Annotated in this window: 115 protein-coding genes and 1 other annotated feature (1 of these 116 running past the window's edge); of the genes, 110 read left to right on the forward strand and 5 right to left on the reverse strand. The window is 30.8% G+C overall.

What is annotated here, in order from left to right:
• From H9661_RS03180 to spoIVA, 33 genes are all read left to right on the forward strand, one after another.
• Window positions 1-902: AI-2E family transporter (locus tag H9661_RS03180; RefSeq protein WP_191767714.1), on the forward strand; the 902-nt coding region annotated here is incomplete at its 5' end.
• A gap of 70 nt (window positions 903-972) precedes the next feature.
• Window positions 973-1,144: a binding site (T-box leader), on the forward strand.
• A gap of 50 nt (window positions 1,145-1,194) precedes the next feature.
• On the forward strand, window positions 1,195-3,834 hold the full coding sequence (gene alaS, locus H9661_RS03185) for an alanine--tRNA ligase (RefSeq protein ID WP_191767715.1): 2,640 nt from the start codon (window positions 1,195-1,197) through the stop codon (window positions 3,832-3,834).
• A gap of 129 nt (window positions 3,835-3,963) precedes the next feature.
• Entirely contained in the window at window positions 3,964-4,221 is a 258-nt protein-coding gene (locus H9661_RS03190) for an IreB family regulatory phosphoprotein (protein ID WP_143314815.1), read from the forward strand.
• A gap of 57 nt (window positions 4,222-4,278) precedes the next feature.
• A complete protein-coding gene (gene ruvX / locus H9661_RS03195; protein ID WP_143314816.1) occupies window positions 4,279-4,698 on the forward strand; it encodes a Holliday junction resolvase RuvX in 420 nt (139 codons plus the stop codon).
• Between the two features lie 79 nt (window positions 4,699-4,777).
• Entirely contained in the window at window positions 4,778-5,047 is a 270-nt protein-coding gene (locus tag H9661_RS03200; RefSeq protein WP_143314817.1) for a DUF1292 domain-containing protein, read from the forward strand.
• A gap of 21 nt (window positions 5,048-5,068) precedes the next feature.
• The gene (locus tag H9661_RS03205; protein WP_143314818.1) at window positions 5,069-5,530 is read left to right on the forward strand and encodes a Fur family transcriptional regulator; all 462 of its coding nucleotides are present in this window, start codon (window positions 5,069-5,071) and stop codon (window positions 5,528-5,530) included.
• A gap of 64 nt (window positions 5,531-5,594) precedes the next feature.
• Window positions 5,595-7,262, forward strand: a complete 1,668-nt coding sequence (locus H9661_RS03210; protein ID WP_191767716.1) for a ribonuclease J — start codon at window positions 5,595-5,597, stop codon at window positions 7,260-7,262.
• A gap of 135 nt (window positions 7,263-7,397) precedes the next feature.
• Entirely contained in the window at window positions 7,398-9,224 is a 1,827-nt protein-coding gene (gene typA, locus H9661_RS03215; RefSeq protein WP_143314820.1) for a translational GTPase TypA, read from the forward strand.
• A 123-nt stretch (window positions 9,225-9,347) separates the two neighbouring features.
• Window positions 9,348-10,379, forward strand: a complete 1,032-nt coding sequence (gene mltG / locus H9661_RS03220; protein WP_143314821.1) for an endolytic transglycosylase MltG — start codon at window positions 9,348-9,350, stop codon at window positions 10,377-10,379.
• 13 nt (window positions 10,380-10,392) lie between these two features.
• A complete protein-coding gene (locus tag H9661_RS03225; protein WP_191767717.1) occupies window positions 10,393-11,052 on the forward strand; it encodes an O-methyltransferase in 660 nt (219 codons plus the stop codon).
• Window positions 11,042-12,286 carry a peptidase U32 family protein gene (locus H9661_RS03230; protein ID WP_243129519.1) on the forward strand — a complete coding sequence of 415 codons (1,245 nt, stop codon included), beginning with the start codon at window positions 11,042-11,044 and terminating at the stop codon, window positions 12,284-12,286. Before H9661_RS03225 ends, H9661_RS03230 begins: the two co-directional genes overlap by 11 nt.
• Window positions 12,287-12,306: 20 nt before the next feature.
• Window positions 12,307-12,924: a uridine kinase gene (gene udk / locus H9661_RS03235; protein ID WP_191767718.1), complete on the forward strand. Its 618-nt coding sequence runs from the start codon at window positions 12,307-12,309 to the stop codon at window positions 12,922-12,924.
• A 47-nt stretch (window positions 12,925-12,971) separates the two neighbouring features.
• The gene (locus H9661_RS03240) at window positions 12,972-14,579 is read left to right on the forward strand and encodes a peptidoglycan D,D-transpeptidase FtsI family protein (protein WP_341480404.1); all 1,608 of its coding nucleotides are present in this window, start codon (window positions 12,972-12,974) and stop codon (window positions 14,577-14,579) included.
• Between the two features lie 134 nt (window positions 14,580-14,713).
• Window positions 14,714-15,412 (forward strand): RNA polymerase sporulation sigma factor SigK, encoded by a 699-nt coding sequence (gene sigK / locus H9661_RS03245; protein ID WP_143314824.1) that lies wholly within the window; start codon window positions 14,714-14,716, stop codon window positions 15,410-15,412.
• 106 nt (window positions 15,413-15,518) lie between these two features.
• Window positions 15,519-16,574, forward strand: a complete 1,056-nt coding sequence (locus H9661_RS03250) for a type IV pilus twitching motility protein PilT (RefSeq protein ID WP_191767719.1) — start codon at window positions 15,519-15,521, stop codon at window positions 16,572-16,574.
• 155 nt (window positions 16,575-16,729) lie between these two features.
• A complete protein-coding gene (locus H9661_RS03255; RefSeq protein WP_191767720.1) occupies window positions 16,730-17,977 on the forward strand; it encodes a cell division FtsA domain-containing protein in 1,248 nt (415 codons plus the stop codon).
• A gap of 13 nt (window positions 17,978-17,990) precedes the next feature.
• Window positions 17,991-19,127: a cell division protein FtsZ gene (ftsZ, locus tag H9661_RS03260; protein ID WP_143314827.1), complete on the forward strand. Its 1,137-nt coding sequence runs from the start codon at window positions 17,991-17,993 to the stop codon at window positions 19,125-19,127.
• Between the two features lie 232 nt (window positions 19,128-19,359).
• Window positions 19,360-20,163 (forward strand): sigma-E processing peptidase SpoIIGA, encoded by an 804-nt coding sequence (locus H9661_RS03265; RefSeq protein WP_143314828.1) that lies wholly within the window; start codon window positions 19,360-19,362, stop codon window positions 20,161-20,163.
• Between the two features lie 10 nt (window positions 20,164-20,173).
• Window positions 20,174-20,881 (forward strand): RNA polymerase sporulation sigma factor SigE, encoded by a 708-nt coding sequence (gene sigE, locus H9661_RS03270; RefSeq protein WP_143314829.1) that lies wholly within the window; start codon window positions 20,174-20,176, stop codon window positions 20,879-20,881.
• Window positions 20,882-20,962: 81 nt separating this feature from the next.
• On the forward strand, window positions 20,963-21,736 hold the full coding sequence (sigG, locus tag H9661_RS03275) for an RNA polymerase sporulation sigma factor SigG (protein ID WP_143314830.1): 774 nt from the start codon (window positions 20,963-20,965) through the stop codon (window positions 21,734-21,736).
• 105 nt (window positions 21,737-21,841) lie between these two features.
• On the forward strand, window positions 21,842-22,108 hold the full coding sequence (locus H9661_RS03280; protein ID WP_143314831.1) for a YlmC/YmxH family sporulation protein: 267 nt from the start codon (window positions 21,842-21,844) through the stop codon (window positions 22,106-22,108).
• Between the two features lie 75 nt (window positions 22,109-22,183).
• On the forward strand, window positions 22,184-22,639 hold the full coding sequence (nrdR, locus tag H9661_RS03285) for a transcriptional regulator NrdR (protein ID WP_143314832.1): 456 nt from the start codon (window positions 22,184-22,186) through the stop codon (window positions 22,637-22,639).
• A 145-nt stretch (window positions 22,640-22,784) separates the two neighbouring features.
• Window positions 22,785-23,525, forward strand: coding sequence for a peptidoglycan editing factor PgeF (gene pgeF / locus H9661_RS03290; protein ID WP_191767721.1), 741 nt, complete (start codon window positions 22,785-22,787; stop codon window positions 23,523-23,525).
• Between the two features lie 11 nt (window positions 23,526-23,536).
• On the forward strand, window positions 23,537-24,250 hold the full coding sequence (locus tag H9661_RS03295) for a response regulator transcription factor (RefSeq protein ID WP_143314834.1): 714 nt from the start codon (window positions 23,537-23,539) through the stop codon (window positions 24,248-24,250).
• Complete coding sequence (locus tag H9661_RS03300) at window positions 24,240-25,916, forward strand: HAMP domain-containing sensor histidine kinase (protein ID WP_143314835.1); 1,677 nt, start codon at window positions 24,240-24,242, stop codon at window positions 25,914-25,916. The genes H9661_RS03295 and H9661_RS03300 overlap by 11 nt, the downstream gene beginning before the upstream one ends.
• 139 nt (window positions 25,917-26,055) lie before the next feature.
• Window positions 26,056-26,943, forward strand: coding sequence for a phosphate ABC transporter substrate-binding protein (locus H9661_RS03305; RefSeq protein ID WP_143314836.1), 888 nt, complete (start codon window positions 26,056-26,058; stop codon window positions 26,941-26,943).
• 25 nt (window positions 26,944-26,968) lie between these two features.
• Entirely contained in the window at window positions 26,969-27,859 is an 891-nt protein-coding gene (gene pstC, locus H9661_RS03310) for a phosphate ABC transporter permease subunit PstC (RefSeq protein ID WP_143314837.1), read from the forward strand.
• Complete coding sequence (gene pstA / locus H9661_RS03315; protein WP_143314838.1) at window positions 27,859-28,743, forward strand: phosphate ABC transporter permease PstA; 885 nt, start codon at window positions 27,859-27,861, stop codon at window positions 28,741-28,743. Before pstC ends, pstA begins: the two co-directional genes overlap by 1 nt.
• A gap of 9 nt (window positions 28,744-28,752) precedes the next feature.
• Window positions 28,753-29,502, forward strand: coding sequence for a phosphate ABC transporter ATP-binding protein PstB (gene pstB, locus H9661_RS03320; RefSeq protein ID WP_143314839.1), 750 nt, complete (start codon window positions 28,753-28,755; stop codon window positions 29,500-29,502).
• Window positions 29,503-29,519: 17 nt separating this feature from the next.
• Window positions 29,520-30,182: a phosphate signaling complex protein PhoU gene (gene phoU / locus H9661_RS03325; protein WP_143314840.1), complete on the forward strand. Its 663-nt coding sequence runs from the start codon at window positions 29,520-29,522 to the stop codon at window positions 30,180-30,182.
• 285 nt (window positions 30,183-30,467) lie between these two features.
• Complete coding sequence (der, locus tag H9661_RS03330) at window positions 30,468-31,787, forward strand: ribosome biogenesis GTPase Der (protein ID WP_143314841.1); 1,320 nt, start codon at window positions 30,468-30,470, stop codon at window positions 31,785-31,787.
• Window positions 31,787-32,779 carry an NAD(P)H-dependent glycerol-3-phosphate dehydrogenase gene (locus H9661_RS03335; RefSeq protein ID WP_143314842.1) on the forward strand — a complete coding sequence of 331 codons (993 nt, stop codon included), beginning with the start codon at window positions 31,787-31,789 and terminating at the stop codon, window positions 32,777-32,779. Before der ends, H9661_RS03335 begins: the two co-directional genes overlap by 1 nt.
• Before the next feature lie 193 nt (window positions 32,780-32,972).
• Entirely contained in the window at window positions 32,973-34,451 is a 1,479-nt protein-coding gene (spoIVA, locus tag H9661_RS03340; RefSeq protein WP_143314843.1) for a stage IV sporulation protein A, read from the forward strand.
• A 61-nt stretch (window positions 34,452-34,512) separates the two neighbouring features.
• On the opposite strand, the gene H9661_RS03345 is transcribed toward spoIVA, so the two are convergent.
• Window positions 34,513-35,538: a branched-chain amino acid aminotransferase gene (locus H9661_RS03345; RefSeq protein WP_143314844.1), complete on the reverse strand. Its 1,026-nt coding sequence runs from the start codon at window positions 35,536-35,538 to the stop codon at window positions 34,513-34,515.
• A 234-nt stretch (window positions 35,539-35,772) separates the two neighbouring features.
• Between H9661_RS03345 and H9661_RS03350 the strand changes: the two genes are divergently transcribed.
• From H9661_RS03350 to H9661_RS03435, 18 genes are all read left to right on the forward strand, one after another.
• Entirely contained in the window at window positions 35,773-36,177 is a 405-nt protein-coding gene (locus H9661_RS03350) for a PBECR3 domain-containing polyvalent protein (RefSeq protein ID WP_191767722.1), read from the forward strand.
• 246 nt (window positions 36,178-36,423) lie between these two features.
• Window positions 36,424-37,407: an asparaginase gene (locus tag H9661_RS03355; protein WP_143314846.1), complete on the forward strand. Its 984-nt coding sequence runs from the start codon at window positions 36,424-36,426 to the stop codon at window positions 37,405-37,407.
• Between the two features lie 130 nt (window positions 37,408-37,537).
• Window positions 37,538-38,419: a YicC/YloC family endoribonuclease gene (locus H9661_RS03360; RefSeq protein ID WP_143314847.1), complete on the forward strand. Its 882-nt coding sequence runs from the start codon at window positions 37,538-37,540 to the stop codon at window positions 38,417-38,419.
• A 15-nt stretch (window positions 38,420-38,434) separates the two neighbouring features.
• Window positions 38,435-38,704 carry an extracellular matrix/biofilm regulator RemA gene (gene remA, locus H9661_RS03365; RefSeq protein WP_143314848.1) on the forward strand — a complete coding sequence of 90 codons (270 nt, stop codon included), beginning with the start codon at window positions 38,435-38,437 and terminating at the stop codon, window positions 38,702-38,704.
• Window positions 38,704-39,315 (forward strand): guanylate kinase, encoded by a 612-nt coding sequence (gene gmk, locus H9661_RS03370; RefSeq protein WP_143314849.1) that lies wholly within the window; start codon window positions 38,704-38,706, stop codon window positions 39,313-39,315. Before remA ends, gmk begins: the two co-directional genes overlap by 1 nt.
• A 3-nt stretch (window positions 39,316-39,318) precedes the next feature.
• Window positions 39,319-39,537: a DNA-directed RNA polymerase subunit omega gene (rpoZ, locus tag H9661_RS03375; RefSeq protein ID WP_143314850.1), complete on the forward strand. Its 219-nt coding sequence runs from the start codon at window positions 39,319-39,321 to the stop codon at window positions 39,535-39,537.
• A gap of 2 nt (window positions 39,538-39,539) precedes the next feature.
• Window positions 39,540-40,730, forward strand: a complete 1,191-nt coding sequence (gene coaBC / locus H9661_RS03380; RefSeq protein ID WP_191767723.1) for a bifunctional phosphopantothenoylcysteine decarboxylase/phosphopantothenate--cysteine ligase CoaBC — start codon at window positions 39,540-39,542, stop codon at window positions 40,728-40,730.
• Between the two features lie 53 nt (window positions 40,731-40,783).
• The gene (gene priA, locus H9661_RS03385) at window positions 40,784-42,988 is read left to right on the forward strand and encodes a primosomal protein N' (RefSeq protein WP_191767776.1); all 2,205 of its coding nucleotides are present in this window, start codon (window positions 40,784-40,786) and stop codon (window positions 42,986-42,988) included.
• 12 nt (window positions 42,989-43,000) lie between these two features.
• Window positions 43,001-43,450 (forward strand): peptide deformylase, encoded by a 450-nt coding sequence (gene def, locus H9661_RS03390; RefSeq protein WP_143314852.1) that lies wholly within the window; start codon window positions 43,001-43,003, stop codon window positions 43,448-43,450.
• Between the two features lie 15 nt (window positions 43,451-43,465).
• Window positions 43,466-44,392 carry a methionyl-tRNA formyltransferase gene (gene fmt, locus H9661_RS03395; RefSeq protein WP_143314853.1) on the forward strand — a complete coding sequence of 309 codons (927 nt, stop codon included), beginning with the start codon at window positions 43,466-43,468 and terminating at the stop codon, window positions 44,390-44,392.
• A gap of 11 nt (window positions 44,393-44,403) precedes the next feature.
• A complete protein-coding gene (locus tag H9661_RS03400; protein WP_191767724.1) occupies window positions 44,404-45,099 on the forward strand; it encodes a zinc metallopeptidase in 696 nt (231 codons plus the stop codon).
• A gap of 13 nt (window positions 45,100-45,112) precedes the next feature.
• Entirely contained in the window at window positions 45,113-46,432 is a 1,320-nt protein-coding gene (rsmB, locus tag H9661_RS03405; protein ID WP_191767725.1) for a 16S rRNA (cytosine(967)-C(5))-methyltransferase RsmB, read from the forward strand.
• Between the two features lie 8 nt (window positions 46,433-46,440).
• Complete coding sequence (gene rlmN / locus H9661_RS03410) at window positions 46,441-47,478, forward strand: dual-specificity RNA methyltransferase RlmN (protein ID WP_191767726.1); 1,038 nt, start codon at window positions 46,441-46,443, stop codon at window positions 47,476-47,478.
• A gap of 21 nt (window positions 47,479-47,499) precedes the next feature.
• Complete coding sequence (locus H9661_RS03415) at window positions 47,500-48,219, forward strand: Stp1/IreP family PP2C-type Ser/Thr phosphatase (RefSeq protein WP_191767727.1); 720 nt, start codon at window positions 47,500-47,502, stop codon at window positions 48,217-48,219.
• Window position 48,220: 1 nt separating this feature from the next.
• Window positions 48,221-50,203 (forward strand): Stk1 family PASTA domain-containing Ser/Thr kinase, encoded by a 1,983-nt coding sequence (gene pknB, locus H9661_RS03420; RefSeq protein WP_143314858.1) that lies wholly within the window; start codon window positions 48,221-48,223, stop codon window positions 50,201-50,203.
• Window positions 50,204-50,337: 134 nt separating this feature from the next.
• The gene (gene rsgA / locus H9661_RS03425; RefSeq protein ID WP_143314859.1) at window positions 50,338-51,207 is read left to right on the forward strand and encodes a ribosome small subunit-dependent GTPase A; all 870 of its coding nucleotides are present in this window, start codon (window positions 50,338-50,340) and stop codon (window positions 51,205-51,207) included.
• Window positions 51,201-51,851 carry a ribulose-phosphate 3-epimerase gene (gene rpe / locus H9661_RS03430; RefSeq protein ID WP_143314860.1) on the forward strand — a complete coding sequence of 217 codons (651 nt, stop codon included), beginning with the start codon at window positions 51,201-51,203 and terminating at the stop codon, window positions 51,849-51,851. The genes rsgA and rpe overlap by 7 nt, the downstream gene beginning before the upstream one ends.
• Window positions 51,851-52,486, forward strand: a complete 636-nt coding sequence (locus H9661_RS03435) for a thiamine diphosphokinase (protein WP_191767728.1) — start codon at window positions 51,851-51,853, stop codon at window positions 52,484-52,486. Before rpe ends, H9661_RS03435 begins: the two co-directional genes overlap by 1 nt.
• A 246-nt stretch (window positions 52,487-52,732) precedes the next feature.
• Here H9661_RS03435 and rpmB read toward each other — a convergent pair whose 3' ends face one another.
• The gene (gene rpmB / locus H9661_RS03440; RefSeq protein WP_143314862.1) at window positions 52,733-52,924 is read right to left on the reverse strand and encodes a 50S ribosomal protein L28; all 192 of its coding nucleotides are present in this window, start codon (window positions 52,922-52,924) and stop codon (window positions 52,733-52,735) included.
• A gap of 195 nt (window positions 52,925-53,119) precedes the next feature.
• Between rpmB and H9661_RS03445 the strand changes: the two genes are divergently transcribed.
• The 6 genes from H9661_RS03445 (at window position 53,120) to H9661_RS03470 (ending at window position 58,914) form a co-directional block, all read left to right on the forward strand.
• Window positions 53,120-53,470, forward strand: a complete 351-nt coding sequence (locus tag H9661_RS03445; protein WP_143314863.1) for an Asp23/Gls24 family envelope stress response protein — start codon at window positions 53,120-53,122, stop codon at window positions 53,468-53,470.
• Window positions 53,471-53,479: 9 nt separating this feature from the next.
• A complete protein-coding gene (locus tag H9661_RS03450; protein WP_143314864.1) occupies window positions 53,480-55,120 on the forward strand; it encodes a DAK2 domain-containing protein in 1,641 nt (546 codons plus the stop codon).
• A 62-nt stretch (window positions 55,121-55,182) separates the two neighbouring features.
• Window positions 55,183-57,216 carry an ATP-dependent DNA helicase RecG gene (recG, locus tag H9661_RS03455; RefSeq protein ID WP_191767729.1) on the forward strand — a complete coding sequence of 678 codons (2,034 nt, stop codon included), beginning with the start codon at window positions 55,183-55,185 and terminating at the stop codon, window positions 57,214-57,216.
• Window positions 57,217-57,306: 90 nt separating this feature from the next.
• The gene (gene rsmD, locus H9661_RS03460) at window positions 57,307-57,855 is read left to right on the forward strand and encodes a 16S rRNA (guanine(966)-N(2))-methyltransferase RsmD (protein WP_341480405.1); all 549 of its coding nucleotides are present in this window, start codon (window positions 57,307-57,309) and stop codon (window positions 57,853-57,855) included.
• Window positions 57,856-57,866: 11 nt separating this feature from the next.
• Window positions 57,867-58,349, forward strand: coding sequence for a pantetheine-phosphate adenylyltransferase (coaD, locus tag H9661_RS03465; protein ID WP_143314867.1), 483 nt, complete (start codon window positions 57,867-57,869; stop codon window positions 58,347-58,349).
• A 19-nt stretch (window positions 58,350-58,368) separates the two neighbouring features.
• Window positions 58,369-58,914 carry an ATPase gene (locus tag H9661_RS03470; RefSeq protein ID WP_143315101.1) on the forward strand — a complete coding sequence of 182 codons (546 nt, stop codon included), beginning with the start codon at window positions 58,369-58,371 and terminating at the stop codon, window positions 58,912-58,914.
• Here the strand turns inward: H9661_RS03470 and ylbJ are convergent.
• Both ylbJ and H9661_RS03480 read right to left on the reverse strand, forming a co-directional pair.
• Entirely contained in the window at window positions 58,894-60,072 is a 1,179-nt protein-coding gene (ylbJ, locus tag H9661_RS03475) for a sporulation integral membrane protein YlbJ (protein WP_143314868.1), read from the reverse strand. The genes H9661_RS03470 and ylbJ overlap by 21 nt on opposite strands.
• 53 nt (window positions 60,073-60,125) lie before the next feature.
• Window positions 60,126-61,331 carry a nucleotidyltransferase gene (locus H9661_RS03480; RefSeq protein WP_143314869.1) on the reverse strand — a complete coding sequence of 402 codons (1,206 nt, stop codon included), beginning with the start codon at window positions 61,329-61,331 and terminating at the stop codon, window positions 60,126-60,128.
• A gap of 218 nt (window positions 61,332-61,549) precedes the next feature.
• Here H9661_RS03480 and pta point away from each other — a divergent pair, with 218 nt between their 5' ends.
• From pta to H9661_RS03575, 19 genes are all read left to right on the forward strand, one after another.
• A complete protein-coding gene (gene pta, locus H9661_RS03485) occupies window positions 61,550-62,551 on the forward strand; it encodes a phosphate acetyltransferase (protein WP_143314870.1) in 1,002 nt (333 codons plus the stop codon).
• A 47-nt stretch (window positions 62,552-62,598) separates the two neighbouring features.
• Window positions 62,599-63,795 (forward strand): acetate/propionate family kinase, encoded by a 1,197-nt coding sequence (locus tag H9661_RS03490; protein WP_143314871.1) that lies wholly within the window; start codon window positions 62,599-62,601, stop codon window positions 63,793-63,795.
• Window positions 63,796-63,893: 98 nt separating this feature from the next.
• Complete coding sequence (locus H9661_RS03495; protein ID WP_143314872.1) at window positions 63,894-64,403, forward strand: YceD family protein; 510 nt, start codon at window positions 63,894-63,896, stop codon at window positions 64,401-64,403.
• 2 nt (window positions 64,404-64,405) lie between these two features.
• On the forward strand, window positions 64,406-64,588 hold the full coding sequence (rpmF, locus tag H9661_RS03500) for a 50S ribosomal protein L32 (RefSeq protein ID WP_143314873.1): 183 nt from the start codon (window positions 64,406-64,408) through the stop codon (window positions 64,586-64,588).
• Between the two features lie 53 nt (window positions 64,589-64,641).
• Complete coding sequence (gene plsX, locus H9661_RS03505; protein ID WP_143314874.1) at window positions 64,642-65,640, forward strand: phosphate acyltransferase PlsX; 999 nt, start codon at window positions 64,642-64,644, stop codon at window positions 65,638-65,640.
• An 84-nt stretch (window positions 65,641-65,724) separates the two neighbouring features.
• Window positions 65,725-65,955, forward strand: a complete 231-nt coding sequence (gene acpP, locus H9661_RS03510; RefSeq protein ID WP_143314875.1) for an acyl carrier protein — start codon at window positions 65,725-65,727, stop codon at window positions 65,953-65,955.
• Between the two features lie 105 nt (window positions 65,956-66,060).
• Complete coding sequence (gene rnc / locus H9661_RS03515; RefSeq protein ID WP_191767730.1) at window positions 66,061-66,759, forward strand: ribonuclease III; 699 nt, start codon at window positions 66,061-66,063, stop codon at window positions 66,757-66,759.
• Window positions 66,752-67,759: an elongator complex protein 3 gene (locus tag H9661_RS03520; RefSeq protein ID WP_191767731.1), complete on the forward strand. Its 1,008-nt coding sequence runs from the start codon at window positions 66,752-66,754 to the stop codon at window positions 67,757-67,759. Before rnc ends, H9661_RS03520 begins: the two co-directional genes overlap by 8 nt.
• A gap of 238 nt (window positions 67,760-67,997) precedes the next feature.
• Complete coding sequence (smc, locus tag H9661_RS03525) at window positions 67,998-71,555, forward strand: chromosome segregation protein SMC (protein WP_191767732.1); 3,558 nt, start codon at window positions 67,998-68,000, stop codon at window positions 71,553-71,555.
• A 10-nt stretch (window positions 71,556-71,565) separates the two neighbouring features.
• Window positions 71,566-72,477: a signal recognition particle-docking protein FtsY gene (gene ftsY, locus H9661_RS03530; RefSeq protein ID WP_191767733.1), complete on the forward strand. Its 912-nt coding sequence runs from the start codon at window positions 71,566-71,568 to the stop codon at window positions 72,475-72,477.
• A gap of 82 nt (window positions 72,478-72,559) precedes the next feature.
• Window positions 72,560-72,889, forward strand: a complete 330-nt coding sequence (locus H9661_RS03535) for a putative DNA-binding protein (protein WP_143314880.1) — start codon at window positions 72,560-72,562, stop codon at window positions 72,887-72,889.
• An 18-nt stretch (window positions 72,890-72,907) separates the two neighbouring features.
• The gene (gene ffh, locus H9661_RS03540) at window positions 72,908-74,263 is read left to right on the forward strand and encodes a signal recognition particle protein (RefSeq protein WP_143314881.1); all 1,356 of its coding nucleotides are present in this window, start codon (window positions 72,908-72,910) and stop codon (window positions 74,261-74,263) included.
• A 35-nt stretch (window positions 74,264-74,298) separates the two neighbouring features.
• The gene (rpsP, locus tag H9661_RS03545) at window positions 74,299-74,544 is read left to right on the forward strand and encodes a 30S ribosomal protein S16 (protein ID WP_143314882.1); all 246 of its coding nucleotides are present in this window, start codon (window positions 74,299-74,301) and stop codon (window positions 74,542-74,544) included.
• Window positions 74,545-74,590: 46 nt separating this feature from the next.
• A complete protein-coding gene (locus H9661_RS03550; protein WP_143314883.1) occupies window positions 74,591-74,818 on the forward strand; it encodes a KH domain-containing protein in 228 nt (75 codons plus the stop codon).
• A gap of 124 nt (window positions 74,819-74,942) precedes the next feature.
• Window positions 74,943-75,443: a ribosome maturation factor RimM gene (gene rimM / locus H9661_RS03555; protein WP_143314884.1), complete on the forward strand. Its 501-nt coding sequence runs from the start codon at window positions 74,943-74,945 to the stop codon at window positions 75,441-75,443.
• Window positions 75,433-76,149, forward strand: a complete 717-nt coding sequence (gene trmD / locus H9661_RS03560) for a tRNA (guanosine(37)-N1)-methyltransferase TrmD (protein WP_191767734.1) — start codon at window positions 75,433-75,435, stop codon at window positions 76,147-76,149. The genes rimM and trmD overlap by 11 nt, the downstream gene beginning before the upstream one ends.
• Before the next feature lie 118 nt (window positions 76,150-76,267).
• A complete protein-coding gene (rplS, locus tag H9661_RS03565; RefSeq protein WP_143314886.1) occupies window positions 76,268-76,615 on the forward strand; it encodes a 50S ribosomal protein L19 in 348 nt (115 codons plus the stop codon).
• A 66-nt stretch (window positions 76,616-76,681) separates the two neighbouring features.
• Window positions 76,682-77,524, forward strand: a complete 843-nt coding sequence (gene ylqF, locus H9661_RS03570; RefSeq protein WP_143314887.1) for a ribosome biogenesis GTPase YlqF — start codon at window positions 76,682-76,684, stop codon at window positions 77,522-77,524.
• Window positions 77,525-77,539: 15 nt separating this feature from the next.
• A complete protein-coding gene (locus tag H9661_RS03575; protein ID WP_191767735.1) occupies window positions 77,540-78,352 on the forward strand; it encodes a ribonuclease HII in 813 nt (270 codons plus the stop codon).
• A gap of 107 nt (window positions 78,353-78,459) precedes the next feature.
• Here H9661_RS03575 and H9661_RS03580 read toward each other — a convergent pair whose 3' ends face one another.
• Window positions 78,460-78,822, reverse strand: coding sequence for a YraN family protein (locus H9661_RS03580; protein WP_191767736.1), 363 nt, complete (start codon window positions 78,820-78,822; stop codon window positions 78,460-78,462).
• 113 nt (window positions 78,823-78,935) lie between these two features.
• On the opposite strand from H9661_RS03580, the gene H9661_RS03585 reads away from it, so the two are divergent.
• From H9661_RS03585 to rny, 34 genes are all read left to right on the forward strand, one after another.
• Window positions 78,936-80,459 (forward strand): YifB family Mg chelatase-like AAA ATPase, encoded by a 1,524-nt coding sequence (locus H9661_RS03585; protein WP_143314890.1) that lies wholly within the window; start codon window positions 78,936-78,938, stop codon window positions 80,457-80,459.
• A 16-nt stretch (window positions 80,460-80,475) separates the two neighbouring features.
• Window positions 80,476-81,528 (forward strand): DNA-processing protein DprA, encoded by a 1,053-nt coding sequence (gene dprA / locus H9661_RS03590; protein ID WP_143314891.1) that lies wholly within the window; start codon window positions 80,476-80,478, stop codon window positions 81,526-81,528.
• A gap of 45 nt (window positions 81,529-81,573) precedes the next feature.
• Window positions 81,574-83,667 carry a type I DNA topoisomerase gene (topA, locus tag H9661_RS03595; protein WP_143314892.1) on the forward strand — a complete coding sequence of 698 codons (2,094 nt, stop codon included), beginning with the start codon at window positions 81,574-81,576 and terminating at the stop codon, window positions 83,665-83,667.
• 263 nt (window positions 83,668-83,930) lie between these two features.
• The gene (gene codY / locus H9661_RS03600) at window positions 83,931-84,707 is read left to right on the forward strand and encodes a GTP-sensing pleiotropic transcriptional regulator CodY (RefSeq protein WP_143314893.1); all 777 of its coding nucleotides are present in this window, start codon (window positions 83,931-83,933) and stop codon (window positions 84,705-84,707) included.
• A gap of 285 nt (window positions 84,708-84,992) precedes the next feature.
• On the forward strand, window positions 84,993-85,694 hold the full coding sequence (gene rpsB / locus H9661_RS03605) for a 30S ribosomal protein S2 (RefSeq protein ID WP_143314894.1): 702 nt from the start codon (window positions 84,993-84,995) through the stop codon (window positions 85,692-85,694).
• Window positions 85,695-85,784: 90 nt separating this feature from the next.
• The gene (tsf, locus tag H9661_RS03610) at window positions 85,785-86,696 is read left to right on the forward strand and encodes a translation elongation factor Ts (RefSeq protein ID WP_143314895.1); all 912 of its coding nucleotides are present in this window, start codon (window positions 85,785-85,787) and stop codon (window positions 86,694-86,696) included.
• A 70-nt stretch (window positions 86,697-86,766) separates the two neighbouring features.
• Window positions 86,767-87,477 (forward strand): UMP kinase, encoded by a 711-nt coding sequence (gene pyrH / locus H9661_RS03615; RefSeq protein ID WP_143314896.1) that lies wholly within the window; start codon window positions 86,767-86,769, stop codon window positions 87,475-87,477.
• Between the two features lie 13 nt (window positions 87,478-87,490).
• Entirely contained in the window at window positions 87,491-88,048 is a 558-nt protein-coding gene (gene frr, locus H9661_RS03620) for a ribosome recycling factor (RefSeq protein WP_143314897.1), read from the forward strand.
• A 63-nt stretch (window positions 88,049-88,111) separates the two neighbouring features.
• The gene (locus tag H9661_RS03625; protein ID WP_191767737.1) at window positions 88,112-88,882 is read left to right on the forward strand and encodes an isoprenyl transferase; all 771 of its coding nucleotides are present in this window, start codon (window positions 88,112-88,114) and stop codon (window positions 88,880-88,882) included.
• Window positions 88,883-88,897: 15 nt separating this feature from the next.
• On the forward strand, window positions 88,898-89,695 hold the full coding sequence (locus H9661_RS03630) for a phosphatidate cytidylyltransferase (RefSeq protein WP_191767738.1): 798 nt from the start codon (window positions 88,898-88,900) through the stop codon (window positions 89,693-89,695).
• A 130-nt stretch (window positions 89,696-89,825) separates the two neighbouring features.
• Window positions 89,826-90,782: an AI-2E family transporter gene (locus H9661_RS03635; protein WP_191767739.1), complete on the forward strand. Its 957-nt coding sequence runs from the start codon at window positions 89,826-89,828 to the stop codon at window positions 90,780-90,782.
• 21 nt (window positions 90,783-90,803) lie between these two features.
• A complete protein-coding gene (locus H9661_RS03640; protein WP_191767740.1) occupies window positions 90,804-91,964 on the forward strand; it encodes a 1-deoxy-D-xylulose-5-phosphate reductoisomerase in 1,161 nt (386 codons plus the stop codon).
• A gap of 11 nt (window positions 91,965-91,975) precedes the next feature.
• A complete protein-coding gene (gene rseP, locus H9661_RS03645; protein ID WP_191767741.1) occupies window positions 91,976-93,106 on the forward strand; it encodes an RIP metalloprotease RseP in 1,131 nt (376 codons plus the stop codon).
• Between the two features lie 14 nt (window positions 93,107-93,120).
• On the forward strand, window positions 93,121-94,170 hold the full coding sequence (gene ispG / locus H9661_RS03650) for a flavodoxin-dependent (E)-4-hydroxy-3-methylbut-2-enyl-diphosphate synthase (protein ID WP_143314903.1): 1,050 nt from the start codon (window positions 93,121-93,123) through the stop codon (window positions 94,168-94,170).
• Window positions 94,171-94,478: 308 nt separating this feature from the next.
• A complete protein-coding gene (rimP, locus tag H9661_RS03655) occupies window positions 94,479-94,937 on the forward strand; it encodes a ribosome maturation factor RimP (protein ID WP_143314904.1) in 459 nt (152 codons plus the stop codon).
• A 16-nt stretch (window positions 94,938-94,953) separates the two neighbouring features.
• On the forward strand, window positions 94,954-96,054 hold the full coding sequence (nusA, locus tag H9661_RS03660) for a transcription termination factor NusA (RefSeq protein ID WP_143314905.1): 1,101 nt from the start codon (window positions 94,954-94,956) through the stop codon (window positions 96,052-96,054).
• Window positions 96,055-96,064: 10 nt separating this feature from the next.
• Window positions 96,065-96,331 (forward strand): RNase P modulator RnpM, encoded by a 267-nt coding sequence (gene rnpM, locus H9661_RS03665; RefSeq protein WP_143314906.1) that lies wholly within the window; start codon window positions 96,065-96,067, stop codon window positions 96,329-96,331.
• Entirely contained in the window at window positions 96,324-96,632 is a 309-nt protein-coding gene (locus H9661_RS03670; protein ID WP_143314907.1) for a ribosomal L7Ae/L30e/S12e/Gadd45 family protein, read from the forward strand. Before rnpM ends, H9661_RS03670 begins: the two co-directional genes overlap by 8 nt.
• A gap of 20 nt (window positions 96,633-96,652) precedes the next feature.
• Window positions 96,653-98,734: a translation initiation factor IF-2 gene (infB, locus tag H9661_RS03675; RefSeq protein ID WP_143314908.1), complete on the forward strand. Its 2,082-nt coding sequence runs from the start codon at window positions 96,653-96,655 to the stop codon at window positions 98,732-98,734.
• Between the two features lie 13 nt (window positions 98,735-98,747).
• On the forward strand, window positions 98,748-99,101 hold the full coding sequence (gene rbfA / locus H9661_RS03680) for a 30S ribosome-binding factor RbfA (protein ID WP_143314909.1): 354 nt from the start codon (window positions 98,748-98,750) through the stop codon (window positions 99,099-99,101).
• Between the two features lie 2 nt (window positions 99,102-99,103).
• The gene (locus tag H9661_RS03685; RefSeq protein WP_191767742.1) at window positions 99,104-100,081 is read left to right on the forward strand and encodes a DHH family phosphoesterase; all 978 of its coding nucleotides are present in this window, start codon (window positions 99,104-99,106) and stop codon (window positions 100,079-100,081) included.
• On the forward strand, window positions 100,078-100,953 hold the full coding sequence (gene truB, locus H9661_RS03690; RefSeq protein WP_143314911.1) for a tRNA pseudouridine(55) synthase TruB: 876 nt from the start codon (window positions 100,078-100,080) through the stop codon (window positions 100,951-100,953). The genes H9661_RS03685 and truB overlap by 4 nt, the downstream gene beginning before the upstream one ends.
• A gap of 15 nt (window positions 100,954-100,968) precedes the next feature.
• On the forward strand, window positions 100,969-101,889 hold the full coding sequence (locus tag H9661_RS03695; RefSeq protein WP_143314912.1) for a bifunctional riboflavin kinase/FAD synthetase: 921 nt from the start codon (window positions 100,969-100,971) through the stop codon (window positions 101,887-101,889).
• A gap of 126 nt (window positions 101,890-102,015) precedes the next feature.
• Window positions 102,016-102,279, forward strand: a complete 264-nt coding sequence (rpsO, locus tag H9661_RS03700; RefSeq protein ID WP_143314913.1) for a 30S ribosomal protein S15 — start codon at window positions 102,016-102,018, stop codon at window positions 102,277-102,279.
• Between the two features lie 83 nt (window positions 102,280-102,362).
• The gene (locus tag H9661_RS03705; RefSeq protein ID WP_191767743.1) at window positions 102,363-104,471 is read left to right on the forward strand and encodes a polyribonucleotide nucleotidyltransferase; all 2,109 of its coding nucleotides are present in this window, start codon (window positions 102,363-102,365) and stop codon (window positions 104,469-104,471) included.
• A 111-nt stretch (window positions 104,472-104,582) separates the two neighbouring features.
• Window positions 104,583-105,884: a M16 family metallopeptidase gene (locus tag H9661_RS03710; protein WP_191767744.1), complete on the forward strand. Its 1,302-nt coding sequence runs from the start codon at window positions 104,583-104,585 to the stop codon at window positions 105,882-105,884.
• Between the two features lie 65 nt (window positions 105,885-105,949).
• The gene (locus H9661_RS03715) at window positions 105,950-106,234 is read left to right on the forward strand and encodes a YlmC/YmxH family sporulation protein (RefSeq protein ID WP_143314916.1); all 285 of its coding nucleotides are present in this window, start codon (window positions 105,950-105,952) and stop codon (window positions 106,232-106,234) included.
• An 18-nt stretch (window positions 106,235-106,252) separates the two neighbouring features.
• On the forward strand, window positions 106,253-107,452 hold the full coding sequence (gene dapG, locus H9661_RS03720) for an aspartate kinase (RefSeq protein WP_191767745.1): 1,200 nt from the start codon (window positions 106,253-106,255) through the stop codon (window positions 107,450-107,452).
• A gap of 69 nt (window positions 107,453-107,521) precedes the next feature.
• A complete protein-coding gene (locus tag H9661_RS03725; protein WP_191767746.1) occupies window positions 107,522-108,319 on the forward strand; it encodes a ClpP family protease in 798 nt (265 codons plus the stop codon).
• 188 nt (window positions 108,320-108,507) lie between these two features.
• A complete protein-coding gene (locus tag H9661_RS03730; RefSeq protein WP_191767778.1) occupies window positions 108,508-110,856 on the forward strand; it encodes a DNA translocase FtsK in 2,349 nt (782 codons plus the stop codon).
• A gap of 70 nt (window positions 110,857-110,926) precedes the next feature.
• Window positions 110,927-112,264: a 30S ribosomal protein S12 methylthiotransferase RimO gene (gene rimO, locus H9661_RS03735; RefSeq protein WP_143314919.1), complete on the forward strand. Its 1,338-nt coding sequence runs from the start codon at window positions 110,927-110,929 to the stop codon at window positions 112,262-112,264.
• Entirely contained in the window at window positions 112,248-112,838 is a 591-nt protein-coding gene (pgsA, locus tag H9661_RS03740; RefSeq protein WP_143314920.1) for a CDP-diacylglycerol--glycerol-3-phosphate 3-phosphatidyltransferase, read from the forward strand. Before rimO ends, pgsA begins: the two co-directional genes overlap by 17 nt.
• A gap of 188 nt (window positions 112,839-113,026) precedes the next feature.
• Entirely contained in the window at window positions 113,027-114,088 is a 1,062-nt protein-coding gene (recA, locus tag H9661_RS03745; RefSeq protein WP_143314921.1) for a recombinase RecA, read from the forward strand.
• Between the two features lie 361 nt (window positions 114,089-114,449).
• Window positions 114,450-115,343, forward strand: the 5' portion of a protein-coding gene (gene rny / locus H9661_RS03750; RefSeq protein WP_143314922.1) for a ribonuclease Y. The gene runs 651 nt beyond the window's last position; only the first 894 of its 1,545 coding nucleotides appear in the window; the start codon lies at window positions 114,450-114,452; the stop codon falls past the right edge of the window.

Raw genomic sequence — 115,343 nt, forward strand, 5'->3', positions numbered from 1 at the left:
ATTTAATTGCATATATTTTAGTTCCTATTAGAAATTTTATTAATGAAAGAACAAAAGTGAAAAACAGCATAATTTCTATTGTTTTAATTTTATTTTTGATAACTATTTTTGTGATATCATTAATATTATTGATTCCTTCTATTTTTAGAGAAATTAATAATTTAGGACCAGTTATAAAAAGAATAACTATGCTTATAGAAGAAAAGTTAGAAAATTCTAGGTATTTTAATTCCACTTTTGTTAAGTTTATATATGAAGAAAGCAAAGTTAAGATTGGAGGATTTTTAAGTTTTCTATCAAGAGAATCTATTGAGTACATAATTTCTATAAGTGAACATATGTTATCCATGGCTGTTGTTCCAGTGGTTACTTATTATTTTTTAACAGAAAACAAAGAGATTAATGCTAAGTTTTTAAATTTAGTTCCACTAAAAAAAAGAAGAGTAACTAAGATAATAATATCTGATATTAATAGACTTTTAAGTAGATATATTGGTAGCCAGTTGGTTTTGTCTGCTATTGTAGGAGTAGTAACCTTTATTGTATTGATAGCTTTAAAAGTGAAATTTTCAATAGGACTTTCAATATTAAATGGTATATTGAATATTATTCCATACTTTGGACCTATTTTTGGAGCTGCTCCAATAGTTTTTATAGCATTATTAGACTCTCCTACAAAAGGACTATGGACAGGGATTGCTTTGTTGATACTTCAGCAGATTGAAGGGAATATATTATCACCTAAAATAACAGGAGATAGTATAAATATTCATCCTTTAATGATAATTATATTACTAATCATAGGAGAAAACTTTGGTGGGTTTATTGGAATGCTAGTAGCAGTACCTATAGGAGTCATAATCAAAGTTATTTGGGAAGATATTAATTACTATATATTTTAAAAGTTTTTGATAAGAATATAAAAATATTGACAGATGTTAAAACTTAAAATATAATTTAGAAGAAAATGAATATTAAGTGATGATTAGGATTAGTAGATATATGATTGGTATTAAGAGAGAAAGTGGTTGGTGAAAACTTTTTGCAATATATTTCGAAGCTACCTAGGAGCTATATAGTATCTAAGAGATGTATTTTTTACATAATTAGGGTGGTACCGCGGAAGTATGCTTTCGTCCCTTTGCTGGGGATGAGGGCTTTTTTTATTTATTATGATCTAATGGAGGAATAAAAATGAAGAAGATAGGAACTAATGATCTAAGAGAAGAGTTTTTAAAATTCTTTGAAGGTAAAGAACATTTAAGAATGAAAAGTTTTTCTCTTGTTCCCAAAAATGATAAGAGTTTATTATTAATAAATGCAGGTATGGCACCATTGAAGCCATATTTTACAGGGCTACAAGAACCACCAAAAAGAAGGGTTACTACATGTCAAAAGTGTATAAGAACTGGTGATATTGAGAATGTTGGAAAAACTTCAAGGCATGGAACATTCTTTGAGATGCTAGGAAACTTCTCTTTTGGCGATTACTTTAAGGAAGAAATAATTCCTTGGGCATGGGAGTTTATTACAGAAGTTTTGGGAATTTCCAAAGATAAGCTATATGTGACAATATATCTAGAGGATGATGAGGCTTTTGAAATTTGGAAGAATAAAACTGATGTAGATGTTGATAGAATCTTTAGATTAGGAAAAGATGATAATTTCTGGGAAATCGGAGTGGGACCATGTGGACCATGTACAGAAATTCACTACGATAGAGGAGATGGCACAATAAGAAATGTAGATGACTTCTTAAAGGCTGCCGATGAAGATAGAGTAGTTGAATTCTGGAATTTAGTATTTACTCAATTTGATAAAGATGAGGATGGAAATTACAACAAATTGGATCATCCTAATATAGATACTGGAATGGGACTTGAAAGAATTGCAACAATAATGCAAGGTGTTGATAATATATTCGAAATAGATACTGTTAAAAATATTTTAGCAAAGGTATCTAGTTTATCAGGGGTTAAATATGGAGAAGATAAAGATAAGGATGTTTCACTTAGAATAATAACCGACCACGTTAAAGGTGTAACTATGCTTATTTCTGATGGAGTTGGCCCAAGTAATGAAGGTAGAGGATATGTTCTTAGAAGACTACTTAGAAGAGCTGCAAGACATGGAAGACTTCTTGGAATTAAAGGATTATTCTTAACAGAAATAGTAGATGAAGTAGTTAAAAACTATGGAGGTGCTTATCCAGAACTTAAAGAAAATCAGGAATACATTGAAAAAATAGTGTCATTAGAAGAGGAAAGATTTAATGAGACTATAGATTCTGGTATGAATATACTTTTAGGTTATATTGATGAATTAATAAAAGATGGTAAGGATACTTTAGCTGGAGATAAAGCATTTAAGTTATATGATACATTTGGTTTTCCTTATGAATTAACAGAAGAAATTTGTGATGAAAAAGGATTAAAAGTTGATAAAGAAAACTTTGAGAAAGAAATGGAAGATCAAAGAACAAGAGCTAGAAATGCAAGAGGTGAATCTTCTTATATGGGTAGTGAAGAATTAGCTATAAATAAGATAGATGCATCTGTTTCAAGTGAATTTGTTGGATATAAGTCACTTGAAGTTACTAGCAAAGTGATGGTTTTAGCCAATGAAACAGAATTTATAAAAAGTTTATCTGCTGGGGAAGAAGGATTTATCCTAACTGATAAAACTCCATTTTATGCTGAAATGGGGGGGCAAGTAGGAGATAATGGTGTTATTTTAGGTAAGGGCTTAGTTGCTGAAGTATATAATACTAAGAAGAATGTTGGTGGAAAAACTATACATTATGTAAGAGTTCAAGAAGGTATTATAAGCGAAGGTGATGAAGTTACTCTTAAGGTAGATAAGTTAAGAAGAAATAATATAAGTAGGAATCACACTGCAACGCATATGCTACAAGAAGCATTAAAAGAAGTTATTGGCGAGCATGTGAATCAAGCTGGATCTTATGTTGACGATGAAAGACTAAGATTTGACTTTACACATTTCCAAGGCTTATCATTGGATGAATTAGATAAGGTAGAAGCTTTAGTAAATGAAAAAATCATGGAGGTTTATTCAGTTGAAACTAATCTTATGACTTTAGAAGAAGCAAAAGAGAGTGGAGCAATGGCTTTATTTGATGACAAATATGGAGATAAGGTAAGAGTTGTATCAGTAGGAGAGTTTTCTAAAGAATTATGTGGTGGAACTCATGTAGGTAACACTGGAGAAATAGGGCTATTTAGGATAATTGGAGAAAGTGGGGTTGCAGCTGGTACTAGAAGAATAGAAGCAGTAACAGGATTTAATGCAATTAAGTTTATAGAAGAAAAGCAAAATATATTAAAGGATGCATGTCATGCCTTAAAATGTAATGATAAAGATATAGTAAACAAGATAATGGCACAAAATTCAGAAATTAAGGAAAAAGAAAAAGAAATTGCTGAATTAAAGAGTAAGCTAACAAGTGGTATCGAAGAGGAGATATTAAAGTCTGCTAAAGTTATAAATGATATAAAGGTAATTTCATATTCTTTAGAGAATGTTGATGGAAATGCGCTTAGAGATTTAGCTGATAAGATTAGAAATAAGATGGGTACAGGAGTTGTTGTTTTAGTTAGCAATACTTCAGAAAAGGTTAATTTAGTCTCTATGGCAACTAAGGATTGCACAAATTTAGGTGTTCATTGTGGTAAAATAATTAAGGAAGTTGCTTCAATAGTTGGAGGAAGCGGTGGCGGTAGACCTGATATGGCTCAAGCTGGCGGAAAGAATCCTGAAAAGGTAAATGAAGCAGTGGAAAAGGTTTTTGAAATACTTAAATCTTTAGCAAAATAGTGTACATTTAGAAAAATGTAGAGTATAATTGTATTAGTATAAAGGAATATCATAAGGGTATACTAAAGGTAACAGTTGGATTCCTTAACAATTTGTAAGGGGGTGAGCTGCAAAGTTTGCAGCAGAATTATGAGTAACAATATAGAACAAACAATGCAATTTGATGTATCTAAAAATAAAGAAGCGTTAACAAAAGCAATATTAACAGAGGTCTATGATTCTTTACAGAAGAAAGGATATAATCCTATAAATCAACTTGTTGGATATCTAATTTCTGGAGACCCTACTTACATTACAAATTATAACGGAGCAAGAGCTTTAGTACGGAAACTCGAAAGAGATGAAATCCTTGAAGAAGTAATAAAATCTTATTTAGAGATAAAATAAAGGGTGCCCGTTAAATATCGGGCACCTTTAAATATGTTAAAGTACAGGAGTACAAGTATGAGAATATTAGGATTAGATGTAGGTCAAAAAACAATTGGAGTGGCTATTTCAGATCCTTTGGGATTTACAGCACAAGGTATTACAACAATAAGAAGGCAAAATAAAGTTAAGGATATTGAGATGCTTAAAAAGATATGCAATGAGTACGAAGTTGAGACTATAGTAATAGGACTTCCTAAAAATATGAACGGATCTATTGGGTTTGCAGGAGAAAAAATAATTGAATTTTCTGAATTGATAAAGAGTGAAATAGAATTAAAAATAGAGTTTTGGGATGAAAGACTTACAACTGTTGCAGCTCACCGAGCAATGTTAGAAGCAGATATGTCTAGAGGAAAAAGGAAAAAGATAGTAGATAAGATTGCGGCTACGTATATACTTCAAGGTTATTTAGATAGAATAGCTAACATGAGGTAATAATTTTATTAACTGAAAATTATTATTGACAATGTGAGCATATAGTCATTAAAATGATTACAAAAGGAGATAAAAATAAATGGTTAAAGAATTGGAATTTATTTACCTGTTAAATGAAGAGGGTAAAGAAGAAAAAATGAAAGTTATTACATTCTTCAAAATTGAAGATTTAAATACAGAATATGTTGTTGTTACTCCAGCGGGTGTGGATGCTGATGAAGCGTATGTCTTAAAATATATAAAAGATGAAGATGGAAATGAAAGTTATATAACTATAGAAGATGAGAAAGAGTTTGATTTAGTTGCAGAAACATATGAATTATTAATGCAAGAGGATATAGAAGAGTAATTAAAAAGAGAGGTGTTGTTAATGAGTAAGGTTATCGATATAGACTACAATGTTTTAAAAGAGGAACTAAAGAAAAAAGGATATAAGTTAACTCCTCAAAGAAGAGCTATTGTAGATACTATAGTAGATAGTGAGGGCAAGCATTTAACAGCAGAAGAAATTTATGATGAAGTTAAAAAGAATTGCCCAGAAATAGGTTTGGCTACAGTATATAGAACGATTTTATTACTTGAGGAGATAGGTGTAGTTAGTAGACTGCATTTAAATGATGGATGTAGTAGATATGAATTAGTTCATAGTGATGAAACTCATAGGCATCACCATCTTGTATGTAATATTTGTAATAGAGTTATAGAAGTTGAAGATGATCTTTTAGAAAAACTTGAAGCTAAAATTGAGAGTAGTTATGATTTCAAGATAGTTGATCATTCTGTTAAGTTCTATGGAATCTGTAGTGAATGTCAGAAAAAATTAGATGAATAAAAGGATATCTTAATTTAAGTGAGAGTTCCTTTGTTTATATAAAAATTAAATAAGGAGGGGAAATATGAGAACAGAAAGAGCGAAGGTTAAGATAATACCTCTTGGAGGCTTGAGTGAAATCGGTAAAAACCTAACAGCTATTGAGTTTAAGGATGATATAGTAGTAATAGACTGTGGCCTTAGATTCCCAGACGAAGATATGTTTGGAATAGATGTGGTAATTCCCGACGTCTCATACCTAATTAAGAATCAAGAGAAAATTAGAGGTATTTTTTTAACTCACGGACATGAGGATCATATTGGTGCATTACCTTATGTACTTAAGCAATTAAATGTTCCTGTATATGGTACTAAGTTGACTCTTGGAATTGTTGAGACAAAGCTTAGAGAACACGGGTTATTAGGATCAACTGAACTTATAAGAGTTAAGCCAAGGGATATTATTAAGTTAAATGTCGTTTCTGTTGAATTTATTAAAACCAGTCATTCTATTGCAGATTCAGTTGCAATTGCAATTCACACACCTTTAGGTGTAATCCTACATACTGGAGATTTTAAAATTGATTACACACCAATTGATGGTGAGTTAACTGATTTTGCAAGATTTGCAGAGCTAGGGAAAAAAGGTGTGTTAGTTATGCTTGCAGATTCTACAAATGTAGAGAGAACTGGATATACTATGTCAGAAAGAACGGTTGGAGAAAGTTTTTTAAGAATTTTCAATAAGGCACCAGGAAGAATAATTGTTGCAACTTTTGCATCAAATGTTCATAGAATTCAACAAATCATTGATGCAGCAGAGAAATATGGAAGAAAAGTTGCTGTATCGGGAAGAAGTATGGAAAATATAGTTCAAGTAGCTATGGAACTTGGATATTTAGAAATGGAAGAGGGAACATTAATATCAATCGACCAAATTTCAAAATATCCAAATGATCAAGTTGTATTAATCACCACAGGTAGCCAAGGTGAGCCTATGTCTGCGCTAGCAAGGATGGCAGCATCAGAGCATAAAAAGATAAATGTGATTGAAGGCGACACTGTAATAATTTCTGCATCACCAATACCAGGAAATGAAAAATTTGTTTCTAGAGTGATCAATCAATTATTTAAAAAAGGTGCAGAAGTTATTTATGAATCCTTGGCAGAAGTTCATGTGTCTGGGCATGCTTGTCAAGAAGAGTTAAAACTAATGCAAACATTGGTTAAACCAAGATTCTTCATACCAGTTCATGGGGAATATAGACATTTAAAGCAACATGCGGAGTTAGCTTGTAAATTAGGTTTACCAGATAGAAATTTTGTAATAGCTGAAAATGGCGATGTAATTGAAGTTACGAGAAACTACATTAAAAAGAGCGGTACTGTAACATCAGGGCAAGTTTTTGTAGATGGATTAGGTGTAGGTGATGTAGGACATATTGTTTTAAGGGATAGAAAACATTTATCTCAGGATGGTATTCTTACTGTTGTAGTTACAATAGAAAGGGATACTGGAACTGTAATAGCTGGTCCAGATATTATTTCTAGAGGCTTTGTATATGTAAGAGAATCTGAAGGACTTATGGAGGAAGCTCGAGAAATAGTTAAGAATGTTCTTAGGGAATGTGAACAAAAGAAGATTACTGACTGGGCAACTTTAAAAGCTAATATGAGAGATGAATTAAGAGAATTCTTATACGAAAAAACAAAGAGAAAGCCTATGATTTTACCAATTATAATGGAAATATAATATATTGACTTTTTTCGTATATAAGTTTAAAATAAAAATGTTGTTGAAAATTGGATACGATAGTATCCAATTTTATTTTGGAAAAAATTATTTATAGGTTTACATAAAGAGAAACCAAATTTATGGAGGTAAATAATGGATTTAATTAAAAGAGAAGATATCAGAAATATAGCTATTATAGCTCACGTTGACCATGGTAAGACAACACTAGTTGATGCCTTATTAAGACAAAGTAATATTTTTAGATCAAACGAAAAAGTAGAAGAAAGAGTAATGGACTCTAATGATTTAGAAAAAGAGAGAGGAATTACAATCTTATCTAAAAATACAGCTGTAATGCATGATGGTGTAAAGATAAATATAATAGATACTCCAGGGCATGCTGATTTTGGTGGAGAAGTTGAACGTGTACTTAAAATGGTTGATTCAGTTTTACTTGTAGTTGACTCTTACGAAGGACCAATGCCTCAAACTAAATTCGTATTAAAGAAAGCTTTAGAATTAGGATTAGAACCAATTGTTGTTATAAATAAAATTGATAAATCAGATGCAAGACCTGAAGAGGTTATAGATGAAGTGTTTGAATTATTTATTGAACTAGGAGCTAATGACGAACAATTAGATTTCCCAATAATATATGCATCAGCTAGAAATGGATTTGCTAGATATAACGTTGAGGATACAAATGAAGATATGCAACCTTTATTCGAGACAATATTAAAAAATGTAGATTGTCCAGAAGGTTATGTTGATGCTCCATTACAAATGCTTGTTTCTACATTAGATTCAAATGCATTCGTAGGGAAAATAGCTATAGGGAAGATTCATAGAGGTAAGGTTAAGAAAAATCAAACTGTAACACTTATCAGCAATGATGGATCAACAAAAAATTATAAAGTAACAAATTTATTTACATATAACGGATTAAAGAGAGAAGAAACTGAAGAAGCATCATTTGGTGATATAGTGGCATTAAGTGGTGTTACTGAAGCAAATATTGGGGATACAATTGCAGATTCAAATGAGCCAGAAGCATTACCATTTGTTCATATAGATGAACCTACATTAAGCATGAACTTTATGGTTAATGATTCACCACTTGCAGGACAAGAAGGAGAATTTATAACTTCAAGACATTTAAGAGATAGGCTTATGCAAGAGTTAGAAACAAACGTAAGTTTAAGAGTTAGAGAAATAACTCCAGATTGCTACGAAGTTTCAGGTAGAGGTGAATTACACCTATCTATATTAATTGAAACTATGAGAAGAGAAGGGTATGAATTCCAAGTATCAAAGGCAAATGTTATTTTCAAAGAAGAAAATGGTAAGAAACTAGAGCCAATAGAATATTTAACAATTGATGTTCCTGAAGAATTTATGGGACCTGTAATGGAAAAGCTTGGACCAAGAAAAGCAGAAATGGTTAATATGACATCAGCTGTAAATGGTTATTCAAGACTTGAATTTAAGGTACCAGCTAGAGGTCTAATAGGATTTAGAAATGAATTTATGACAGATACAAAGGGTAATGGAATTATGAACCATGTATTTGATAGTTATGGTCCATATAAAGGAGAAATTCCTACAAGAAGCAGAGGATCAATAGTTTCTTTTGAAGCTGGAGATGCAATTGCATATGGATTATTTAATGCACAAGAAAGAGGATCGTTATTTATAGGAGCAGGTACTGCTGTTTATGAAGGTATGATTGTAGGTGTGTGTGGTAGAGCGGAAGATATTGATATAAATGTATGTAAGGGTAAGAAACTTACAAATACAAGATCATCAGGCGCAGATGAAGCTGTTAAACTTGTACCTCCAATAGTAATGTCTCTTGAAAATTCACTTGAATTTATTAATAATGATGAGTTAGTTGAGGTAACTCCATTGAACATAAGAATGAGAAAGAAAGTTTTAAATAGTGGAGATAGAAGAAGACTTATAAGTAGAAATAAAAAGTAATTTATTTATTTTTGTAGTATTAAGTTGGTATAAGTATATTTACACTTTATAAACTCTATAAATAGTATTATAATTAAGTAAATAGCCGAAAAGGCTATTTACTTTTGTATATAGGGGGATTTTATGAAGAAAAATACTATCAAGATAAAGTTTAGTAGAATTATTACAATCATAATTGCTATTTTATTAGGTGGAGCATATTATTATAACAGTATAGTGAGTAGACCATTAAAATCAAACAATGACACCATAGAAATAAATGTTGGTGAAGGAGAAGCTTTTAATTCTATTTTAGATAAGCTAGATAAAGAAGGAAATTTGCGAAATAAGTTTATAGTTAAATTGAGTTTGAAGATATCATATAAAACTATTAGTTTATTTCCAGGTGAATATGAAATAAAAAAAGATAGTTCATTAGAAGAATTGATTAAATCTCTAGAAGCAGAGGATTCAAGTAAAAATCAAGTAGCTATTTCTATTCCAGAAGGTTATTCTATAGAAAGTATTGCTAATAGGTTTGAAGAAAATGGATTGTTTTCAAAAGATGAATTTTTAAATGAAGCTAAACAATATGAAGTACCCAAGTTTGTGAAAGCAGATAAGAATAAAAAGTATAATTTAGAGGGGTATCTATATCCTGATACATACTTTTTTGATAAAGGGGTAACTCCAAAAGAAGTTATTAATACTATGTTAAATAATTTTCAGGTTAAGATGAAGGAAATTTCAGATGAAACTGGAAAAACAATAGATGATAATGAAATAGAAACTATAATAACGAAGGCATCACTTGTTGAAAAAGAAGCTGTATTAGATGATGAGAGACCTAAGGTGGCTTCTGTTATTGAAAATAGATTGAAAAAAGGGATGAAATTAGAATTTTGTTCAACAGTTAATTATGTTGTAGGATATGATAAGAAGGTAGTGCTTACAAATTCGGATATAAGTGTTGAATCACCTTATAATACATACAAATATGGTGGCTTACCAATAGGACCCATTGCAAGTCCAGGCAAAGAATCTATTTTGGCAGTGCTAAATCCTGAAAGTACAAATTATTTATACTTTCTATCGTTAAGGGGACAAGGCGGAAAGCAATATTTTTCTGAATCGGAAAAAGAACATAATGATATGAAAAAGAAACAAGGTTATTAATTAGGAGGAAAGTATGAGCGGAATTACTTATGATTATATGGAAGAATATATTAGAGGACTCATTCCAGATAAACAAGGTATATTAAAGGATATAGAAAATTTTGCTGTAGAAAATGGTGTGCCTATAGTACAAAAAGAAACTGGTAAATTTCTCGAATTTATGGTTAGCATTAAAAAGCCTTTGAGAATTCTTGAACTTGGAACAGCAATTGGCTTTTCTTCTATTCTTATGTATGAAGCAGCAGGTACAAATCCTGATATTGTTACTATTGAAAGAGATGAAAAGATGATTGAATTAGCTAGACTAAATTTAGAAAAGTTCAATCTACAAGAGAAGATAGAAATAAAAGAAGGCGATTGTTTAGAAGTCTTAGAGAATTTAGATGAGCCTTTTGATTTGATCTTTATGGATGCAGGTAAAGGGCATTATAATCATTTTTTGCCTCATTGCTTGAGATTACTTAAAAAGGATGGTATTATAATTGCTGATAATGTGCTTTTTAGGGGAATGATAGCTTCGAATGATTTGGTAAAAAGAAGAAAGATAACAATAGTAAAAAGAATGCGTACATATTTAGATATGGTATCAAATGATAAAGATTTGATCACATCTGTAATACCAATGGGAGATGGTATTGCAGTGACAAAGAGGAGGGAAAAAAGTGAAAAATAGAATTAAACCTGAAATTTTAGCACCAGCAGGAAGTTTGGAAAAATTAAAAATAGCAATAGATTTTGGAGCAGACGCTGTTTACTTAGGTGGTGGAAAACTTAATTTAAGAGCATTTTCTAATAATTTTACCAATGAAGAAATAGCAGAAGGTGTAAAATATTGCCACGATAGAGGAAGAAAAGTATATGCAGTTGTTAATGTTTTTGCGAGAAATTATGATCTAAATGGTGTTGAAGAATATATAAAAGGTCTTGAAGAATTGGGTATAGATGCAATTCTTGCAGGTGATCCGGCCATAATAGTAGCTGCTAAAAAGGCAGCACCTAATTTAGAAATTCATTTAAGTACTCAAGCAAATACTGTAAACTGGATGGCTGCAAAATTTTGGTATGATCAAGGAGTAAAGAGAATTGTTCTTGCAAGAGAACTTACTTTCAATGAAATTAAAGGATTTAAAGAAAACCTACCAGAGGATTGTGAACTGGAAGCTTTTGTTCATGGGTCAATGTGCATAGCTTATTCAGGAAGATGTTTAATATCAAATTATATGCTAGGTAGGGATGCTAACAAAGGTATATGTTCAAATGCCTGCAGATATAAATATGCTTTGGTAGAGGAAACTAGACCGGGAGAATATTATCCTGTTGTGGAAGATGAAGATGGAACATACATAATGAATTCTAAAGATTTATGTATGATAAAACATATACCAGAACTTGTAGAAAGTGGAATACATTCTTTGAAAATTGAAGGAAGAATGAAAAGTGAATTCTATGTTGCATCTGCTGTGAAAGCTTATAGAGAAGCAGTTGATTCCTATTTTGAAAATCCAGAAGGATATGAGTTTAAAGAGGAATGGATGCATATACTTAACAGAGTTAGTCATAGACAGTATCATACTGGATTCTTCTTTGGTAGAAATGGTGAACAGAATTATGATGTATCTTCATACATAAGAAATTATGATATAGTTGGAATAGTAAAATCATATGATCCAGAAACAAAAGTTGCAACTATATTACAAAAGAATAGGGTATTTAAAGATGATTGTGTTGAAGTTTTAAGAGCTCGTACACCTGATTTTAATGTAACATTAATGGATATGTTTGATGTTGAAAAAAATGTAGATACAGATGTGGCTAATAGGGCGCAAATGATATTCACAGCAAAGGTAGATAAGCCATTAAAAGAAAATGATATGTTGATTAAAGGAAAAAAAGTATTGAGTCTTTAAGGATACAAGGAGGATAATTAATGAATAAACCTATATTAATAGGAATTACTGGAGGATCTGGCTCGGGTAAAAGTACTATAGCAAATGAAATTTTTGAAAGTTTTGGTGGGGAAAAGATTGTGATGATGCAACAAGATGCGTATTATAAAGATCAAAGTCACCTTAGCATGGAAGAAAGGGTTAAGACAAACTATGATCATCCTAAGGCATTTGATAATACTCTTTTAGTAGAACACTTAAAGACATTATCAAAAGGGGAATCTATAGAAAAACCAATATATGATTTCACTATACATACAAGATCTAGGGAAACTGTACCTGTTGAACCTAAGGAAATTATTATAGTTGAAGGTATACTTATTTTAGAAGATAAGAGAATTAGAGATCTTTTAGATATAAAAGTATATGTGGATACTGATGCTGATGTTAGAATAATAAGAAGACTTCTTAGAGATATGGAAGAAAGAGGAAGAACTATTGACTCAGTAGTAAATCAATATCTTACAGTGGTAAGACCTATGCATTTTCAATTTACAGAACCGACAAAGAGATTTGCAGATATTATTATTCCCGAAGGTGGACATAATAAAGTTGCTATAGATATTCTTGTAACCAAGATGAAAGATATACTTAATTAGTTGAATAAAACACTTTCACTCTGTCTAAAATTTATGATAGAGGGAAGGTGTTTTTTATTTTTATTCCAAGATATGATTCAAGAATAAGATTAACATTATATATATTTACGGTCTTGTTAATGGCTCTAACCGTTAGGCTTTTCTATCTTCAAGTTTTTCCGTCTGAAGAGGTTCTAGGAAATTATCAATCTCTTCAGTCAGAGAAAATAAGCGATTCAGAGTATAGGCTTTTAGATACTAATGGAAAGGATTTGTTAAAGTATAATAAAAAATATGTATTAGTAATAGATAAGAAGCCATTTAGTTTAAATAATTATGAAGAAACTCTAGAAGATTTGATGGCATTAAATTTTATAATGAAAGGTGAAGATGAAAATTTTAATTATACAGACGTTATGAAGTCAAGTGGGAAATTATATTATAACATTTCAGAAGATGCATATAAGAAAATTAATGAACTTGAAAATATAAAAGGAATTTATACTTATGTTTATGATGAAACGGATAAAAAAGAAGCATGGAAAATAAGTAGTATTTTAAGTCAAATACCTGAAAAAGATAAGGTAATAGAAGATTCCATGGAAGAGCATATATATAATTTAACTTCAAAAAATCAGGAGCCTCAAAAGGAATTTTCTTTAAACGATAGATATATTTATTCAAAAGATAAACAGGTTTTGGTAGATAAAAATACTAACATTAAATTGACAATTAATAAAGATATAGAGGAAAAAATTAGAGAAATTCTTGAGAGGAAAGAGTTCGATAGCTTAAAAAATGTCGGAGTAACAATAATGGAATCAGATACAGGAAAAATAAGAGCTATGGTACAAAAAGATGAGACTCAAGCTAATGTTAATCTTTCTATAGAAGGAGTTGGATATGAACCTGGATCCGTGTTTAAATTAATTACATTAGGAGCGGCTCTAGATAAAGGAGAAGTAACGCTCAGTGATGTATATACATGTAAGGGAGCTATATGTAAAACGCCTCATGGAAGTTTAGCATTAGAAGATGCTTTGGTTAAATCATGTAATGATTATATTGCAAAAGTTGGAACGGAAATTGGATATGATACAATTATTGAATACTCAAAGAAGATGGGGTTATTTTCAAGAGTACTTGGAATACAAGGGGATGGAAGGAATGAAGCAGTTGGAGAAATACCAAAAGAAGAGGCAGGAGTTAATAATATATCAATAGGTCAGTGTTTAACTGTTTCACCACTTCAAATATTAGGGGCGGCAAATACTATTGTAAATAATGGTGTATACATAAAACCATTTATTATAGAAAGTACTGTTGATAGTGATGATAATATAATAGAAGATTTTAAAACTCAACAGTATAGAGTATTTAGTGAAACAACAAGTAAGTTAATGAAAAAGGCTATGATGCAAGTTGTGTTAAGAGGTACGGGTGTAAATGCAAAAGTGGATGGGATTACAATCGGTGGGAAAACAGGATCGGCAACTAGTGGTGATAAAAATACTCATGGATGGTTTACTGGTTTCTTCACAATAAAGAATAAAACATATACAATGACAGTTTTTACGCCTAATATAGAGGGTAAAGGAGGTGCTGGGGAGGAGCTAGGAGGAGGAAATACGGCAGCACCAATATTTAGAGAAATAGTTAAGTCATTAAATTCATAAACTAAGTAACTTAAGGTAGTATTCTGTCAACAAAATGAGAAAAACTAAATAAGATTTTAATAATTTGAGATATTTAGTCAATAAATACTCCTATTCTGAATAGTATAGTAATAAGCATGGATAGGAGGAGTAAGATGTTTTTAATAACTAATGTTTTAGATCTTATATCTAGCTCCCTATTATTAACAGGTTACATCAATGGTAATAATACATTTCCATTACCTTTAGATGAAAAAGAAGAAGAAGTGTATTTGAAAAAGTTAAAAGAAGGAGATAAGAGAGCAAAGAGTGTACTTATAGAAAGAAATTTAAGGTTAGTTGCTCATATAGTAAAAAAATATTCTTTTCCTAATAAAGATGTTGATGAACTTATCTCGATTGGAACAGTAGGACTAATAAAGGCTATTGATTCTTTCGATATTGGAAAAGGAACTAGACTTGCAACCTATGCATCAAGATGCATAGAAAATGAAATATTAATGCTTTTTAGAAATAATAAGAAACAAAAAAGTGAGGTATATTTACAGGATCCTATAGGAGTTGATAAAGAAGGAAATGAAATTTGTTTAATTGATGTGTTAAGTAGTGAAAAGGATTCAGTAATAGATAAAGTTGAAAGTAATCTGCAGATAAAAGCATTGTATAATAAGATGTTTGAAATTTTAAGTAAAAGAGAATGCAATATTATTATGATGAGATATGGGCTGGAAGATGGCAGATGTAGAACTCAAAGAGAAATTGCAAGCTTGCTTAATATTTCTCGATCTTATGTATCAAGGATTGAAAAAAAAGCATTAAAAAAATTAGAAAAGGCGCTTTATACCAAGCTCTAAGAAAATAGCTAAATTCTTCTAACAACTTGGAGGAATTTAGTTTTTTTCATAGAATAAGTATTTTGTTGTGTAAAAAATATTAAAAAATGGATAGGAGTGGATAAAAATGCGTTCTATCAAAGAGCTGTTATTAAAAACAGTAGAACTTAAAGCGTCTGATTTACACCTTACAGTAGGAATTCCGCCTACAGTAAGAATTAATGGTGTGCTAGTAAAAATGGAAGGAGATAATTTGACTGTTTCTGATGTGAAAGGATTTGCTAAGGAAATTTTAGCAGATAATTTTGCTAAATATAGTGAAATTGGAGAATACGATATTTCATATGCATTAGAAGGTGTTGGTAGATTTAGGGTAAATGTTTTTAAGCAAAGAAATAGTGATGCAATAGCTTTAAGGGTAATTACAATGGAAATTCCTACATTAGATCAGTTAAATCATCCTAAGATAATAAAAGAGTTAACAACCAAAAATAGAGGGCTGGTACTTGTAACAGGACCTACTGGAAGCGGTAAATCAACAACACTAGCTGCAATGATAAATGAAATAAACAATTCAAGACAAGCTCATATAATTACTTTGGAAGACCCAATAGAGTATTTGCATAGACATAATAAGTGTATTGTCAATCAGAGAGAGATAGGAAATGATAGTAAAAGTTATAGTAATGCATTAAGAGCAATTCTTAGAGAAGATCCAGATGTAATTCTAGTAGGAGAAATGAGAGATTTTGAAACTATAAGTATAGCTATAACAGCTGCTGAGACAGGACACTTAGTGTTTTCCACACTTCATACCATTGGTGCAGCAAAAACAATTGATAGAATTATTGATGTTTTTCCATCTAATCAGCAACAACAAGTTAAGGTACAGTTAGCAGCTGTATTACAAGGAATAATTTCTCAGCAGTTGTTACCAAAACAAGATGAAAAAGGAAGAGTTGCTGCTTTGGAAATAATGACAATTACTCCTGGAATACAAAATTTAATTAGAGAGGGTAAAACTCATCAAATTGAATCAACAATTCAAACAGGTAATAGATATGGCATGAAAACAATGGATATGTCATTGGCAGAATTATATAGGAGTGGAGTAATTTCAAGTGAAGTGGCAATGAACTTTGCGGTAGAAAGAGAAGTGCTGCAGAGAATGGTGATTATGTAATAGAGAACCATAAATTCCTATAGAAATTTCCTTATAATTTCTGTAGGAATTTTAGCTTGTAAATGATAAAATCAAAATTATAGAATTTTAAAGGATTTTGTAATTTTATGTTGAATATGATATATAACTTAACTAGCAAGGAGGAATCATATGAGATGCAAAAAAGAATAATAGCAGCAGTTGACTTTGGTAGTTCAAAGCTTTCGGCTTCCTTAGGAAGGGCTGAAGAAGAGGAAATTAATATTCTTGGAACTTCATTTTTGCCATCACAAGGAATAGAAAAAGGCTTTATAACTGATGAAGTTAAATGTGAAAAAGCATTTACGGAATTATTGGACAAACTTAAAGCTATTACAAATGAATCAATAACAGAAATATATGCAGGTATATCTACAAGGAGATTAAGAATTGTTGAAGTATTTCCGACTATTAATCTAAAGGAAGGTAAAGTATTTAGTAAGCATATTAAAAGAGCAATTGAAAAGGGTAAAAAAATAGTTAATTTATTAGAAGGAGAAGAAGTAGTAGATATAATAATTAATTATTATAATTTGGATGATAAAATAATTTATGATAATGTTACTGGTTGGATGGGGAATATTTTAAAGATTAATATTACTGCTATTTTAGGGCCAAGTATGGAACTAAATAAATTCAAGAAAGTTATAACTGATAATGGATACATATTTAAAGGTTTTAAAGTTAATATAGTAGCAGGTAGAAAGATCTTTTTACAGGAAAATAAAAATATGGATTCAAGAGTGCTAATTGATATTGGCGGTGAAACATCTGATTTTGCATTATTTAATAATGGAGTTTTAAGATACTTGGATAATATTCCTGTGGGAGGGAATAACGTCACAAGAGATTTATCAGTATGTGGTAAGTTTTCAATGGGTGAAGCAGAAAATATAAAGTTGATTTATTCTAGTAATTATGAAACAATCTATAATGACGAAAGCATAGAAGAAATTGTAGAGGTTGGTACATCAAAAGTATCAAAGACACTGTTTTATGAAGTGACTAAAGCAAGACTTGAAGAATTATTAAAAATTGTTAATAGTGGATTAAAAAACACTTCCTATTATCGAGGAATTTGTAGTATAATAATATACGGAGATGGTATAAGTTACTATCAAAATATTTTAGATTTGGTCAAAAATGAGTTTAACCAAAATGCTAAGATAGTGACCAAAGATGATTTGGGAATGAAAAATTCTTTTAATATTACATCATTAGCACTTGTTAAGGATGTATTTGATAATTTTAAATTATTAAGTAAAAATTCAACAGAAATTGAAGTGGAATATTTATTAAATGAAATGAAAGATGATAAATCTTTAGAGAAAACAGAAAGTGGAATTTTAGGCAGACTTAAAGGTTTTCTTAAAGATATATTCTAAAGGAGGAATTACTTTGTTAGATTTTGAAGTTGATATGCAAGAATTAACTAATATAAAGGTTATTGGTTGTGGCGGTGGAGGAAGCAACGCTGTTAATAGAATGATTGTTGAAGGTGTGAAAAATGTAGAATTTATCGCAATTAATACAGATAAACAAGCTTTGATGCTATCACATGCAAATCAAAAAATACAAATTGGAGAAAAATTAACAAAAGGTCTAGGAGCAGGAGCTAATCCTGAAATAGGACAAAAGGCTGCAGAAGAAAGTAGAGAAGAGATTACAGCTGCTATAAAGGGAGCTAATATGGTGTTTATTACTGCTGGAATGGGTGGAGGTACTGGAACAGGTGCAGCACCAGTTGTAGCTGAGATAGCAAAATCTTTAGATATATTAACAGTGGGAGTTGTAACTAAACCATTTCCATTTGAAGGAAAGAGGAGAATGAGATTTGCTGAAATGGGAATAGCTAATCTTAAGGAAAAAGTTGATACATTAGTCATTATTCCTAATGAAAGATTGTTGTCAATGGCAGATAAGAAGACAACTTTATTAGATTCATTTAAATTGGCAGATGATGTGTTAAGACAAGGTGTACAGGCGATTTCAGATTTAATAACTATTCCGGGTGTAGTAAATGCTGACTTTGCTGATATTAAGGCAGTAATGTTAGATAAAGGACTTGCACATATGGGAGTTGGATATGGTAAGGGAGATAATAGAGCTGCAGACGCTGTAAAACAAGCAATTGCTTCTCCGTTATTAGAAACATCTATAAATGGTGCTACCGGAGTAATTTTAAACTTTACAGGTGGAGGAGATTTAGGGGCTCTTGAAGTTTATGAAGCAGCTGATGTTGTAAGAGAATCAGCAGACCCTGATGCAAACATAATTTTTGGTGCTGTTATAGATGAAACATTAAACGATGAAATTAGAATAACTGTAATAGCTACAGGATTTGAAGCTGAAGTAACTAGTGAATTATTTGTAGAGAAAAAAGTTCAAGAAAGAGCAAAAGTTGCTACCTCAGAGGAAAAATCAGAAGTTGCAGCTACTGTTGTTGAAGAGAAGGAAGTAGAAGAAAAACAATCTTATAATACTCAAGAAGATGATTTAGATATTCCTGTATTTTTAAGAAGAACAAGAAAATAGAGTTAAATAAGAAAGCCAGTCAAATGTGACTGGCTTTTTTTTTTATATCTAAAAAATATATGATTGCTTTTAAAGATTTTAATATATTAGACATGAGAATCTACTTTGAAATTAGATTTTATTGTTTCTATATGTAAAAAATATACTTAAAAAAAAGTTGTTCCAATAATTAAAAGTGACAAAATTTTGAAGAGCAATGATTTATAATAACCTTAAAGAAGGGGGATAAGAAATGGAAATTTATTTAGATGTTGTACTTATTGAAAATTTTATTGTTGATCTATTCTTATTGTCTATTACTTTTAATGTAATAAGAGTAGAGGTTAAAAATAAGAAATTAGTATTATCTTCAATATTAGGTGCAATATATACAATGGTTATGATTTTTCCGACGTTAAGTTTTTTTTCATTTATGCCAATACAATTTTGTGTAGCTTATTTTATGAGCCTAATAATTATGGGAAAAGAAAGATGGAAAATGGCTATAAAATCCACAGCGGTTTTCTTGATTGCTTCAGTAACATTAAGTGGAATATGTTTCTATCTTGCAGAGTTTGAAAATTCTTATACTTTTTGTAATGGTTTTAGTATTAATAATTTTTCTTTAAAATCATTGGTGCTGGCACTAATGATTATATATATAATTTATTTCAGAGCTATAAGCTACTTTAGGGAGAGATCAGTAATAAATAATTTCACATTTGATGTTGAAATTTATATAGACGATATAAAGTATTTGATTAAAGGCTTTTTAGATACTGGAAATGAGCTTAGAGAACCCATTACTAATTTACCATGTATAATTATAGAGGAGAGGTTGTTTTATAATTACAAATTTAATGAGGACAAGGTATATTATATAAATTATAGTGCGATAGGGTATGAAGGAAAGTTAAAAGGATTCAAAGTTGACAGAGTAATGATACGAGAAGAAGGTAAAGATTTTAGAGAGGTAAAAGCAATAATTTGTCCATGTAAAGATATATTAAGTAGAGAAAAGGACTTTAATGCTTTATTATCCAGAGGTGTAGTATAGAGGAGGAAATATGATTAGACTAGATATATTTTTTAACAGATTAGTAACAAAACTCAAATTATTTAGAAAGAAAATTCATTATATAGGTAGAAATGAGGCTTTACCACCACCGCTAACAAAAGAAGAAGAGGAGAAACTCGTAACAAAAATATTAGAAGGTGACGAGAATGTAAGAAGCACATTAATTGAAAGAAATTTAAGGTTAGTAGTATATATAGCAAAAAAATTTGAAAACACAGGTGTTAATATTGAAGATTTAATATCTGTGGGGACAATTGGACTTATTAAGGCGGTAAATACATTTAATCCAGAGAAAAAAATAAAACTTGCAACGTATGCTTCTAGATGTATAGAAAATGAAATTCTAATGTATTTAAGAAGAAACAGCAAAATTAAAGCGGAAATATCGTTTTATGAGCCTTTAAATATAGATTGGGATGGAAATGAATTATTATTATCAGATATCTTAGGAACAGAAAATGACACGGTATATAATCTTATTGAAGATGAAGTAGATAAGCAATTATTATTCATGGCTTTTAAAAATTTAAATGAAAGAGAAAAAGAAATTGTTAAATTAAGATTTGGATTATTTGGAACTAGAGAGAAGACTCAGAAAGAGGTTGCTGACATGCTTGGGATATCTCAGTCATATATTTCTAGACTTGAAAAGAAAATTATTAATAGGTTAAAAAAAGAAATTAGTAGAATGCTATAGTTTGTCTTTAGTATAAAAGAATCTTCTATCGGAGATAATTATTAATGCAGTTAGTTATTACTTCCGAAGGGGTTGATGATATTGATCATTAATAAAGTAGAAATATGTGGAGTAAATACATCTAAACTCCCAGTACTAAAAGAGAAGGAGAAGAGATCGTTACTTATACAAATGCATAATGGGGATAGTATGGCTAGAGAGACCTTTATAAAAGGTAATTTAAGGCTTGTGCTAAGCGTTATTCAGAGATTTAATAATAGAGGAGAAAATGTAGATGATTTATTTCAAGTTGGATGCATTGGATTAATGAAAGCAATAGACAATTTCGATTTAAATCAAAATGTAAAATTTTCTACATATGCGGTACCTATGATTATTGGAGAGATTAGGAGGTATTTAAGAGACAATAATTCAATTAGAGTTAGTAGGTCTCTTCGAGATATTGCATATAAAGCTTTAGTTGTAAGAGATAAATTAATAAAGGACAATAATAAAGAACCTTCTATATCGCAAATTTCAAAAGAACTTAATCTACCTAGAGAAGATGTTGTATTTGCTCTTGATGCTATTCAGGATCCAGTATCACTATATGAACCTATTTATCATGATGGTGGAGATGCAATTTATGTAATGGATCAGGTTAGTGATAGTAAAAATACTGATGAAAGCTGGCTTGAAAATATATCGATAAAAGAGGCTATGAAGAAATTAACAGATAGAGAAAAACTCATATTAAATTTAAGATTTTTTAATGGAAGAACACAGATGGAAGTTGCAAATGAGATTGGTATATCTCAAGCACAGGTATCTAGGCTTGAAAAAACAGCATTAAAGCACATGAGGAAAAATGTTTAAAGGCGTTAGGAATATTCTAACGCCTCATTTATTAGAATATTAAGTTATAATAATTTACAATTTGAATATAATGTATAAAAATCAAGATAAAGTCGGGGGATAGGTATGGAGGAAAGTTTAAATTCAATAAATGCAATGAAGATGATGGAAGTAATAGATATAAATGCTGGAGCTAAAGTTGGATTTATTAAAGATATAAAGATTGACTGTGATGAACATAGAGTTTTATCTATTATTTTACCAGGTGAAACTAAAGGATGGTTCTCTAAAACAGAAGATATAGAAATACCGTGGAACAAAATAATTAAAATAGGTCTAGATGTAATATTGGTAGATATAAATGGGACTAGTAATAATAATATTTGTGAATAATACTGGATATAGGAAAGAAAAATATGTATAATAACTTTATGAATTAAATAAACATAAGGAAAGGCGAGAATAAACATGAGGTGTCCCTTTTGTTCCTGTGAAGAGAGTAAAGTTGTTGATTCTAGATCGACAGATGATAATAATACAATAAGGAGAAGACGAGAATGTTTAGGTTGTGGAAAGAGGTATACAACTTATGAAAAGATTGAAGATATTCCTATTCTTGTTGTGAAGAAAGACCTAACTAGAGAAAACTTTAATAAAGAAAAAATAATTAATGGACTTATAATAGCTTGTCAAAAAAGACCGATTTCAAGAAAGCAAATTGAAGATATAGCAGATTATATTGAAAAAACAATTTCAAATGGAATGTTAACAGAAGTTCAAAGCAAATATATTGGTGAAATGATAATGGATAAGTTAAAAGAAGTTGATGAAGTTGCTTATGTTAGGTTTGCATCTGTTTATAGACAGTTCAAAGACATAAACACTTTTTTGGAAGAGATTAAAAATTTAATGACTACTAGTTAATTTGTAGGTATAATAAAGCTGCTGAGATTAATCAGCAGTTTTTTTATATATTCCTAAAGTTAATCTTAGGTTAATTATTTTCATAAAAATAGATGGGAGAACTTTATAATGTTAAAATGAGGTTATAAAGTATTAAGGAGGAGTAATGAAAAGAATAGAGTTAAAAACCTTAAAAAGAATGAAGGATTATTTAGTTATAGAAAATGAAAAAACTAAGGTTGTTTTTTCTACATCAGAAGAGAGTAAAAATTTTAATAGAAATACAGAGGAAGGACTTAATAACATTAATGGACTTACTAGAGAATTTCGCGTTGACAAAGTTATTTACTTAAGGCAAATTCATTCGGATACTATTTTTTCTTATAATGGAGAAAATGGCGAGGAACTCATAGAAAAAGAAGGGGATGCTATAATAACTAATGTTAGAAATAGTATAATAGGTGTTTTTACTGCTGATTGTGTTCCTGTAATTTTAGTAGATGAAGTTTCAGGTTCTGTTGCAGCAATCCATTCTGGATGGAAAGGAACTTTCAGTTCAATAACAAAGAAAACAGTTAGAAAGATGGAGAAAGAATATAGTGTGAATCCAGTAAATATTAAAGCATATATTGGGCCACATATTAGAAAATGCTGTTATGAAGTTTCACAAGAATTGAAGGAAAAGTTTTTGTTAGAAAAAGGAATTGATGAAAAAATATTATTTAATGATAGAAATTTAAGCTTAGAAGAATGTATATTTAAAGATTTACGGGAATGTGGGATAGAAGAAGAAAATATTAATTCTATATCACTTTGTACTCATTGTTCTAATGAAGTTAAATTGTATTCATATAGGGCTTCAAATGGAGCATACGGAAGATTATTTTCATTTGTATTAATAAAATAGGGGGGATAAAAGTGGCAGAAGAAAAAATATTAGTAGTGGATGATGAAGAACATATTTTAGAACTTTTAAAATTCAATTTAGAGAATGTAGGTTATAAGGTTTTTACAACTAATAATGGAATAGATGCATTAAAGTTTGTAAAGGAAAATAAACCTGATGTTGTATTATTAGATTTAATGCTACCAGGGATGGATGGTTTTGACGTTTGTAAAGAGATAAAGAATAATAAGGATACTTCAGGGACTGCGATAATAATGCTAACTGCAAAAGGGGAAGAATTAGATAAAATACTTGGATTAGAGCTTGGTGCTGATGATTATATAACAAAACCATTTTCAGTAAGAGAGTTGCTAGCAAGGGTTAAAGCGTTGATTAGAAGATTGACAAGTGTAAAAGATTATAATGAAGAGTCTTTTGAAAGTGGAAGGTTGAAGATAAATTTTGAAAGACATGAAGTTTTAATTGAGAATAATAAAGTAGATTTAACCTTGAAGGAATTTGAGTTGTTAGAAATATTGATAAAAAATAAGGGGAAGATACTTCAGAGAGAAACTTTATTGGATAAGGTTTGGGGGTATGAATATATTGGAGAAACTAGAACTGTTGATGTTCATATAAGATATATAAGAAAGAAAATAGAGGAAGATGATAAGAATCCAAAGTATATTGAAACCATAAGAGGAGTAGGGTATAGATTTAACCCTTTAGATAGTGATGAGAAGTAAGATATTAGCTAGTGTCATAATAACTGTAATATTTGCTTTACTTAGTGCTACTTGTCTTTTTATAATTATTGCCAATGATAATGAAGTGAATAAAACCACTGAAGCTTTAGAAAACTTAAATAATTATGTTAAGGAATTAAATATCACTGATGCGAAGGTTATAGAATCTTACAAAATAAATGGTGTAGATGTTAGATGTACCTTTATAGATAAGAATGGGAAAGTTATTTATGATACTTATGGAAAGCTAGAAGAAAATCATTTAAGTAGAATTGAAGTACAAGAAGCGTTGAAAAATGGTAGTGGCTATTCAGTAAGGTCAAGTGATACAACTAGAATTAAAACTGTGTATTACGCATCGTTGCTTAATGATGGAACGATATTAAGAACATCAATTCCTTTTGAAACAGTGGTGTTTTTCAATTATGATACTATGATTTATTGGATTGTTATATTAATAAGTGTATTAGGATTTTCTGTGTTTTTGTCTACAAAACTTGTAAAGACCATAGTAGGACCATTAAAAGATTTAGAAAATGTAACAGCAAGGATTGCAAATGGTGATTTACATATTAGAGCTAACCAAGGAACGGGAGGAGAGATTGGATCATTAGCAAGAACATTTAATAATATGGCAGATCAATTGCAAAATCAAATTAATCAAGTTATAGACAAGCAGAATAGGTTAGAATCCATTTTAAGTTGTATGGAAAGTGGAGTAATAGCAGTAAATCGTAGAGATGAAGTAATTACAATTAATCCTTATGCTAGGAGAATATTTGGAATTAGAAAAAATATCACTGGAGAAAATATTTCAAGTTATATAAAGGATTATGATATAAATAATTTCTTAAATGGAAATGAAGAAGCAGAAAAAGAAATTAAGCTATTACATCCAATAGAAAGGGTGCTTAGAATAAAAAAAGCAACAATTGTGTATGATTTGGAGAAGATAGGAAAGGTAATAGCGGTACAAGATGTAACAGATATAAGACGACTAGAAAATATGAGAAGTCAATTTGTGGCTAATGTTTCTCATGAATTAAAAACTCCGTTAACATCAATTAAAGGCTTTGCAGAAACATTAAGATATGTTGAAGACGATGAAACTAGAAAAAAATTTTTAGATATAATAGATAAGGAGTCGGAAAGACTTAGTAGGCTTATTAATGATATTTTAGTGCTTTCAAAAATAGAAAGTGAATGTATAGGAGAAGAAAAGGAATTTTTACCAAATGGAGAAATTGATGATGTAATGAATATGGTTAAAAATTTTGCAAATTCTAAGAATATAAAGATAAAACTTGAACAAACTAATTCAGAGATGCTTTATGGAGATAAAGATAGATTTATTCAAATAGTATTGAATCTAGTGGAAAACGGAATAAAATATTCTAATACTGGAGCGACAGTTATTATACGAAGTTTTAGTGCTGAAGGTGAATATGTATTACAAGTTGAAGATAATGGAATTGGAATTCCGGAAGATGATATTCCTAGAATATTTGAAAGGTTTTATAGAGTTGATAAGGCAAGAAAGAGTGGAGGAACAGGGCTTGGTCTTGCTATAGTAAAGCATATAGTTAAAACATTTAACGGAGAAATAACCGTTAAAAGTAAGTCCGGTGTTGGTAGTGTGTTTACTGTGAAAATTAAACATATCTAATAACAATAAAAAACTTATTCCAATGTTAAATTTAATTAACATTCTTCTAATATAACTTAACATTAATCAAATATTTGGTTAACTTTCGAGGTTTATCATTAACATTGTAAGATAAATAAAAGATTTCGGAGGGGAAGTTATGAAAAAGAAAAGCTTAAAATTAGTACTTGGAACATTGCTAGTTACTATGCTCGGAGGTGCATTAGTAGGCTGCGGTTCTAATAATACAGACTCTGGAAATGGTAGTGAAGAAAAAACTATTTCTATAAGTGGGTCTTCAGCATTATTACCACTTATGGAAAAGTCAATAGAGGGATTTAAAGAAAAAAATTCTGGTGTTGAAATTAATGCTCAAGCAGGTGGATCAGGGATAGGATTAACTCAGGTATCTGAAGGATCAGTAAATATAGGTAATTCTGATATTTTTGCAGAAGAAAAATTAGATAAAGACAAAGCTGGTGAGTTAACTGATCACAAAGTTGTGGCACAAGGATTTGCTGTAGCTGTTCATAAGGATTTAGGTGTAAAGAATTTAACTAAAGATCAAATTAAGAAGATTTTTTCAGGAGCGATAAAAAACTGGAGTGAAGTTGGAGGTCCAAACAAAGAAATATTTGTTGTTCATAGACCAGCATCTTCAGGAACAAGAGTAACTTTTGAAAAAACTCTTTTAGATGGAAATAAGGCATTTGAAAATGATTCAATTGGAGCAACTCAAGATCAAAATGGATCAGTATTAAGTGCTATGAAGCAAAATGACGGGGCAATAAGTTATTTAGGGCTTGCTTATATGAGCGGCAACGAAGCTAAATCAACTTTAGTTGGAATTTCAATAGATGGAGTTGAATGTAATAAAGATAATATTACAACAGGAAAATATCCTTTCTGGTCATGGGGGCATATGTATACAAAAGGTCAAGCTACTGGATTATCAAAAAATTTCATAGAATATATAATGAGTGATGAAAATAAGTCAGCTGTGGAAGAATTAGGATTTATATCAGGAAGTGAGATGAAAGTTAAATAATTTATAATATTAAGGAATGAGAAATATGGAAAAAAGAAGTTTTAAAGAACGTTTTTTTAATGAATATTTAGGAAAAACATTTGCAAGCATATGTGGTATGCTAATAATTATTATAACCATTTCTATTATTGTATTTATTGCACAAAAAGGCTTACAATTGTTTATCAAAGGAAACTTCAGTATAACAGAGTTCTTATTCTCAGATGAGTGGAAACCAGGTGGAAGCCCAGCATCCTTCGGTGCTTTGGCTTTCATTTTAGGTTCTACAATAGTGTCTATGGGTGCAGTAATCATTAGTGCGCCTGTTGCTATTTCTCTGGGGATATTTGTTAACGTTATATCTAAGAAGTTAGGAAACAAGATAATAAAACCTTCACTTGAAATATTAGTTGGTATTCCATCTGTAGTTTATGGATGGGTTGGTGTTTCATTACTTGTACCATTTATAAAACAAAATGTAGGAGGTATAGGATATTCTCTTTTGGCGGGTATTTTAGTGCTTGCTTTAATGATTCTACCAACTATAGCTACATTATCTATAGATGCTATAAAGAGTGTGCCACACGAACATATTGAAGCATCATATGGTTTAGGAGCTACAAGATGGCAAACTATAAAAAATGTTATTGTTCCTGGTTCTAAAAGTGGGATTTTAACTGGAGTAGTTTTAGGTGTAGCAAGAGCTTTTGGAGAAGCCTTGGCAGTTCAAATGGTAATAGGTAATACAGTTAAATTAACAGGAAATCTTATATCTCCATCAGCAACTCTAACAAGTATTATTACCATGGATATGGCAAATACTGCGTCTGGAACTGCTTGGAATGATGCTCTATGGACTTTGGCTTTAATATTACTTATTATTTCTTTCTTATTTATATTAATTATTAGAAGGATAGAGAAAAGGAGTGAAATTTAATGAATCCTAAGAAAGCTGATAAGCTAGCAACTATAATAATTTACATAATGAGCTTTTTTGTAGTTATTATCTTAGGTGCATTTATACTATATATTTTGGGGAAGGGAATATCAATGTTGAAGCCTAGTTTTCTCTTTGGAGCCCCAAAGACAACCTCAGCTGGTGGTGGTATAGGACCTCAATTGTTTAACTCCTTTTACATGCTTTTGGTATCATTAATAATTACTGTTCCAGTAGGAGTAGGTGCAGGAATATATCTTGCAGAATATGCTAAGGAAGGGCCAATAGTTAGGTTTATTAGATTGTCTTTAGAAACAATGTCTTCCCTTCCATCTATAGTAATTGGTATGTTTGGAATGTTAGTATTTGTTAATATGGCAGGATGGGGATATTCAGTTTTAGCTGGAGCGTTGTCTGTTAGTATTTTAAATATACCATCAATGACTAGAATTTCAGAAAATGCAATAAAAGTAGCGAGTTTGAGGGTGAAAGAAGCTTCTTTAGGGTTAGGAGCAAGTAAATGGCAAACAATTGCCAAACTTACACTACCTACTGCTATGGGAGAAATATTAACAGGAATTATTCTTGCTTCAGGTAGAATATTTGGAGAAGCAGCAGCATTTCTATACACAGCAGGATTAAGTTCAGGTAATTTGAATTTTAATGAAATAAGTTTAGCAGGAAAAACATCAGCTTTTTCTTTGTTTAAGCCAGCTGAGACTTTAGCGGTTCATATTTGGAAACTTAATTCTGAGGGAGTAGTACCAGATGCAGCAGCTATTGCCAATGGTACTGCAGCAGTATTGATGTTAGCCGTATTGCTATTTAATTTATTAGCAAGATTACTTGGAAATAGGTTGTTAAGATCATATAGTGGAAAGTAGGAGGAGAAAATGGCGATTATTGAAACGAAAGATTTAGATCTTTATTATGGAACAAATCAAGCATTAAAAAAGATAAATTTGGATATAAACAAAAATGAGGTTACAGCACTTATTGGACCATCAGGGTGTGGAAAATCAACATTTTTACGAACATTAAACAGAATGAATGACTTAATAGAGATAGTTAAGGTAGAAGGAAAAGTATTATTCGAAGGTAAAAATATTTATGATGATTACGATGAAATTGCATTGAGAAAGAGAATAGGAATGGTATTCCAAAAGCCGAATCCTTTTCCTATGTCGATTTATGATAATATAACTTATGGGCCTAAGATTCATGGAATAAAAGATAAAAAAGTATTAGATGAGATAGTTGAAAAAAGTCTTAAAGGAGCAGCGCTATGGGATGAAACTAAAGATAGATTGAAGAAAAGTGCACTAGGACTTTCGGGAGGACAACAACAGAGACTTTGTATAGCAAGAACTTTAGCAACTTCTCCAGAAATAATATTAATGGATGAACCAACTTCAGCATTAGATCCAATATCAACAAGTAAAGTTGAAGAATTAATGGATGAATTGAAAAAAAAGTACACAGTTATAATAGTAACGCATAATATGCAACAGGCAGGTAGAATAGCCGATAAAACTGCTTTCTTTTTAAATGGTGAAGTAATTGAATTTGATGCTACAGAAAATATTTTTTATAAACCAAGAGATAAGAGAACAGAAGATTATATTACAGGTAGGTTTGGATAAACTAGGAGGTGAATTAAATGACAAGAATTTCTCAAAAGGCTAGAATTAATGAAATAAATCGTAAATTGCTGCTTATGGCGAGTTTGGTTGAAAAGCAGATATATGGAAGTATGGTTGCTCTTAAAAATCACGATATAAAGGCAGCTGAGGAGATAGTAGGCTCTGACGATAAGGTTGATGATTTACAACAAAAAATTGAAGAAGAATGTATAAAGTTTATTGCTACGGAACAACCTCTAGCAAAGGATTTAAGAAATGTTTTTACAGCAACAAAAATCGTAACAGATTTGGAGAGAATGGCAGATCATGCTGTAGATATTTGCAAAATCACAAAAAAAATTAATTTATCTGGTGGAAGCTTTCCGGAAGAAACTTTAGCTCTATGGGACATGGAAGAGCAGGTAAGAAAGATGATTGATTTATCTATTAATGCATATATAGAGAGAGATGTGGAGAAAGCATATGAAATATGTAAGATGGATGATGATGTAGATGTAATTTATAAAAGAATATTTACTGACATTTTAAGCATAATAAAGGTTGATGACAGTAAAACAGAAAAAACTGCTCAGTTATTATTTGTAGCCAAATATTTAGAAAGAATTGGGGATAGAGTTACAAATATATGTGAAGGTACTATTTTTTCTAGTAAAGGAACTTATGTAGATTTGAATGAATAATATTATTTATTAGCAAGTTAAATAATTAATTATATGAGAGGCTGTCTTATAGATGATAATGTTACAATCATTTGTAGACAGCCTTTTATTTTATATTAAGATAGGTAATGTGTATTAATAAGAATTGACTAAAATATATTATTAATGTAATATAGCATAAGATAGAAAACTTTACATAAAGAAAAGATTATTTGAAAATTTATTCTTTTTTAGGTAAGAATATAAATAGAAAACCAAAGATGATTGACATATGGAATTATCTATAGCAAGAGGAGGAAAATACTAATGGGAAAACCAATAGTAGCGATGGTTGGAAGACCTAATGTAGGGAAGTCAACATTGTTTAATAGATTAGCTGGAAAGAGAATATCAATAGTAGAGGATACACCAGGAGTTACAAGAGATAGAGTTTATGCTGAGGCAGAATGGTTAAGCTATAATTTTACTATGATAGATACTGGCGGTATAGAACCAGAAAGTGATGATGTAATAGTAAAACAAATGAGAAGACAGGCAACAATTGCAATAGAAACTGCTGATGTTATAGTTTTTATAGTTGATGGAAAAGAGGGAATAACGCCTGCAGATGAAGAAGTTGCAAATATGCTTAGAAAAAGTAAGAAACCTATTGTGTTAGTTGTTAACAAGGTAGATTCTCTTAAGGAAGAAGATAATGCATGGGAATTCTATAACTTAGGCATAGGAGATCCGATTACGATATCAGCATCACAAGGATTAGGGCTAGGAGATATGCTTGATAGAGTTGTAGAAAATTTTGATAATGCTGAGCTAGAAGATGAAGAAGATGAGTATATAAGAATAGCAATGATTGGTAAACCTAATGTAGGGAAATCTTCTCTTATAAATAGATTGTTAGGAGAAGAAAGAGTAATTGTATCAAATGTACCTGGAACAACAAGGGATGCTATTGATAGCTATCTTGAAAACGAACTTGGAAAGTTTATACTTGTAGATACAGCAGGAGTAAGAAGAAAGAGTAAGGTAAAAGCTGAAATTGAAAGATATAGCGTTATTAGAACACTTGCAGCAATTGAAAGAGCAGATGTTTGTATTTTGATGATAGATGCTACAGAAGGAATAACTGAGCAAGATGAAAAGATAATAGGTTATGCTCATGAAATGAAGAAAGCTATTATGGTAATAGTTAATAAGTGGGATCTTATAGAAAAAGATGATAAAACTATGGAAAAGTTTAAGAAAGAACTTCAACAAAATCTTAAATTTTTAGCATATGCAGAATATCTTTTTATATCAGCATTAACAGGACAAAGAACTCATAAGGTTTTAGAAATAGCTAAAAAGTGTTATGATAATTATAATAAGAGAGTTTCAACTGGTATTCTTAATGATGTAATAAGTAAAGCTATTTTAATGAAAGAACCTCCAATAGTTGCTCTTAAAAGGCTTAAGATATTCTACGCAACTCAAGTTGCAACAAAACCACCTAAATTTGTATTCTTTGTTAACGATACGAATGCTAGACATTTTTCTTATGAGAGATATTTAGAAAATCAATTGAGAGAAAGTTTTGATTTTAAGGGGACTGGTATACAGATAGAATATAGGGAGAGGAAGGAAAAGTAATGAGCAAAATAGCCTTTATTGGCGGTGGAAGCTTTGGTACTGCATTAGCTATTCTTTTGGCTAAGAAGGGACATGAAATATCAATATACGATAGAGATGAGACTGTTGTTAACGATATAAATAATAACAGAAGAAATGATAAGTATATTAAAAATTTGGTTATCCCAGAAAGTGTTACTGCTTTCATCAATATAAAAGAGGCTGTAAAGTCTATAGATTATTTAGTGTTAGCTATTCCATCTCATGTAATAAGGAACATGGCTAAAGAATTAAGGGAAATTATTGATGAATCAGTACCGATCATATCAATAGCTAAAGGGATAGATCCGGAAACGGATGAAAGATTATCAGTTGTTATTGAAAAGGAATTGAAAAATCCAGTAATAGTTTTATCGGGACCAAGTCATGCCGAGGAGGTAGCCGCAGAAATTCCAACTACGATTGTAGTTACATCAAGAAATATGGAATATGCTGAAGAAGTTCAAGATTTATTTATGACTAACGACTTTAGAGTATATACAAATGAAGATATAATAGGTGTGGAAATTGGAGGAGCAGTAAAAAATGTAATTGCTTTGGCATCAGGAGTTATTGATGGCATGGGGTATGGTGATAATACAAAAGCTGCTTTAATGACAAGAGGAATGACTGAGATTGCAAGAATTGGAATAGCGCTTGGGGGTAAGGCCGAGACTTTTTATGGCTTGACTGGCATGGGAGATCTAATTGTTACTTGCACATCTATGCATTCTAGAAATAGAAGAGCTGGGATTCTGATTGGACAAGGCAAAACTATGAAAGAAGCACTTGATGAAGTAGGAATGATTGTAGAAGGAGTTAAAGCATGTAAAGCCTTTTATGAATTAAAAGAAAGAATTGGCATATCAATGCCTATAACAGATGCTTTATATAGGGCATTGTTTATGGGGAAACCTCCAAAGGTGTGTGTTAGTGAACTTATGAAAAGAGAAAAGAAGAGTGAAACCTGGTAAGTATAGAAGTTTTAAATAGAATGTAGGAAATTTGTTTCCTACATTCTATTTTTTATCATTTTGTCATGTAACAAGCATATTATATCTTGAAGGGACGGTATATTAAACTTATTCTTTTGGATTAAAAATAAGAATATATTTTTATCAGGAAGAATATATATATATTGTTAAAAATATTTTAGGAGGTAATAACTTGGACAGCTTCAATATATATAAAGATATAGCTGAAAGAACCCAGGGGGACATATATGTTGGTGTAGTTGGTCCTGTAAGAACAGGGAAATCTACGTTTATAAAAAAGTTTATGGACCTAATGGTTATACCAAAGATTGAAAATAGTTATAAAAAAGAAAGAGCTAAAGACGAGCTGCCTCAAAGTGGATCAGGGAAAAGTATTCATACTACTGAACCAAAATTTGTACCTAATGAAGCTGTTGAGATAAGTCTTGATGAAGAAATTAGGTTTAAAATCCGTATGGTAGACTGTGTTGGATATATCGTAAAAGGCGCATTAGGATATCTTGATGGTGAAGAAGCAAAAATGGTTCATACTCCTTGGTATGACTATGAGATACCTTTTGAAGATGCAGCAGAACTTGGAACTAGAAAAGTTATAGAAGACCATTCAACTATTGGATTGGTAATAACAACGGATGGAAGTATTACAGGAATCGAAAGAAATGAATATCTAGATGCAGAAGAAAGAGTGATCGGAGAATTAAAATCTATAAAGAAACCATTTATTGTAATCTTAAATAGTGCAAAACCTAATGCACCAGAAACAAAAGCATTAAAAATGGAGATGGAAGAGAAATATAATGTAACAGTACAAATTCTAGATGTTTACAATATGAATGAGGATGATATTGAAGAAATATTTAAACATGTACTTAAAGAATTCCCAGTTAAAGAAATCAACATAGATATGCCAGAATGGCTTGAAAAACTTGAACCAACTCATTGGCTTAAAAAAGATTTCTTTAATATAATTAAGGATATGAGTAAGGACATATCGAAGGTTAAAGATATAAAGGCATCCCTAAAAAACATGAAGAGCGATGAGTACTTAGGAACTTCTCTATTAATTGAAATGGATCTTGGGACAGGAACTGGTAGAATATTATTAAAACCAGAAGATGGTGTATTCTATAAAGTTTTAAGCGAGATTTGTGATTTAGATGTAGTATCAGAGAGTGACTTGTTATCCTTAATAAAGGAATTGAATTATGCCAAAAAAGAGTATGATAAAGTTAAAGATGCATTGGAAGAAGTTAAAAATACTGGATATGGGTTAGTTGCACCACAATTAACAGAGATGAAATTTGAAGAACCTGAAATTGTAAAGCAAGGAAATAAATTTGGGGTTAAACTTAAAGCAAGCGCTCCATCATTACATTTTATTAAAGCAGATATAAAAACTGAAATTAGTCCGATAATGGGATCGGAGAAAGAATCAGAAGAACTTGTTAAAGCTTTGTTAGATCAATTTGAGACTGATCCAACTAGTCTTTGGCAAAGTAACATGTTTGGAAAATCTTTAGAAGTGCTAGTAAAAGAAGGGCTTCAAAATAAATTGTATAAAATGCCAGAAGATGTTCAGGTGAAAATTCAAAAAACCTTACAAAAGATAATTAATGAGGGTAGTGGTGGTTTAATTTGTATAATACTATAACAATTTAAAAAAGAACTCCTTAGATTTTACTAAGGGGTTCTTTTTTAGATTAAGAGTTTAGTTATTTAACTTTATAAATCCATCCCTCTGGACCTTCAATATCTCCAAATTGAATACCAACAAGGGTATCATATAGTTTTCTAGTGATAGGACCAACTTCAGTTTCACTGTGGAATACATGTAGCTTGTTTTCATATTCGATTCCTCCGATTGGAGTTATAACAGCAGCAGTTCCACAGGCACCAGCTTCTTTAAATTCATCTATTTTATCAATAAATACATCACCTTCAACTACTTCTAAATGCAAAACTTCTTCAGCTAATTGGAGAAGTGAATATTTTGTTATACTTGGCAGTATAGATGGTGATTTAGGAGTTACAAATTTATTATCATGGGTAATTCCAAAAAAGTTTGCTGCTCCAACTTCTTCAATTTTAGTATGAGTTGCAGGATCTAAATATATACAGTCTGCAAACCCTCTTTCGACTGCAATTTTATGAGGTTCCATTGATGCAGCGTAGTTACCGCCAACTTTTTGCTGACCTGTTCCAAATGGAGCGGCTCTATCATAATCAGATATCATAAAGTTAACAGGTGCTAATCCTCCTTTAAAATAAGCTCCTACAGGCACGCAGAAAACACAAAAAATATATTCTGGGGCTGCCTTAACACCAATGTTATTACCAACGCCTATGATAAAAGGCCTTATATATAGTGTTCCGCCAGTACCATAAGGAGGAACGAATCTCTCATTTGCTTTAACTACTTGCATACATGCATCAATAAATTTCTCTTCAGGTAATTGTGGCATTAATAATTTTTTACACGAATCATTAAGTCGGGATGCATTTCTATTTGGCCTAAATAGCTGAATACTTCCATCTTTTGTTCTATATGCTTTTAGCCCTTCAAAACATTGTTGACCATAATGTAAAGATGTAGATGCTTCGCTAATTGTAAGCATATTATCTTCAGTTAATTTTCCGTCATCCCATTCTCCATCTTTCCAAGTGGATATGTAACGATAATCAGTTTTGATGTATTCAAAACCAAGTTCATCCCAGTTGATTTTTTCATTCTTGTCCATGGATATCTCCCCAATCTTTATTAAATATTATTAATATATATTCTATCACTTTATTAAGAATGGTAAAGAGTAAAAGTGGAAAAATGACTAATTTTTTAAAATTAGATGTTAATATTTGATTATAATTGAATATAATAATAGTAGTTAATATATTGGTATATTATAATATAATTAGAGTATATCATGAAGAATTGGTGACATTTCTAAAAAATATAAGGCATGGTGATGGTGATTATGAGAAGTTATTATAAAGCTTATAAAAAAGTCGGACGAATAAATACTTCTTTGGCAGAAAGGCTAGGCTTCGCATTTGATGGAAGTGTTTATGCCTCACCGGGGGTGATAAATCACATTAAGAAGCGCCATGGCAAACAATTAACTAAAAGAGTTAAAGAAAATTTACTACAGATAATGGAGGGGATTATTGAAAATCCTGATTATATTGGTGTTGATGAAAGAAGGGGGAGTGGTGGAGCGCTAGAATTAATAAAGAAAATAGATAATACGATTCTTTTAGGGTTAGAGGTAGACTTAGAAGAGAAATATATTTACGTATCTACCATGTATCCTATAACCAAAGGTAAAGTCAACAACAGAATTTATAGTGGTAGAATAGTTAAATTTAGCGATATTACATGAATTATTTTAAATAAAAAACTTGAAACATTTTTGTGGTAGAATTATAATATATATTAAGTGTTTTTGAGGTGAGAAATGGCTCCTCATACGCTACTTTAAGTAGTAACCAGAGATGCAGGGTACGCCGACCTGCCAAAAACTTTGCTTTATGTGTAACTTTTGGGAGACCAAAAGTTATTTTACTTTATTGAAATAATTATCAAATGAAATAAATAAAATATGCTAAAGATATGATGGAGGGAAAATATGAAAAAAGTTGCAGTTATATTTAATGGTGGGACTATATCGATGAAAGTAGATGAAAGGATACAAGCAGCAGTACCTTCTTTGAGTGGAGAAGAAATAATGGCGATGGTTACAGGAATTGAATCATATGCAAAAATAGAAAGTCATACATTTTCTGATTTGCCATCACCTCATGTAACACCAGAGTTAATGCTTGAATTGTCAAAAAAAGTTAGAGCTTTAGTTGAACGTGAAGACATAGATGGAGTTGTAATAACGCATGGTACGGATACTCTTGAGGAAACAGCTTATTTGTTAGATTTAACTTTAATAACAAATAAACCAGTAGTTATCACTGGAGCAATGAGAAGTAGTTCGGAATTAGGTTATGATGGACCAGCTAATCTAGCAGCATCAATCTGTACAGCTATATCAGAAGAAGCTAAAGGCAGAGGTGTTTTAGTTTGTTTTAATGGAGAATTAAATAGTGCAAGAGAAGTAACAAAAGCAAACTCAATGGCATTGAATGCGTTTAGAACTCCTAATTTTGGACCAATAGGAATAGTTGATAATAATAATGTAATATTCTACAGAAAATGTCCAAAAGGAAAACATATAGTAATTGATAAATTAAATTCTCATATAGCACTTATTAAATGTGTAGCTGGGATGGATGAAGAATTTATAAATTTTGCTATTGATAAAGGATATAAAGGGATAGTTATAGAAGCCATGGGAAGAGGAAATATACCTCCTAAAATGGTAGAGGGAGTTAAAAGAGCAATAAATAATAACATACCAGTAGTTGTGGTATCGAGATGCTTTGAAGGAAGAGTTTTTGAATCTTATGGATATGAAGGTGGAGGAAAAAATCTTAGAGATATAGGTGTTATATTTGGAGATAATATGCAAGGACAAAAGGTTAGGATAAAGTTAATGGTTGCTTTAAGTCATTCATCCAATATGAAATTTATTAAAGAGTTTGTAGAAGATGGGTTATATTAGATCAGTGGAAAATTGAAAGTGATTTCCTCAAAAATATAAACAAATGTTAATATTCTGTGAATAAACTATTGACTGAAAAAAGTTAGTAGATTATTATAAACTATAGTTTATGGAAAATTGGAGGCAGGACATGGTAAAAAGTATGACTAGCTTCGGAAGAGCACAAGGTGAAGAAGGTAAAGGATATTTATTTTCTATTGAAATGAAAAGTGTTAATAATAGATATCTCGATATAAACATAAGATTGCCTAAATTTATGATTGCTTTAGAAGAAGAGATAAGAAAAATAGTAAATAAAAGACTCAGCAGAGGAAAAGTTGATATATTTATTAATTATAAAAGTTATGGCAAGGGAAATGCTATTCCTAAATTAAATGTTGATTTAGCAAAAGAATATTATAATTGTCTTAAAAAATTATCAGATACATTGGAAATAGAAGATGATATAACACTTTCAAAGATTGCAAAACTTCCAGAGGTTATAACTCTAGAAGTTCAAGAAGAAAATATTGAAGAAATTCTTGGAGAAATTACACCTTTACTTAATATAGCTCTTAATAATATGAATGATATGAGAATAAATGAGGGTGAAAAATTAAAGGAAGATATTATTTTAAAGTTATCCAGTATTGAGGATAGTGTTAAAAAAATTGAAACTTTAGCAGAAGAAGTTCCAAAGCAATATAAAAGAAAAATTGAAGAAAGAATAAAGGAACTTACTAGTGGGATGACAATAGATGAAGAAAGAGTAGCTATGGAAGTGGCAATTTTTGCTGATAAAGCTGCTGTAGATGAAGAGATTACAAGATTATATAGTCATCTAAATCAAATGAGAAAAACACTGAACTTGGATGAACCAATTGGTAGAAAGCTAGACTTTATTGTTCAAGAAATGAATAGAGAAACAAATACAATTGGATCAAAATGTAATGATATGGATATGACAAACTTAGTCATTAACATAAAAAATCTAATAGAAAAAATAAGAGAACAAGTGCAAAATATTGAATAATTAGGAGGAAATAAAATGGGTATTAAGCTAATAAATATTGGTTTTGGAAATATAATTTCAGCTAATAGATTAATTGCGATTGTAAGTCCAGAATCAGCACCAATTAAAAGAATCATTCAAGAGGCAAGGGATAGAGGGATGCTTATTGATGCAACTTACGGAAGAAGAACAAGAGCTGTTATAGTTACTGATTCAGATCATGTTATTCTTTCAGCAGTACAACCAGAAACTGTTGCACATAGATTATCAACAAAGGATGATGTAGTAGATGAGGTTGAAGATTAATGAATAAAAGAGGAGTACTAATAGTCATTTCTGGGCCATCAGGAGCAGGAAAAGGAACTATATGTAAAGCACTACTTGAAAAGCATGATGATCTTTACCTTTCGGTATCTGCTACTACTAGAGAACCTAGAAAGGGAGAAGTTCATGGAGTAAATTATTATTTCTTAACAAAAGATGAATTCAGAAAAAGAATTGATAGAAATGATTTCTTAGAGTGGGCTGAAGTATATGAAAATTTTTATGGAACACCAAGATCTAGTGTTGATAAAATGTTAGATGAAGGAAAAAATGTAATTTTAGAAATTGATATTCAAGGAGCTCTTAAAGTTAAAGAAAATTGTGAAGATGGTGTATTTATATTTATTCTTCCACCTTCTATGGAAGAGCTTAAACAAAGAATAATAAATAGAGGAAGTGAAACACCAGAATCCTTAATGAGGAGATTTACATCAGCTTATCAAGAAATAAATTATATTTCGAAATATAATTATGGTGTGATAAATGATAAAGTAGAGGATGCAGTAGTTAAAATAGAAAATATTTTGGTTGCAGAGCAGTGTAGGGTCGATAGAATAAAAGATGACATATTAACAGATCGCAAGGAGGTATAAATAATGAATAATACAATGATTAATCCATCAGTTATAGATTTATTAAAAAAAGTTGAGGACAGATATTCACTAGTTATCGTTACTTCAAAAAGAGCTAGACAATTAATTGATGGGTCTAAACAACTTACAGAAGTTGATTCTAAGAAACCTTTAACAATAGCTATAAACGAAGTAAATGAAGGGCTTGTTACTTATGAAGCAGTAGAGGATTTAAGTAAGTAATTATGAAAGAGAATAAATGTGTTGTTTTAGGTGTTACTGGTGGAATCGCGGTTTATAAAGCTCTTGATATTGCAAGTTCATTAAGAAAAAAAGATATCGATGTTAGAGTGATAATGACAAAGTCTGCTACAGAATTTGTGGCGCCACTAACTTTTCAAGCAATAAGTCAAAATCTTGTAACTACAGACATGTTTCAAGAACCAAAAGCTTGGGAAATACAACATATTAGCTTAGCTCAAAGAGCAGATGTTTTTTTAGTTGCACCTGCTACAGCTAACATAATAGGGAAGGTAGCTAACGGCATAGCAGATGACATGTTATCAACAACTATTATGGCAACTAATGCTAAAGTTATTTTTGCCCCAGCTATGAATACTGGTATGTATAACAATAGAATAGTACAAGGTAATCTAGAAAAGCTTAAAAAGCTAGGTTATGAGTTTATAGAACCTGATAGTGGAAGATTAGCTTGTGGTGATGTTGGTAAAGGAAAACTACCAGCACCAGAAATTATTGTAGAGAAGGTAATGAGTGAGCTTTACGATAAAAAGGATTTAATAAATAAAAAAGTAATAGTAAGTGCAGGACCAACAAGAACAGATATTGATCCAGTTAGATTTCTTACAAATAGATCAACTGGTAAAATGGGATATGAAATAGCAAAAGAAGCAAGAGATAGAGGGGCTGAAGTTATATTGGTTTCAGGACCTACTAATGAGAAAAAACCCTATGGTATAGATGTTATAGATGTTAAAACTAACGAAGAAATGCTAAATGCTATTATTAATCATTACGATGATGCAGATATTGTAGTTAAAGCAGCAGCGGTTGCAGATTATAAAGCAAAGGAAGTAAGTAGCCAAAAAATAAAAAAAGGTGATGGAGATCTTAGTTTAGATTTTGTCAGAGATAATGATATATTAATGCTACTTGGTAAGAAGAAAAAAAATCAAATTTTAGTTGGATTTGCAGCAGAAAGTCAAAATGTTATAGAGAATGCAAAGGGTAAATTAGATAGAAAAAATCTTGATTACATAGTTGCTAATGATATAACTTCAAAAGATACAGGATTTGGTTCCCAGGATAATAGAGTAAGTATAATTTCTAAAAATGGCGATATAACTACTTTAGAAAAGATGAACAAAAAGGAAGTTGCAAGAAATTTATTTGACATGATTATGGAAAAGCGCTAATTTGCGCTTTTTCTTAATTATAGATATATTTAAAGGAGAGTGAAGGGGTAGTGATAGATTTATATGCTGAAGTAATAGTAAATAGTGAAGCAATAGAACTTGATAGAACCTTCACTTATAAGGTAAAAGAAGAACATAATGAAATTATACAAGTAGGACACCGGGTTAAAGTGCCTTTTGGAAAAGGTAATAGACCTGTTGAGGCTTTTGTCATTGTTCTTAAATGTGAGGGTGTAGAGAAAATAAAAGGTATAAAGAATATATCTAGAATATTGGATGAAGAACCAATACTTTCGAGAGATGATTTAAAGGTTATAGATTTCTTGAGAGAAAGATATTTATGTAAGTATATTGATGCTATAAGAACTATTATTCCTGTAGGATTAATGAGTGGTCTTAAAAATAAAAAGAAACAGGTTATTTGTTTTGCAAAGGAATTAGAAGGGAAATTATTAGAAAAAGAAAATTATAAAAATTTAATATCATATATTAAAGTTCATGATGGAGAATTTTCTAAAAGTGAGATTACGAAAAAAGGAGATTTCTCAATTTATATATTAAATAAACTTATAGAAAGTGGTTTCTTGCAAGTAAAAGAAGAAGTGGTTTATAGATATAATAATAGAGTATATGAGGAAGATTCTAGAAATAGGTTAAACGAAGAACAGTTAAATGTATTTGAAAGAATTATAAATTCAAATAAGAAAGGGTTTTTGTTAAAAGGTGTAACGGGATCAGGTAAGACTGAAGTGTATATGAACCTTGTATCAGAAACATTAAAGCAAGGGAAATCAGCTATAATGTTGGTTCCAGAAATAGCTTTAACTCCTCAAATGATAGAAAGGTTTAAAGGCCGATTTGGAAGAGAGGTTGCCTTATTTCATAGTAAATTAACACCAGGAGAACGCTTTGATGAATGGTTTAGAATAAAAAGAGGCGAAGCTTCACTAGTTGTGGGAGCAAGAAGTGCAATATTTTTGCCTCTAAATAATTTAGGTCTTATTATAATAGATGAAGAACATGAAAATACATATAAATCTGAGAATAACCCTAAATATAGTACAAAAGAAGTTGCGAAGTATCTAAGTGAAATAAAAGGATGCAAATATGTCTTAGGATCTGCAACACCATCTGTTGAAAGTTTTTACGAAGCATTGGAAGAAAAGATTGAGCTCGTGGAAATCAAGAATAGAGTAAGCAACAAACCTTTACCTTCAATGGAAGTAGTGGATATGAGGGAGGAACTTAAAAGTAAAAATTTATCCATATTAAGTAGAAAGCTTGTCTTAGAAATTGAAGAGACATTAAAAAGAGGAGAACAAATTATTTTATTTTTAAATAGAAGAGGCTTTTCAACCTTTGTATCCTGTAGAAGTTGCGGTTATGTATTTAAATGCCCTGAATGTGATGTTTCAATGACTTATCATAAAAATGGTTATTTAGTTTGTCATATGTGTGGTAGAGCCCAAAGAGAGGTTAAGGTTTGTCCTAAGTGTAGCAGCAAATATGTAAAGTTTTTTGGGGCTGGAACTGAAAGAGTTCAAGATGAAGTTAAAAAAACATTTCCTAAAGCTAGGGTTTTAAGAATGGATGTAGATACCACAAGAACAAAAGATTCTCACGAAAGAATATATAATTCATTCAAAAATGGTGAAGCAGATATATTAATAGGGACTCAAATGGTATCTAAAGGATTAGATTTTAAGAATGTTACTTTAGTTGGGATATTAGCTGCTGATATTTCTTTAAATATTCCTGATTACAGGTCAGGAGAAAGAACTTATCAAATAATTACACAGGTAGCTGGTAGAGCTGGTAGGGGAGATAAGAAAGGAAAAGTAATAGTTCAAACATATACTCCAGAGAATGCTAGTTTAAATTATGCGATAAATAATTCTTATGATGAATTGTTTAAGGAGGAGATAAGGGTAAGAAAAATTATGAAGTATCCTCCTTTTAGTACCATCTTACTTATTAACGGGCAAAGCAAATTTGAAGATAAATTAATAAAATTTATGAATAGACTTAAAATTGAATTGAATAAAATATTAGAAGATGAAAATGATTTAGAATTATTAGGACCAACCCCTTGTATAATAACAAAGATAAAAGAAAATTTTAGATGGCAGATTATAATTAAAGGTGATATTTCATTAAATTTAAGAAAAAAAGTTAAAGATACCCTTTATGAATTAACCAAGAGTGTTTATAATGATATAAGAGTTAGTATGGATTTTAATCCAAATAATATGGCCTAGGAGGATTAATTTATGGCAATAAGAAATATAAGAATTAATGGTGACGAGATATTAAGAAAAAAATCAAAAAAAGTAGATAAAATAGATAAGAGACTTTTAGAATTAATAAATGATATGATTGAAACTATGTATAAAGCTGATGGTGTGGGGCTTGCAGCACCACAAGTAGGAATATTAAAAAGACTTTTTGTTATAGATGTTTATGATGGAGAAGGTCCAATGGTTTTTATTAATCCTGAAATATTAGAAACTAAGGGAACTCAAGATGGAGAAGAAGGATGCTTAAGTGTTCCAGGAGTAAATGAAAATGTTGTAAGACCTAATTATGTTAAAGTTAAAGCTATAAATGAAAAAGGTGAAGAATTTATCCTTGAGGGAGAAGAACTTTTAGCTAGAGCTATATGCCATGAAAATGAGCATTTAGATGGAGTATTATTTATTGATCATTTGAAAAGTAATTAGGAGGAAAACAGATATATGAAGATAGTTTTTATGGGAACTCCAGATTTTGCAGTTCCATCATTAGAAATGTTGATAGACAACTACGATGTTAAGGCTGTTTTTACTCAACCAGATAAGCCAAAGGGAAGAGGAAAGAAGCTTGCTTTTTCTGATATAAAAGAAGTGGCTGTTAAAAAGGGCATACCTGTATATCAACCAATAAAATTAAAAGATGATAAGGAAATGATAGAAGAACTTAAAAAAATTGCTCCAGATTTTATTATAGTAGTTGCTTTTGGACAATTGTTAACAAAGGAAGTGCTTGACATTCCAAAGTATGGATGCATTAATCTACATGGATCTCTATTACCTATGTATAGAGGTGCTGCACCAATAAATTGGGCAATTATAAAAGGAGAAAAAATATCAGGAAATACCACTATGTTGATGGATAAAGGTCTAGATACAGGAGATATGCTTTTGAAGGACAAAGTTGAAATAACAGAAGAAATGACAGCAGGTGAACTTTATGATATTTTAAAAGAAAGAGGTTCAGCACTATTAAAAGAAACTATTGATAAAATAATAAACGGACAAATAAAACCTGAAAAACAATCTGATGAAACTTTTTATGCAAAAATGTTGGATAAAAAGATAGCAGTAATAAACTGGCATGAAACAGCAGAAAATATTCATAATCTTATCAGAGGATTAAACCCTTGGCCAATAGCTTATACATCCTATGATGGTAAGCAAATGAAAATTTATGAATCAAAAGTCCTTGAAGAGAAGCATAATAAAGAAGAAGGAACAATTCTTGATGTAAGCAAAGAAGGGATTAGAGTTGCATGTAAGGAAGGAATATTACTGGTTAAAAAAGTCCAATTTCCAAATGGAAAACCTCTTACAATTGAGCAATATATTAATGGGCATAAGATAGAGGTAAATACAATTTTAGGATAGGAGGGATATTTATGCATGGTTTTTTTCCATATTATTTTGATCCAACATATCTTATATTGGTTCCAGCATTAATAATAAGTTTTTGGGCCCAAACTAAAGTTAGTTCTGCTTATGATAAATACAGCAGAGTTAGAACTATGAATGGGTATACTGGAGAGCAGATAGCTAGGATGATATTAAATGATGCAGGTCTTTACGATATACCTATTGAAGTGGTAAATTCTAGGCTTGGAGATCATTATGATCCTAAAAATAGAGTCTTAAGATTATCACCAGATGTATATAGTGGAACGACTATAGCAGCGGCTGGAATAGCAGCTCATGAAGTAGGTCATGCAATTCAACACAAAGAAAGTTATGGACCGCTTGCTTTTAGAAACTCTATATATCCAGTAGTAAATATAAGTTCAACATTTTCATGGGTATTATTTATTGCAGGGCTAATACTTGCTATAAAACCGTTGGTTTATTTTGGAATAATATTATTTTCAGCAGTAGTTTTATTTCAACTTGTAACTTTACCAGTTGAGTTTAATGCATCAAATAGAGCGTTAAAAATATTAAATACCAGAAGAATTTTATATGGAGATGAAGTGAAAGGTGCTGAAAAAGTATTAGATGCAGCGGCTATGACATATGTGGCAGCAACTTTGATGGCTGTTTCCCAACTTATTAGGTTAATAGCTTTAAGCAGAAGAAATGATTAGATGAGGTATAATTATGAGTAGTAGAAAAATTGCAGTAAAAGTTTTAAGTAGAGTTGTAGGAGAAGGAGCATATTCGAATATAATTCTATCAAAAGAGTTAAATAGTTCTGATTTATCGGATCAAGATAAATCACTGGCGACTGAGATAGTATATGGTACTTTAAGGAGACTTAAGTCTATAGATATGATAATTGGTTCATTTGTAAGAGATATGTCTGTTATGGACAAAAAAATATTGAATATATTAAGGGTTGCAATTTATCAAATGCATTACCTTGATAAAGTACCTTCATATGCAGCTTGCAATGAAGCTGTGGAGCTTGCAAAAGAAGTTTCTGAAAAAGATTCTAAATTAGTTAATGGAATCTTAAGAAATTATGTTAAAAAAGATGGTAAACTAGAAATAGAGTTCAGAAATAAGATAGATGAAATTGCATATGAGTTATCTTTTGAACCATGGATGATAAAAATGTTTATTAATCAATATGGTGAAAAAGAAGCTATAAGGATTATGCATGGGTTAAATAATACTCCTATGGTTACTGTAAGAGTTAATAATTTGAAAGCTGAGTATGAAGATGTTTTAGAAAGTTTTGAGGAAAATGGATACAATGTTTTTGAAGGAGTAGTTTGTCCAGAAGCTATATTTATTAAAGGCGGAAGAGCTATAGAAAAGAATAATGCTTTTCTAGAAGGTAAGATAACAGTACAAGATGAAAGTGCTATGTTAGTTGCTCCACTGCTTGATATCATGCAGGGACAAAAGGTGCTAGATCTTTGTTCAGCTCCAGGTGGAAAAACAACACATATTGCAGAACTTCTTGAGAATACAGGAGAAGTTTTAGCTTTTGATATTCATCCTCAAAAACTTGATTTAATTAAAGAAAATTATGAGAGATTAGGTCTTACAAACATAAAGCTAGGTGAAATGGATGCTTCTAAGCTAGATGTGAATTTAGTTAATGCAGCTGATAGAGTCCTTATTGATGTGCCATGTTCAGGTCTTGGAATTATAAGAAAAAAACCTGAGATAAAATGGAGTAAAAAGAGAAGTGAGCTTAAGGAAATAGTAAATATTCAAAGATCTATTATGAGTAATGCATGGGAATATTTAAAGAAAGATGGAATTATGATATATTCTACTTGTACTTTAAATAAAGAAGAAAATGAAGATAATGTAAAATGGTTTTTGAATAAATATAAGGACGCAAAAATAGAAAAAGTGTTTGTAGGTAAGGGAAATAATTTGAATTATGACGCCCTAGGAACACTTACAGTGTTGCCAAATGAATATATGGATGGATTCTTTATAGCTAAGTTTAGAAAGAATTAGGAGAATATATGGATAACATTTTAAATTTTACATTAGAAGAATTACAAAATTGGATGAAAGATAATAATGAGAGTGCCTTTAGAGCTAAGCAGGTGGTTTCTTGGATATATAAAGAAATATGGGATTTCAATTTAATGAAAAACATCCCTGGTGAATTAAAGGAAAAGCTTAGTAAAAGTTTCTATATAGGAATTCCTAAGGTAATAGAAAAGTTTGAATCAAAGATAGATGGTACGAAGAAGTTATTGCTTGGATTTAAGGATGGAAACTTAATAGAAACTGTAATTATGAAATATAAGCATGGAAATTCTATATGCATTTCTACGCAAGTAGGATGTAGGATGGGATGTAAGTTTTGTGCATCGACTATTGAAGGAAGGGTTAGAAATCTTACAGCAGGGGAAATACTTTCACAGATTTTAGTAGCACAAAAACTAATTGGTGAAAGGATTTCCAATGTTGTATTAATGGGAAGTGGAGAACCTTTAGATAATTATGATGATGTTTTGAAGTTCTTAGAACTTGTAAATGCTGAATATGGTCTGAATATAGGGCAAAGACATATTACGCTATCTACATGTGGAATAGTTCCTAAAATATATGATCTGGCGGATAAAGGCTTGAGTATTACTTTAGCTATTTCATTACATGCATTTAGCGATGAAAAAAGAAAAGAGATAATGCCTATTGCAAATAAATATTCTATAAAAGAAATTTTAGATGCATGCAAATATTACATAGAAAAAACTAAAAGAAGAATAACATTTGAATATTCTTTAGTTAAAGATGTAAATGACAGCATAGAAGATGCTAAATCCTTAGGGAAATTATTAAGTGGATTATTATGTCATGTTAATTTAATACCAGTAAATGAGATCAAGGAAAATTCATTTAAAAGATCTTCGGAAAAAACTATAAATAACTTTGAAAATACATTAAAAAATTTAGGGGTTGAAGTTACAGTAAGAAGGGAAATGGGGAGCGATATTAATGCAGCTTGTGGACAACTAAGGAGAAGTTACATTGAATTGAGTTCTAATAATTAATACCCAAAGAGGGGGGAGTTTATGATAAGTTTTCTAAGTGATATAGGGATGGTCAGAAGTCTTAATGAAGATTTTGTTCACTACCATGAAGAAAATGAATATAAGATTTATGTAGTTGCAGATGGAATGGGGGGCCATAATGCGGGGGAAGTTGCTAGTAAGATGGCAGCAGAAGGCGTAGTTGATTATATAATAGCTAATTATAACAGATGTAAAGCAGAGGTTCTTTTAAAGGAAGCTATTGAAAAAGTAAATCAGGAAATATATGTTCATTCTACAGAAAGAGATAATCTAAATGGCATGGGAACAACTATTACTGCATGTCTTGTTAAAGATGATAAAGTAGTAGTTGCTAATGTAGGAGACAGTTCTTGTTTTGGAATCAAGGGAGCTAACATTGAAAAGATAACTAAAGATCATTCTTTAGTTCAAGAATTAGTTGACCTTGGAACTATTACTGAAGTTGAGGCGGCAAATCATCCCCAAAAGAATATTATTACTAGGGCTGTTGGAACTAGCAGTCTTGTAGAGGTAGATATTTTTGTCATAGATAAGTATACATATGACATATATTTATTATGTTCAGATGGTTTAACAAATGAGGTGACAAAAGAAGAAATAATATCTATTGTTAATGAGGAAAAAGAGCTCATTAATATCTGTAACAAACTTGTTAATCTTGCTAAGTACAAGGGCGGCAGAGATAATATTACAGTTTTGTTGTTTGAAGGAGAGAGGTAGTATGATAGGAGAAATATTAGGAAACAGGTATGAGATATTAGAGCAAATTGGTGAAGGCGGAATGTCAATAGTATATAAAGCTAGATGCAATAAGCTTAATAGAAATGTAGCTGTAAAAATACTTAAAAAAGAATTATCTGGTAATGAAGATATTGTTAATAAATTTAAAAGAGAAGCTACTGCAATAGCTACTTTATCTGATAATAATATCGTTAATGTTCTTGATGTAGGAACTCAAGAGGAACTTAACTATATAGTAATGGAGTATGTTCAAGGTAAGACTTTAAAGGAAGTCATAAAGGAATTTGGTAAGCTAAATTATGAAACTACCATAAAGATAGGAACGCAAATTGCAAAAGCTTTAGAATGTGCTCACAAGAACAACATTATTCATAGAGATGTTAAACCACAGAATGTACTAGTAACAGAAGATGGAGTGATAAAAGTTACTGACTTTGGTATAGCTAAATCTGCTGATTCAGCAACATTAACTAATACAACTACAATTATGGGTTCTGCGCAATATTTTTCCCCAGAGCAAGCAAAGGGAAGTTTTGTAGATACAAGAACTGACATATATTCATTAGGAATAGTTTTATACGAAATGGTTACAGGAAAATTACCATTTGAAGCAGATTCTCCTGTAACAATAGCTTTAAAACATATTCAAGAGGAAGTAGTTCCTCCAAAACAAATAAATTCAAGAATTCCTGATAGCTTAAATAAGTTAATACTTAAAGCAATGGAAAAAGATCCAAATAAAAGATATCAAACAGCAAAAGAGCTTATTAACGATCTTCAAAAAATTAAGGAAGATCCAAACGCCGTTATAGATAAGGTTGAAGATGATAATGATGGTCGTACAATTGTTATGCCAGCAGTAAATCCAGCGGTAAATGATCTTCCAGAAAACAAAGAAGTTGATGAAGATGATTATGACGAAGATGAGGATTACTACGATGAGGATGAAGATGACTATTATGACGACGAGGATGAATCACCAAAGAAGGATAAGAGTAAAAAGAATAAGAACAAGAAGAAGCTTATAATTGGTATTGTAGCTGCAGCGGCATTATTGCTTTTAGTTGGATTATCTTCATTTTTATTATTTGGAGGAGGAAGTTCTGCTTCAGCAGAAGAAGTAAAAGTTCCAGATATTAAAGGTATGACTTTAGATGATGCGAAGGAAGCTTTAACTAAGGCTGGACTAGTTTTAGAGGAAGCAGGAACAGAAAAGAGTAGTGAAAAAGAGAATACTGTACTAGAAGTGAATCCTGACGTTGGAAGTTCTGTTAAGAAGGGGGATAAGATCAGGGTTATAGTAAGTGCTGGTGAAACAAAGATTAAAGTTCCTGATTTAACTGAGAATTCTCTCGATGAAGCTATTGTAATATTAAAGAAAAGCAAGTTAACTTATGAAGTAACTAAAGAATCTAGTGATTCTGTTCCAAGTGGAGAAGTTATAACTACTAATCCAGCGCCAGGTACAGAAGTTGCAGAAAACGCTAAGATAACTATTGTTGTAAGTACTGGACCTGATATAAAGTATGCTAAGGTACCAAGTTTAAAGGGACTTTCAAGAGATGCAGCAGTAGCAGCTTTAGCAAAAGCAGGTTTAGAAGCAGATGTAAATACTGTCGATACAACTGATAAAAATAGTGATGGTAAGGTAATCAGTATTTCTAATCAAGCGGGAGAATCCCTAAAGCAAGGTTCAACAGTGACTATTAATATAGGTCAATATAAAGAACCAGAGAAAAAGAAAATAGATACTAGTAAAATTTTAAGTGCAGGTATGTCTAGGGAAGCAGCTCTAGCAGCTGTAAAGGCAGCTGGATTAACTCCAAATGCTAATGATGGAACTGGCGCATTAGAAAGTTGGGATAAAGGATTATACGAAGAAGGTTCTTCAATTACTTTAAAATTTAAGCAGGAAACAAAACCTACAGACCCAAATCAAACTAATCCACCTAAACAACAATAATTTAGTTAAGTATGAAGAGTAAAGCTGTGTTGCTTTACTCTTTTTAATAATCAATTTAGAATTATTATTTAATTTGCAATTATACTTGAAATTTGGTTATTATATATAGAAGGAAATATTTTTTTGGAGGTACTATGGAAGGTAAAATAATTAAAGGTATAGGTGGCTTCTACTATATAAAAACAGCTGAAGGAATAATAGAATGCAAAGCGAGAGGAAAGTTTCGTCATAAGGATATGAAGCCTATGGTAGGAGATAATGTTACAATAAAAGTAGAAAATGGAAAAGGTGTCATTGAAGAAATTCATGAAAGATGCTCAGAACTTATAAGACCAACTGTAGCTAATGTAACATTAGCCTTTGTTGTTTTTGCAATAAAAAATCCGGATTTAAATTATGATTTATTAAATAGATTTTTGGTGTTATGTGAAAGTAATAATATTGAAACTATAGTTTGTTTAAATAAAGTTGATTTGGTTTCAGAAGAAGAAAGAGAAGAAGTAAAGAGTAAGATAAATGATATAGGGTACGAAGTGTTATTCATTAATGCCAAAAAAGGTATAGGAGTAGATACTCTCAGAGAAAGAATGAGAGATAATGTTACTGTTCTTTGTGGACCTTCTGGTGCAGGAAAATCTACTTTAATAAATACATTAACTGAAAGAGATCACATGGAGACAGGAGTTGTTAGTGAGAAGATAGGGAGAGGAAAACATACTACAAGGCATAGTGAACTTATAGAAGTAGATAATGGTTTTATTGTAGACACACCAGGATTTTCTACTTTAGATGTTTCATTTATGGAAAAAGACCAATTAAAGTATTGTTTTCCAGAGTTTGAAGACTTAAATGATTCATGTAAGTTTAGAGGATGCCTTCATTATAAAGAACCAAACTGTTCTATAAAAAAAGCCGTTGAAGAAGGTAAAATTAATAAACATAGATATGAATTTTATATAAAAACATTAGAAGAAATTATTGAAGGGGGAAAATATAAATGGTAATGATAGCGCCATCTATACTATCAGCTGATTTTTCAAAGCTTGGTGAGGATGTAGAAAGAATAGCAAAAGGAGGAGCTGATTGGATTCATATAGATGTTATGGATGGGCAATTTGTTCCAAATATAACTTTGGGGGCACCTATAGTGAGAGCTCTAAGAAATAGAACAGATAAAGTATTTGATGTTCATTTAATGGTAGAAGAACCAAGTAGGTTTATTGAAGATTTTGTAGCTGCAGGAGCAGATATAATAACAATACATTATGAAGCAGAAGTACATATAGACAGAGTAATTCAATTAATTAAATCAAAAGGAGTTAAAGTAGGAATTGCTTTAAATCCAGGAACACCTACATCTTTAATAAAAGATTTAATTAAAGAAATTGATATGGTTCTAATAATGTCAGTTAATCCTGGATTTGGCGGACAGAAGTTTATTTCATATTCACTAGATAAAATAAAAGAGATAAACGAGTTGAAGAATAAATATAATAAAGAGCTATTAATTCAAGTTGATGGTGGAGTAGGCAATGAAAATATTGGTGATGTTGTAAATGCTGGTGCAACAGTTGTAGTTGCAGGGTCTGCTGTATTTAAAGATAATAAAGTTGAGGAAAATATAAAAAAATTAAAGGATAATGCATAATGAGAGCTATAGTAGTAAGTGGAGGCTATAAACCTTCAAAAGAACTTTTATTTAGTTACCTTAAAGAAGAAGATATAATTATTGGAGTAGATAAAGGGTGCAATTGTTTATATGATTATGGAATAAAACCTGATATAATTCTAGGAGATTTTGATTCTGCGAAGAAGGAAGTAATAGAAAGTTTTAAGATTGGTGGAAGTAAAGTTCTAACCTTTAATCCTGAAAAAGATTATACAGATACTGATTTAGGCTATGAGAAAGCAAAAGAAGAAGGAGCTGACGAAATACTATTATTTGGAGCTACAGGCAGTCGTGTTGATCATATGCTTGGTAATGTTGGAATTTTATTAAAAGCACTAAGAGAGAAGATTAAAGTAGAAATTATAGATGATTGTAATAGAATTTTTTTAATAGATAAAGAAACTAGTATAAAAGGAAGTTATGGTGATACTATAAGTTTTCATGCACTTTCGGATACTGTGAAAAACGTTAATATAAGAGATGCTAAATATAAGTTGACTAATTATGATATAACTTTATTGGAGCCAAGAGCTATATGCAATGAATTTTTAAATAGTGATATTAAAATATCATTTGATTCAGGAATTATTATGGTAATTTTCCCTTTAGATTAGAAATTATTAACATAAAATGTATCTTAGTTATATATATTATAATAAAGATATTTTTTATTAATTGATTTATGGGGGTATTATGAAAATATTTGCTATTAAGTTACCTAAATTCTTATCAAAATTTATTAGGTTTTTTATAAGAAAAAAGTAAACTACATAAAATAAATAAAATCTTGAGATATATTTAGTCTCAAGATTTTTTTGTAAATAAAAAAATGCATTATAAATGCATTTTTCTATTTGAACTTATATTGCTCTTTGAACCTTACCAGATCTTAAGCATCTTGTACAAACGTGAACTGTTTTTGGTGTTCCGTTAACTAAAGCTTTTACTCTCTTTATGTTAGGAGCCCAAGTTCTCTTTGATTGACGATGTGAATGGCTGAATTGTACTCCAGATACAACGCCTTTATTACATATCTCGCATCTTCTTGACACTTGAAAACACCTCCTTATTTAATGAAGATAATTCTCTTCAATAGGACAATAAAAATTTTAACACAATAAGTATAAAAAAATCAAGTGAAATATAAAATAATTTGAGGTATTATTTTAATATTAATAGATAAATCTTGAATATTATAAATTTCTAAGCTAAAATAGAAGATATGGAAAGAAAGAGGAGGAGTTGTAATGGTTGGATTTTCAAAAGAAAATGGAGATATACATTACTCTGATGAGGTCTTAGCTAAGATAGTTGGATTATCGACTATGGAATGCTATGGTGTAGTAGGGATGGTATCCAAAAATGCTGGAGAAGGTTTTTGGGAACTTATGAGAGTTGAGAATTTAAGTAAGGGAGTAAAAATATCACTTACTGAGGGAGATAGATTATGTATTGAATTATTTGTAATGGTGGAATACGGAACTAAAATTTCTGTGATAGCTAACAATATAATTCAAAAAGTTCGTTATAGCGTTGAAAACTTTACGGGGCTAAAAGTTTCATCAATAACAGTAAATGTGCAAGCGGTAAGAGTCTAGGAGGTAATGATGGAATATAAATCAATTAATGGCCGTGATTTTTATAACATGGTTGTAAATGCTAGTAATAGATTGTCAGAGGAAAGTGATTTTGTTAATGCGCTAAATGTCTTTCCAGTGCCTGATGGGGATACAGGAACAAATATGTCAATGACATTTAAAGCTGCAGTGAAAGAGATAGAAAACTTGAACTCAACATCTATTGGGGAAGTTTCAAAGGTACTTGCAAAAGGTGCTCTAATGGGAGCAAGAGGTAATTCTGGTGTAATTTTATCTCAAATACTTAGAGGAATTTCAAAGGGATTAGAAGGCCTTAATGAAGCAGATGCAGGTCAAATGATAGCAGCCCTAAAGCAAGGATCAAACGCTGCATATAAGGCAGTAATGAGACCTACAGAAGGTACAATTCTTTCAGTAATTAGAGCAACAGCTGAAGCTGGACTTGAAAGTAATAAAGTAGATGTGGCAGAACTTATGGAAGAAGTGACAAAAGCTGCAAAGGTAATGCTTGATAAGACACCAGATTTGTTGCCAGCTTTAAAGAAGGCTAAGGTTGTTGACTCTGGCGGAATGGGGCTATATATTATATTACAGGGGATGACAGCTGCTCTTAAAGAAGGGATACAAGCGGAAATAAAAGATATAAACATATCTTCTGGAGGAGTTGTTGGAGCACAAGTAACTTCTGATGCAGATATTAAATTTGGATATTGTACTGAATTTATTATATTAGGCGATGCTAATAAGGCAAAAAAATTCCAAGATGAAATAGAACATTTAGGTGATTCTATGATAGTTGTTGGTTATGAAGATGTAATTAAGGTTCATATTCATACAAATGATCCAGGAAATGTGTTATCAAAAGCAGTAAAGCTTGGGGAACTTTCAAAAATAAAAATAGATAATATGAGAGAGGAACATAGAGAACTTTTACTTAGTGAGCAAGAGATAAAAGAAAATACTGAAGTAAAAGAAGAGATAGCAGCTGAGGCTAAAAAATATGCTTTTGTTACTGTTGCTATGGGAAGCGGAATTACAAACATATTTAAAGATCTTGGAGTAGATTATGTCATTGAAGGTGGTCAAACAATGAACCCTTCAACACAAGATATGCTTGAATGTATAAATAAGCTTAATGCTGAACATATATTTATATTGCCAAATAATAAAAATATTATTATGGCAGCATCTCAAGCAGCTGAAATAACTGATAAAGATGTTAGAGTTATTCCAACTACATCAATACAGCAAGGAATAACATGTGTTACTATGTTTAATGGTGATGCTGATGTTGATGATAATGAAGCAGAACTTAAAGAAATTATGAAATCTGTTAAAACTGGATCTATTACATATGCTGTAAGAGATACAGAAATAGATGGACTTGAGATTAAAGAGAATAATATTCTTGGATTAGTTGAAGGCAAGATTAAGGAAGTTGGAGAAGATAAGTTTGAAGTTTCTGAAAAAGTACTTGCAGATATAATAGATGAAGATAGTGAACTTATAACTTTATTCTATGGTAAGGATGTTAGTGAAGATGAAGTAAATAGTTTTGTTTCAAGACTAGAAGAAAAGTATGAGAATTTGGATATTCAATGCTACAAGGGTGATCAGCCTTTATATTACTTCTTAATGGCTGTAGAATAAAATCAGTATAAATATACGAAAAAGCACCTTTGGTGCTTTTTGTGTTTTGGAGGAGAAAAAGTATGGATATATATAGTCCTGTTTCAAGTATTAAGGGGGTAGGACCTAGAGTATTAGAAAAATTGAATAAAGCTGCAATATTTAATATTCTTGATTTGCTTTTGTATTTTCCAAGAGATTATGAGTTTTTAAGTGGAAATCCAGAATTTGAAGAAATAGATTCTGAGACAAGGCAGATATTGACATGCAAAGTTGTAGCAATAAAGAAAGATGTAAGAACTAGAACAGGTAAATTTTTATCAACCATTGAATTTGAATATAAAGGTCATAAAGTTGATTGCAAGTGGTTTAATCAACCATATATTAAAAATAGTTATAGAGTAGGGAATTCTTATAATCTTATGGGAAAGTTCAAAAGAGTAGGAAATATTCTTGAAATTATAAATCCTACATTGGGTAATAGAGATGCGTTAACTAGTGAAATAAAACCAATATATACTTTAAGAGGAGAATTAACAGATAAGTTAATTACAAAATTAGTAATGAGTGTTCTTGATATTGTAGATATTGGTGAGAATCTACCTAAACGCCTTTTAGATAAATATAATTTAATATCACTTGATGAAGCTATTAGAGAAATTCATTTTCCAAAGAATAGAGAGATTTTAGGTATGTCCATTACAAGACTTAAGTTTCAAGAGTTATTTACATATTCAATGAAGTTACTTTTACTAAAAAATAAAATAAAGAAGAGTAATAATGGTATGAGTTTTCCTTGGAATAATAAATTGAATGAATTAAAGGCGGCTCTTCCTTTTAATTTAACAGAAGCACAGGCTAAAGTAGTTCGAGAGATATTAAGAGATCAAAAAAGTCCATATCCAATGAATAGATTAGTTCAAGGAGATGTAGGAAGTGGAAAAACAATAGTTGCATTAATTGCAATTTATAATACCTACACAAATGGATATAAGTCTGCCTTCATGGTACCAACAGAGATACTTGCCAACCAGCATTATGAAGAAACTAAAAAATTGCTATCTCAGTTTAATGTTGAAATAGAACTATTAACCGGAAGTACATCAAATAAGGAGAAAAAAAGAATTAAAGAAAGAATTAAAGAAGATAAACCATTAGTAGTAATAGGTACTCATGCTTTGATACAAGAGGATGTTGAATTTAATAAATTAGGACTTGTTGTTACAGATGAACAACATAGATTTGGGGTGGAGCAGAGGAGTAAATTAATTAATAAAGGAAAGAGGGCTGATGTAATTGTAATGACAGCTACTCCTATTCCTAGAACTTTAGCACTATATCTTTATTCAGATTTAGATGTATCGGTCATAGATGAACTTCCACCAGGCAGAAAAAAAATTGATACTAGATTTTTTCAAGATAATTCAAGAAATAAGGCATATAATTTAGCTAAAGATGAAATAAAAAAAGGAAGACAAGTTTATATAGTTTGTCCTTTGATTGAAGAAGACGAAAAAGAACAATTAAATTCTGTTGAAAGCATATATAAAAAATTAAAAGATGGTGTATTTAGTGATGTTGATGTAGAGATTCTTCATGGGAAGATGAAAGCTTCAGAAAAGGATGAGATTATAGGGCGATTTAAATATAATAAAACAAAAGTTCTGATTTCAACTACAGTAATTGAAGTTGGAGTTAATGTGCCTAATGCTTCAGTTATGATAATTGAAAATGCTGAAAGATTTGGGTTAGCACAATTACATCAATTGAGAGGAAGAGTTGGAAGAGGGCAGTATGAATCATATTGTATTTTAATAGCAAATGCTAAAAGCAATACTACTAAAAAGAGAATGACAATTATGACAGAATCAACTGATGGTTTCTTTATTTCAGAACAGGACCTAAAATTAAGAGGTTCTGGTGAAATGTTTGGTATGAAACAGAGTGGGCAAGAAGGGTTACTGTTAGCAGATATTTATGAAGATATAGATATTCTGAGATGTGCAAGAGGAGAAGCAAAACTGATTTTGGAGAATGAAGATTCTGGAAATAAAAGGATGGTTAAGGAAATATCATTAGGATTAGAGAAAAGTAGTAAGTACATTTGTTTCAACTAAAAAAACGTATTGTTGTATATTTTTTATAAATTGTATATACTTAGGTAATGTGATAAAATGTTTATGATATTACATCAAGGAGGACTAAAAGTGAGAATTATAGCAGGTAAGGCAAAAGGTCGTAAGTTAATTTCACCAGAAACAATGGAAACTAGACCTACTTTAGATAGAGTTAAAGAAGCTATGTTCAGTTCAATACAAGGTTTTTTAAGAGATGCTGTAGTTGTTGATGTTTTTGCAGGAACAGGAAGTTTGGGATTAGAAGCAGCCAGTAGAGGTGCAAATGAAGTATATTTGGTTGATAAAAGTCCGGTTACTTTTCCTTTATTAAAACAGAATGTAGATAATTTAAATTTTAGCGATTTTTGTACTCCGCTTAATATGGATTCATACGAAGCTTTAAAGATGCTCAGTAAAAAGGGGAAAAAGTTTGACATAATATTTATTGATCCACCTTATTGCAAAGAGATGATTCCAGAAGCTATGAAGATAGTTAAGGAAGACGACATGCTTGTTGAAAATGGTATAGTGGTTACTAAAATAGACACTATTGAAGAAATATATGAAGGATATGAAGACTTAAAGCTTACAAAAAGTAAAAAATATGGAAATACTACTGTATGTTTTTATCAATATTAAGGAGGATTATAATGAAAATTGCAGTATATCCAGGTAGTTTTGATCCAGTAACTTTAGGACATTTAGATGTAATAGCAAGAGGATCTAAGGTCTTTGATAAAGTTATTGTGGGAGTTTTAGTTAATGTTGATAAAAAAGGATTATTCAATATAGAAGAAAGAGTTGAATTGATAAAAAGAGTTACGAAAAATTTACCCAATGTAGAAGTCGTAAGTTTTGAAGGATTACTAGTGGATTTAATGAGAGAATATAGTGCACATGTAATATTAAAGGGATTAAGAGCTTTTTCAGATTTTGAATATGAATTTCAAATGGCTCTTATGAATAATAAATTAGATCCTGAGGTTGAGACTTTATTTATGATGACATCAGCTGATTATTCATATCTAAGTTCTTCGGCAGTTAAACAGGTTGCAAAGTTTGGAGGAATACTCAAAGGATTGGTTCCTGATGAGATTATTCCAGATATAACAAGAAAGATAAATGAAAAATAATTATGGATGGGGTGGAGTTATGAGTAAATCTATGGATGTAAATGTTGTTGAATTACTTGAATATCTTCAAGATTTAATTGAAAATTCTCCGAAAGTGCCAATAAGCGGAAAAACTATGGTGGATAGAAAAGAAATTTTAGATGTTATTGATCAAATAATAAATTATCTACCGGACCAATTTAAAAAGGCTCAATGGGTAATGAATGAGAAAGACAGAATCATAGGTGAAGCGAAAAAAGAATATGAAGCTGTAAAAAAAGAAACAATAGAGATGATGAGACAGAATGTTGAAAATCATGATGTTGTTAAGGAAGCTAAAGTAAGAGCCCAAGAAATAGTATCGGCAGCAAAGAGAGAAGCTAAGGCTATGAGGCTGGGAGCAAGAGATTATTGTGATGAGATATTAACTGAATTGGATAGAGAAATAGTAGAAAAGAAGGCAGAGCTAATTAAATCTCTTCAAACAAGTTTTGAAGGAGTTGCTGGGGAGATAGATAAAAATTTAAATGGTACTAGCTCTACCATTAAGGAAAATATTAAGGAATTAAGAGATATGAAAAAATAGTTTTTTTATTCCTTTTAAAGTAAGTGTGATAGCCAATAAAGTAATTAATGGAATAAAGTACATAAATGTAGGGATTGTTGCCTCATCACAAGTGAATATTGAAGAGGCGTTAACACTTCCTAAAAACAAATAGGAAACTATTAAAGTTATAAAAAAACTTATTATTCCTTGCAATAACTTTATTAGAGAATACTTAATTAGGGAAATTTTATCTTTGCTAATAAATGAACTAGCTTGTGCTATTATACATAATCCGGAAAAAGAGCATAAAAAGCTTATTGTGCTTAACTTAATAGGAAGAATAAGATTGGATGTAGCGATTAAGTTACATCCATTTGTTATTTCTATGCTGCCTAGTATAACAGAATACAATGAATTAACTGGAATATGCATTAGTAACTCTATTTTGTTGAAAAACATATCTAAATTAGCGCTATGTTTTATTATTCCTATAATTATTGAGAAAATTACTATAAATCCTCCAATTGATATTGTGGTATTAATTGCTTGATCTAAAGATTCTTTTAAAATCTCACCAAAGTTTTTACCAGCGTGAAATTTTGGTATGGGTATGTTTGTCTTTTTATAAATATTATGTTTTTTAGTAAGAATTCCTATAATAATAGGAGAAATATAATTAGCTATAAGTAGTAAATATGAAAGTTTTATATTACCAAGCATAGCTGTTCCTATTGGACCTATAATAAATAGCGGCCCACAATTTGTTGCGATATTTAGTAATCTAGTATATTCATCTCTGTCTATATATCCCAAGTTGTAAATGTCAGAAGAATATTTTGCGCCAAGAGGATACCCGCATAAAATGCTTGCGGTAATAGGAAAGGAGCAATTCTTAGATAAGCCTAAGGGTTTGCAAAATAGTGGGCCTAAAAATTTAGAGTATAAACCAATTCCATCATAGGAAATTAGCAAATTACATATTAAAGTGAAAGGAAGAACAGTTGGTAATATAGATTTAAACCACAACTTGCAGCCGTCTATTGCTGATTTCATAGATTGTTCTAGATTAATTAAGAAAACAACAATCATTATGCTTATAAAAAAGCATATAATATAGTTTTTTTTAAGATTTATCATTTTAAACAATATTGGTATTAATATAATTATTAAAAGCCATAAGAAAACAATGCTAATCATGAAATCACCCCATTCATAGTATTTATATTTCTTATGACTTAATTATATTATAGTTACTTTAAAAATATTGGACTTTTATAATAATCATCGTATGGTGAGATAGAATCGTTAAGTATAGAAAAAGCCTTTGTACCAAGCAAATCAATTTCTAATTTTGTATCATTAATGTTTTTTGGAACCTTAGTAATTATGCTAATCTGATTTTTTTTCTTGATTTCTTTCAAAATCTTACTTCCAGTAGTGTTAAAAGCTAATGGTCTTATGTAATTCGTATTTTCTTTTATTAAATCTTCATAATTATAATTATCTAACCCTATAAAAAATGAAATTAATATTCTATTAATTCTTGTATATGTATATCTTTTACTTTTTATTTTTAAAATTAGTTCATTTAGATTTTTTGCATTAGAAATTTCTTTTAAAATTTTATTTTCAAGTCCTTCTTTTACGCCGAAAACTTTGTTAATCTTTTCACCTTCAGTGAGGATTTTATACTTTAAAAAAGAGAAAATATCATTTCCTTCTACAAACTTGTAATTTTTTTTAACAAGTTTATCTAGTATAGAGTAACTTGCTTCTGGCAATAAAGTTTTAAGTTTTGATAAATCTTTTGATTCATGTAAACATGCTCGTATTGATGTTGCAGAAGGATAGTTGCTATTTATTTCAGTATCATTATAGTTAGAACCAATTCTCTTTAAAGTTTTAGGAACAATAGTGCTATCAATTTTTTTTAGGGCTTTAATATATTCTATAGCTAATATATTATTAGAGTTTGATAGAATTTCGGAACAAGGTACACTTGGCAAAAAAATATTTAAAGCTAGACTTCTTGCTGTGTGAAAAGGGAGTCCTTTTTTTAATTCTTCTTTTAATTTGAGTTTGAAAGCTTCTGGTTCTCTTAGTAAAGTATGGGCAATAAGTTCTAAGTCTTCAATTCTACCGTGCTCACTTCCGAAATATACATTTCTAATAACACCTGTTTTATTAAGAATTTTAATAGCACCTTCAGCAAAAGCTTCGGCTGAGGAAATTGAATAAACTAATGGTAGCTCAATAACAAGATCGACGCCATTTTTTACAGCCATTTCAGCTCTGCTCCATTTATCGGTTATGGCTGGAATACCTCTTTGCATAAAGTTTCCGCTCATTATGCATATAACTCCATCACAGCCAGTATCATTTTTGGCACTTTTTAGATGATGTAAGTGCCCTAAATGAAAAGGATTATATTCAGTAATTATTCCTGTGATATTCATAAAAAATCCTCCTTTTTTAGGATAAACTTATAGTAATTATAACATATTAAATATTAAAGAAATTGATTGTGAATAAATAAACGTTATCTGATAATTAAGACAATTAAAAATCTAAAGACTTTAGCAAAATAGGGGATTTTCGAGAATTTTATGTTGAAATTATTATTGTCTTAGGAGTATAGTATATATTAATAAGGAGTTTTGAAAGGAGAAAAACTATGGAACTTATGAACAAAATTTTGGAAGTAGCAAAATCAGATAAAAAGAGAATCGTACTTCCAGAAGGAAATGAAGAAAGAACAATAACAGCTGCACAACATATACAAGCACAAGGCTTTGCATATCCAGTGTTAGTAGGTGATGATAAAGAAATATTAGATAAAGCAAATGAGTTAGGGGTAGACTTAACTGGAGTAGAAATAGTGAATCCAGAAAAGTCTGATAGACTTCAAGCGTATATTGAAAGCTTTTATGAATTAAGAAAAAATAAGGGGATGACTATAGAAAAAGCAGAAAAAATAGTTAGAGACCCATTATATTTTGGAACAATGATGGTAAAACTTGATGATGCTGATGGAATGGTATCAGGTGCTATACACACAACTGGAGATCTTTTAAGACCAGGTTTGCAAATAATTAAAACTGCACCAGGTGTATCAGTAGTATCAAGCTTTTTTATAATGATGGTACCAGGATCAAACTATGGAGAAGAAGGAATGCTATTATTCTCTGATTGCGCGGTTAATCCAAATCCAAATGAAGATCAATTAGCTGCAATTGCTATTGCAACAGCAGAAACTGCTAAAAATTTATGTAAAATAGATCCAAAGGTTGCAATGTTATCATTCTCAACAATGGGAAGTGCTGATGGTGATTTAGTAACTAAAGTTAGAAATGCCACAGAAAAAGCTAAAGAATTAAGACCAGACTTATTGATAGATGGTGAATTGCAATTAGATGCTGCTATAGTTAAAAAAGTTGCAGATCAAAAAGCTCCTAATAGTAAAGTGGCTGGAAAAGCAAATGTTTTAGTTTTCCCAGATTTACAAGCTGGAAATATTGGGTATAAGTTAGTTCAAAGATTTGCGAATGCAGAAGCAATTGGACCAATATGTCAAGGGTTTGCTAAACCTATCAACGATTTATCAAGAGGCTGTAGCTATGAAGATATAGTTAAAGTAGTAGCTATTACAGCAGTTCAAGCACAAAGCGTAAAATAATATTAGATATAGATATAGATATAGATGTATATAAGGGGGATTTACTAATGAAAGTTTTAGTTATTAACTGTGGAAGCTCTTCACTTAAGTATCAACTTATTGATATGACAAATGAAGAATTACTGGCTCAAGGGTTAGTTGAAAGAATAGGAATTGCTGGATCGATTTTAACTCAAAAAGTAAGTGGTAAGGGCAAGTATATAATAGAAGAGCCAATGAATGATCATAAGGATGCAATCAAACATGTGGTAAATGCTTTAATTCATGATGAGCATGGTGTTATTAAGAATATGGATGAAATATCAGCAGTTGGACACAGAGTTGTTCATGGAGGAGAAAAATATTCAGAATCTGTACTAGTAAATGATGAGGTTATGAGTTATCTAGAGGAGTGTGTTAAGCTAGCTCCTCTACATAATAGACCAAATATAATAGGGATAGAAGCATGTAAATCTTTAATGCCAAATGTACCTATGGCTGTAGTGTTTGATACTGCTTTCCATGGAACAATGCCAGAAAAAGCATTTTTATATGCTCTTCCATATGAATTATATGAAAAACATTCAATAAGAAAATATGGATTCCATGGTACAAGCCATAAATATGTTTCTAGAAAAGTTGCAGAAGTTATGGGTAGAGATGTTGAAGATCTAAAGATAATTACTTGCCATATAGGGGCTGGAGCTAGTATTGCTGCAGTTAAAGGTGGAAAGTCTATTGATACAACAATGGGATTCACTCCACTTGACGGTGTAATTATGGGAACTAGAACAGGAAGCATAGACCCTGCGATAGTAATATATTTAGTTAAGGAACTTGGCTATTCTATAGATGAAGTTAATGAAATTTTAAATAAGAAATCTGGACTTCTTGGTATTACAGAAATGAGTTCAGATATGAGAGATATAAAAGAAGCTGCATATAAAAAAGGAGATAAGAGAGCTCAACTTGCAATAGATATGTACACATATAGCATAAAAACTAAGATAGGTGCATATTCAGCTGCAATGGGTGGAGTAGATGTTATAGTATTTACTGCAGGCGTTGGAGAAAATTCTTTTGAAACAAGAAGAGACATTTTAGAAGATCTTGAATATTTGGGTATTAAGTTAGATAGTGAAAGAAACAACGTAATGGGTGAAACAGCTCTTATTACAACAGATGATTCAAAGGTAAAAGTTTATGTAATTCCAACTAATGAGGAGTTAATGATAGCTAAAGAAACAGTAGATTTGTTAAAATAAGTCCTTGACTTTTTTCCTGTGGCTTTATATAATGAATTGTGTTTATTCAGTAAATATTTTAGCTAAGGAGTGAAAATGCTCTTTAATGAGCAGTTTTTATGAAGATACAATTTTCAGATTTAATATCTAAAAGAGAAAGAAGAAAGAGTATTTCCTATAAGTTTAGCCTTGAACCTTTTTATTTTGAAGGAGACAAGATTAGACCTATTTCAGAGATAGAAGTAGATGGAGTTGCTATCTCAGATAATGAAATAGTAGTTATAAAAGCTCATATTAATGTTCAGTTAGAACTAATTTGTTCTAGATGCTTAGAGGCCTTTATCTATCCAGTAGATATTGATATAGAAGAAAGGTTTACAACTGATATAAATCTTCGTGAAGAAGAAGAAATAACTTTTGTAGATGATGATGTTTTAGACATCACTGAAATTGTTGAAAGTTCAATTATTTCAACCTTGCCTATAAAAAGACTTTGCAGGAAAGATTGCAAAGGACTTTGTCAAAGTTGCGGTATTAATTTAAATAAGGAAACTTGCAACTGCAGTAGCGATGATTATGATCCTAGGCTAGAAGGCTTAAGAGCATTGCTAAATAATAAGGAGGTGTAAGCATGGGAAATCCAGCAAGAAAGACATATAAAGCTAAAAGAGATTCAAGAAGAGCTCAAACATTCAAAGCGAGCATTCCTGGTATAATTGAGTGTCCTCAATGCCATGAAATGAAACTTGCTCATAGAGTATGTAAAAATTGTGGTTACTATAAGGGTAAAGAAGTAGTAGTTACTGAAGAATAAAGAAAGTCTTATGACTTTCTTTTCTTTTATATATAGAAAAAGGAGAGAAAATTATGAAGATAGCTATTGACGGAATGGGCGGAGATAATGCACCACAAGCCGTAGTAGATGGAGTGGTTCAAGCTATAGAGGAAAATAGTGATATAGAAATTTACATTACTGGTCCAAAAGATAAAATTGAAGCAGAGCTTTCAAAATTTAATTATCCTAAAGAAAAGATAACAGTAATTGATGCTACAGAAGTTATTTCACCTAATGAACATCCTGTAATGGCACTTAGAAAGAAGAAGGACTCTAGTATTGTAAAGGCTTTGGATTTGGTCAAATCTGGGGAATGCGAGGCTATTATTTCGGCAGGGAGTACAGGAGCTTTCTTAGCAGGGTGTACCCTTATTGTTGGAAGGATTAAAGGGGTTGAAAGAGCAGCTTTAGCACCAATAATGCCTGGTAGAAAAGGAAACTTTATGGTAGTAGATGCAGGAGCTAATGTAGATTGTAAACCATCTTATCTTGTCCAATTTGCACATATGGGGAAAATATACTATGAAGCTATGTTTAATAATAAAAGCGCTACAGTTGGATTGATAAATATAGGTGCTGAAGAAGAAAAGGGAAATGACTTAACAAAGAATACATATAAACTTCTAAAGGAAGAAAATTTGAATTTTATTGGTAATGTTGAACCAAGAGATATTCCTAAAGGAGAGGTTAATATTTTGGTAGCGGATGGTTTTGTTGGTAACACTGTTTTAAAGATGTATGAAGGTTCTGCTTTAAGTTTATTAGGAATAATAAAAGATGAAATTTATTCTGCGCCGCTAATTTCCAAGATAGGAGCAGCCCTTTTAAAACCTGTGTTTAAGAAGTTGATGGTTAAATTTGATTACGAAGAGGTTGGAGGAGCTCCTTTTTTAGGTGTTAATGGTATATGTATAAAAGCACATGGAAGCTCTGATGGAAAAGCTTTTAAGAATGCTATTAAACAAACAAAGATATTTAGCGAAAAAAAGATCTTGAAAAAAATTCAAGCTGAGATTGGTGAAAAAAATTAAAAATCTCTTTTTTTTAAAAGTCGTATTGACGAATATATTTATATATACTATTATCTAAATGAAAGGACTTTGGAGGTGAATACGATGTTTGAAAAAATACAAGAAATTATAGCTGATAAATTAAGCGTTGATGCTCAAGATATTACTTTAGATTCATCATTTATAGATGATTTAAATGCAGATTCATTAGATATTGTAGAACTTATAATGGCGTTAGAAGATGAATTAGATTTAGAGATTCCGGATGAAGATGTTGAAGGCTTTAAAACAGTTGGAGACGTTGTTAATTATGTAAAAGCACATCACGAGGAATAATGTAATCCCGCAACTTTCGCGGGATTTTAATTTTATTTAGTTTATTCTTGAATTTATTAGAAAACTCTAAAAATTGAAGAATAAACTTTTAGAGGAGAGTATTAAATGAATAATTTTAATTTAACTGTGGTAGAGGAAACTATAGGGGTTAAGTTTAATAATGATAAGTTAATTAAGATTGCGTTAACACATAGTTCATATGCAAAACAATTTAAAGATGGTTCATATAATGAAAGACTTGAATTTTTAGGCGATTCCGTTTTGCAATTATGTATAACTGAATATTTATTTACTAACTATAAAAGTAAGGCAGAAGGTGAGTTAACGAAACTTAGAAGTTTAATTGTATGTGAAAACTCACTTTACATAGTAGCTCAAAAACTGAAGTTAGGCAATTTTATTAGGATGAGCAGAGGGGAAGAATTAACAGGAGGTAGAGAGAGAACATCAATTCAAGCAGATGCTGTTGAAGCTGTTATAGCTGCTATTTATCTAGATAAAGGGATTGAAGAAGCTAGCAAATTTATTTTAAGAGAATTTAAGGATTTAATAAATAAAGCTATTAAGAATAAGATAATCTTAGATTTTAAAACAAAACTTCAAGAGCATCTCCAAGTGAATGGAGAAGTTGATATAAACTATGAATTGGAGAAATATGAAGGACCACCACATAACAGAAGATTTTTTGTTAATGTATTAGTAGGTAATAAAGAGATGGGAAGAGGTTCTGGACTAAGTAAAAAGGAAGCAGAACAAAATGCAGCCAAAAAGGCACTTGTAAGTTTGGAGGTAATTGATGAGTAAGAATTATTATATTATTCCTATCTTTGTTCCTCATGAAGGTTGTCCTCATGATTGCGTTTTTTGTAATCAAGATAGAATAACAGGGGTAAAAGATAAAGTAACAGCTGATACAGTGTATAATATAGTAAATGAGTATCTAAAGACAATTAATAGAGAAAATTCAACAGTTGAAATATCATTTTTTGGAGGTACTTTTACAGGTATTAAAGAAGAAAAACAAAGAGAATTGCTAAAGGTTGCTAAAGAATATAAAGATAAGGGATTAATAGATAAAATAAGAATGTCAACTAGACCAGATTATATAGATGACTATATATTATCATATCTAAAAGAATATGATGTTGATATTATAGAGTTAGGAGTTCAATCTTTAGATGATTCTGTATTAATTGCAGCAGGAAGAGGTCATACTGCAGCTGAAGTAGAAAAGGCATCTAAACTAATAAAAAAGTATGGAATAGTACTTGGACATCAAATTATGCCTGGACTTCCTAATGATAGTTTTGAGAAGGATATAATATCAGTTGAAAAATCTATTGAAATGAAACCAGATATATGCAGAATATACCCTTCTTTAGTTATAAAAGATACTCCGATGGAAATTATGTACAATAGAGGCGAATATATCCCTTACTCATTGGAAGAAGCTGTGGAGATATGTAAGGTTTTGTATAAGCTTTATAATGATTCGCATATAAATGTTATAAGAATAGGGCTTCAACCAACCGATGATATATCAGAAGGAAAAGATGTAGTTGCGGGTCCTTTCCACCCAGCTTTTAGAGAGTTAGTTGAAGGTAGCATATTAGCAGATAAAGTTAGAGATGAATTAAAAGAAAGTTATAAAGGTATAATTAAAATAAACAAAAGAGATTTAAGTAAACTTTATACAAATAGAAAGTTTTATTTTAATAAACTAGTTGATGAAGGTTACAAGCTAAAGGTAGTGACGAGTGATGATATCCTTAGAGGAGATATAATAATAGAAAAAGATTGCTAACTTTAAATTTGGCTGCTTCAAATAAATCTTTTATTTGAAGCAGTCCTTTTTTATTGAGAGAATAGATAATATTGAAATTATTATGTTTTTACTATAAACTTAGACTAGAAGAATAGGAGTGGTTAGTGTGAAGAGACAAACAAGACAAAAAATTATGTATGTTCTTACAATATTATTAGTTATTATTTTTATTGCTGGATTGCTTCCAACTATATTTAGATAATAAGGAGTGAATAGATTGTTTTTGAAATCTCTTGAGATAAGAGGGTTTAAATCCTTTGCAGATAAAACAGAGTTAAAATTTAAAAAGGGTGTAACAGCGGTTGTAGGGCCTAATGGCAGTGGTAAAAGCAATATATCTGACTCCGTAAGATGGGTTTTAGGAGAACAAAGTGTAAAAACTCTTAGAGGAGGTAAGATGGAAGATGTTATTTTTGCAGGGACTCAGTTTAGAAAGCCTGTAGGATTAGCACAAGTTTCACTGACTTTAGATAATGAAGATGGTACCCTTTCAACCGATTATAATGAAGTAACAGTTTCTAGAAGAATATTTAGATCAGGGGAGACTGAATACTTAATAAATGGAACAAAGTGTAGATTGAAAGATATAACTCAGTTGTTTATGGATACTGGTATAGGAAAAGAAGGTTATTCTTTAATTGGACAAGGTAAAATTGAAGCTATTTTAAGTGGAAAGCCGGAAGAAAGAAGGGCCTTACTTGAAGAAGCTGCGGGTATAGTTAAATATAAATCTAGAAAAGAAGAAGCTGAAAAGAAGTTATCAAATACAGATGACAATTTAGTTAGAATAAGGGATATTATTTCTACTTATGAAGAGAGAATAGAGCCGTTAAGAGTTGAAAGAGAAAAAGCTTTGAAATATAAAGAAATATCAGATGAGCTTAAAGAGAAGGAAGTTTCTATATTAGTTCATAACATAAAACAAATTGAAGAAATTTTGAATGGTTGTATAGAAGATGTTACTAAAGGCCAAAATAGCCTAAGTAGAAAGAAAGAAGCATTAGTTGAAGAAAAAGAAAAGCTAAGGATTTTAGAAGAATCTATAGAGAATTTAGAAAAGAAAACATCTGAAGAAAAGGCTGAGTATTATGGAAAGAAAGAAGAAATATCACAGATTTCTAATGATATAGAAATATATAAAGAGAGAATTAAGAATCTAGAAAGTATAATTGAAAAAAATTGTATAACAATAGAAGAGGTTAAGAACAAGATTCTTAAACTTTTTGAAGACAAGCATAATGCAGAAATGGAATTATACCAAAAGTTAGAAGAGCAAAAAGTTAAAGAAGAAGAAATTATTAAAGTTGAAAATAATAATGTCGAGTCAATAGATAAAATTTCAGAAATAGAGAATCAAATAAAAAGGTTAAAGGATGATGAACTTGAACTGTTAAAGGGACATTCTGAAATTAGTAATTCTATAGTTCTAATTAAAAATGATTTAACTTTAAAGAAAGAAAAAATTGAAATTGCTGAGGCGGCTCTTGTATCTACAGAAGGAAATATTAAAATTAATGTAGCTACATTAGAAAGTCTTAAAGAAAAGCTTGAAAAAAGCAAGTCTGAAGTAAGAACTATAGAAACTTCTATTATAGACAAAAAGAAAGAAATAGCTAGTTTAAGTGGGAAGATTACAAAAAAAGAGAGTGAGATCAGGAATTTAAATAAAGCAATAAATGAGATAGAAGCAAATAAAAATATTTTGACTAACTTAGAAAAGCATTACGAAGGTTATAACAGATCTGTAAAAATATTAATGGAGAGAATTGATAAAGGTTATATTCCAGAGGCAAATGGCACAAAGGTAGTTGGAGAAGTGTTTAATGTTAAAAAAGAGTATGAAACAGCTATTGAAATAGCGTTGGGTGCTGGGATTTCAAATGTTATAACAGATAATGATAAAGTAGCTAAAGATCTTATTAACTATTTAAAGAAAAATAATTTAGGTAGAGCTACATTTTTACCTTTAAATAATATTAGGGGAAACATACTACAGTTAGACAATTCAATAAAGAGCATGAATGGTTTTGTTGGAATTGCTTCTGAGATTGTTGAATATGATAAAAAGTATGAAAAAGCTATTAACAATCTTTTGGGAAGAACCATAGTATGCACTGATATGGATGCTGCTTTAGCTATATCAAAACGTGGGAATAACAGCTATAGAATAGTGACTTTAAGTGGAGAAATAATAGCACCAGGAGGAGCTTTAACTGGAGGTAGTATTCATACAAAAAATGCTAATATATTAGGAAGAAAGAGAGAAATTGAAACTTTAGGTGAAGAATTAGAAATAAAGAAAGCTGAATTATCTAAGGAATTAGATGTGTTTGAAACTTTAAAACTAAATCTTAAAGAGTTAGATGAAGAAATTTTAAATTGTAGAGATGAAGTTCATTTTAAAAATGTTGAAGTTGCTAAAAATGAAAGTGAAATAGGTGTTTTAAAAAATGAAATAGAGAAACTAACTCATAGTATCCAGGTTTCTAATGGAGAGATAAAAAGAAATGAAGACGATATTGAAAAATTAAAAATCTCATTGAGTGAAAAGGAAAATGAGTTAAATAATTTAGAAGGGCAAAAATCTTCAAATAAAGATAAAATTTTAGAATTAGATACAACTTTGTTAAATTCAAGAGACAAGGTGAATGAAGCTCGCGAGAAGTTGACTGAATTAAAGGTAAACAAAGCTTCATTAGATGAAGTTATATTAAATAAAACAAATGAAATTTCAAGAGTTGATTTTGAAGTAAATGAGAATAATTTGAGAATTAAAAAGATGGAAGAGGAAAATACAAATAATGAACAACGCATTAGTGAATTGGGCGGAAGAGTTTCTTCAAAGGCAGAAGATATTAGACTTATTGAAGAGCGAATTAAGCATTTAGAAGAGTTGTTTAAAGAGGAAGAGTTCCGAAAAGAAAAGCTTAAGGAAGACTTTAGAAAAAAGGATAGTTTAATTAATGAATCCTTAGATATAATAAATAAGGAAGAAGGAGAACTTAATAAGAAAGAAGTTCAAAAAGCAAAAAGTGAGATGGAAAAGGATAATCTTTATACAAAATTAAACGAGGAACTTAATCTTACTTTTGCAGAAGCTTTAGAAATAGCTAAAGAGGTTTTTGATGTTAATAGTTTAAAAGACCATATTTCAAGCTTAAAGCGAAAAGTAACAGCACTTGGAATAGTAAATTTAGCAGCTATTGAAGAGTATGAAGAAATAAAAGAAAAATACGAATTTATGTCTTCTCAAGAAAAGGACTTAGAAATGGCTAAGAAAGAACTTTTAGAAGTTATTGATGAAATGACATCTAGTATGAAGGTAATGTTTAAAGAAAACTTTAAGATTCTTAATAGAAACTTTGATATTACTTTTAAGGAGTTATTTAAAGGTGGAAGTGCTGAACTTATATTATCAGAAGGTGATGAACTTACTGCTAATATAGATATTAATGTTGAACCACCAGGAAAAAAACTTCAAAATATAAATCTTATGTCAGGAGGAGAAAAGGTATTATCGGCTATTGCATTATTATTTGCTATTTTGAAGATGAAGCCAACACCTTTCTGTATATTAGATGAGATAGAAGCCGCACTAGATGATGCAAATGTTTATAGATATGCAGAATTTCTAAAGGAATTTTCACATGGAACTCAGTTTATAGTTATTACCCATAGAAAAGGGACTATGGAAGCTAGTGATGTTATGTATGGTGTTACCATGGAAGAAAAAGGGGTTTCTAAAGTAGTTTCAGTTGATTTAAGTAAAAATTAGGAGGAAAGTTATGTTTGGAAATTTGTTTGATAAATTAAAATCTGGGTTAGCAAAAACAAGAGATGGACTAACAGATAAAATTAATGAGGCTCTTAAACTTGCAGTTACGATAGATGATGATTTGTATGAAGAATTAGAAGAGATACTTATAACATCTGATATAGGTATGGATACTACCTTAGAAATTATAGGTAGACTAAAAACTAAGATAAGAAAAGAAAAAATTAATGATACAGAAGAAGTTTTGCCTGCTTTAAAGACAGTTATCAAAGAGATGCTTCTTGAGGGAAATGATGTCAAAGATAGTGGTGCTCAAAAGAAAGTTCTTTTGGTGATTGGAGTTAATGGTGTGGGTAAAACTACTTCAATAGGAAAATTGGCTTCAAAAAATAAAAAGGAAGGGAAGAAGGTTTTGTTGGCGGCAGCAGACACTTTTAGAGCAGCAGCTATTGATCAATTAGATATATGGAGTCAAAGGGCTGGGGTGGATATAGTTAAACATGGTGAAGGTTCAGATCCAGCTGCAGTTGTATTTGATGGTATTCAAGCAGCAAAAGCTAGAAATGTAGATTTACTTATTTGCGATACAGCAGGTAGACTTCATAATAAGAAAAATCTTATGAATGAGTTATCGAAGATAAACAGAATAATTGATAGGGAATATGGAGAAGAAAATAAAGAAACTTTGTTAGTTTTAGACGGAACAACAGGTCAAAATGCAGTAATACAGGCAAAACAGTTTATGGAGGCTTGTCCTATAGACGGTATTATTTTGACAAAGTTAGATGGTACTGCTAAGGGTGGGGTAGTTATATCTATAAAACAAACTTTGAATATCCCTGTAAGATATATAGGTGTAGGTGAAGGTGTAGATGATTTGCAAGAATTTGATGCAGAAAGTTTTGCAGAAGCGCTATTTTAAATAATTAAAGGTGTTAAGTAAAAATACTTGACACCAGTTTGAAAATTTGTTATTATCTCTTTTGTGGGTAAGGTGATTAAGAATGGAAGATAGGGTCGAAATTTCATTACTTATGGACTTTTATAGTCCACTATTAACTGAAAAACAACGTAACATTATGGAGTTATATTATAATGAGGATTTATCCTTAGCTGAAATAGCTGAACTGAATAACACAAGTCGTCAAGCTATCCATGATTTAATAAAAAGATGTTACAAGTTACTTTTATCTTATGAGAATAAACTTAACTTACTTCAAAAGAGTATGAATCGAGAAAATAGAATTATAGATTTCTTAGATAATTTAAAAGTTAAATATTCTATAAATGATAAAGAATATGAGACGTTAAAAAGTGAACTAGAGGATTTATAGTAAATTAGGAGGTTTAGTATGGCTTTTGAAGGATTAGGAGAAAAGCTTCAAGGAACTCTTAAAAAATTAAGAGGTAAAGGGAAGCTTAACGAAAAAGATATTAAAGAAGCTATGAGGGAAGTAAAACTAGCATTATTAGAGGCTGATGTAAACTACAAAGTTGTTAAAAACTTTGTTTCAAATGTTAGTAGCAAATGTGTTGGAGAAGAAGTTTTACAAAGCTTAACACCAGGTCAACAGGTAGTTAAAATAGTTAATGATGAGCTTACAAACCTTATGGGTGGAAGTGAGAGTAAAATTAATTATTCTAGCATGGGGCCTACAGTAATTATGCTTGTTGGACTTCAAGGTGCAGGTAAAACTACTATGTGTGGTAAACTTGCATTGGAACTTAGAAAGAACAATAAAAAACCTTTGCTTGTAGCATGTGATATATATAGACCAGCAGCTATAAAGCAATTGCAGGTTGTTGGTAAACAGATCGATGTTCCTGTATTTACTATGGGAGATAAAATATCACCAGTGGACATAGCTAAAGCGGCTATTAAACAAGGTAGAGAAGATGGCAATAATGTTATTATAATAGATACAGCTGGTAGACTTCACATAGATGAAGAACTTATGCAAGAGCTCAAAGATGTGAAGGAAAACATTAATCCAAATGAAATTTTGTTAGTTGTAGATTCAATGACTGGTCAAGATGCTGTAAATGTTGCAGAAAGCTTCAATAAAGAACTTGATGTTTCAGGTGTTATCTTGACAAAGCTTGATGGAGACACAAGAGGTGGTGCTGCTTTATCTATAAGGAGTATTACTGAAAAACCAATAAAGTTTGTTGGTGTCGGCGAAAAAATGAATGATTTTGAAGTTTTCTACCCAGATAGAATGGCTTCAAGAATTTTGGGTATGGGAGACGTATTGTCTTTAATAGAAAAGGCTCAGGAAGCTATTGATGAAAAAGAAGCTGGAGACTTAGCTAAAAAGATGATGGGCGCTGAACTGAATTTTGAGGATTTCCTTTCAGCTATGACTCAAATGAAAAAGCTTGGCCCAATAAATAAACTTTTAGAGATGGTTCCAGGTGTTGATTCTAGTGCTCTTGGGCAAATTGATGCTGAAAAGAGCGAAAAACAAATGGCTAAGACGGAAGCTATAATTTATTCTATGACATTAAAAGAAAGAAGAAATCCATCACTTGTAATAGGATCTTCTTCAAGAAAGAAGAGAATTGCATTAGGTGCAGGTACAACAATACAAGAAGTTAATAAACTTATTAAAGGCTATGAAACTATGAAGAAAAGTATGAAACAAATGAAGTCGCTGACCAAGAAGTCGAAAAAAGGATTATTTGGCAAGATGCCTTTCATGAGTTAAATATATAGATAACCTTTGAAGGAGGTGAAATAAACATGGCAGTAAAGATAAGACTTAGAAGAATGGGTGCTAAGAAAGCTCCTTTCTATAGAATAGTAGTTGCTGATTCAAGAAGTCCAAGGGATGGAAGATTTATCGAAGAAATTGGATACTACAACCCAGTTGTTAAACCAATAGAAGTTAAAGTTAATGAAGAAAAAGCTACTGAATGGTTAAAAAAGGGTGCTCAACCTACAGATGTAGTTAAGAGACTTTTCGACCAAGCAGGCCTTAACAAGTAATTTTTGGAGGTGAACGCTGTAAGCAGAATTTGTTTACAGGCACTATATGAAAGAATTAGTTGAGATAATAGCTAAATCCCTTGTTGATAAACCAGAAGATGTTCAGGTTAATGAAGTGGTTCAAGAAGAATCTATCATACTTGAACTTAAGGTTAATAAAGAAGATGTGGGAAAAGTTATAGGAAAACAAGGTAGAATAGCTAAAGCTATTCGAACTGTAGTAAAGGCTGCAGCAATAAAGGAAGAAAAAAAAGTAGTAGTAGAAATAATCTAAAATTAAGAGTTAGGTGTAGCCTAACTCTTTTTAGGCATACGAAAGAAATAATAAGTTAATTATGTTTAGCTTATTATATTTAGAAAATATGCATACATTTACCTATAAGAAGAGGTGAAAATATATGAATAACGAATTTTTTCAAGTTGGGCAGATAGTAAATACTCACGGAATAAAGGGTGAAGTTAAGGTTATGTGCCTTACTGATAATCCAGAAAATTTTAAAAGATATAAAAAGGTATTAGTAGATGATAAGTGGTTAGAAATATTAGGTGTTAAATTCCAAAAGGACAGAGTTATTTTAAAGCTTGAAGGAATTAATGATATGAATACAGCCGAAGAATATAAAACAAAATTTTTAAGTGTACCTAGGGATGAAGAACCAGAGCTCGAAGAAAATACATTTTATGTGGTGGATATAATAGGCTGTACAGTATATGATACTGAAGGTAAAGATTTAGGAAAAGTTTTTGATGTAATAGAAACTAAGAATAATGATGTTTATTGGATTAAAGAACCAAAACAATTACTAATACCAGTTCTTCCGGATATAGTACTAGATGTGGATGTGGAAGAGAAAAAAATACTCATTAGTCCTGTAGGAGAATGGCAAGATGAAGATTAGTGTGCTAACACTTTTCCCAGAAATGTTTTCTGTATTTGATAGTTCAATTATTGGAAGAGCAAAGGAAAAAGGATTGGTTGAAATGGAGTATGTTAATATTAGAGATCATACTCTTAGTAAACATAAGAAAGTAGATGACTATCCTTACGGTGGTGGTGCAGGAATGGTTATGGCTGCGCAACCTTTAGTAGATTCAATTAAAGTCTGTAAGGAAAAGAATAAAGGCAAGGTAATATTTTTAGGACCTAGAGGAAAGACTTTTTCTCAAGACATGGCAAAAAAACTTTCTAGAGAAAAAGAACTAATATTTGTATGTGGTCATTATGAAGGAATAGATGAAAGAGTGTATAAGCATATTGATATGGAGATATCTTTAGGGGATTTTGTACTAACTGGCGGTGAAATGGCAGCAATACCTGTAATTGATTCTATCTTAAGACTAGTTCCTGGGGTTTTGGGAAGGGAAGAAAGCTTTATTGAAGAATCTTATTCAGATGGGCTTTTAGAGTACCCACAATATACAAGACCAGAAGTATATGAAGGAGATAAGGTTCCAGAAGTACTATTATCTGGTCATCATGAGAATATAAGAAAGTGGAGAAGAAAGCAGTCTCTTTTAATTACTAAAAAAAGAAGAATAGATCTTTACAAAAAGGTTGAATTAAGCAAGGAAGATGTAAAAATATTAAATAATGATAAAATATAAAAAAATCTTGCTTAAAGAATTTTGCTATGATACAATATAATTTGTGCTAGTACGGGCGCTCCTCTGTGGAACAAGGCTTCTGCATGAACGTCAAAATTATCTAAAGGAGGAATGCACAATGAACGAAATATTAAGACAAATAGAACAAGAACAAATCAGAACTGATTTACCAAGCTTTAATGTTGGTGATACTATTAAAGTTCACGTAAAAATTAAAGAAGGTAACAGAGAGAGAGTTCAAGCTTTTGAAGGAACTGTTATTAAGAAGCAAAATGGTGGTTTAAGAGAAACTTTTACTGTAAGAAGAGTTGCTTATGGTACAGGTGTTGAAAGAACTTTCCCAATCAATGCTCCAATCATCGAAAAGATTGAAGTTACTAGAAGAGGTAAAGTAAGAAGAGCTAAATTATTCTACTTAAGAGATAGAGTAGGTAAGGCTGCTAAAGTTAAAGAATTATTAAGATAATTTTTCTTTTGGGAAGGGGGACTGTAAAGTCCTCTTTTTTCTTACTTAAATTTAGGAGGTAAATGTATGGCTATAAATTGGTTTCCAGGACATATGAAAAAGACTCAAAGAGAGATCAAAGAAAACTTAAAATTAGTGGATGCTGTTATTGAAATAAGGGATGCAAGGATTCCAAAGAGTTCTGCAAACCCTGATATAGATAAATTAGTTGGAAGTAAACCTAGGATAATATTATTAAATAAATGTGACTTAACAGAAAGAAAAGTAACCAATAATTGGATAAGTGCTTTATCTAGTGATAATATAAGGGTTTTAGAAGTGAATTGTTTAAAAGGTATAGGAACAAATGCAATAAGACCAGCATTGTTAGAACTTTTAAAGGAAAAGCATGATAGACTTAAGGCTAAAGGCTTGGTTAATATTACAACTAGGGTAATGGTTGTAGGTATTCCAAATTGCGGTAAGTCAACATTTATTAATAAAATGGCTAGGAATACAATAGCAAAAACAGGAGATAGACCAGGAGTAACTAAAAATAAACAATGGATAAAAACTTCAATAGGGATAGAATTGTTAGATACTCCAGGAGTATTATGGCCTAAATTTGAAGATGAGGAAACTGCTCTGAATTTAGCGTTTACTGGAGCTATTAAAGATGAAGTTATGGATATAGAAGAATTAGCTTATAAATTAGTGGAAAGATTGCAAACTTTCTATCCTGAAAAGCTAATAGAAAGGTATAAGATAGAGGAAGTTTTTGATAATCCGTTAGAAACACTTGATGCTATAGCTATTAAAAGAGGGTGCATAATGAAAGGAAGAGAGATTGATTATAATAGAATAGCTGTTATTCTATTAGATGAATTTAGAGGTGGAAAAATAGGAAATATAACTTTGGAGAGACCCTAAGTAAAGGAGAAAATTATGAAACCTTTTAACATGGAAATAAGTTCATTAAGTTATAAAGAGGTAAAGACATATATTGATGAAATTGATATATATGAAGAAATGAAGGAAGATAATTTCTTCAGATTAATAGAAAATTTAAAGAGTGACAGTAGAAAAAATGTTTCATCTTTGGGAATTAGACTTGAAAAAAGTAAAGAAAAGATAGAAAAAGAGATCTTAAGAGTAAGATCTATGTATGAATTTGATAGGTCATTTGGTGATTATAAATACATAGCTGGAGTAGATGAAGTTGGTAGAGGTCCCTTGGCAGGTCCCATAGTTGCTTGTGCAGTAATTTTAGACGAAGATGTATTAGATGAAGAGCTAATTTTAGGCATAAATGATTCCAAGAAACTTTCGGAAAAGAAAAGAGAAGAACTTGCAAGTATAATAAGGGAAAAGGCGCTAGCTTATGAGATAGCTATTTCATCGCATACTGAGATAGATAATAAAGGAATAGCATATTCCAATAATAAGGTCTTTTTAGATGCATGTAATAATTTGAATATAAAACCTGATTTAGTTTTATCTGATGGATATTTGGTGAAAAGTATTAATATAGAAAATAAGTATGTAATAAAAGGGGATACAAAGAGTGCGTGTATTGCTGCTGCATCTATAGTAGCAAAGGTGTATAGAGATAATCTTATGAAGAAATATGCTGAAAAATATCCATACTATAATTTTGAAGATAATGCAGGTTATGGGACGATTAAACATGTAGAAGGATTAAAGAAGTTTGGTCCTTGTGAGATACATAGAAAGAGTTTTTTAACAAAGATACTTTAAATATGATTTAAGTGTTTTAAAATAACTAAAAGTTGTTTTGAGGCACTTTTGTTTTTTTGGAGAACTAGATAATAAAAATTGAACATTTTAAATAGAAGTTCTAATTATTAAAATGCATTTTCAATATGATTTACTCTATAGTTTTCATCATAATAATTTAAGTATATTTCTATAACATCAAATCTAATGTTAAGATTATAGAGTTTCTTCTTTTGAATAAAATAGGAAGCAATGAATTTTATTGTGCTAACCTTAAAATAATTAATTGATTCTGAGGGAAATCCATAATTTTTATTATATCTTGTTTTTACTTCAGTAAATATTAGGATATCCTCAATTTTTGATATAATATCAATTTCACCTCTTGCAGTTCGAAAATTTCTCTCTAATATTAGATGATTTTTGCTTTGGAGAAATTTTGTAGCTAAGTCTTCTCCATAATTTCCTATATGTTTGTTATCTTTAAACATGTATACCTCCAATAAAAATATATTAAGATGATATCCATTTCTATAAAAAAATAATCTTCATATATTAGGTTTAACTATCATGTCTATGGTAATAATCTAGAGGGGTGATAAATATGGCAATAAAAATTTATAGTGCAACATGTTCAGAGCTAAAAGGAATAGTGATTGAAGTAGAAGTTGATATTACACGTGGTATTCCCAATTTTTCAATAGTAGGATTACCAGATGCATCGGTAAAAGAGGCAAAGGAAAGAGTTAGATCTGCAATAATAAATAGTGGCTTTGAATTTCCACTAGGTAGGATAACAATAAATCTGGCACCAGCAGATGTTAGGAAAATTGGATCATTGTTAGATTTGCCTATAGCTTTAGGAATACTTATGGAAACAAGACAAATGAGAGAAATAGATTTTAATGAATATATTTTCTTTGGTGAACTTTCTCTAATGGGAGATATTAAAAGAGTAAAAGGAACTCTCCCTATAATATTAGAAGGGATTGAAAAGAAATTTAATAAGTTTGTGTTTCCTTATGATAATGTAAATGAATGCATATATGATAAAGGTTCATATTATCCGTTTAACAGTTTACAGGAAGTGGTTTCGTTTATAAATTACGAAGATGTTCTTCCGTTTGAAATGGACGACTTTGAATTTAAAAGGAACGCAGAAATTTTTGATTATTCAAATATAATAGGACAAGAAAATGCAAAACGTGGTATGGAAATTGCTGCTGCTGGTAATCATAATGTAATACTGTATGGCAGCACAGGAGTTGGGAAAAGTATGCTAGCTAAAGCACTTCCTTCAATACTTCCTGACTTATCCAAGTCAGAAGAATTGGAAATTGCAAAAATATATAGTATATCTGGATTGCTAGAAGAAGGTAGCAGGGTTGATAGACCTTTTAGAACTCCTCACCATACAGCTACAACCTGTTCTATAATAGGTGGCGGAAATGTGCTAAGAGCTGGTGAGGTAACCCTTGCACATAAGGGGGTTTTGTTTTTAGATGAATTGCTAGAGTTTAAAAGATCAGTTTTAGAAGGGTTAAGAGAACCTATAGAAGAAGGGATAATCCATATTAATAGGCTTCATGGAAATACAGTTCTTCCGTCAAAGTTCTTATTTGTTGGAGCATTTAATTTGTGTCCTTGCGGTAATTGGAGTTTAGAGTCTTTGGGAGATAATAATTGTAGTTGTACAGAATTTCAAAGAAATAGATATATAAATAGATTATCTAAGGCGTTAAGAGATAGAATAGATATCTATATATATGTCCCTCAAATTAATTATGAGGATTTAAGAAGAGCTAATAATAGTTGTGATTCTAAAAGAATGAAAAACAGGGTTGTATGTGCAAGAGAAAAGCAATTTGAAAGACTTAATGGAAGTGGATACAATTATAATTCTGAGATAAGAGGTAAAGATATATATGAGATTTGTAGGTTAAGTAAAAAATCAAAAAAAATATTAGAACAATATTTTAATAGTAGCAAACCGTCATTAAGGGCCTTGGGCAAAGTAGTAAAGCTTGCTAGAACTATTGCAGATATAGATGGATTAGATGATATTAATGAGTCAAATGTAATCGAAGCTATAGGATTTAGAAAGAATTATAATGGTGAAGTTGTATGAAAGGGGTAGACAGTTTGTGAAATTTAAGATATGGTTATTAATGTTAAACATAAATGAAGAAATAAAGTTGAACTTATTAAATAAATATAAAGATCCTAAGATAATTTACGATAATTTTTTGGATATAATAAATGAAAATAATATTATTATGAATAAAATAAAAACTTATAAGAAAGAATTATTCTTAGAGAAGGCAGAAGAAATTTATAAATGGACTATAGAAAATGAGGTCGGCTTAATAACAAGAGATGATGAGGATTATCCTGAAGGGTTAAAGACTATAAAATATGCACCTTATGGATTGTTTTATAAGGGAAATAAAGAGATCTTAAAAAACAGAATCGTAGCAATTGTGGGGTCTAGGGCTTGTACTTCATATGGAATTGAGGTAACAAAGCTATTGACAAAAGAATTAAATAGCTATAATATCACAATCATAAGTGGAGGAGCTAAAGGTGTTGACTCAGTTGCACATAGGACTGTGTTAAATGAAAAAGGAAAAACTATAGTTGTTCTTGGTTCAGGAATAGATGTGGTTTATCCTGCTCAAAATAGATTTCTTTTTAAAGAAGTAGCTAATGATGGGCTAATTTTGTCAGAATTTATACCTGGAACCAAGCCACTAAGTTATAATTTTCCGAGAAGAAATAGGATAATTAGCGCACTAAGTGAATTGGTAATAGTAGTAGAAGCTTCTGATAGAAGTGGTTCTCTTATTACTGCTGGATATGCAATAGAGCAAGGAAGAAATGTGATGGCTGTGCCGGGATCCATATTTTTTAAAGGAAGTAGTGGATGCAATAAACTTATAAGAGATGGCGCACAAATTTTTTGTTCAATGGAAGATTTACATACATTATTAGATCTAAGATCTAAAGAAAGTAAAGCAATAGATTCTCCAGTGAAGAAAAAAATATTATCATTAATTTCTGAGGAACCTATACATATTGATGAAATAGTAAATAGGTCTGTTATTGACAGAGAAGCATTATTTAATGTATTATTTGATATGCAAATTAAAAATGAAATAATTAGTTTGCCTGGCAATTATTATGCTAGAATTATATGAGTTATAAGGGGGTGAAGACTCCATAGAATAAATGGAGTTTTTTGTATGGGTCAAAATTTAGTTATAGTTGAATCACCTGCAAAGGCAAAAACTATCGCAAAATATTTAGGAAAAAATTATATAGTGGAAGCATCAATGGGTCATGTTAGGGATTTACCTAAGAGTAAGTTAGGCGTTGATATAGAGGATAACTTTAATCCAAAGTATATTACAATTAGAGGAAAAGGGGAACTTATAGATAAACTTAGAAAATCAGCTAAGAAAGCAGATAAAGTTTACCTTGCAACTGACCCTGACCGTGAAGGTGAGGCTATTTCATGGCATTTAGCTAACATATTAAAAATATCAGAAGATTCCGAATGTAGAATTGTATTTAATGAAATTACCAAAACAGCTGTTAAGGGATCGCTTAAAGGTGCTAGAAAGATTGATTTCGATTTAGTAGATGCTCAACAAGCAAGAAGAATATTAGATAGATTAGTTGGATATGAGATTAGCCCTATACTTTGGAGAAATGTAAAATGGGGATTAAGTGCAGGAAGAGTTCAATCTGCAGCATTAAAAATTATTTGTGATAGAGAAAATGAGATAAAAGAATTTATACCAAAGGAATATTGGTCAGTTGACTGTGTTTTAAAAAAAGACAGAAAAAAGTTTTCAGTGAAGTTAGTTTCTAGAAACAATAAAAAAATTGAAATAGATGATGAAGAATTAGCAAATAAAATAATTGACGAAATAAAAAGTGGCAGTTTTGAAGTTAAGGCAATAAAGAAGGGCAAAAAGAACAAAAATCCATTGCCTCCTTTTACAACAAGTACTCTTCAACAGGATGCTAGTAGAAAACTAAACTTTATGACTAAAAGAACTATGTCGATAGCTCAGGGATTATATGAAGGAGTAGAAGTCAAAGGACATGGTACAGTAGGACTAATAACTTATATGAGAACGGATTCTGTAAGAATCTCAGATGAAGCTCAAGGAAGTGCTTTAGAGTTTATTGAAAAAACATATGGAAAAGAATATCTACCAGAGAAAGCAAGAGTTTATAAAGGAAAGAAGAATATACAAGATGCACATGAAGCGATAAGACCTACATATGTAGAGATAACACCAGAAGTAGCTAAAGTTAGTTTAACACCTGAACAGTTTAAGCTTTACTCTCTAATATGGAAGAGATTTATGGCTAGTCAAATGGCAACATGTGTTTTAAATACAAATTCCATTGATATAATGAATGGGGATTATAAATTTAAAGCTAGTGGATCTACAGTGGAATTTGATGGATTTATGAAACTGTATGACTATACTATAAAAGAAGAAGAGGATGCGGTAGTGTTACCTAAATTAGAGGAAGGTGAAGTTTTAGAATCACAGTCTATAGAAGGCGTTCAACATTTCACTCAACCTCCTGCTAGATTTACAGAAGCATCGTTTGTTAAACTAATGGAGGAAAAAGGAATAGGAAGACCAAGTACCTATGTTCCTACAATTTCTACTTTACTTAGTAGGGATTATGTGAATAGAGAAAAGAAAAATTTATTTCCAACTGAATTAGGTTTTATAGTTAATAATATATTAAGTGAATATTTTACTCAAATTGTTGATGTGGATTTTACAGCAGAAATGGAGAAAAATTTAGATAGTGTTGAAGAAGGAAGTGCTGATTGGAGAAAAGTTGTTGCAGATTTCTTCCAACCACTAAAAGTAGCCATAGATAAAGCTGAAAAAGAAGTGGCTAAAGTTGTTATTGAGGACAAGGTAAGTGATGTTCCTTGTGATAAATGCGGTAGAATGATGGTTATTAAAAGAGGTAGGTATGGCAATTTCTTAGCATGTCCTGGATATCCAGAGTGCAAGAATGCAAAACCTTTAGTGGAAGAGCTAGATGTAGCATGTCCTGAGTGCGGGAAAAAAATTGTTGCCAAGAAGAGTAAAAGAGGAAAGAAATTTTTCGGATGTTCAGGATATCCAGAATGCAAGTTTGTTAGTTGGAATGAACCTGTTGAAGAGAAATGTCCAAAGTGCAATACGTATATGGTAAAGAAGTATTCTAAGAAAAGCGGAAATTATATTCAATGTGCTAACTCAGAATGTGATTATAAGAAAGAGTTGCCAAAGGAAGAGAAAGAAGAAAGTTAAAGTTAATTTAAACTCCTAAGAAAATTAGGTATATAAAAGATTCTTTGGAGTTTAAATTATAAAGGCAATATTATTAATATAATGGGTATAATTAAACAAGTTGGGTAAAATATAAGTAGTGAAAATATAGTTGTAATAAAATATGTGCTGTGGTAAACTTAGAAGAGTTAATAAATAATTTGAATATTTAAATTATTTAAATTATTTTAATTATTAGTAACTTACGGATGATCTATGTGGTTATATTACAAGGAGGATTATTAATGCCATCATTACTTAGTAAAACGCGAATGTTAAACAAGATTTTACAGAAATCAGGAACTGAGCCGGTTGTCTTTGAAGACATATGCAAAGTTTTAAGTGAAGTTTTAGAGTGTAATGTATACATTGCTAGTAGGAAAGGAAAAATATTAGGATACACTTTTACTAAGAATTTCGAATGTGAGATTATGAAGAAAAAGGTAGTTGACGAAAGAAGATTCCCCGCTGACTATAATGAAAAGCTTTTGGAGAAGTCAGAAACATTATCAAACCTTCCAAACGGAGGATTGTGTGTGTTAGAAGGAGAGGGTCAATGCAATATGGAAGACAAGCTTTCTACTATTGTGCCAATAATTGGAAATAGAGAAAGGTTAGGTACTTTAATTTTAGCTAGATTTGGTAATCCTTTTACTGAAGAAGATCAAGTTATCGTTGAATATAGTGCAACAATAGTTGGTATAGAAATGCTTAGAGCTAAACAAGATGAAATCGAAGAAGAAACAAGAAAAAAAGCTGTTGTACAGTTAGCCATAGGAACTTTATCTTATTCAGAGCTAGAAGCAGTGGAACATATTTTTGATGAATTAGATGGAGAAGAAGGACTCCTTGTAGCTTCAAAGATTGCAGATAAAGTTGGCATAACGAGAAGTGTTATAGTAAATGCTTTGAGAAAGTTTGAAAGTGCTGGAGTAATTGAGTCTAGGTCATTAGGAATGAAGGGAACTCATATTAAAATACTAAATGAAAAATTGCTAGAAGAATTGAAAAAAATAAAATAAGTATTTTAAAGTATACATATTATTTGTAATACGGTATTGAACTTGCAGTAATTTAGTTTATTGCAAGTTTTTTTATTATTATCTTACTAAAATTAGCCAATTAATGTATTTATGAATATAAAGTTAGAAAAATATATAAAATATTGTTGATAGAGAAAAAACCTTATGGTATACTTACTAAGGAAAAAATAATACACACACTATCCAATGAGTTTATTTGGTGCCTATGATATAGGTGTATGAACGAAAATGACGATAGTGGAGGGAAAACCAGGAGGTAACAAAATGTCAGTAATATCAATGAAACAATTATTAGAAGCTGGTGTTCATTTTGGACATCAAACAAGAAGATGGAACCCTAAGATGGCTCCTTACATTTTTACAGAAAGAAATGGAATCTATATAATAGATCTTCAAAAGACTGTAAAGAAAGCAGAAGAAGCTTACAACTTTATTAAGGAAGTTTCAATAGAAGGAAAAGATATCTTATTTGTAGGAACTAAGAAACAAGCTCAAGAAGCTATTCAAGAAGAAGCAATAAGATCAAACATGCACTTTGTTAATAACAGATGGTTAGGTGGAATGTTAACTAACTTTGAAACAATAAAGACTAGAATTAAGAGATTAGAACAAATTGAAAAGATGCAAGAAGATGGAACTTTTGAAGTTTTACCTAAGAAAGAAGTTATAAAGCTTAAAGGTGAATTAGAAAAACTTGAAAAGAATCTTGGAGGAATAAGAAACTTAGATGCTGCTAATGTTGGAGCAATGTTCGTAGTAGATCCAAGAAAGGAAAAGAATGCTATTTCAGAAGCTAAGATTTTAGGAATTCCTGTAGTTGCTATAGTTGACACTAACTGTGACCCAGAAGAAGTTGATTATGTAATACCTGGTAATGATGATGCTATAAGAGCTGTTAAATTAATAACTGCTAAAATGGCTGATGGAATCATTGAAGGAAGACAAGGGGAACAACTAGCTGAATAGTATTTTAAATAAAAGGTAGGTGAGGTATACTTCATTTACCTTTTACCCTAAATGGTAAGGGTTACTTTCAAAATTAAGGAGGAATTAAATATGATAACTGCAAAATCAGTTAAGGAATTAAGAGAAAGAACTGGCGCAGGAATGATGGACTGCAAAAAGGCTTTAACAGAAACTAATGGAGATATAGATAAAGCAATAGAATTCTTAAGAGAAAAGGGATTAGCTGCTGCAGCTAAGAAGGCTGGAAGAGTTGCTGCAGAAGGTCTTGTAAAAACTTATATAACAGATGATAATAAAACAGCAGGTATAGTTGAAGTTAACTGTGAAACAGACTTCGTTGCTGCTAATGATCAATTTGTAAGCTTTGCTGACAGATTAGCTAAAATGGCTGCTGAAACAAGTGTTGCAACTGTTGAAGAGTTCTTAGAAGAAAAGTATGAAGGTGAAAAGACTGTTAAAGAAGCTTTAACTGAATTAATAGCTACACTTGGTGAAAATATGACAGTTAGAAGATTTAAGAAGTTCCAAGTAGAAAAGGGAGCTGTTCAAACTTATATTCATGGTGGCGGAAGAATTGGTGTTGTAGTTGAATTAGGATGTGAAACTGAATCTCCAGTTTTAGCTGAAGTTGCTAAAGAAATATGTATGCAAGTAGCTGCTGCAAATCCATTATTCTTAAGCAAGAATGATGTTGATAATGAAGCACTAGAAAAAGAAAAAGAAATCTATAGAGTTCAAGCTCTTAATGAAGGAAAACCTGAAAAAATCGTTGACAAAATGGTTATGGGAAGAATTCAAAAGTACTACAAGGAAGTTTGTCTTTTAGAACAATTATGGGTTAAAGATGGCGATAAGACAATAACTAAGTTTGTTGAAGAAAAGGCTAAAGAAGTTGGTTCTCCAATAACAATTAATAGCTTTGTAAGATTCGAAAGAGGCGAAGGAATCGAAAAAATCGAAGAAGACTTTGCTGCTGAAGTTGCTAAGCAAATGGGTAAATAAAACCAAAGAGAACACTCAGTGTTCTCTTTTTTTAAAGAATAATAATTCATAACATATTGGAGGTATAAAAATGGCTGAATGTAAGTACAAGAGAGTAATGTTAAAACTATCTGGAGAAGCGTTAGCAGGTGAAAATGGATTTGGATTAGATTTTAATGTTGCTAAAAAGATAGCACTAGAAATAAAAGAAATCGTAGATATGGGTGTTGAAGTTGGAGCTGTTGTTGGTGGCGGTAACATTTGGAGAGGCAGAAGTGGTGAAGGTATGGATAGAACTACTGCTGATTACATGGGAATGTTAGCCACATGTATTAATGCTTTAACTTTACAAGATTCATTAGAACAAGTTGGAGTTATGACAAGAGTACAAACTGCTATCGAGATGAAGGAAATTGCTGAACCTTTTATTAGAAGAAGAGCCATGAGACATCTTGAAAAGGGAAGAGTTGTAATATTTGCAGCAGGAACAGGAAATCCTTATTTCTCAACTGATACTACAGCCGCATTAAGAGCAGCTGAAATAGAGGCTGATGTTATACTTTTAGCTAAAAAAGTAGATGGAGTTTACGATAAAGATCCACATAAGTATGATGATGCAAAAAAATATGATACATTATCATATATAGATGTATTAGATCAAGGATTGCAGGTTATGGATTCAACTGCTACTTCATTATGTATGGATAATAATATTCCAATATTAGTATTTGGACTTGATGATCCAAAAAATATTAAGAGAGCAATTTTAGGCGAAAAACTTGGAACATTAGTAACTAAATAGTAGGAGGGTTTTTATGATAAAAGATGTAATTAAAAATTCTGAAGAAAAGATGAAAAAGACTATTTCTGTTTTAAAAGGTGATTTACAAACTATGAAAGCAGGAAGAGCTAATCCAACAATGCTTGATAGAATTCAAGTAGATTATTATGGTAGTCCGTGTCCATTAACTCAAGTGGCTAACGTATCAGCTCCAGAACCAAGAGTTTTAATGATTACGCCTTGGGAAAAAACAATATTAAAGGATATTGAAAAGGCTATATTGAAGTCGGATTTAGGACTTAATCCTTCAAATGATGGTTCTGTCATTAGATTGATAATACCAGAATTAACAGAAGAAACAAGAAAGAACCTAGTGAAAAATGTTAAGAAAACTGGTGAAGAAGCTAAAGTTGCAATAAGGTCAATAAGAAGAGATGCTAATGAAAAGATTAAGGGAATGAAAAAAAATGGTGATATATCTGAAGATGAAGTTAAAAAAGGCGAAGATGATGTTCAGAAGATTACCGACTCATATGTAAAAGAAGTTGACGCTATTATTACCGCTAAGGAAAAAGAGATAATGTCAATATAGAGCTAATAAGAAAACCTGCTCTTTTAGCAGGTTTTCTTAAATTTACTTTTGGAGGTGCTTATCTTGTTAAACTTTTTTAAAAGTGATAGAAAAGTAAATTCACATGATAATAATAGAATTGAAATAGATATGAATAGGATTCCAGAACATATAGCTATTATAATGGATGGAAACGGAAGATGGGCTAAGGCAAAGAACCTTCCAAGAGCAATGGGGCATAAAGCAGGGGTTGAAACTATTAGAAGAGTCATTAAAGAAGGAGATAAGCTAGGCGTAAAATATATGACTTTTTACGCTTTTTCAACAGAAAATTGGAAGAGGCCTAAGGAAGAAGTAAGTGCTTTGATGAAACTTTTGGTTCAGTATTTAAGACAAGAAATTGGTGAACTGGATGCTAATGGAGTTCTAATCAATGTTCTAGGAGATTTATCTAGGCTCCCAAGAGAATGTATTGATGAGATTAAAAGAGCAAAGGAAAGAACTAAAAATAATACAGGAATAGTTATGAATTTTGCTTTAAATTATGGGGGAAGAGATGAAATTATACGAGCAACTAAAGAAGTTGCAGCTGCTGTAGAAAAAGGGGAAATAGCAATTGATGATATAGATGGAAGAACGATAGAAAAATATTTATATACTGCCAACATGCCAGATCCAGATATTATAATAAGACCTTCAGGTGAGCAAAGGTTAAGTAATTTCTTGTTATGGCAATGTGCATATTCTGAATTTTGGTATTCAAATATAAATTGGCCTGATTTTACGGAGAAGGATTTAAGAATGGCAATTTATGATTTTCAAAATAGGGACAGACGGTTTGGTGGAATTAAGTAGATTGAGGTGAATAATTTGAAATCTGATAATAGATATTTAGGGGCTTTAATGATTGCTCCCTTTATTCTTTTTGTTTTTGTTGGAGGATTGTCTTTAGAGATATTTACTTTTGCATTATCAGTTTTAGGATTATATGAATTTTATAAAGCATTAAAAGAGCAAAAATTTAATCCTATTGGATTAATTGGATATGTACTTTTAGTAGCATATTATTTATTTAATCATAATTTTCAGACGTTAATGCATTTAATAATATTAGGAACTTTTTTACTATTGATTATACCTGTAATTAATTTAAAACATACTTTTATTGATGTAGCACTTACGATACTAGGATTTATATATGTTGGTATATTCTTTAGTTTTATATATTTGGTTAACATAAAAGATGGAGGAATGTTTTATGTCTGGCTAATATTTATCGGATCTTGGATGGCTGATACTACAGCATATTATGCTGGAAGACGTTTTGGAAAAACTAAGTTATGTCCTAAAGTTAGTCCTAAGAAGACTGTTGAAGGATTAATTGGTGGATTGCTTGGAGCTACAATTTTTTGTGGATTTTTTGGAATGTTCGTAAGATGTTACATAGTTCAAGTCCCTTTATATCATTTCTTTATTATTGGTGCGCTTTGTGGTGGATTTAGTACATTTGGAGATTTGGTTGCATCTTCTATAAAGAGATATGTTGGAATAAAAGATTATAGCAATCTAATTCCAGGTCATGGCGGGATTTTAGATAGGTTTGATTCTATCCTATTTTCAGCAGCTGTTGTATTTTATTATTTAACTTTCATTTTAGGAATTAAGTAGTTAAATTAAAAACACTATATTAAGAGAAAATAAATTTTTCTTTTATATAGTGTTTTTTATTTACATAAATATAATGTAAAACTTTCAAGTTATGCATATATTTTAACATAATAGTTAAGTGGAGGAAGTTATGGAGCTAAAAAAAGAATATGGAACACTTATAAAGCTAGTAATTTTATTTTTAGTAATAACATTAATAACATTGGCTATAAAATATTATTTTAGACCATTTATTACAATGGTTATCCTTTCTATACTTTCAAGACCATTATATGAATTGTTAAATAAATTTTCTGTTCCAAATAAAATTTCAGCAGCTACAAGTATACTTGTAATTAATATAATAATTTTTCTTACAATTTTTTATCTAGGTAATTCAATTTATTCAACAATAGCTAAATTATATAATGAAAATATAAGTAGAATTGAAGGTGTTATAAATTATTTCGGGCAGATTTTGAAAGGAGATAACGAAATTGGTAAGAAGATAATCACAATTTTTGATAAGGACTTTATTAAAGCAAGTGCAGTAAATACTGGGGAGGTTATATTATCTTATTTTATTGGGAATATATCTACTTTTTTTATTTTATTAGATAGTAAGAAAATAGGAAATTTACTTTGTAGTATATTGCCAAGAACTATAATAAACAAATTTAAAGATCAGAAAAACAGTATAAAAGAAATGCTTTTGATTCAGGTAACTTTAGTAATTATTTCTACGATTTCTGTAATAGTTGGTTTTACGATTTTAAGGATCCCAAAACCATTATTCATGGGCATTATATGTGGTATATTAGATATATTACCATATGTGGGAACTATAATTGTATTTATTCCTATAATAATATACAATATTATAGTAAAAGATTACTTAATAGCTTTTGGATTAGTATTTTTATATTTGCTAATTCAAGTAGTAAGAGAAATTTTAGAGGCTAAATTTTTAAGCGATAAGTTAGAACTACATCCATTATTAGTATTATTGTCAGTTTATATAGGAGTAAAGTTATTTGGATTGTTAGGTATTATAGTGGGGCCAATTTATGGAATGCTAGCTAAAGAAGTTATTTATAATAAGGAGTAGTTTAACATTAGGAGGAAAGTTATGAAAGGAATTTCAATTTTAGGAGCAACAGGGTCAATCGGAACACAAACCCTTGATGTTGTGAGAAACTCAAATGATGATTTTAAACTAATAGGAGTTACGGCTAATTCATCAGTAGATAAAATGAAGGAAATAATAAAGGAATTTAATCCTAAATATATAGGAATGATGGATGCAGATAGTGCTATTAAAATAAAGGAATTTTGTTTGGAAAATAATTTTAAGGTGCAAGTTTATAGCGGAATGGAAGGATTGATAAAGATATCAACGTTAGATGAGATTGACATAGTAGTGACATCTGTTGTTGGTATGATAGGGTTGAAGCCTACAATAGCAGCTATAGAAGCAAAGAAGGATATAGCTTTAGCTAATAAAGAAACCTTGGTTGTAGCTGGAGAGCTAGTCATGAGAAAAGCAAGGGAAGAGGGAGTTAGAATACTACCGGTAGATTCAGAACATGGAGCAATTTTTCAAGCCTTGCAAGGTAATGAAATTAAAGATTTAAAAAAGATTATATTGACTGCATCTGGAGGGCCTTTTAGAGGTAAATCAAAGGACTTTATTAAGAATGTAACTTTAGAGGAGGCATTAAATCACCCGAATTGGAGTATGGGGAGTAAAATAACGATAGATTCAGCTACCTTGATGAATAAAGGACTTGAAGTTATTGAAGCACATTGGCTTTTTGATTGTAATTACGAAAGTATTCAGGTTTTAGTTCATCCTCAAAGCATAATTCATTCTATGGTGGAGTATAGAGATGCAAGTATTATAGCTCAGATTGGTTCTCCAGATATGAGATTACCAATACAATATGCTCTTAATTATCCTAAGAGAAAAGAAAAGGTAGCAAAGGAAATTGATTTTTATGAAATTACTAGTCTTACATTTGAAAAACCTGATATTGATACATTCAAATGTTTAAGACTTGCTTTTGATGCTGGGAAAAAAGGAGGTTTAATGCCTACCGTTTTAAATGGAGCTAATGAAGTGGCAGTTTCTTTATTTTTAAACAAGAAAATTAAGTTTTTAGATATAGCAGATATAATTGAAGATGCTATGACGATATTTGAGGAATATACCCACAATGATATAACAATAGATAATATAATAGAATTGGATGAAAAAGTAAGAAAATATGTTATAAACAAAAAAGGTTAGGAGGAAGAATTTTGAATTATATTTTAGCTGTTTTAGGTTTAGGTGCTATAATTATAGTACATGAGTTAGGACATTTTATTATGGCAAAGATTAATGGAGTAAAGGTTTTTGAATTTTCGATAGGATTTGGACCTAAAATAATATCGCATAAAGGGAAAGAAACGGAATATTCAATATCTCTATTACCAGTTGGAGGATATGTTCAAATGTATGGTATGACTGAGGATGAAGAAGATGATGGCGAAGGTAAAATAGAAGAAGATGTGGAAAGAAAATTTATATCGAAGAAACCGCTTCAAAGATTATCTATAATAATAGCAGGACCATTAATGAATATAGTTTTAGCTATATTTTTATTTGGTACAATTTATTCTAATTTTGGATATGCGGAAACAAGCTTAGGTCAAATAAGTGAAAATAGTGCAGCTATGGAGGCTGGAATTCAATCCGGTGATAAGGTAACTAAGATAAATGGGAGTAATATCTATACAGCAGATGACATTAGTATAGATTTAGCTCAATCCCAGAGCGAAGCATTAAAAGGGATTGTGGAAAATAACGACTATAAAGGTGATGATAATAAGCTAAGTATAGATAAAATACCGGATGGCATAAAAGGTAGTCCTGTAACTTTGCAATATGAAAGAAATGGAAGCTTAATGGAGACTATATTAACGCCTAAATTTGATAAAGAAAAATTACAATTTTTCATAGGTGTGGGATTTAATATTGTTGAAAATCCAAATCTAACTCAAATAATTAAACATAGTTTTAACGAAACAAGATCATTAATAACACAAAATTATAAGGCTATAGTAAAGCTTGCATCAGGAAAAGGTAATTTTAAAACAGACATTGGTGGTCCTGTTAGCATAGTTCAAGTCGCTTCAGGAGCTGCAGAAGCTGGTGTGTGGGCTTTAGTAAGGCTAGTAGCAATTATGTCTATAGGAGTTGGAATTTTCAACCTGTTACCACTTCCAGTTCTTGATGGGGGAAATTCTATTCTTATATTGATAGAGCTAATAACAAGAAGAAAAGTTCCGACAAAAGTTGTAAATGTGCTAAATACAGTTGGAGTTGTTTTCTTATTTGGGTTAATGTTAGTTGTAACTGTTAAGGATATACTATTCCCAATTAAGTAATAGAGGTGAAAAATATGAATAGAAAAATAACTAGGTTAGTAAAGGTTGGTGATGTAAGTATTGGAGGAAACTCTGAAATTACAATTCAATCTATGACAAATACAGATACTAGAAATGTTGAGGAAACATTAAAGCAGATTAGAACTCTTTATAACGCAGGATGTCAAATTATAAGATGTGCGATTCCTGATATGGAGGCAGCTGATGCGTTAAAATATATTATAAAAGAATCACCTATTCCAGTGGTTGCGGATATTCATTTTGATTATAGATTAGCACTAAAATCTATAGAGAATGGGGTTTCTGCATTAAGGATAAATCCAGGTAATATTGGCAATAAAGATCGTGTAAGATTAGTTGCTGAAAAAGCTAAAGAAAAGAAAATACCAATTAGAATAGGAGTTAATTCAGGTTCTTTAGAAAAAGATATCTTGGAGAGAGATGGAAAACCTACAGCTAATGGGCTGGTGGAAAGCGCATTGAGACATGTGAAAATTTTGGAGGACTTAAAATTTTATGACATAGTGATTTCTATTAAATCTTCAGATGTTAAGATGATGATAGAGGCATATAGATTAATAAGTGAAAAATGTGATTACCCGCTTCATTTGGGTGTAACTGAATCGGGAACTAAGGATAAAGGTGCTATAAAATCAAGCGTTGGTATAGGAACTTTGCTTGCAGAAGGAATAGGAGATACAATAAGAGTATCGCTAACTAGTGATCCAGTTGAAGAAATTAAAGTGGCAAGGGAAATACTTAGAGCCTTAGGACTTAGAAAGGGTGGACTGGAATTTGTTTCATGCCCTACTTGTGGAAGAACTCAAATTGATTTGATTGGAATTGCAAATGCTGTTGAGGAAAAGCTTGAGAGTATTAATAAGGATATAAAGGTAGCTGTAATGGGATGCGTGGTAAATGGTCCAGGAGAGGCTAGGGAAGCTGACATTGGAATTGCAGGTGGAAAAGGAGAAGGTATAATATTTAAAAAGGGTCAAGTAATAAAAAAAGTAAAAGAAGAAGAGTTGATTTCTGAATTAATGAAAGAAATTGATTTGTTATAAAAGAAGTGTTTAATTAGACCTATTAAGATTTTTAATTTTAATAGGTCTTTGTTTATTCCATTTCATTATTTTAAATCAATTAATAATTTTTACTTACACTTGTATTATTTATTAAGATGTGATATTCTTGTAATAGAAGATTATCTCAAATAGCTAGAATTTTGGAGTGGGAAGGTGAAACCCGCTCTTTCTATTTGTAACGCAACTACTTTAATAGTTGCGTTTTTGATTAGGTTAAATATATTACTAATCAATTTGGGGAATAATAATCTAAAATAAAATTGAATATTGAAAAGGAGGTTATGCAAATGAATAAAGATACCTTAGCAGAAAAAATTAAAGTTTTAGTAAAGCCTATTGCTGATGAACTAAATTATGAATTATATCATGTTGAATATATAAAAGAAAATGGAGAATTTTACTTAAGAATATATATAGATAAACCAGAAGGCATTTCTCTTACAGATTGTGAAACACTATCAAGAAGAGTCAGTGATATGCTAGATGTTGAAGATCCAATTCAAGATGCCTATTATTTAGAAGTATCATCACCTGGATTAAATAGAGAGTTATATACTGATGATCATTTAAAAAAATCTGTTGGAAAAGAAGTTTTAATAAGTTTAACAAGTGCAATAAATGGTAAAAAGAGTATTAAAGGTGTATTAAAAGAAATTGATGAGGAATCTATCACTATATTAAGTGAAGAAGAACTAGCAATACCTAGAAATAAGATAAAACACGCAAATATAGATGGGGAAATATAATAAGGAGGATATAAAAATGAACGAAGAGTTTATAGGTGCTCTAAGAGAAATTGTTAAAGAAAAGGGGATTAGTGAAGATTTAATATTTACTACTATTGAAGATGCTATGGTGGCAGCATACAAAAAAAATTATGCAAATCCCAATACGTCTGCTCAAAATGTTAGAGTAAGTATAAATAGAGAGTCAGGAGAAATTAATGTTTATTCTCAAAAGGTTGTATGCGATGAGGTATACGATGATGTAACAGAAATTTCAATTGAAGATGCAAAGGAAATTAGTCCTAAGTATGAAGTTGATGATATCGTTGAGTTAGAAGTAACGCCAAGAAACTTTGGTAGAGTAGCTGCTCAGCTTGCAAAACAAGTTGTAACTCAAAGAATGAAAGAAGCTGAAAGAAATATCGTTTATAATGAATATAAAGAAATGGAATACGATATTATTACTGGAACAATACTTAGAAAAGACAAGGGAAATGTGTTTGTTAACCTTGGAAAGCTCGAAGGAGTTATAGGACCTAATGAACAAATGCCAAATGAAGAGTATAACTTCAATGAAAAATTAAAATTATATATAGTGGAAGTTAAGAACGGTTCAAAGGGAGCTTTAATACATGTTTCAAGAACACATCCAGGACTTGTAAAGAGATTGTTTGAACTTGAAGTCCCAGAAATATATAATGGAGTTGTTGAAGTTAAGAGTATTTCAAGAGAAGCAGGATCAAGAAGCAAGCTCGCAGTACATTCTAATGATGAATCAGTTGATCCTATGGGAGCATGTGTTGGACCTAAAGGTATAAGAGTTCAAAAAATTGTTTCAGAATTAAAAAATGAAAAAATAGATATAATTAAATGGAGCAAGTCGCCAGAAGAATTTATTGCTAACTCATTAAGTCCAGCAAAGGTTTTAAGTGTAGAGGTTAATGAAGAGGATAAAACGGCAAAAGTTGTTGTAGATGATAATCAATTATCTTTAGCAATAGGTAAGGAAGGCCAAAATGTAAGACTTGCTGCTAAATTGACAAATTGGAAGATAGATATAAAAAGTAAAAGCCAAATAGAAGCGTTGGAAGAATCGAAAGAATCAGAAGAAGATAATACTTTGGATTCAGCAGAATAGAGGTGTTTTTATGAAGGCTAAAAAAATTCCATTAAGAATGTGCACAGGTTGTATGGAAATGAAACCTAAGAAGGAACTTATAAGAGTTGTTAAAAGTCCAGAAGGTGAAGTAAGTGTAGACTTGACAGGGAAGAAATCAGGTCGAGGAGCATATATTTGCAAAAGTGCTGAATGTTTTGAAAAGGCTGTAAAAACAAAGAGACTTAGTAGAAATTTGGATGTTTCAATCGATGAAAATATATTTAATAAGCTAAAGGAAGAAATTGAAAATGAATAAGTTTTTTAATTTTTTAGGATTAGCAAAGAGGTCAAAAAATATCTTAGAAGGATACAGTAAATGCAATGAAGAGAGAAATAGAAGAAAGTTATACTTATTTATAATCTCTAAAGATGCATCAGTTTCTTCAAGAAGAAAATTTGTAAATCATTGTAAAATAAATAATATACCATATATTGAAGATTTCTCAAAAGAGGATTTAGGGGAAGCTATAGGAAGGCCAGAAATTAAAATTATAGCTTTAACTGATGAAAATATGGCAAAAAAATTGTTAGCTCTTTACGAGGAGGAAAATATATGAATTAATACGGGGGTGACTTTATGTCAAAAATTAGAGTATATGAATTAGCCAAGGAATTGAATATAAGTTCAAAGGAATTAATCACATTATTAATGGAAGAATTTAATGTAGAAGTTAAAAATCATATGAGCGTAATTGAAGACGAAGATGCAGAACTAATAAAAGAATTATTAACTGGTTCAGATAACAAAGAAGATAAAGATGCAACATTAAAGAAAAACGGAGATAAGAAGAGTTTGGTAGATGAATATGAAGATATCCTAGCGGAAGAAGTAAACAAGGGAAATAAGAAGAAGAAAAAGACTAAGAAACAAATTGCAGAAGAAAAGGCTAGAGCAGAACAGGAATTTGCAGAGAACACTATTTTAGAAATAGGGGAAACTATAACTGTAAAAGAACTAGCAGATTTACTTCAAAAACAATATGCAGATGTTATTAAAACATTAATGTTCATTGGAGTAATGGCGGCAATGAATCAAGAAATAGATTATGAAACAGCTGCTAAAGTTTGTGAAAAATACGAAATAATTTGCGAGAAGAAAGAAGAAACTTCAGAACTAGAATCATTAAATCTTGAAACAGAAAAAGAAGAAAACCTTACAAAAAGACCACCAATAATAACAGTTATGGGGCATGTTGATCATGGTAAAACTTCATTATTAGATGCAATAAGAAAAGCAAAAGTTACTGATACTGAAGCAGGTGGTATTACGCAACATATAGGTGCTTATACAGTTAATGTTAAGGGAGAAAAAATTACATTTTTAGATACTCCAGGACATGAAGCGTTTACAGCTATGAGAGCAAGAGGAGCACAAATCACTGATGTAGTTATATTAGTAGTTGCAGCAGATGATGGAATAATGCCTCAAACAAAGGAAGCTATAAGTCACTGTAAAGCAGCTGGGGTACCAATGGTTGTAGCAATAAATAAGATTGATAGACCAAATGCTAATATAGATAAAGTTAAGCAAGAATTAACTGAATATGGATTGGTTGCTGAGGATTGGGGTGGAGATACAATTTGTGTACCAGTTTCAGCAAAGGCAGGACAAAATATAGATCAATTATTAGAAATGGTTCTTTTAACAGCTGAAATGTTAGAATTAAAGGCTAACCCTGATAGAAAAGCTAAAGGGACAGTTATTGAAGCAAAACTTGATAAAGGTAGAGGTTCTGTAGCATCATTACTTGTTCAAAGTGGTACTTTAAGAGTTGGAGATTCAATTTTAGTAGGTACAACATATGGTAGAATAAGAGCTATGTTTGATGATGAAGGAAAGAAAATTAAATCAGCAGGTCCTTCAATTCCAGTTGAAGTTCTTGGTCTTTCAGAAGTGCCAGCTGCTGGAGATAGATTTAATGAAGTTAAAGATGAAAAAACTGCAAGAGCTATGGCTGAAAGTAGAAAAGATAAGATTAAGAGTGATAACTTCCATAGAGTTTCGTTGGAGGATTTATACAATCAAATTAAAGAAGGTACAGTTAAGGAACTTGCAATTATAGTAAAAGCTGATGTTCAAGGTTCCGCGGAAGCAATAAGACAATCACTTGAAAAGTTATCTACAGATGATGTAAAAGTTAGAGTAATTCACAGCGGTGTTGGAGCTATAACAGAAACTGATACTACTCTTGCAACTGCATCTAATGCAATTGTTATAGGATTTAATGTTAGACCTGATACTAATGCCACAGTAGCAGCGGAAAGAGATGGCGTAGATATTAAGACATATAGAATAATATATGATGCAATAGATGATGTTAAATCAGCGATGATAGGTATGCTTGAACCTGAATATAAGGAAGTTGTTTTAGGGAAGGCAGAAGTTAGGGAAACTTATAAGATATCAAATGTTGGTACAATAGCTGGGTGTTATGTTCTTGATGGTAAAGTTAAGAGAAATTCAGAAGCTAGAGTTATAAGAGATGGCATAGTAATTCTAGAAGGAAAATTAGCTTCATTAAAGAGATTTAAGGATGATGTAAAGGAAGCAGCGGCTGGATATGAATGTGGATTAAGCATTGAAAAATTTAATGACTTAAAAGAAGGCGATATAATCGAATCTTTTGAAATTGAAGCAATTAAGAGAAAAGAGCTTTAAAGAGGTGATATAAATGCCTAACTATAGAGGCGGAAGAATAAACGAAGAAGTTAAAAGAGAAATAAGTAACTTAATTCGTAATGAAATAAAAGATACTAGATTAACTGCGATGATTTCAGTAACTGCAGTTAAAGTAACTAAAGATTTAAGATATGCAAAGGTATATGTAAGTATTTTTGCAAAGGATGAAGAAGAAAAGAGTAATAATCTAGAGGCACTAAAAAGTGCAGCAGGTTTTGTTAGACGTGAAATAGCACAAAGAATAAATCTAAGACACAGCCCACAAATTATTTTTGAACTTGATGATTCAATAGACTATGGTATGAAGATAGATAGTTTAATTGAACAGACTAAAGGAAATAGATAGATATGACTCTTAAGGAAATATCAAAGATTATATTAGAGTCAAATAAAATAGGATTGACATTTCATACATCTCCAGATGGGGATGCCATTGGGAGTACTTTAGGACTTTTAAATGGACTTAGGGAAATGGGGAAAGATGTTTATGTAATATCAAGAGAAGTTATTGAAGATAACCTCTCTTTCCTTTCTTTAGGCAATGAAATTGATGGGAAAACTGCTGAACCAGTTAAAGATACTGATTTGGTTATAGTCTTAGATTGTGGAAACAAAGAGAGAATTTGTGCTGATTTAGAAGGTTATGAAGGGACTATGATTAATATAGATCATCATATTTCGAATGATAATTATGGTGATTATAATTATGTTGATCCAACAGCAGCTGCTACTGCTGAGATTGTGTATTTGCTTCTTAAGGCGTTTAATTTTGAATTTAATTGCATAAGTGAAGTATTTCAAAAAATAGGTTCATGTCTTTATACTTCTTTAATTACAGATACGGGCTCTTATAGACATTCAAATGTGACTAAAAGAACTTTTAATATAGCTGGAGAATTAATAGGTTGTGGAGTGAAAAATGATAAGATTCACAATGAATTGTTTGGAAATAAGCCTTACAATAAAGTTAAATTAATTGGAGAAGCTCTAAATAATCTGGAACTTTTAGTTGATAAGAAAGTTTCTGTAATAGCATTAAGTATGAAAGTTCTTGAATCATTTGGAATGACTAATGTAGATACTTCGGATATAATTAATATGGTTTTAAACATAGAGGGTGTTGAAGTTGCATTAGTTTTAAAAGAAGCAGAAGATGGAGTTAAAGGAAGTTTAAGGTCAAAGAATGAGATTGATGTTAGAAAGATAGCGGAAATTTTTGGTGGTGGTGGTCATATAAAAGCTTCAGGGTTTAAAATAAGTGATATGTCCATAGATGAAGCAAAAAATAGAATAATTAACGAAATAGAAAAAGAGATAAAAATATGAATGGTGTAATTAATGTATTTAAAAATAGAGGAATGTCATCATTTGATGTTGTAAGAATAATAAAGAAAGCATCTAAAGAAAAGAAAGTTGGACATACTGGAACGTTAGATCCTGAGGCAACAGGAGTATTACCTGTTTGCTTGGGAAAAGCAACTAAAATAATTGATTATATAATGACCGCTGAAAAAAGTTATTATGTTAAATTTAAGTTGGGGGTAAAAACAACAACTTATGATTTAGAAGGTGAAGTTGTAGAAGAAAAAGATTCATCTAAGTTAAGAAATGAAGAAATTCTTGATGTGATTAATAGTTTCAAAGGAGAATATCTACAAGTTCCACCTATGTATTCAGCATTAAAAAAAGATGGAATAAGATTATATAATCTTGCGAGACAAGGCATTGAAGTTGAGCGAGAAGGAAGAAATATAAACATATATGATATAAAAAATATATATATTTCAAATCCATACATATCAATGGATGTTACATGCTCTAAGGGAACATATATAAGAAGTCTATGTTATGATATAGGTGAAAAGCTTGGAGTTGGAGCTACTATGACAGAATTAAAAAGGACTAAGACTTCTATTTTCACTGAAGAAGAAAGTGTAAATATTGATGAAATAGAAGAAAATAATGTTGGTGAATTTATAATAACATTAGAAGAAGCTTTGAAGAGCTACCCTAAGATTAATATAAATAAGGGATACACTAAGCTATTTATTAACGGAGTAAAAGTTGGAGATAAGAGAAGTCTTGATTTAAAACCTAAAATAGGTCAACTTTACAGAGTATACGATGAAGAAAAAGTATTTATTGGACTGGGCAAACAAGATGAGTTTGGCTTTAAGATAGAGAAGCTTTTAATCTAGTTAGGGGTTAATAAAATGGTATATAAAAATAATAATATTTTAAGAGAAAATAGAAATATAAGTTATATTGCATTAGGAAGTTTTGATGGGCTTCACAAAGGTCATCTTACGTTAATTAGGAAGTTAGTAGATTTAGCTAAGGATAATAAAGGTAAAGGTATAGTTTATACTTTTAAAAATCATCCAAGAACTTTAGTAAAGTCAAAATCTACTCCAAAACTATTATTGGATAATTTGAGTAAAGAAGAAATTCTGAAAGAGAAGAATGTTGATTTAGTTTATTTTCAACAGTTTACAGAAGAATTTATGAAAAACACACCTGAAGAGTTTATAAAATTTCTTATAGATAAATTTAATATAAAAGGTATAGTGGTTGGGTTTAATTATAGATTTGGTTATAAGAATACAGGCGATGTTGAACTTTTACAGAAGTTATCACATAAATATGATTTGGAACTTCATGTAATGGAGCCGTGCAAGTTTGAAGAAGAAGTTGTAAGCAGTACTAGAATTAGAGACGAAATTTTAAAAGGTAATTTAGAGAAAGCTAATAAAATGTTAACTAGAGAATACTTTTTAAGAGGAAAAGTTATATATGGAAGACAAATCGGAAGGACTATAGGATTTCCAACTGCAAACTTAGGCTATTCGGAAGCTGCATTACTGCCTAAAGAAGGTGTGTATTATACAAATGTAATATTGAAAAATAAAAAATATAAAGGAATTACTTCTATAGGGAATAATCCAACTGTTAATGGGAAGACTATAACTGTAGAAACTTTTATTCTTGATTTCGATGGAGATATTTATGGAGAAGAAATAAAAGTTTGTTTCATAGAAAGAATAAGGGATAATAGCAAATTTAATTCAATAAATGAATTAAAGGATCAGCTAAATAAAGATAAAATCTTTGCAGAAAAACAAAAAAACATGTAAATATTGAAAAATGATTTACAATTATAATATGTTTTGTTATAATGACCAGTAGGAACCTAGTCCTATGTTTGAAGGTGCCATCTTCTTACTTGGAACTAAGGGGATAATTTTTGGAGGTGCATACGCATGGATAAGGCAAGAAAATTAGAAATTGTTAAAGAATTTGGAAGAAGCGAAGGGGATACTGGTTCACCAGAAGTTCAAATAGCTTTACTTTCTGAAAGAATTAGCCAATTAACTGGACACTTAAAGGTTCATAAGAAAGACCACCACTCAAGAAGAGGTCTATTAATGATGGTTGGACAAAGAAGAGGTCTTCTAAATTACTTACAAGAACAAGATATCGAAAGATACAGAGCTATTATCAAAAAATTAGGTTTAAGAAGATAATCTTTAGAGCGGGCTAGATCCGCTCTATTATTTTAAAGTTTCAAGAAAAATATGTAAATTTAAAATTGAAGGGAGGTCCTATAATGGGCAATGTGTTAAGCACAACAGTTGCTGGAAGAGAAATGAAAGTTGAATTTGGTAAGGTTGGCATGTTATCAAATGCAGCAATTTTCATGAGTTATGGGGATACAGTAATATTAACTAATGTTAATGCATCAGAAGAACCTAGGGAAGGGATAGATTTCTTTCCATTAAGTGTTGAATATGAAGAAAGATTATATGCAGTAGGTAAAATACCAGGTGGTTTTATTAAGAGAGAGGGAAGACCTTCAAATAAAGCAATATTAAATGGTAGGGCAGTAGATAGAACAATAAGACCTTTATTTCCAAAAGGATATAGAAATGATGTTCAAGTTGTTACTACAGTAGTTTCAGTAGAAAAAGATAATATGCCAGAAATATTGGCAATTAATGCTGCATCGATGGCATTATGCTTATCTACTATTCCATTTACAATACCAGTAGCTGCAGTTCAAGTTGGGCTTATAGATGGTAATTTGATAATAAATCCTAATGCAGATGAAAGGGAGAAATCAAGTCTTCATTTAACAGTATGTGCTACTCGAGAAAAAGTAATGATGATAGAAGCTGGCGGAGATGAAATTGACGAGGATACTATGATTAAGGCTATTAAATATGGATTTGATGCGTGTCAAGGTATAGTTGATTTTCAAGAAGAGGCTATGGAGAAGATAGGTAAAACAAAGGTTGTACCTGACTTATATACTGTAGATGAAGAAGTAGAAAAAGATATAAGAGCATTTGCTACTGAAATGGTAAAAGAAGCAATGTATATTACTGATAAAGACGAAAGAAATGCAGCTGTTGATGCTGTTAATGAAAAAGTTAAGGCTGAATTTGGTGAAAAGTATGAAGGTAAAGAGGCAGATATAAATGAGGTTCTTTATACTATGCAGAAAGAAGTAGTTAGAAACATGCTTCTTAATGATAAGAGAAGACCTGATGGAAGAGCTTTTGATCAAATAAGACCAATAAGTTGTGAAGTAGGTATACTTCCAAGAACTCATGGTACTGGGCTATTTAACAGAGGATTAACTCAAGTAATGACTGTAGCAACACTTGGATCAATTAGTGAAGTACAAATTTTAGATGGAATTGATGAGTCAGAAACAACAAAGAGATATATGCATCATTATAATTTTCCAGGATATAGTGTTGGCGAAGTTAAGCCACTAAGAGGCCCAGGAAGACGTGAAATTGGACATGGAGCATTAGCAGAAAGAGCACTTGAACCATTAATACCTTCAGAAGAAGAATTCCCTTATACAATAAGGTTAGTTTCAGAAGTATTAAGTTCTAATGGATCAACATCTCAAGCCTCCGTTTGTGGTTCTACATTAGCATTATTAGATGCAGGTGTACCGATAAAGAGACCAGCAGCAGGTATTGCTATGGGATTAATTACTTCTAAAGATTTATCTCAAGAAGAAGTGTTAACAGACATTCAGGGTATAGAAGATTTCTTTGGAGATATGGATTTTAAGGTAGCTGGTACAACAGAAGGTATCACTTCAATTCAAGTTGATACAAAACTTAAAGGATTAAGTTTTTATGTAGTGGAAACAGCAATAAGAAATGCTAGAAAGGCAAGATTATTCATATTAGATAAAATGAATGCTTGTATTTCAGGTCCAAGAGAAGAAGTTTCTAAATTTGCACCAAAGACTTGTACAATGCAAATTGATCCTGAAAAGATTAGAGATGTAATCGGAGCAGGTGGTAAAGTTATAAATAAAATAATTGCTGATACTGGAGTTAAGATTGATATTAAGGAAGATGGAACAGTATTTGTATCATCACCTGATCATGATGGAGTAAATGCAGCAATAAAGATAATAGAAGGTTTAACTAAAGAAGTTAAAGCTGGAGAAGTATACTTAGGTAAAGTTACTAAGATAACTACATTTGGAGCATTTGTTGAGATACTTCCAAATAAAGAAGGTTTAGTTCATATTTCTAAGCTTGCTTTTGAAAGAGTGAACAAGGTTGAAGACGTTGTTTCGGTTGGTGATGAAATTTTAGTTAAAGTAACTGAAATAGATAGCCAAGGTAGAATTAATCTTTCTAGAAAAGATGCTTTAAAGGAGCAAGAAGAGCAGAAAGAACAATAAAAGGGCAGTAAATTGCCTTTTTTTTCTGTAGAAAAAATAGGAATAGTAAGCCACGAATTTCTTTATAATAATATAGAGAGGATTCGTGACTTTTGTTATAGGAGGATTTTTATGTATAATTTATATACTTTAAAAAATGGACTACGAGTAGTTACTGAAAAAAATGATTCAGTTAAGTCGATTAGTGTAGGAATAATGGTTCAAAATGGCTCGAGGAATGAAAGTGAAGAGTTAAATGGTATTTCACATTTTATTGAACATATGTTTTTCAAAGGAACGACAAAGAGAAATCCAAAAGAAATAGCTGCGTCAGTAGAGGATCTGGGAGGGCAGATAAACGCTTTTACAAGTAAGGAGACTACTTGTTATTATGTAAAAAACTTAAGCACTCATTTAGATCTTTCTTTAGAAATTTTATCTGACATAATTTTAAATTCAAAATTTGCTACAGAAGATATTGAGAAAGAAAAAGGTGTTGTAGTTGAAGAAATTAATATGAGTGAAGATAATCCAGAAGATGCTCTAGATGACTTGCATTCCAAGGTAGCTTTTGCAAATAGTCCATTATCCTATCCTATTTTAGGAACAAAAGAAAAAGTAAAAAGTTTTAGTAGAGAATCTATTAAAGATTTTATAAAGAAAAAATATACTCCTCATAATTCAGTAATATCAGTTTGTGGTAATTTTGATGATGGTGAATTAAAATTATTAATAGAGAAGTATTTTTGTGGATGGAAAAATGATAATATATATTTACCGTCTTATGGAAGTGAGAGTCTTCAAAGAGGTACAGCATCACTTGATAAAGATATTGAACAACTTCATATAGGGTTAGGTCTTAAAGGGTTGCCTTTTGGACATGAAAAAGGCTATGCACTGATTCTTTTAAGCAATATATTCGGTGGAGGAGCATCATCAGTTCTTTTTCAAAAGGTTAGAGAAGAGTTAGGATTATGTTATAATATCTATTGTTACCCTCAGGCATTTCAAGGGGTTGGAATGTTAAATATTTATACAGGACTTAGCTCAAAATATGCTGAGAAAGCTTTAGATGTTATAATTAAGGAACTTTATAAGTTCTCTAAAAGTACAATTACCAGTGATGTTTTAGAAATGAATAAGGAAAAAATTAAAGCTAATTATATATTAGGGTTAGAAAGTACTAGTTCTAGAATGTTTAGTAATGCAAAATCTGTGTTGTTTAAAAATAAAATTAGTACTCAGGATGAAGTAATAAAGAAAATAGATAGAGTTAACTTAGAAGATGTAGAGTTTGTTTTGAAGGAATGTTTTGGTAACGGAATAATTAATTCTTCATATGTTGGTAGTAACATAAATTATAATTTATTAGATAATGTTATAGAATCCTCAATTGAAGCCTATAAAAATTCTAGCAAGAAAGTTGAAGTTTAAAATTTAAGAATATATACTTTCTTAAAAGCATATTAATTATGTAGAGATTTTAGGAGGTATATATTATGAGTCATGAGAGTAATATAAAGTTATTGAGTGAAATTGGGAAATATGAACTTATTAATGTTAATGATGGAGAAAAATATGATTGTCTTCAGAATAATGATTTAGTAGTTGATGATTTAGGAAATATAAAATTTCTTATAATAAATGTAAGTAACGGGAAATTGGGCTTTTTAGGAGGTTCTAGGGAATTTATTGAAATTCCTTGGGAATGCGTGAAAAAGATTGGTGCACGTACTATAATATTAGATGCAGAGGAAAATGATATTAAAAAAGCAACTATTTAGTTACCAAGGGGGAAAAACATGAAGATAATAGTTCAAAAGTTTGGTGGAACTTCAGTATCTACAGATGAGAGAAGAATGAAAGTAGTTGATAAAGTTAAAAAAGCTATTAGTAATGGATATAATCCTGTTGTAGTAGTTTCTGCAATGGGAAGGAAAGGGGAACCTTATGCTACAGATACGTTACTTTCACTAATAGATAGTAAATTTAAGCAAGATAATAAGTTAGCTGTAGATTTATTAATGTGTTGTGGAGAATTAATTAGTTCTGTAGTTATGGCTAGTGCATTGCAATCAAAAGGAATTGAAGCAGTTCCATTAACAGGTGGTCAAGCTGGAATAATTACTGATAATAAGTTTAACGATGCATCATTAAAGGATTTTAATGATACTAGAATATTAGATATATTAGGAGAGGGAAAAGTTCCTGTTATAACGGGATTCCAAGGAATAACTGAAGATGGATACTTTACAACATTAGGTAGAGGCGGCAGCGATACATCAGCAGCCATATTAGGAGTAGGGTTAGATGCTAATGAAATTGAAATATATACTGACGTAGATGGAATAATGACAGCTGATCCAAGAATAGTTGAGGAAGCTTCGTTAATTAATGTACTAAGTTATGATGAAGTATTTCAGTTAGCTGACCAAGGAGCGAAAGTTATTCATCCGAATGCAGTAGAAATTGCAAAGGTTGGTAATATACCTATAGTTATTAAAAATACTATGAATGACTGTGATGGTACTATTATTAATAGCGTTGGTGATAAGAAAAACAAAAGACTAGTAACTAGTATTACAAGTCATAGTGATAGAGTTCAGGTTTGTATTAAGTTAGAGGACAATAAAGGTAATGACAGATACCAAGATATACTTGAGATAATTGCTGAAAATAAAATATCTTTAGATTTAATAAATATTTTTCCTACAGAACAAATATTTACAATTTCAGTATCAGCAAAAGATAAAGTAATAAATATTTTTAATGAGTTAAATATTAATGCAATAATTAAAGAAGATTTAAGCACTATTGCGTTAGTTGGAGCAGGAATGAAGGGCATTCCAGGTGTTATGGCTAAGATATATAAAGCGCTATATGATAATAAAGTCGAAGTTTTACAAACAGCTGATTCTCATATGACTATATGGTGCTTAATTAAGACAGATGATTTAAGTGAAGCAATAAATGCGCTTCATAGGGCATTTAAGTTATGTTAAAAGAGATTATAAAATAGTATAAATTTTATCCTCCTGTACAAAATAAAAATGTACAGGAGGAGTGCTTTTATGGATAATAATAAAATCAAGGGAAAATCAGAAGAAAAAAAAGAAAATGGTGAAGCAACTGAAAACCTAGAAAAAATGAAATCTATGAAAGATTTTGGAAATATGGGTATGGCTTCACCAAATGAAAGAGTACAGATATTATCAATAATAGGGCAAATTGAGGGGCATATGGTTTCACCACCACAGACTAAAACTACGAAGTATGAACACGTTATACCTCAGCTTATCGCTATTGAACAAAATGAGAATGTAAAAGGTGTTTTGATAATTTTGAATACGGTAGGAGGAGACGTGGAAGCAGGTCTTGCTATAGCCGAAATGATAAATTCAATTTCAAAACCTACTGTATCAATAGTTACTGGTGGAGGTCATTCTATTGGAGTTCCACTAGCAACATCGGCAGATTATTCTTTTATTACCCCTTCGGCAACAATGATAATTCATCCTGTTAGAATGAATGGATTTGTTATTGGGGTTGATCAAACTTTTCAGTATTTCAAAAAGATGCAGGAAAGGATTAATGATTTTATAGTTAGGACGTCTGATATAACTCATGAAGATCTAAACAATTATATGAAGAGAACAGATGAGTTACTTAATGATGTTGGTACTATGCTTATAGGAAAAGAAGCAGTGGAATGTGGACTAATTAATGCAGTTGGAGGTGCAAGTGAAGCTTTAGCAAAACTTAACTCTTTAATTGATGAAAATGAAAATCAGAAAGAAAGCAAAGAAAAGAAAATTACTAAGAAAAGTACTAGGAAAAGAAAGATAGTATCAAAAAATAGTCAAAGATGAGGATGAATGGGAAATTAATAGGACACTTTTTAGTGCCATAACAGTTAATTTCCTATTTTTTATTTAAACTAAAGGAAAATGGACATGCTATGTAGAAATAACTAAAGTGAGGTGATTAGAAAGTGGGTAGACAGACCAAGAATAAAAATAGCAAAAAATCTACAAAGAGTAGTAAGGAAAGCAGCAAAATGGAAATTAAGGGTATTATATTTGTTGCTATAGGATTACTGACCTCAATAGCTATATATACAGATTTAGCAGGATTTTTATCAAGTTTTGCTCAAAGAGTATGCCATTTAGTAATTGGTATTGGATCATATATGCTTCCAATTTATCTTTTATATTTAGGATATACTTATTTTAAAGAACGAGGAAATATTACTTTAGGAAAAAGATTTTATGGAGTAACACTTTTTATAGTAGTCATAATTTTTATTAGTGGAACTATATATATACAATCTGTAGAAGATCCAGATAATTTTGGAGGTAATTTAGTAACTATATTCAATTTAGTAGCAGAAGGAGAAAGAGCACTAAATGGTGGATTGATTGGATATATTATAACTTTTCCATTATATAAATTTATAGGTGCTGTTGGATCATATATTCTATATATTGCGCTTTTAATAATTGCGTCTATATTAGCTTTTGATTTTTCAGTGGTGAAGGCAGGAGAAGTTGCTAAAAATAAAAGTAGAGAATATAGATTAAAAGATAAATCAAAAAAACAAGAGGTTAAAAAAGAAAAATTAGATGATGATTATATTAAGTTATTATCTAAGCAGAATAGCACTGAAGAAAAATCAAAAGATGAATTTTTAAAAGATGTTGACCATAAAATTAAAATTTTAGATTTTATGAAAAACTCATCGATTGATGATGAAGAGGAGTTAGAAGCAGAAATAGCAAGTGATAATGATATTTTTATGAGTAATAAGAGAGAGCAACCTACATTAATAGAGCAGCAAGCTCCATTAAATGAAAAAAATCATAAAAAGGAAAAGCTTAATAATGAAATTAAAGAAGTAATTAGTAAGGAAATAGATGAAACAATAAGCAATGTTAATAGTTATGAGGAAAAAAAGGAATATATTTTTCCAAGTACTGATTTGCTTAATCCAAATAGTAAAACGCAATTAAATAGTTCTGATAAAAAAGATTTAATAGATAATGCTAATAAATTAGAAGAGACTCTAGGAAGTTTTGGAGTAGAAGCTAAGGTGCTACAAGTAACAAAAGGGCCTTCGGTAACAAGGTTTGAGCTGCAACCTAGTCCAGGAGTTAAGGTTAGTAAAATAGTAAATTTAGCAGATGACATAGCATTAGGACTTGCCGCTTCAGGAGTAAGAATTGAAGCACCTATTCCAGGAAAGGCTGCAGTAGGAATAGAAGTTCCTAATAAAAAGCAAACACCAGTATTTTTAAGAGAAGTGCTAGACTCAGATGAATTCAAAAATTCAAATAAAAAATTAGCATTTGCATTAGGTAAAGATATAGGAGGGTCTTGTGTTGTTGGAGATTTAAGTAAAATGCCACACACGTTAATAGCTGGGGCCACAGGGTCAGGTAAGAGTGTATGCATCAATTCATTGATAATAAGTATCTTGTATAAGTATTCTCCTGATGAAGTTAAACTTTTAATGGTAGATCCAAAAGTTGTAGAATTAAATGTTTATAATGGGATACCACATCTTTTAATTCCAGTAGTTACAGAACCTAAGAAGGCTGCGGCTGCTTTAAATTGGGCTGTAAATGAAATGACTAAAAGATACAACTTATTTGCAGAAAAAGGTGTAAGAAATGTGGATTCATATAATGCCTTATATGAAAAAGGGAGCGTTGAAGAAAAACTTCCTTATATAGTTATAATTGTAGATGAACTTGCAGACTTAATGATGGTTTGTCCAAATGATGTTGAAGATTATATTGGTCGTTTAGCACAGATGGCAAGAGCAGCGGGTATGCATCTTGTAATTGCTACACAAAGGCCATCTGTAGATGTAATAACGGGAGTCATTAAGGCAAACATACCTTCAAGGATATCTTTTGCAGTTTCATCTCAGGTAGATTCTAGAACTATTTTAGATAGCTCGGGAGCAGAAAAACTTCTTGGAAAAGGAGATATGCTGTATGCTCCAGTAGGAGAAAATAAACCTCAAAGAGTTCAAGGATGTTTTATTTCAGAGGAAGAGGTTGAGAATGTCATACAGTTTATAAAACAAGATGACAAAGAAATAATTTATGAAGAATCTATATTAGATCATATAAATAATGAAACTGAGGGAAGTAATTTAAGCGAAGGTGATGATGTAGATGAATTACTATCTGAAGCTATAAAATTGGTAGTAGATTATGAGCAAGCATCTACATCTTTTTTACAGAGAAGATTAAGGATAGGATTTAATAGGGCTTCTAGAATAATGGACCAACTTGAAGAGAGAGGGATCATTTCGCCAAAGGATGGAAGTAGACCAAGACAAGTATTATTAAGTAAAGATGAATTAATAAATTCTTCAGAAGATGATAATGAAAATTAGCTTGTAATCCCAAGTAAAGAGTTATAAAATTGATTTAGTAAACATAAAGGATACGCAGGAGGAAAATAACTTGAAAAAATATAAAGTAGGTATGGTAAGTCTAGGTTGTGATAAGAATAGAGTTGATTCGGAAATTATCCTAGGAACCATGAGTAAAGAATATGAAATAACTAATAATGCTAAAGAAGCTGACATTATTATCGTTAATACATGTGGGTTTATAGAAAAAGCGAAACAAGAATCTATTGATACCATATTAGAAATGGCGGAGTATAAGAAAAAATACAATTGTAAGCTTTTAATTGCTACAGGTTGCTTAACTCAAAGATATGGAAAAGAACTTAGCGAATTGATGCCAGAAATTGATATAATGCTTGGAGTTAATGATTATAAAAAGATAGATGAGCATATTAAAGTTTACATAGAAAATGAAAAAAAATCTTTAGAAGTCAACTATTCAGATGTAAATATAAATGAAGGGGAAAGAATATTAACAACTGATAAATATACAGCTTATATTAGAATTGCTGAAGGATGCAACAATTTTTGTACTTACTGTATAATTCCTAAGATAAGAGGAAAATTTAGAAGTAGAGAGATGGATAATATTCTTAAAGAAGCAAGAGAGCTAAGTAATAGCGGTGTAAAAGAGATCATTCTAGTTGCGCAAGATACAACACTTTATGGCACTGATATATATGGAGAAAAGAAACTGCATATATTATTAAAAGAGCTTTCCAAAATTGAGGGAATTGAATGGATTAGAGTTCTTTATTGCTACCCAGAAGAAATATATACAGAACTTATTAGTGAAATAGCATGTAATAATAAAGTAATGAAATATCTAGATTTACCAATTCAACATATAAGCGATAATATACTTAAATTAATGGGGAGAAAAACTACCAAGGAAGATATCATAAGAAAAATTAATGAACTTAGAAATAAAGTTTATGGAATTACATTAAGAACATCATTAATAGTAGGGTTTCCAGGAGAAAGTAAAGAGGATTTCAATGAACTTAAAGAGTTTTTAAAAGAATTTAGATTAGATAAGGTTGGAGTTTTCAAATATTCAAGAGAAGAAGGTACTCCAGCATCAGTGATGAAAGATCAAGTTTTAGAAGAAATTAAAGATACAAGAGAAGAAGAACTTATGTTGGTTCAAAAAGAAATTTCTAAAGAGATAAATGAATTGAAAGTTGGCAATGTTTATGATATTCTTGTTGAAGGGGATAATGGAGAATATTATTATGGAAGGAATTATGAAATGATTCCGGAAATAGACGGAAATATATTCTTTAAAAGTACTAGAGAGATAAGAAAAGGTGCAATTGTTTCAGTTAAGATAATTGACTGTACAGAATATGATTTAGTAGGAGTTGTAGATTATGAATCTTGCGAATAAATTAACTTTAGTTAGAATATTTTTAGTTCCAGTTTTTCTAATATTTATAGCTGCTAAAGACATTCCTTATGGTACATTTATTGCTACATTTATATTTGTTTTAGCATCATTAACTGATAAGTTGGATGGATATATAGCTAGAAGCAGAAATCAAATAACTAACTTTGGAAAATTCATGGACCCTCTTGCAGACAAGCTGCTTGTAACATCTGCATTAATTTCACTGGTTGAACTTCAAGTAGTTCCAGGATGGGCTGCAGTCATTATAATTGCACGTGAATTTGCAGTATCAGGACTTAGAACAGTAGCAGCTTCTGAAGGGAAAATAATTGCTGCTAGTTGGTGGGGAAAAATAAAAACTGTTATTCAGATTGTCGCTATTATAGTTTTACTTTTACAAGTAAATATAGGAACATCAGCATATTTAACAAAGTTGGTAATTGATACTGAATTCTTTAAGGATTTCTTTCAGTTTATGCCACAGATATTATTGGATGTAGCAGTAATAATTACGTTAATATCTGGAATGGATTACTTTAGAAAAAATAAAAATACTATTTCCACTAACAAATAATTTGGTTTGCATTTATGCAAACCTTTTTCATTGAAAGTTGAAATGATTAATTTAATACTTTTTAGGATAGAATATAGAAAATAAAAAAGTATGTGGGATATAATAGTATTTTTATTGACGAGAGAAAAATCATATATTATAATATACATATAGAACATAAGTTCGAAAGCAGAGAGGTGTAAAATATAATGAGTAATATAAATGTTGATAAATTAAAAGCTATAGAAAGTGCTATGGGTCAAATAGAAAAGCAATTTGGTAAAGGGTCTGTAATGAAACTAGGTGAAGATAGTCATTTAATAGTAGATGCAACTTCAACAGGTTGTCTTGATTTAGATATTGCACTAGGAATTGGTGGAGTTCCTAAGGGAAGGATAGTAGAAATATATGGACCAGAAAGTTCTGGTAAGACTACAGTAGCTTTGCATATTGCTGCAGAAGCACAAAAAAATGGTGGAGCTGTTGCATTTATAGATGCAGAACACGCTTTAGATCCAAGTTATGCTAGAAAGATTGGAGTAGATACTGAAAATTTAATAGTTTCACAACCAGATACAGGAGAACAAGGTCTTGAGATAGCGGAAGCATTAGTTCGTTCGGGAGCTATAGATGTACTTATAGTAGACTCGGTTGCAGCTTTAGTTCCTAGGGCTGAAATAGAGGGGGAAATGGGAGATTCACATGTAGGTCTTCAGGCTAGATTAATGTCACAAGCGCTAAGAAAGTTAACAGGTACTATAAAGAAGACCAATTGCGTTGCTATATTCATAAATCAATTAAGAGAAAAGGTAGGAGTTATGTTTGGAAATCCAGAAACTACTACCGGAGGTAGAGCTTTGAAATTCTATGCATCTGTAAGACTTGATGTTAGAAGAATAGATTCCATTAAAACTGCTGATGCTATTATTGGTAATAGAACAAGAGTGAAAGTTACAAAGAATAAGGTTGCACCACCATTCAAACAAGCCGAATTTGATATCATGTATAATGAAGGAATTTCTAGAACAGGAAATATAGTAGATGTTGGAGTAAAAGAAGGTATTGTTCAAAAAAGTGGGGCGTGGTTTTCTTATGGTGATGTGAGATTAGGGCAAGGAAGAGAAAATGCAAAAATATATTTAAAGGATAACCCAGAAGTAGCTTTAGATATAGAAAATCAAATAAGAGAAAAATACGCACTTCCTCTAAACACTAATTTACCACAAGAGCCTTCAGAAGAAGTAGACAAAGTTGAAGTAGAAGATAAATAATAAGAAAATATTTTAAGGTACACCTTGCTATTTATATATAACTAAATAGCAAGGTGTATATTTTATTAATTTATAAATAAAATAAATAATAGAGCTATTCGTTTAACAGACCTAAGTAAAGGTTTTCTTAAAGCGCGATAGCATGAGAGATTCATAGGAAAATCAAGTATTTATGAGATATAGCTATATTATATATTTATGAATCCCATTATTAATGAAACTTGACATAATTCTATTTTTCAGCTAAAATAATAACAAATACTGGTTTATCACATTCTTACTATTAGTGAGAAAGATATGACACCTAAACTACGCTTTCTTATTTATTTAAGATAGATAGTAAAGGCTAGGAGGTGTTTACGTGCCAACGTATTTAATAATAATAATAATAGATATACTTGTGCTGTTTATATTAGGTTTTATATCCTATAAGAGTATTCAAACAGCGTCAAAGAAGAAAATTGAATCGCTAGAAAATGAAGCAAAAGAAGTTTTGGTTGTAGCAAAAAAAGAAGCTGAAGCAACTAAGAAGGAATCTATATTAGAAGCAAAAGAAGAAGTTCATAAATTAAGAACTGATTTGGATAGAGATTCTCGTGAAAGAAGAAATGAGCTTCAAAGACTTGAAAGAAGGTTGATTCAAAGAGAAGAGTTACTTGATAAAAAGAGTGATGCTCTTCAAAAGAAAGATGATGCACTCAATGAGAGAATTGTTGAAATCGATAATATGGAAGTGAAAGTGAAAGAACTTGCTGAGCAGAGAAGGACGGAACTTGAAAGAATATCTGGACTTACTAGTGAAGATGCTAAGCAAATCCTATTAGATGAAATCAAGAAGGAAATTACTCATGATGCAGCCTTAATGATTAAGGACATCGAAGGTAGAGCTAAGGAAGAGGCAGACAAGAAGGCTAGAGAAATTGTAACAACTGCAATTCAAAGGTGTGCTGCTGATCATGTGTCTGAAACAACTGTTCAGGTTGTAGCTTTACCAAATGATGAAATGAAGGGAAGAATAATAGGTAGAGAAGGAAGAAACATTAGAACCCTTGAAACATTAACAGGAGTAGATTTGATTATTGATGACACTCCAGAAGCAGTTATTTTATCAAGCTTCGATCCTATAAGAAGAGAAGTAGCTAGAATGGCACTAGAAAAGTTAATAGTGGATGGAAGGATTCATCCGGCTAGAATTGAAGAGATGGTTGAGAAATCTCAAAGAGATGTTGAAAATGAAATCAAGGAAGAAGGAGAG

It is taken from the genome of Clostridium cibarium, from assembly GCF_014836335.1.
Taxonomy (GTDB): Bacteria; Bacillota; Clostridia; order Clostridiales; family Clostridiaceae; genus Clostridium; species Clostridium cibarium.

Bases quoted from the DNA above. Each gene is read 5' to 3' on its own strand.
- pknB (WP_143314858.1), top strand. From the start codon at position 48,221: ATGATAGGAGAAATATTAGGAAACAGGTATGAGATATTAGAGCAAATT.
- H9661_RS03225 (WP_191767717.1), top strand. From the start codon at position 10,393: ATGAGCGGAATTACTTATGATTATATGGAAGAATATATTAGAGGACTC.
- ffh (WP_143314881.1), top strand. From the start codon at position 72,908: ATGGCTTTTGAAGGATTAGGAGAAAAGCTTCAAGGAACTCTTAAAAAA.
- H9661_RS03265 (WP_143314828.1), top strand. From the start codon at position 19,360: ATGGAAATTTATTTAGATGTTGTACTTATTGAAAATTTTATTGTTGAT.
- H9661_RS03190 (WP_143314815.1), top strand. From the start codon at position 3,964: ATGAGTAACAATATAGAACAAACAATGCAATTTGATGTATCTAAAAAT.
- rpe (WP_143314860.1), top strand. From the start codon at position 51,201: ATGGTAATGATAGCGCCATCTATACTATCAGCTGATTTTTCAAAGCTT.
- rnpM (WP_143314906.1), top strand. From the start codon at position 96,065: ATGAAGGCTAAAAAAATTCCATTAAGAATGTGCACAGGTTGTATGGAA.
- rpsP (WP_143314882.1), top strand. From the start codon at position 74,299: ATGGCAGTAAAGATAAGACTTAGAAGAATGGGTGCTAAGAAAGCTCCT.
- sigK (WP_143314824.1), top strand. From the start codon at position 14,714: ATGTTTTTAATAACTAATGTTTTAGATCTTATATCTAGCTCCCTATTA.
- H9661_RS03725 (WP_191767746.1), top strand. From the start codon at position 107,522: ATGGATAATAATAAAATCAAGGGAAAATCAGAAGAAAAAAAAGAAAAT.
- rsgA (WP_143314859.1), top strand. From the start codon at position 50,338: ATGGAAGGTAAAATAATTAAAGGTATAGGTGGCTTCTACTATATAAAA.
- sigE (WP_143314829.1), top strand. From the start codon at position 20,174: ATGATTAGACTAGATATATTTTTTAACAGATTAGTAACAAAACTCAAA.
- pgsA (WP_143314920.1), top strand. From the start codon at position 112,248: ATGAATCTTGCGAATAAATTAACTTTAGTTAGAATATTTTTAGTTCCA.
- ylbJ (WP_143314868.1), bottom strand. From the start codon at position 60,072: ATGATTAGCATTGTTTTCTTATGGCTTTTAATAATTATATTAATACCA.
- codY (WP_143314893.1), top strand. From the start codon at position 83,931: ATGCCATCATTACTTAGTAAAACGCGAATGTTAAACAAGATTTTACAG.
- rpsB (WP_143314894.1), top strand. From the start codon at position 84,993: ATGTCAGTAATATCAATGAAACAATTATTAGAAGCTGGTGTTCATTTT.
- recG (WP_191767729.1), top strand. From the start codon at position 55,183: ATGGATATATATAGTCCTGTTTCAAGTATTAAGGGGGTAGGACCTAGA.
- frr (WP_143314897.1), top strand. From the start codon at position 87,491: ATGATAAAAGATGTAATTAAAAATTCTGAAGAAAAGATGAAAAAGACT.
- H9661_RS03470 (WP_143315101.1), top strand. From the start codon at position 58,369: ATGAGTAAATCTATGGATGTAAATGTTGTTGAATTACTTGAATATCTT.
- rpmF (WP_143314873.1), top strand. From the start codon at position 64,406: ATGGGAAATCCAGCAAGAAAGACATATAAAGCTAAAAGAGATTCAAGA.
- rimP (WP_143314904.1), top strand. From the start codon at position 94,479: ATGAATAAAGATACCTTAGCAGAAAAAATTAAAGTTTTAGTAAAGCCT.
- H9661_RS03345 (WP_143314844.1), bottom strand. From the start codon at position 35,538: ATGGACAAGAATGAAAAAATCAACTGGGATGAACTTGGTTTTGAATAC.
- H9661_RS03415 (WP_191767727.1), top strand. From the start codon at position 47,500: ATGATAAGTTTTCTAAGTGATATAGGGATGGTCAGAAGTCTTAATGAA.
- rlmN (WP_191767726.1), top strand. From the start codon at position 46,441: ATGGATAACATTTTAAATTTTACATTAGAAGAATTACAAAATTGGATG.
- H9661_RS03450 (WP_143314864.1), top strand. From the start codon at position 53,480: ATGGAATATAAATCAATTAATGGCCGTGATTTTTATAACATGGTTGTA.
- H9661_RS03640 (WP_191767740.1), top strand. From the start codon at position 90,804: ATGAAAGGAATTTCAATTTTAGGAGCAACAGGGTCAATCGGAACACAA.
- H9661_RS03280 (WP_143314831.1), top strand. From the start codon at position 21,842: ATGGAGGAAAGTTTAAATTCAATAAATGCAATGAAGATGATGGAAGTA.
- H9661_RS03715 (WP_143314916.1), top strand. From the start codon at position 105,950: ATGAGTCATGAGAGTAATATAAAGTTATTGAGTGAAATTGGGAAATAT.
- ylqF (WP_143314887.1), top strand. From the start codon at position 76,682: ATGGCTATAAATTGGTTTCCAGGACATATGAAAAAGACTCAAAGAGAG.
- phoU (WP_143314840.1), top strand. From the start codon at position 29,520: ATGACAAGAATTTCTCAAAAGGCTAGAATTAATGAAATAAATCGTAAA.
- H9661_RS03685 (WP_191767742.1), top strand. From the start codon at position 99,104: ATGACTCTTAAGGAAATATCAAAGATTATATTAGAGTCAAATAAAATA.
- ruvX (WP_143314816.1), top strand. From the start codon at position 4,279: ATGAGAATATTAGGATTAGATGTAGGTCAAAAAACAATTGGAGTGGCT.
- topA (WP_143314892.1), top strand. From the start codon at position 81,574: ATGGGTCAAAATTTAGTTATAGTTGAATCACCTGCAAAGGCAAAAACT.
- H9661_RS03400 (WP_191767724.1), top strand. From the start codon at position 44,404: ATGCATGGTTTTTTTCCATATTATTTTGATCCAACATATCTTATATTG.
- plsX (WP_143314874.1), top strand. From the start codon at position 64,642: ATGAAGATAGCTATTGACGGAATGGGCGGAGATAATGCACCACAAGCC.
- H9661_RS03200 (WP_143314817.1), top strand. From the start codon at position 4,778: ATGGTTAAAGAATTGGAATTTATTTACCTGTTAAATGAAGAGGGTAAA.
- der (WP_143314841.1), top strand. From the start codon at position 30,468: ATGGGAAAACCAATAGTAGCGATGGTTGGAAGACCTAATGTAGGGAAG.
- pstB (WP_143314839.1), top strand. From the start codon at position 28,753: ATGGCGATTATTGAAACGAAAGATTTAGATCTTTATTATGGAACAAAT.
- coaBC (WP_191767723.1), top strand. From the start codon at position 39,540: ATGAAAGAGAATAAATGTGTTGTTTTAGGTGTTACTGGTGGAATCGCG.
- H9661_RS03360 (WP_143314847.1), top strand. From the start codon at position 37,538: ATGGTAAAAAGTATGACTAGCTTCGGAAGAGCACAAGGTGAAGAAGGT.
- alaS (WP_191767715.1), top strand. From the start codon at position 1,195: ATGAAGAAGATAGGAACTAATGATCTAAGAGAAGAGTTTTTAAAATTC.
- dapG (WP_191767745.1), top strand. From the start codon at position 106,253: ATGAAGATAATAGTTCAAAAGTTTGGTGGAACTTCAGTATCTACAGAT.
- tsf (WP_143314895.1), top strand. From the start codon at position 85,785: ATGATAACTGCAAAATCAGTTAAGGAATTAAGAGAAAGAACTGGCGCA.
- truB (WP_143314911.1), top strand. From the start codon at position 100,078: ATGAATGGTGTAATTAATGTATTTAAAAATAGAGGAATGTCATCATTT.
- H9661_RS03575 (WP_191767735.1), top strand. From the start codon at position 77,540: ATGAAACCTTTTAACATGGAAATAAGTTCATTAAGTTATAAAGAGGTA.
- ftsY (WP_191767733.1), top strand. From the start codon at position 71,566: ATGTTTGGAAATTTGTTTGATAAATTAAAATCTGGGTTAGCAAAAACA.
- H9661_RS03710 (WP_191767744.1), top strand. From the start codon at position 104,583: ATGTATAATTTATATACTTTAAAAAATGGACTACGAGTAGTTACTGAA.
- H9661_RS03445 (WP_143314863.1), top strand. From the start codon at position 53,120: ATGGTTGGATTTTCAAAAGAAAATGGAGATATACATTACTCTGATGAG.
- acpP (WP_143314875.1), top strand. From the start codon at position 65,725: ATGTTTGAAAAAATACAAGAAATTATAGCTGATAAATTAAGCGTTGAT.
- infB (WP_143314908.1), top strand. From the start codon at position 96,653: ATGTCAAAAATTAGAGTATATGAATTAGCCAAGGAATTGAATATAAGT.
- H9661_RS03205 (WP_143314818.1), top strand. From the start codon at position 5,069: ATGAGTAAGGTTATCGATATAGACTACAATGTTTTAAAAGAGGAACTA.
- rplS (WP_143314886.1), top strand. From the start codon at position 76,268: ATGAACGAAATATTAAGACAAATAGAACAAGAACAAATCAGAACTGAT.
- udk (WP_191767718.1), top strand. From the start codon at position 12,307: ATGAATAAACCTATATTAATAGGAATTACTGGAGGATCTGGCTCGGGT.
- H9661_RS03535 (WP_143314880.1), top strand. From the start codon at position 72,560: ATGGAAGATAGGGTCGAAATTTCATTACTTATGGACTTTTATAGTCCA.
- typA (WP_143314820.1), top strand. From the start codon at position 7,398: ATGGATTTAATTAAAAGAGAAGATATCAGAAATATAGCTATTATAGCT.
- rnc (WP_191767730.1), top strand. From the start codon at position 66,061: ATGAATAATTTTAATTTAACTGTGGTAGAGGAAACTATAGGGGTTAAG.
- H9661_RS03580 (WP_191767736.1), bottom strand. From the start codon at position 78,822: ATGTTTAAAGATAACAAACATATAGGAAATTATGGAGAAGACTTAGCT.
- pstC (WP_143314837.1), top strand. From the start codon at position 26,969: ATGGAAAAAAGAAGTTTTAAAGAACGTTTTTTTAATGAATATTTAGGA.
- rimM (WP_143314884.1), top strand. From the start codon at position 74,943: ATGAATAACGAATTTTTTCAAGTTGGGCAGATAGTAAATACTCACGGA.
- H9661_RS03210 (WP_191767716.1), top strand. From the start codon at position 5,595: ATGAGAACAGAAAGAGCGAAGGTTAAGATAATACCTCTTGGAGGCTTG.
- fmt (WP_143314853.1), top strand. From the start codon at position 43,466: ATGAAGATAGTTTTTATGGGAACTCCAGATTTTGCAGTTCCATCATTA.
- pyrH (WP_143314896.1), top strand. From the start codon at position 86,767: ATGGCTGAATGTAAGTACAAGAGAGTAATGTTAAAACTATCTGGAGAA.
- recA (WP_143314921.1), top strand. From the start codon at position 113,027: ATGAGTAATATAAATGTTGATAAATTAAAAGCTATAGAAAGTGCTATG.
- H9661_RS03495 (WP_143314872.1), top strand. From the start codon at position 63,894: ATGAAGATACAATTTTCAGATTTAATATCTAAAAGAGAAAGAAGAAAG.
- remA (WP_143314848.1), top strand. From the start codon at position 38,435: ATGGGTATTAAGCTAATAAATATTGGTTTTGGAAATATAATTTCAGCT.
- H9661_RS03730 (WP_191767778.1), top strand. From the start codon at position 108,508: ATGGAAATTAAGGGTATTATATTTGTTGCTATAGGATTACTGACCTCA.
- H9661_RS03355 (WP_143314846.1), top strand. From the start codon at position 36,424: ATGAAAAAAGTTGCAGTTATATTTAATGGTGGGACTATATCGATGAAA.
- def (WP_143314852.1), top strand. From the start codon at position 43,001: ATGGCAATAAGAAATATAAGAATTAATGGTGACGAGATATTAAGAAAA.
- trmD (WP_191767734.1), top strand. From the start codon at position 75,433: ATGAAGATTAGTGTGCTAACACTTTTCCCAGAAATGTTTTCTGTATTT.
- rpoZ (WP_143314850.1), top strand. From the start codon at position 39,319: ATGAATAATACAATGATTAATCCATCAGTTATAGATTTATTAAAAAAA.
- nusA (WP_143314905.1), top strand. From the start codon at position 94,954: ATGAACGAAGAGTTTATAGGTGCTCTAAGAGAAATTGTTAAAGAAAAG.
- gmk (WP_143314849.1), top strand. From the start codon at position 38,704: ATGAATAAAAGAGGAGTACTAATAGTCATTTCTGGGCCATCAGGAGCA.
- pstA (WP_143314838.1), top strand. From the start codon at position 27,859: ATGAATCCTAAGAAAGCTGATAAGCTAGCAACTATAATAATTTACATA.
- H9661_RS03435 (WP_191767728.1), top strand. From the start codon at position 51,851: ATGAGAGCTATAGTAGTAAGTGGAGGCTATAAACCTTCAAAAGAACTT.
- H9661_RS03350 (WP_191767722.1), top strand. From the start codon at position 35,773: ATGAGAAGTTATTATAAAGCTTATAAAAAAGTCGGACGAATAAATACT.
- coaD (WP_143314867.1), top strand. From the start codon at position 57,867: ATGAAAATTGCAGTATATCCAGGTAGTTTTGATCCAGTAACTTTAGGA.
- ispG (WP_143314903.1), top strand. From the start codon at position 93,121: ATGAATAGAAAAATAACTAGGTTAGTAAAGGTTGGTGATGTAAGTATT.
- H9661_RS03305 (WP_143314836.1), top strand. From the start codon at position 26,056: ATGAAAAAGAAAAGCTTAAAATTAGTACTTGGAACATTGCTAGTTACT.
- H9661_RS03300 (WP_143314835.1), top strand. From the start codon at position 24,240: ATGAGAAGTAAGATATTAGCTAGTGTCATAATAACTGTAATATTTGCT.
- H9661_RS03335 (WP_143314842.1), top strand. From the start codon at position 31,787: ATGAGCAAAATAGCCTTTATTGGCGGTGGAAGCTTTGGTACTGCATTA.
- pgeF (WP_191767721.1), top strand. From the start codon at position 22,785: ATGAAAAGAATAGAGTTAAAAACCTTAAAAAGAATGAAGGATTATTTA.
- H9661_RS03695 (WP_143314912.1), top strand. From the start codon at position 100,969: ATGGTATATAAAAATAATAATATTTTAAGAGAAAATAGAAATATAAGT.
- pta (WP_143314870.1), top strand. From the start codon at position 61,550: ATGGAACTTATGAACAAAATTTTGGAAGTAGCAAAATCAGATAAAAAG.
- H9661_RS03635 (WP_191767739.1), top strand. From the start codon at position 89,826: ATGGAGCTAAAAAAAGAATATGGAACACTTATAAAGCTAGTAATTTTA.
- rbfA (WP_143314909.1), top strand. From the start codon at position 98,748: ATGCCTAACTATAGAGGCGGAAGAATAAACGAAGAAGTTAAAAGAGAA.
- H9661_RS03490 (WP_143314871.1), top strand. From the start codon at position 62,599: ATGAAAGTTTTAGTTATTAACTGTGGAAGCTCTTCACTTAAGTATCAA.
- H9661_RS03480 (WP_143314869.1), bottom strand. From the start codon at position 61,331: ATGAATATCACAGGAATAATTACTGAATATAATCCTTTTCATTTAGGG.
- rsmB (WP_191767725.1), top strand. From the start codon at position 45,113: ATGAGTAGTAGAAAAATTGCAGTAAAAGTTTTAAGTAGAGTTGTAGGA.
- H9661_RS03705 (WP_191767743.1), top strand. From the start codon at position 102,363: ATGGGCAATGTGTTAAGCACAACAGTTGCTGGAAGAGAAATGAAAGTT.
- H9661_RS03670 (WP_143314907.1), top strand. From the start codon at position 96,324: ATGAATAAGTTTTTTAATTTTTTAGGATTAGCAAAGAGGTCAAAAAAT.
- mltG (WP_143314821.1), top strand. From the start codon at position 9,348: ATGAAGAAAAATACTATCAAGATAAAGTTTAGTAGAATTATTACAATC.
- H9661_RS03520 (WP_191767731.1), top strand. From the start codon at position 66,752: ATGAGTAAGAATTATTATATTATTCCTATCTTTGTTCCTCATGAAGGT.
- rpsO (WP_143314913.1), top strand. From the start codon at position 102,016: ATGGATAAGGCAAGAAAATTAGAAATTGTTAAAGAATTTGGAAGAAGC.
- H9661_RS03250 (WP_191767719.1), top strand. From the start codon at position 15,519: ATGCGTTCTATCAAAGAGCTGTTATTAAAAACAGTAGAACTTAAAGCG.
- nrdR (WP_143314832.1), top strand. From the start codon at position 22,184: ATGAGGTGTCCCTTTTGTTCCTGTGAAGAGAGTAAAGTTGTTGATTCT.
- H9661_RS03585 (WP_143314890.1), top strand. From the start codon at position 78,936: ATGGCAATAAAAATTTATAGTGCAACATGTTCAGAGCTAAAAGGAATA.
- H9661_RS03550 (WP_143314883.1), top strand. From the start codon at position 74,591: ATGAAAGAATTAGTTGAGATAATAGCTAAATCCCTTGTTGATAAACCA.
- H9661_RS03255 (WP_191767720.1), top strand. From the start codon at position 16,730: ATGCAAAAAAGAATAATAGCAGCAGTTGACTTTGGTAGTTCAAAGCTT.